Annotated in this window: 112 protein-coding genes (2 of these 112 only partly in view); 27 read left to right on the forward strand and 85 right to left on the reverse strand. The window is 35.9% G+C overall.

From position 1 onward, the window contains the following. From IGK82_RS07750 to IGK82_RS07795, 10 genes are all read right to left on the reverse strand, one after another. Positions 1 to 160: the beginning of an accessory gene regulator AgrB gene (locus IGK82_RS07750; protein WP_002377181.1), read on the reverse strand. 569 nt of this gene lie to the left of the window's left edge; the window shows 160 of its 729 coding nt (coding positions 1-160); the start codon lies at positions 158 to 160; the stop codon falls past the left edge of the window. Between the two features lie 88 nt (positions 161 to 248). Then, positions 249 to 980, reverse strand: a complete 732-nt coding sequence (fsrA, locus tag IGK82_RS07755; protein ID WP_078126945.1) for a response regulator FsrA — start codon at positions 978 to 980, stop codon at positions 249 to 251. Positions 981 to 1,398: 418 nt separating this feature from the next. Next, positions 1,399 to 3,357: an amidase domain-containing protein gene (locus tag IGK82_RS07760; RefSeq protein WP_010709500.1), complete on the reverse strand. Its 1,959-nt coding sequence runs from the start codon at positions 3,355 to 3,357 to the stop codon at positions 1,399 to 1,401. A gap of 81 nt (positions 3,358 to 3,438) precedes the next feature. Then, the gene (locus IGK82_RS07765) at positions 3,439 to 9,066 is read right to left on the reverse strand and encodes a TIM-barrel domain-containing protein (protein ID WP_016622368.1); all 5,628 of its coding nucleotides are present in this window, start codon (positions 9,064 to 9,066) and stop codon (positions 3,439 to 3,441) included. Between the two features lie 503 nt (positions 9,067 to 9,569). Next, positions 9,570 to 9,965 carry a hypothetical protein gene (locus tag IGK82_RS07770; RefSeq protein WP_002369244.1) on the reverse strand — a complete coding sequence of 132 codons (396 nt, stop codon included), beginning with the start codon at positions 9,963 to 9,965 and terminating at the stop codon, positions 9,570 to 9,572. Positions 9,966 to 10,012: 47 nt separating this feature from the next. Continuing rightward, positions 10,013 to 11,029, reverse strand: a complete 1,017-nt coding sequence (gene adhP / locus IGK82_RS07775) for an alcohol dehydrogenase AdhP (protein ID WP_033624645.1) — start codon at positions 11,027 to 11,029, stop codon at positions 10,013 to 10,015. Between the two features lie 208 nt (positions 11,030 to 11,237). Further along, a complete protein-coding gene (locus IGK82_RS07780) occupies positions 11,238 to 12,218 on the reverse strand; it encodes a DUF916 and DUF3324 domain-containing protein (RefSeq protein WP_016622366.1) in 981 nt (326 codons plus the stop codon). Between the two features lie 98 nt (positions 12,219 to 12,316). Further along, positions 12,317 to 12,868 (reverse strand): WxL domain-containing protein, encoded by a 552-nt coding sequence (locus IGK82_RS07785; protein WP_010709503.1) that lies wholly within the window; start codon positions 12,866 to 12,868, stop codon positions 12,317 to 12,319. Next, on the reverse strand, positions 12,861 to 13,220 hold the full coding sequence (locus tag IGK82_RS07790; protein ID WP_430605077.1) for a peptidase: 360 nt from the start codon (positions 13,218 to 13,220) through the stop codon (positions 12,861 to 12,863). Before IGK82_RS07790 ends, IGK82_RS07785 begins: the two co-directional genes overlap by 8 nt. Then, positions 13,196 to 15,856: a bacterial Ig-like domain-containing protein gene (locus IGK82_RS07795; RefSeq protein WP_010709504.1), complete on the reverse strand. Its 2,661-nt coding sequence runs from the start codon at positions 15,854 to 15,856 to the stop codon at positions 13,196 to 13,198. The genes IGK82_RS07790 and IGK82_RS07795 overlap by 25 nt, the downstream gene beginning before the upstream one ends. 227 nt (positions 15,857 to 16,083) lie before the next feature. Here IGK82_RS07795 and IGK82_RS07800 point away from each other — a divergent pair, with 227 nt between their 5' ends. Further along, complete coding sequence (locus IGK82_RS07800; protein WP_010709505.1) at positions 16,084 to 17,541, forward strand: helix-turn-helix domain-containing protein; 1,458 nt, start codon at positions 16,084 to 16,086, stop codon at positions 17,539 to 17,541. Between the two features lie 108 nt (positions 17,542 to 17,649). Further along, complete coding sequence (locus tag IGK82_RS07805; RefSeq protein ID WP_010709506.1) at positions 17,650 to 19,572, forward strand: FUSC family protein; 1,923 nt, start codon at positions 17,650 to 17,652, stop codon at positions 19,570 to 19,572. A gap of 184 nt (positions 19,573 to 19,756) precedes the next feature. Here IGK82_RS07805 and larE read toward each other — a convergent pair whose 3' ends face one another. From larE to IGK82_RS07830, 5 genes are all read right to left on the reverse strand, one after another. Further along, positions 19,757 to 20,593 carry an ATP-dependent sacrificial sulfur transferase LarE gene (gene larE / locus IGK82_RS07810; protein WP_002374609.1) on the reverse strand — a complete coding sequence of 279 codons (837 nt, stop codon included), beginning with the start codon at positions 20,591 to 20,593 and terminating at the stop codon, positions 19,757 to 19,759. 105 nt (positions 20,594 to 20,698) lie between these two features. Continuing rightward, entirely contained in the window at positions 20,699 to 21,412 is a 714-nt protein-coding gene (locus IGK82_RS07815) for an ABC transporter ATP-binding protein (protein ID WP_002357209.1), read from the reverse strand. A 1-nt stretch (position 21,413) separates the two neighbouring features. Further along, positions 21,414 to 22,199, reverse strand: a complete 786-nt coding sequence (locus IGK82_RS07820; RefSeq protein ID WP_010709508.1) for an energy-coupling factor transporter transmembrane component T family protein — start codon at positions 22,197 to 22,199, stop codon at positions 21,414 to 21,416. After that, the gene (gene cbiM, locus IGK82_RS07825; RefSeq protein ID WP_002408836.1) at positions 22,199 to 23,185 is read right to left on the reverse strand and encodes a cobalt transporter CbiM; all 987 of its coding nucleotides are present in this window, start codon (positions 23,183 to 23,185) and stop codon (positions 22,199 to 22,201) included. The genes IGK82_RS07820 and cbiM overlap by 1 nt, the downstream gene beginning before the upstream one ends. 18 nt (positions 23,186 to 23,203) lie before the next feature. Continuing rightward, positions 23,204 to 23,860: a Crp/Fnr family transcriptional regulator gene (locus tag IGK82_RS07830; protein ID WP_002361998.1), complete on the reverse strand. Its 657-nt coding sequence runs from the start codon at positions 23,858 to 23,860 to the stop codon at positions 23,204 to 23,206. A gap of 159 nt (positions 23,861 to 24,019) precedes the next feature. Here IGK82_RS07830 and larA point away from each other — a divergent pair, with 159 nt between their 5' ends. The 4 genes from larA to larD are packed head-to-tail and all read left to right on the forward strand — an operon-like array spanning position 24,020 to position 28,071. After that, complete coding sequence (gene larA / locus IGK82_RS07835; RefSeq protein WP_430605078.1) at positions 24,020 to 25,294, forward strand: nickel-dependent lactate racemase; 1,275 nt, start codon at positions 24,020 to 24,022, stop codon at positions 25,292 to 25,294. 37 nt (positions 25,295 to 25,331) lie between these two features. Further along, positions 25,332 to 26,075: a nickel pincer cofactor biosynthesis protein LarB gene (gene larB, locus IGK82_RS07840; protein WP_010709509.1), complete on the forward strand. Its 744-nt coding sequence runs from the start codon at positions 25,332 to 25,334 to the stop codon at positions 26,073 to 26,075. Beyond that, positions 26,072 to 27,346 carry a nickel pincer cofactor biosynthesis protein LarC gene (gene larC, locus IGK82_RS07845; RefSeq protein ID WP_002362001.1) on the forward strand — a complete coding sequence of 425 codons (1,275 nt, stop codon included), beginning with the start codon at positions 26,072 to 26,074 and terminating at the stop codon, positions 27,344 to 27,346. The genes larB and larC overlap by 4 nt, the downstream gene beginning before the upstream one ends. Positions 27,347 to 27,360: 14 nt before the next feature. Beyond that, a complete protein-coding gene (larD, locus tag IGK82_RS07850; protein ID WP_002357197.1) occupies positions 27,361 to 28,071 on the forward strand; it encodes a D/L-lactic acid transporter LarD in 711 nt (236 codons plus the stop codon). A gap of 203 nt (positions 28,072 to 28,274) precedes the next feature. Here larD and IGK82_RS07855 read toward each other — a convergent pair whose 3' ends face one another. From IGK82_RS07855 to IGK82_RS07870, 4 genes are read right to left on the reverse strand one after another with little or no spacing between them, the layout of a single operon-like run. After that, on the reverse strand, positions 28,275 to 29,144 hold the full coding sequence (locus tag IGK82_RS07855; protein ID WP_002419912.1) for a PTS system mannose/fructose/sorbose family transporter subunit IID: 870 nt from the start codon (positions 29,142 to 29,144) through the stop codon (positions 28,275 to 28,277). Next, a complete protein-coding gene (locus tag IGK82_RS07860; RefSeq protein WP_002357194.1) occupies positions 29,119 to 29,970 on the reverse strand; it encodes a PTS mannose/fructose/sorbose/N-acetylgalactosamine transporter subunit IIC in 852 nt (283 codons plus the stop codon). Before IGK82_RS07860 ends, IGK82_RS07855 begins: the two co-directional genes overlap by 26 nt. Positions 29,971 to 30,003: 33 nt before the next feature. After that, positions 30,004 to 30,501, reverse strand: coding sequence for a PTS system mannose/fructose/N-acetylgalactosamine-transporter subunit IIB (locus tag IGK82_RS07865; RefSeq protein WP_002357192.1), 498 nt, complete (start codon positions 30,499 to 30,501; stop codon positions 30,004 to 30,006). 14 nt (positions 30,502 to 30,515) lie between these two features. Next, entirely contained in the window at positions 30,516 to 30,947 is a 432-nt protein-coding gene (locus IGK82_RS07870; RefSeq protein WP_002369242.1) for a PTS sugar transporter subunit IIA, read from the reverse strand. Positions 30,948 to 31,527: 580 nt separating this feature from the next. Here IGK82_RS07870 and IGK82_RS07875 point away from each other — a divergent pair. Next, on the forward strand, positions 31,528 to 31,815 hold the full coding sequence (locus IGK82_RS07875; RefSeq protein ID WP_262223255.1) for a hypothetical protein: 288 nt from the start codon (positions 31,528 to 31,530) through the stop codon (positions 31,813 to 31,815). A gap of 245 nt (positions 31,816 to 32,060) precedes the next feature. On the opposite strand, the gene lacB is transcribed toward IGK82_RS07875, so the two are convergent. Further along, on the reverse strand, positions 32,061 to 32,576 hold the full coding sequence (lacB, locus tag IGK82_RS07880) for a galactose-6-phosphate isomerase subunit LacB (RefSeq protein ID WP_002410563.1): 516 nt from the start codon (positions 32,574 to 32,576) through the stop codon (positions 32,061 to 32,063). Positions 32,577 to 32,601: 25 nt separating this feature from the next. After that, the gene (gene lacA / locus IGK82_RS07885) at positions 32,602 to 33,030 is read right to left on the reverse strand and encodes a galactose-6-phosphate isomerase subunit LacA (protein ID WP_002357188.1); all 429 of its coding nucleotides are present in this window, start codon (positions 33,028 to 33,030) and stop codon (positions 32,602 to 32,604) included. A 222-nt stretch (positions 33,031 to 33,252) separates the two neighbouring features. Here lacA and IGK82_RS07890 point away from each other — a divergent pair, with 222 nt between their 5' ends. The 3 genes from IGK82_RS07890 to IGK82_RS07900 all read left to right on the forward strand — a co-directional run bounded on the left by IGK82_RS07890 (position 33,253) and on the right by IGK82_RS07900 (position 35,549). Beyond that, complete coding sequence (locus tag IGK82_RS07890; RefSeq protein WP_002357187.1) at positions 33,253 to 33,747, forward strand: PTS sugar transporter subunit IIA; 495 nt, start codon at positions 33,253 to 33,255, stop codon at positions 33,745 to 33,747. A gap of 1 nt (position 33,748) precedes the next feature. Continuing rightward, the gene (locus IGK82_RS07895) at positions 33,749 to 34,051 is read left to right on the forward strand and encodes a PTS fructose transporter subunit IIB (RefSeq protein ID WP_002357185.1); all 303 of its coding nucleotides are present in this window, start codon (positions 33,749 to 33,751) and stop codon (positions 34,049 to 34,051) included. A gap of 94 nt (positions 34,052 to 34,145) precedes the next feature. Next, positions 34,146 to 35,549 carry a PTS galactitol transporter subunit IIC gene (locus tag IGK82_RS07900; protein WP_002357183.1) on the forward strand — a complete coding sequence of 468 codons (1,404 nt, stop codon included), beginning with the start codon at positions 34,146 to 34,148 and terminating at the stop codon, positions 35,547 to 35,549. Positions 35,550 to 35,589: 40 nt separating this feature from the next. Here IGK82_RS07900 and IGK82_RS07905 read toward each other — a convergent pair whose 3' ends face one another. The 3 genes from IGK82_RS07905 to yqeK all read right to left on the reverse strand — a co-directional run bounded on the left by IGK82_RS07905 (position 35,590) and on the right by yqeK (position 38,348). Continuing rightward, on the reverse strand, positions 35,590 to 36,342 hold the full coding sequence (locus IGK82_RS07905; RefSeq protein WP_002369238.1) for a DeoR/GlpR family DNA-binding transcription regulator: 753 nt from the start codon (positions 36,340 to 36,342) through the stop codon (positions 35,590 to 35,592). A 335-nt stretch (positions 36,343 to 36,677) separates the two neighbouring features. Further along, positions 36,678 to 37,679, reverse strand: a complete 1,002-nt coding sequence (locus IGK82_RS07910; RefSeq protein ID WP_010709514.1) for a DUF4767 domain-containing protein — start codon at positions 37,677 to 37,679, stop codon at positions 36,678 to 36,680. A gap of 90 nt (positions 37,680 to 37,769) precedes the next feature. Continuing rightward, on the reverse strand, positions 37,770 to 38,348 hold the full coding sequence (gene yqeK, locus IGK82_RS07915) for a bis(5'-nucleosyl)-tetraphosphatase (symmetrical) YqeK (RefSeq protein WP_010709515.1): 579 nt from the start codon (positions 38,346 to 38,348) through the stop codon (positions 37,770 to 37,772). A 223-nt stretch (positions 38,349 to 38,571) separates the two neighbouring features. Here yqeK and IGK82_RS07920 point away from each other — a divergent pair, with 223 nt between their 5' ends. Continuing rightward, positions 38,572 to 39,477 (forward strand): polysaccharide deacetylase family protein, encoded by a 906-nt coding sequence (locus tag IGK82_RS07920; RefSeq protein ID WP_002381777.1) that lies wholly within the window; start codon positions 38,572 to 38,574, stop codon positions 39,475 to 39,477. Positions 39,478 to 39,879: 402 nt separating this feature from the next. Here the strand turns inward: IGK82_RS07920 and IGK82_RS07925 are convergent, their stop codons facing one another. Genes IGK82_RS07925 through rpmF form a run of 3 tightly spaced genes read right to left on the reverse strand, consistent with a single transcriptional unit; the run spans position 39,880 to position 40,914 of the window. Then, positions 39,880 to 40,284, reverse strand: a complete 405-nt coding sequence (locus IGK82_RS07925; RefSeq protein WP_002398403.1) for a NusG domain II-containing protein — start codon at positions 40,282 to 40,284, stop codon at positions 39,880 to 39,882. Between the two features lie 57 nt (positions 40,285 to 40,341). Continuing rightward, positions 40,342 to 40,719: a hypothetical protein gene (locus IGK82_RS07930; protein WP_002394546.1), complete on the reverse strand. Its 378-nt coding sequence runs from the start codon at positions 40,717 to 40,719 to the stop codon at positions 40,342 to 40,344. A gap of 21 nt (positions 40,720 to 40,740) precedes the next feature. Further along, positions 40,741 to 40,914: a 50S ribosomal protein L32 gene (rpmF, locus tag IGK82_RS07935; protein ID WP_002371955.1), complete on the reverse strand. Its 174-nt coding sequence runs from the start codon at positions 40,912 to 40,914 to the stop codon at positions 40,741 to 40,743. Between the two features lie 482 nt (positions 40,915 to 41,396). Between rpmF and IGK82_RS07940 the strand changes: the two genes are divergently transcribed. Beyond that, positions 41,397 to 42,338 carry an MBL fold hydrolase gene (locus tag IGK82_RS07940; RefSeq protein WP_430605079.1) on the forward strand — a complete coding sequence of 314 codons (942 nt, stop codon included), beginning with the start codon at positions 41,397 to 41,399 and terminating at the stop codon, positions 42,336 to 42,338. A gap of 419 nt (positions 42,339 to 42,757) precedes the next feature. Here the strand turns inward: IGK82_RS07940 and IGK82_RS07945 are convergent, their stop codons facing one another. The 13 genes from IGK82_RS07945 to IGK82_RS08005 all read right to left on the reverse strand — a co-directional run bounded on the left by IGK82_RS07945 (position 42,758) and on the right by IGK82_RS08005 (position 54,319). After that, on the reverse strand, positions 42,758 to 42,964 hold the full coding sequence (locus IGK82_RS07945; protein ID WP_002371958.1) for a hypothetical protein: 207 nt from the start codon (positions 42,962 to 42,964) through the stop codon (positions 42,758 to 42,760). Between the two features lie 523 nt (positions 42,965 to 43,487). After that, complete coding sequence (locus IGK82_RS07950) at positions 43,488 to 44,018, reverse strand: C39 family peptidase (protein WP_002371960.1); 531 nt, start codon at positions 44,016 to 44,018, stop codon at positions 43,488 to 43,490. A gap of 171 nt (positions 44,019 to 44,189) precedes the next feature. Beyond that, positions 44,190 to 45,221, reverse strand: coding sequence for a M23 family metallopeptidase (locus tag IGK82_RS07955; RefSeq protein WP_002391269.1), 1,032 nt, complete (start codon positions 45,219 to 45,221; stop codon positions 44,190 to 44,192). Between the two features lie 250 nt (positions 45,222 to 45,471). Next, on the reverse strand, positions 45,472 to 45,669 hold the full coding sequence (locus tag IGK82_RS07960) for a hypothetical protein (protein WP_002371962.1): 198 nt from the start codon (positions 45,667 to 45,669) through the stop codon (positions 45,472 to 45,474). Positions 45,670 to 46,025: 356 nt separating this feature from the next. Further along, positions 46,026 to 46,208 carry a hypothetical protein gene (locus IGK82_RS07965; protein WP_002371963.1) on the reverse strand — a complete coding sequence of 61 codons (183 nt, stop codon included), beginning with the start codon at positions 46,206 to 46,208 and terminating at the stop codon, positions 46,026 to 46,028. A gap of 287 nt (positions 46,209 to 46,495) precedes the next feature. Next, on the reverse strand, positions 46,496 to 47,935 hold the full coding sequence (locus IGK82_RS07970) for a C47 family peptidase (protein WP_430605170.1): 1,440 nt from the start codon (positions 47,933 to 47,935) through the stop codon (positions 46,496 to 46,498). Between the two features lie 75 nt (positions 47,936 to 48,010). Beyond that, positions 48,011 to 48,649 (reverse strand): C47 family peptidase, encoded by a 639-nt coding sequence (locus tag IGK82_RS07975; RefSeq protein ID WP_002371966.1) that lies wholly within the window; start codon positions 48,647 to 48,649, stop codon positions 48,011 to 48,013. 651 nt (positions 48,650 to 49,300) lie between these two features. Next, positions 49,301 to 49,993, reverse strand: coding sequence for a hypothetical protein (locus tag IGK82_RS07980; protein WP_002391270.1), 693 nt, complete (start codon positions 49,991 to 49,993; stop codon positions 49,301 to 49,303). Between the two features lie 106 nt (positions 49,994 to 50,099). Further along, positions 50,100 to 50,267: a hypothetical protein gene (locus IGK82_RS07985; RefSeq protein WP_016622362.1), complete on the reverse strand. Its 168-nt coding sequence runs from the start codon at positions 50,265 to 50,267 to the stop codon at positions 50,100 to 50,102. Positions 50,268 to 51,104: 837 nt separating this feature from the next. Next, positions 51,105 to 51,452: a 50S ribosomal protein L19 gene (gene rplS, locus IGK82_RS07990; protein ID WP_002357176.1), complete on the reverse strand. Its 348-nt coding sequence runs from the start codon at positions 51,450 to 51,452 to the stop codon at positions 51,105 to 51,107. A 143-nt stretch (positions 51,453 to 51,595) separates the two neighbouring features. Beyond that, on the reverse strand, positions 51,596 to 52,336 hold the full coding sequence (trmD, locus tag IGK82_RS07995; protein ID WP_002381776.1) for a tRNA (guanosine(37)-N1)-methyltransferase TrmD: 741 nt from the start codon (positions 52,334 to 52,336) through the stop codon (positions 51,596 to 51,598). Continuing rightward, on the reverse strand, positions 52,326 to 52,850 hold the full coding sequence (rimM, locus tag IGK82_RS08000) for a ribosome maturation factor RimM (protein WP_010709631.1): 525 nt from the start codon (positions 52,848 to 52,850) through the stop codon (positions 52,326 to 52,328). Before rimM ends, trmD begins: the two co-directional genes overlap by 11 nt. A gap of 107 nt (positions 52,851 to 52,957) precedes the next feature. Beyond that, positions 52,958 to 54,319: an Nramp family divalent metal transporter gene (locus tag IGK82_RS08005; RefSeq protein WP_002360069.1), complete on the reverse strand. Its 1,362-nt coding sequence runs from the start codon at positions 54,317 to 54,319 to the stop codon at positions 52,958 to 52,960. Positions 54,320 to 54,516: 197 nt separating this feature from the next. On the opposite strand from IGK82_RS08005, the gene IGK82_RS08010 reads away from it, so the two are divergent. The 3 genes from IGK82_RS08010 to IGK82_RS08020 all read left to right on the forward strand — a co-directional run bounded on the left by IGK82_RS08010 (position 54,517) and on the right by IGK82_RS08020 (position 57,624). Then, positions 54,517 to 54,891 (forward strand): VOC family protein, encoded by a 375-nt coding sequence (locus IGK82_RS08010; RefSeq protein WP_002381774.1) that lies wholly within the window; start codon positions 54,517 to 54,519, stop codon positions 54,889 to 54,891. A 221-nt stretch (positions 54,892 to 55,112) separates the two neighbouring features. Beyond that, complete coding sequence (locus IGK82_RS08015; protein ID WP_002383106.1) at positions 55,113 to 55,721, forward strand: TVP38/TMEM64 family protein; 609 nt, start codon at positions 55,113 to 55,115, stop codon at positions 55,719 to 55,721. A gap of 100 nt (positions 55,722 to 55,821) precedes the next feature. After that, positions 55,822 to 57,624: a glycerophosphoryl diester phosphodiesterase membrane domain-containing protein gene (locus tag IGK82_RS08020; protein WP_016622360.1), complete on the forward strand. Its 1,803-nt coding sequence runs from the start codon at positions 55,822 to 55,824 to the stop codon at positions 57,622 to 57,624. A gap of 188 nt (positions 57,625 to 57,812) precedes the next feature. Here IGK82_RS08020 and IGK82_RS08025 read toward each other — a convergent pair whose 3' ends face one another. The 5 genes from IGK82_RS08025 to IGK82_RS08045 form a co-directional block, all read right to left on the reverse strand. After that, a complete protein-coding gene (locus tag IGK82_RS08025; protein ID WP_002357165.1) occupies positions 57,813 to 58,499 on the reverse strand; it encodes a Bax inhibitor-1/YccA family protein in 687 nt (228 codons plus the stop codon). Next, positions 58,492 to 58,977 carry a MaoC/PaaZ C-terminal domain-containing protein gene (locus IGK82_RS08030; RefSeq protein ID WP_002357164.1) on the reverse strand — a complete coding sequence of 162 codons (486 nt, stop codon included), beginning with the start codon at positions 58,975 to 58,977 and terminating at the stop codon, positions 58,492 to 58,494. Before IGK82_RS08030 ends, IGK82_RS08025 begins: the two co-directional genes overlap by 8 nt. A 197-nt stretch (positions 58,978 to 59,174) precedes the next feature. Then, positions 59,175 to 60,512: a UDP-N-acetylmuramate--L-alanine ligase gene (murC, locus tag IGK82_RS08035; protein ID WP_002357163.1), complete on the reverse strand. Its 1,338-nt coding sequence runs from the start codon at positions 60,510 to 60,512 to the stop codon at positions 59,175 to 59,177. Positions 60,513 to 60,666: 154 nt separating this feature from the next. After that, positions 60,667 to 61,620 carry a hypothetical protein gene (locus IGK82_RS08040; RefSeq protein WP_002360064.1) on the reverse strand — a complete coding sequence of 318 codons (954 nt, stop codon included), beginning with the start codon at positions 61,618 to 61,620 and terminating at the stop codon, positions 60,667 to 60,669. A gap of 117 nt (positions 61,621 to 61,737) precedes the next feature. Beyond that, positions 61,738 to 62,697 (reverse strand): aromatic acid exporter family protein, encoded by a 960-nt coding sequence (locus IGK82_RS08045; protein WP_002360063.1) that lies wholly within the window; start codon positions 62,695 to 62,697, stop codon positions 61,738 to 61,740. 102 nt (positions 62,698 to 62,799) lie between these two features. Here IGK82_RS08045 and IGK82_RS08050 point away from each other — a divergent pair, with 102 nt between their 5' ends. After that, positions 62,800 to 63,411: an FUSC family protein gene (locus tag IGK82_RS08050; protein WP_002374566.1), complete on the forward strand. Its 612-nt coding sequence runs from the start codon at positions 62,800 to 62,802 to the stop codon at positions 63,409 to 63,411. Positions 63,412 to 63,451: 40 nt separating this feature from the next. On the opposite strand, the gene IGK82_RS08055 is transcribed toward IGK82_RS08050, so the two are convergent. Both IGK82_RS08055 and yidD read right to left on the reverse strand, forming a co-directional pair. Then, positions 63,452 to 64,333 carry an ROK family protein gene (locus IGK82_RS08055; RefSeq protein WP_002362022.1) on the reverse strand — a complete coding sequence of 294 codons (882 nt, stop codon included), beginning with the start codon at positions 64,331 to 64,333 and terminating at the stop codon, positions 63,452 to 63,454. Positions 64,334 to 64,335: 2 nt separating this feature from the next. Next, positions 64,336 to 64,638, reverse strand: coding sequence for a membrane protein insertion efficiency factor YidD (yidD, locus tag IGK82_RS08060; RefSeq protein ID WP_002357157.1), 303 nt, complete (start codon positions 64,636 to 64,638; stop codon positions 64,336 to 64,338). Positions 64,639 to 64,815: 177 nt separating this feature from the next. On the opposite strand from yidD, the gene IGK82_RS08065 reads away from it, so the two are divergent. Further along, the gene (locus IGK82_RS08065) at positions 64,816 to 64,968 is read left to right on the forward strand and encodes an SPJ_0845 family protein (protein WP_002362024.1); all 153 of its coding nucleotides are present in this window, start codon (positions 64,816 to 64,818) and stop codon (positions 64,966 to 64,968) included. A 16-nt stretch (positions 64,969 to 64,984) separates the two neighbouring features. Here IGK82_RS08065 and yihA read toward each other — a convergent pair whose 3' ends face one another. After that, a complete protein-coding gene (gene yihA, locus IGK82_RS08070; RefSeq protein ID WP_002357155.1) occupies positions 64,985 to 65,566 on the reverse strand; it encodes a ribosome biogenesis GTP-binding protein YihA/YsxC in 582 nt (193 codons plus the stop codon). A 97-nt stretch (positions 65,567 to 65,663) separates the two neighbouring features. Then, positions 65,664 to 66,917, reverse strand: coding sequence for an ATP-dependent Clp protease ATP-binding subunit ClpX (gene clpX / locus IGK82_RS08075; RefSeq protein ID WP_002357154.1), 1,254 nt, complete (start codon positions 66,915 to 66,917; stop codon positions 65,664 to 65,666). Between the two features lie 191 nt (positions 66,918 to 67,108). Here clpX and IGK82_RS08080 point away from each other — a divergent pair, with 191 nt between their 5' ends. Continuing rightward, positions 67,109 to 68,137 (forward strand): lactonase family protein, encoded by a 1,029-nt coding sequence (locus tag IGK82_RS08080; protein ID WP_002357153.1) that lies wholly within the window; start codon positions 67,109 to 67,111, stop codon positions 68,135 to 68,137. A 215-nt stretch (positions 68,138 to 68,352) separates the two neighbouring features. Here the strand turns inward: IGK82_RS08080 and IGK82_RS08085 are convergent, their stop codons facing one another. From IGK82_RS08085 to rihC, 3 genes are read right to left on the reverse strand one after another with little or no spacing between them, the layout of a single operon-like run. Then, on the reverse strand, positions 68,353 to 68,841 hold the full coding sequence (locus IGK82_RS08085) for a GNAT family N-acetyltransferase (protein WP_002381769.1): 489 nt from the start codon (positions 68,839 to 68,841) through the stop codon (positions 68,353 to 68,355). 11 nt (positions 68,842 to 68,852) lie between these two features. Beyond that, entirely contained in the window at positions 68,853 to 70,226 is a 1,374-nt protein-coding gene (dcuC, locus tag IGK82_RS08090; protein ID WP_430605080.1) for a C4-dicarboxylate transporter DcuC, read from the reverse strand. Positions 70,227 to 70,242: 16 nt separating this feature from the next. After that, complete coding sequence (rihC, locus tag IGK82_RS08095) at positions 70,243 to 71,163, reverse strand: ribonucleoside hydrolase RihC (RefSeq protein WP_002357149.1); 921 nt, start codon at positions 71,161 to 71,163, stop codon at positions 70,243 to 70,245. A gap of 179 nt (positions 71,164 to 71,342) precedes the next feature. Between rihC and IGK82_RS08100 the strand changes: the two genes are divergently transcribed. Together IGK82_RS08100 and IGK82_RS08105 are read left to right on the forward strand one after the other, a co-directional pair. Then, positions 71,343 to 73,256: a PfkB family carbohydrate kinase gene (locus IGK82_RS08100; protein WP_010709635.1), complete on the forward strand. Its 1,914-nt coding sequence runs from the start codon at positions 71,343 to 71,345 to the stop codon at positions 73,254 to 73,256. A 118-nt stretch (positions 73,257 to 73,374) separates the two neighbouring features. After that, on the forward strand, positions 73,375 to 74,883 hold the full coding sequence (locus IGK82_RS08105; RefSeq protein WP_002357145.1) for a helix-turn-helix domain-containing protein: 1,509 nt from the start codon (positions 73,375 to 73,377) through the stop codon (positions 74,881 to 74,883). Between the two features lie 314 nt (positions 74,884 to 75,197). On the opposite strand, the gene IGK82_RS08110 is transcribed toward IGK82_RS08105, so the two are convergent. The 7 genes from IGK82_RS08110 to IGK82_RS08140 all read right to left on the reverse strand — a co-directional run bounded on the left by IGK82_RS08110 (position 75,198) and on the right by IGK82_RS08140 (position 83,996). After that, complete coding sequence (locus IGK82_RS08110; protein ID WP_002394555.1) at positions 75,198 to 76,043, reverse strand: hypothetical protein; 846 nt, start codon at positions 76,041 to 76,043, stop codon at positions 75,198 to 75,200. Continuing rightward, positions 76,036 to 76,563, reverse strand: a complete 528-nt coding sequence (locus tag IGK82_RS08115) for a 5-bromo-4-chloroindolyl phosphate hydrolysis family protein (RefSeq protein WP_016622357.1) — start codon at positions 76,561 to 76,563, stop codon at positions 76,036 to 76,038. The genes IGK82_RS08110 and IGK82_RS08115 overlap by 8 nt, the downstream gene beginning before the upstream one ends. Positions 76,564 to 76,846: 283 nt before the next feature. Then, positions 76,847 to 77,566, reverse strand: coding sequence for an MIP/aquaporin family protein (locus IGK82_RS08120; RefSeq protein WP_002357140.1), 720 nt, complete (start codon positions 77,564 to 77,566; stop codon positions 76,847 to 76,849). 7 nt (positions 77,567 to 77,573) lie between these two features. Then, a complete protein-coding gene (glpO, locus tag IGK82_RS08125; protein ID WP_016622356.1) occupies positions 77,574 to 79,403 on the reverse strand; it encodes a type 1 glycerol-3-phosphate oxidase in 1,830 nt (609 codons plus the stop codon). A gap of 20 nt (positions 79,404 to 79,423) precedes the next feature. Beyond that, positions 79,424 to 80,929 carry a glycerol kinase GlpK gene (glpK, locus tag IGK82_RS08130; protein ID WP_002357138.1) on the reverse strand — a complete coding sequence of 502 codons (1,506 nt, stop codon included), beginning with the start codon at positions 80,927 to 80,929 and terminating at the stop codon, positions 79,424 to 79,426. Between the two features lie 276 nt (positions 80,930 to 81,205). Continuing rightward, positions 81,206 to 82,672 (reverse strand): helix-turn-helix domain-containing protein, encoded by a 1,467-nt coding sequence (locus IGK82_RS08135; protein ID WP_002397428.1) that lies wholly within the window; start codon positions 82,670 to 82,672, stop codon positions 81,206 to 81,208. After that, positions 82,662 to 83,996 carry an FAD-dependent oxidoreductase gene (locus tag IGK82_RS08140; RefSeq protein WP_016622355.1) on the reverse strand — a complete coding sequence of 445 codons (1,335 nt, stop codon included), beginning with the start codon at positions 83,994 to 83,996 and terminating at the stop codon, positions 82,662 to 82,664. Before IGK82_RS08140 ends, IGK82_RS08135 begins: the two co-directional genes overlap by 11 nt. A 179-nt stretch (positions 83,997 to 84,175) precedes the next feature. Here IGK82_RS08140 and IGK82_RS08145 point away from each other — a divergent pair, with 179 nt between their 5' ends. Both IGK82_RS08145 and IGK82_RS08150 read left to right on the forward strand, forming a co-directional pair. Next, the gene (locus IGK82_RS08145) at positions 84,176 to 84,532 is read left to right on the forward strand and encodes a hypothetical protein (RefSeq protein WP_002419931.1); all 357 of its coding nucleotides are present in this window, start codon (positions 84,176 to 84,178) and stop codon (positions 84,530 to 84,532) included. A 33-nt stretch (positions 84,533 to 84,565) separates the two neighbouring features. Continuing rightward, entirely contained in the window at positions 84,566 to 84,727 is a 162-nt protein-coding gene (locus tag IGK82_RS08150) for a hypothetical protein (RefSeq protein WP_002357133.1), read from the forward strand. 242 nt (positions 84,728 to 84,969) lie between these two features. Here the strand turns inward: IGK82_RS08150 and IGK82_RS08155 are convergent, their stop codons facing one another. The 4 genes from IGK82_RS08155 to IGK82_RS08170 all read right to left on the reverse strand — a co-directional run bounded on the left by IGK82_RS08155 (position 84,970) and on the right by IGK82_RS08170 (position 89,759). Then, positions 84,970 to 85,410: a hypothetical protein gene (locus tag IGK82_RS08155; RefSeq protein ID WP_002385841.1), complete on the reverse strand. Its 441-nt coding sequence runs from the start codon at positions 85,408 to 85,410 to the stop codon at positions 84,970 to 84,972. Between the two features lie 69 nt (positions 85,411 to 85,479). Continuing rightward, positions 85,480 to 86,016 (reverse strand): GNAT family N-acetyltransferase, encoded by a 537-nt coding sequence (locus IGK82_RS08160; protein ID WP_002364151.1) that lies wholly within the window; start codon positions 86,014 to 86,016, stop codon positions 85,480 to 85,482. A 69-nt stretch (positions 86,017 to 86,085) separates the two neighbouring features. After that, a complete protein-coding gene (locus tag IGK82_RS08165; protein WP_002377094.1) occupies positions 86,086 to 88,791 on the reverse strand; it encodes a cation-translocating P-type ATPase in 2,706 nt (901 codons plus the stop codon). 317 nt (positions 88,792 to 89,108) lie between these two features. Further along, positions 89,109 to 89,759 carry a YczE/YyaS/YitT family protein gene (locus IGK82_RS08170; protein ID WP_002385840.1) on the reverse strand — a complete coding sequence of 217 codons (651 nt, stop codon included), beginning with the start codon at positions 89,757 to 89,759 and terminating at the stop codon, positions 89,109 to 89,111. 88 nt (positions 89,760 to 89,847) lie between these two features. Between IGK82_RS08170 and IGK82_RS08175 the strand changes: the two genes are divergently transcribed. From IGK82_RS08175 to IGK82_RS08185, 3 genes are all read left to right on the forward strand, one after another. Beyond that, a complete protein-coding gene (locus IGK82_RS08175) occupies positions 89,848 to 90,513 on the forward strand; it encodes a cyclic nucleotide-binding domain-containing protein (RefSeq protein ID WP_430605081.1) in 666 nt (221 codons plus the stop codon). Positions 90,514 to 90,584: 71 nt separating this feature from the next. Next, the gene (locus IGK82_RS08180) at positions 90,585 to 90,980 is read left to right on the forward strand and encodes a DUF3224 domain-containing protein (RefSeq protein WP_002362038.1); all 396 of its coding nucleotides are present in this window, start codon (positions 90,585 to 90,587) and stop codon (positions 90,978 to 90,980) included. 109 nt (positions 90,981 to 91,089) lie between these two features. After that, a complete protein-coding gene (locus IGK82_RS08185) occupies positions 91,090 to 92,271 on the forward strand; it encodes a multidrug effflux MFS transporter (RefSeq protein WP_002365813.1) in 1,182 nt (393 codons plus the stop codon). A 38-nt stretch (positions 92,272 to 92,309) separates the two neighbouring features. On the opposite strand, the gene IGK82_RS08190 is transcribed toward IGK82_RS08185, so the two are convergent. Further along, positions 92,310 to 94,145 carry an LTA synthase family protein gene (locus IGK82_RS08190; protein ID WP_002400668.1) on the reverse strand — a complete coding sequence of 612 codons (1,836 nt, stop codon included), beginning with the start codon at positions 94,143 to 94,145 and terminating at the stop codon, positions 92,310 to 92,312. Between the two features lie 208 nt (positions 94,146 to 94,353). On the opposite strand from IGK82_RS08190, the gene IGK82_RS08195 reads away from it, so the two are divergent. Both IGK82_RS08195 and IGK82_RS08200 read left to right on the forward strand, forming a co-directional pair. After that, positions 94,354 to 94,503: a hypothetical protein gene (locus IGK82_RS08195; protein WP_430605082.1), complete on the forward strand. Its 150-nt coding sequence runs from the start codon at positions 94,354 to 94,356 to the stop codon at positions 94,501 to 94,503. Positions 94,504 to 94,653: 150 nt separating this feature from the next. Beyond that, complete coding sequence (locus IGK82_RS08200; protein WP_016622354.1) at positions 94,654 to 95,013, forward strand: iron chaperone; 360 nt, start codon at positions 94,654 to 94,656, stop codon at positions 95,011 to 95,013. Positions 95,014 to 95,159: 146 nt separating this feature from the next. Here the strand turns inward: IGK82_RS08200 and IGK82_RS08205 are convergent, their stop codons facing one another. The 21 genes from IGK82_RS08205 to aspS all read right to left on the reverse strand — a co-directional run. Next, positions 95,160 to 95,510 carry a DUF2200 domain-containing protein gene (locus IGK82_RS08205; RefSeq protein ID WP_002360043.1) on the reverse strand — a complete coding sequence of 117 codons (351 nt, stop codon included), beginning with the start codon at positions 95,508 to 95,510 and terminating at the stop codon, positions 95,160 to 95,162. Between the two features lie 73 nt (positions 95,511 to 95,583). Then, positions 95,584 to 96,588 (reverse strand): SIS domain-containing protein, encoded by a 1,005-nt coding sequence (locus IGK82_RS08210; protein ID WP_002357110.1) that lies wholly within the window; start codon positions 96,586 to 96,588, stop codon positions 95,584 to 95,586. Continuing rightward, positions 96,582 to 97,658: an SIS domain-containing protein gene (locus IGK82_RS08215; RefSeq protein ID WP_002381754.1), complete on the reverse strand. Its 1,077-nt coding sequence runs from the start codon at positions 97,656 to 97,658 to the stop codon at positions 96,582 to 96,584. Before IGK82_RS08215 ends, IGK82_RS08210 begins: the two co-directional genes overlap by 7 nt. 10 nt (positions 97,659 to 97,668) lie before the next feature. After that, the gene (locus IGK82_RS08220; RefSeq protein ID WP_002384383.1) at positions 97,669 to 98,502 is read right to left on the reverse strand and encodes a PTS system mannose/fructose/sorbose family transporter subunit IID; all 834 of its coding nucleotides are present in this window, start codon (positions 98,500 to 98,502) and stop codon (positions 97,669 to 97,671) included. Next, a complete protein-coding gene (locus IGK82_RS08225) occupies positions 98,483 to 99,274 on the reverse strand; it encodes a PTS mannose/fructose/sorbose/N-acetylgalactosamine transporter subunit IIC (protein WP_002357107.1) in 792 nt (263 codons plus the stop codon). The genes IGK82_RS08220 and IGK82_RS08225 overlap by 20 nt, the downstream gene beginning before the upstream one ends. Positions 99,275 to 99,289: 15 nt before the next feature. Continuing rightward, positions 99,290 to 99,760, reverse strand: a complete 471-nt coding sequence (locus IGK82_RS08230; protein WP_002357106.1) for a PTS sugar transporter subunit IIB — start codon at positions 99,758 to 99,760, stop codon at positions 99,290 to 99,292. A gap of 11 nt (positions 99,761 to 99,771) precedes the next feature. After that, positions 99,772 to 100,191, reverse strand: coding sequence for a PTS sugar transporter subunit IIA (locus IGK82_RS08235; protein ID WP_002389037.1), 420 nt, complete (start codon positions 100,189 to 100,191; stop codon positions 99,772 to 99,774). A gap of 71 nt (positions 100,192 to 100,262) precedes the next feature. Beyond that, positions 100,263 to 103,034 carry a sigma 54-interacting transcriptional regulator gene (locus tag IGK82_RS08240; RefSeq protein ID WP_002365821.1) on the reverse strand — a complete coding sequence of 924 codons (2,772 nt, stop codon included), beginning with the start codon at positions 103,032 to 103,034 and terminating at the stop codon, positions 100,263 to 100,265. A gap of 143 nt (positions 103,035 to 103,177) precedes the next feature. Beyond that, a complete protein-coding gene (locus IGK82_RS08245; RefSeq protein ID WP_002357102.1) occupies positions 103,178 to 103,393 on the reverse strand; it encodes a hypothetical protein in 216 nt (71 codons plus the stop codon). Positions 103,394 to 103,604: 211 nt separating this feature from the next. Then, the gene (locus IGK82_RS08250; RefSeq protein WP_002357101.1) at positions 103,605 to 104,966 is read right to left on the reverse strand and encodes a deoxyguanosinetriphosphate triphosphohydrolase; all 1,362 of its coding nucleotides are present in this window, start codon (positions 104,964 to 104,966) and stop codon (positions 103,605 to 103,607) included. A gap of 16 nt (positions 104,967 to 104,982) precedes the next feature. Next, positions 104,983 to 105,807: a toll/interleukin-1 receptor domain-containing protein gene (locus tag IGK82_RS08255; protein ID WP_016622351.1), complete on the reverse strand. Its 825-nt coding sequence runs from the start codon at positions 105,805 to 105,807 to the stop codon at positions 104,983 to 104,985. A 353-nt stretch (positions 105,808 to 106,160) separates the two neighbouring features. Beyond that, positions 106,161 to 107,459, reverse strand: a complete 1,299-nt coding sequence (gene eno / locus IGK82_RS08260; protein WP_002357098.1) for a phosphopyruvate hydratase — start codon at positions 107,457 to 107,459, stop codon at positions 106,161 to 106,163. A gap of 131 nt (positions 107,460 to 107,590) precedes the next feature. Further along, positions 107,591 to 108,346, reverse strand: a complete 756-nt coding sequence (gene tpiA / locus IGK82_RS08265) for a triose-phosphate isomerase (RefSeq protein WP_016622350.1) — start codon at positions 108,344 to 108,346, stop codon at positions 107,591 to 107,593. Positions 108,347 to 108,394: 48 nt separating this feature from the next. Then, positions 108,395 to 109,588, reverse strand: coding sequence for a phosphoglycerate kinase (locus tag IGK82_RS08270; RefSeq protein WP_002357094.1), 1,194 nt, complete (start codon positions 109,586 to 109,588; stop codon positions 108,395 to 108,397). A 126-nt stretch (positions 109,589 to 109,714) separates the two neighbouring features. After that, positions 109,715 to 110,716 carry a type I glyceraldehyde-3-phosphate dehydrogenase gene (gene gap / locus IGK82_RS08275; protein ID WP_002357093.1) on the reverse strand — a complete coding sequence of 334 codons (1,002 nt, stop codon included), beginning with the start codon at positions 110,714 to 110,716 and terminating at the stop codon, positions 109,715 to 109,717. 39 nt (positions 110,717 to 110,755) lie between these two features. Continuing rightward, positions 110,756 to 111,793: a sugar-binding transcriptional regulator gene (locus IGK82_RS08280; RefSeq protein ID WP_002357092.1), complete on the reverse strand. Its 1,038-nt coding sequence runs from the start codon at positions 111,791 to 111,793 to the stop codon at positions 110,756 to 110,758. A gap of 420 nt (positions 111,794 to 112,213) precedes the next feature. Beyond that, complete coding sequence (locus IGK82_RS08285; RefSeq protein WP_002357090.1) at positions 112,214 to 113,092, reverse strand: YitT family protein; 879 nt, start codon at positions 113,090 to 113,092, stop codon at positions 112,214 to 112,216. Between the two features lie 142 nt (positions 113,093 to 113,234). After that, the gene (locus IGK82_RS08290) at positions 113,235 to 113,804 is read right to left on the reverse strand and encodes a TIGR01440 family protein (RefSeq protein WP_002365825.1); all 570 of its coding nucleotides are present in this window, start codon (positions 113,802 to 113,804) and stop codon (positions 113,235 to 113,237) included. After that, entirely contained in the window at positions 113,801 to 114,307 is a 507-nt protein-coding gene (locus tag IGK82_RS08295) for an ECF transporter S component (RefSeq protein WP_002357086.1), read from the reverse strand. The genes IGK82_RS08290 and IGK82_RS08295 overlap by 4 nt, the downstream gene beginning before the upstream one ends. Next, positions 114,291 to 115,127 carry a bifunctional hydroxymethylpyrimidine kinase/phosphomethylpyrimidine kinase gene (locus tag IGK82_RS08300; RefSeq protein ID WP_002383128.1) on the reverse strand — a complete coding sequence of 279 codons (837 nt, stop codon included), beginning with the start codon at positions 115,125 to 115,127 and terminating at the stop codon, positions 114,291 to 114,293. Before IGK82_RS08300 ends, IGK82_RS08295 begins: the two co-directional genes overlap by 17 nt. Positions 115,128 to 115,280: 153 nt before the next feature. Then, positions 115,281 to 115,343, reverse strand: the final stretch of a protein-coding gene (gene aspS, locus IGK82_RS08305; protein WP_002360034.1) for an aspartate--tRNA ligase. 1,707 nt of this gene lie beyond the right edge of the window; 63 of the gene's 1,770 nt are visible here — the last part of the coding sequence; the start codon falls outside the window, past its right edge; the stop codon is at positions 115,281 to 115,283.

Below are 115,343 nucleotides of genomic sequence, written 5' to 3' on the forward strand. Positions count from 1 at the left end.
CGCTTAACGTCCCAAATAAAACTGATAAAATCAGAATCATCAGAAAATTAAATAAGCCAGAAAAATAAACGGTTAGATAATACTTTGTCCATTGTGTTTTTCCTGATTGATCTTCCTGATCCATATCCATAATATTTTTTAGAATCCAATCGATTAGCATATCGCCCTCCTCTTCAAGTATTGCACTAAATTATAACGAATATAGCGACTAATAGATAGATAATTCCTTAATTAGTCATTATCCCTCCCTAAGTAAGAAATAGTGCCTTGACCTGAGTATAATATCTTCTTGAGACTGGTACTTCCGTTCCGTCTCTCATAGTTAAAAGATGCGTTTTATAATTTAATTTTGACGCATATTTTTTATTGATGATGATTGATTGATGGACTCTAATCAAATCTGGATGCAGTTGTTCAATTTTTGATAACGTTCCATAAAATTCTCTTTTAAAATTTTTACCAACCATTGATACACGATGATCGTATTCCGTTTGAAAGAAATAAATATCATTAATATCCATTTTTATAGAAGACGCTTTTAAGTTAATGATAATATATTCACTTTTTGTCTTTATATTTTCTTTTTGTTGAATATATGCATCGACACATGTTTCGACCTCTTTTTGGAAATCTAGAAAATCCACGTTCTTTTGAATAAATTGAAGAGCTGAAACCATATATTTGTAGGAAGTTAAAACTAATTCTGTGTGAGTAGAAATAAATACAATCAGACTTTCACTGTCTGTTTTTCTGATTTCTTTAGCAACCTCAAATCCTGCCTGGATATGATTGTTCATTTGAATATCTAGGAAAAAGATATTTAGTTGGGCGTCCTGGTGTGCCACTTGTAATAATTCATCTGAACGTGAAAATAAATGGATTGTTTCATTATAAATATTTCTTGAATGTAGGATATTTGTTAACAATGCTTCTAACGCTTTTGCTTGAATAATTTGGTCTTCTAATATATAAATAGCCATTTGTTCACTCATCCCTTTCTCAAGAAGATATAAAATTACACAACAAAAGACAAATGATTATAATGTTCAATCAATTTATACACCAATAAAAGAGATAAAAAATTGATTGTCTGTTAGTATATTCACATAAATTTAGTATAGCGATTTCAGTAGTTTCCTGCAAACAAAAACATAAAATAACAAAGCATCAAGAAAGAGTACTTTGGACTATTCATCTTTTTCTAACGAATCATGAGGACGATTGTCTCTTCGTTGATGAAAAACAAAGAATCAACCGCCAAACTGTTCTTGTCATTTTATACATGACAAAATCAATTCATTGGTCGATTCTGGTTATTTTAATTTGTTAGTTCACACATGGATCATTGTGCTAACTTTTTACTTAAACATCCACACTTCTTCCTGTTGAATGAGTCGCTTAAGCGCCAATGTAGGTCACGCCACTACTATAAGCAATTGCATTAGGTAAGACACGATACGAAATCGTTTGATCATTGATGACATTGCTTTCAGAAATAATGATTCCATCAGAAGTGACCGCTTCAACAAAAGCAACATGTCCATATTGATTATCTGCGCCAGCAACTCCTGGTTGGAAACTAATCGCACGACCAGCTTTAGGCAATGAACTAACTTGATAGCCTAATGCACGTCCTTTTCTTCCCCAGTCACTGCCATTTCCCATAAATTCATCCACAGAAGTGCCCAACTGTTTGAAACGATTATAGACATACCACGTACATTGGCCCACGGGATAGCTACCACTCCGATTATAATTGATCCCATCATAGACTGGAAAATGCATTTGTTGCTGTTCCGCTTCCGACAGCTCATTTTTAGATTGGATAATCAAACCGTCTGCTGTTTTTGGTAAATCAAATTGCGTTAAGTTATAAACCGCAATTAACGAATTTAATTTATTATCGTATTGCTTGTCTGTTGCATATTTACCTGTTAAAAAACGCGTTGCTTGAAGGTAGTTTTTGGCTTCCGAACGCCACGCTGGTTTATAAAAATCTTGATTTCCGTCAATCCCTTGTCGGAGTAATTGAACATAATCTTGCAGTGAGTCATTATAGCCACCGTAATCGCGAAACCCAGCGGAAATTGTATAAAGTTGGCCCCTCTGATCAGCCTCTTTTGTTGAAAAGCTAACACTATTTCCTTGGAACGAACCTTTCACGCCAAAGAGATTATAATAAGGTTCTTTGGCTAGTTGACTTTCGCCAGAGCCACTTTCTAAAATAGCCTGAGCTATCATTACTGATGCAAAAACATCGTATTTTTCGCCAAGTTCTCTGGCTGTCTCACCAATTTTTTTAATAAACGCTGTGGTTTGTTCTGACTTCTGCATTTCAAATGACGCACCATATGTTGCTAAAACTTCTTTGCCATACTCCGTTAATATGAACTCCTTAAAAGGATTAGTCACTACCAAGCGTTTTTCCTCTTTTGAGTCTGGTTGTTGTTTGGCAGTATAGATATTCTCTAACTGAGCGATTACTTCTGGTTTCTCTTTAGAATCCGATTCCGCTGCGGCAATTAAATATTTTCCTTGGCCAAGATAAACACCATTTTGAAGCGTTTTTCCTTCAGCTGTTTGCCAAAAAATCAGATCACCAGGTTCTGCCTCCTCTATAGAACGAACTTTACCAAATGTCATTTGTTCTTGCGGCGTACTGCCAATGTCTATTTTAAATAATTGTTGGTAAATTTTTTGGGCAAGGAAACTACTGGTCAATGCTTGCTCCGTCAAATTAAATTCTTTTTTTGTTTTCCCAACGTGTCTTAATGCTTCAGCGACCACGACTGCCCGTTTCTTTTCGCCAAAAGACGACAACAGTGGAAGTTCGTAGCCTTTTAAATTTGAAGAAGCTATTTCATCTACTTTGAGGGACGGATTTAACGATACAGCCTGATTTTCTTCAACAAAGTTATTGTTGGCTTCAGGAACTTGAATAGGTTCTTCGGGTTCTTGCTTGGTCACAGGAACTTGTGGTGGTTGCGATTGTTCAACAGGCTGCGTGATTTCTGATGATACCGTTGGCTCTGTAGGTTCTTTTTTTGTTTCAGAACTAGTATTTGTGGTTGTCGTTTCTGTCGTTGACTGACTCGTTGATTCGGTAGTCGTATCGGTAGAACTACTTGATTCAGATGACGAACTACTAGTGGACGTTGTCGATGTAGCAACAGTTGTTTCGGTTGTTTCGGTTACTTTTTCTTCCGAAGTAATTGTCGTTTCCGAGGACAGAGCTGTTTGTAGCGAGCTACTTGGTAATTCTGCAGCCAACGTAACAACTGGAGCGACTTCCAAACTCAGAAGAACGAGAATACTTGTTAAAACAAGTAGTTGATTCTTGATTTTCTTTCTTTTCATTCGTAAAAATCCTCTCCTATTACTTACTTGCGCATTTGCACACTGTTTTTGTACAAATGCGCCTTGTAAGTTAATGATACGCTAATTTTGCTCTTTTTTATTTTTGAAGAATAATTTTCCTAAACCAATACTTACTATCAATAGAAAACCACTGATTGACCAGATTGGCGAAACAACTTCATTTGCTTTTGGCAAAGTACCAGAAGTGGTGGTTTTCGTTGTCGTTCCACCTGTTGCTGTGCCCTTTCCTTGGCTGGTTACACCACCAGTACCGCTAACCGTGCTATGATTTCCATTGTTGCCTGTAGAGTTGCTACTGATTGGCTCTTCTGCCATTGCTTCAATGGCTTGTGATAAAATACTTAAACATTTGTCCACAGCTTCTTGCGTCGCATTTGGGTCCTCAACAAGTGCTTTTGCTTGTTTAATTGCTTCAGCTAAAGCTTCTTGCGATGCTTTTGTAAATTGTTTTCCTGCTTTAGGTTTCAAGGTTTCTGCTTTTTGAAGCAGTTCTTTCAACTTTGTTTTATCCGTTTGAAGGACTTGTTCCTCTAAACTATCCAAAGCAGTTTTTACATTTTTTTCAGCAATATCAATTTGTTCTTGCCGAGCATTTTTATCAGCTAAAATCCCTTCCGCTTGGTCAATTGCTTCAGTTAAGCGCGCTTTAGACTCGCTGGTAAATTCTTTTCCGGCAGATGGTTTGATTGCTTTTGCTTTGGCTATCATTGCCTCTAAGGCTTTTTTATCTGTAACTAACGCTTCTTCTTGTAACCCATCGATGGCACTAGTTAATTCAGCAACCGCTTCATCAATCATTTTTTGATTAGCTGCTGGGTTTTCCAATGTGTTTTTAGCTGCTAAAAGCGCTTTTTGTAAATCTTGTAACGAGGAGGCAGTAAATTGGTGCCCTTCACTTGGAGTGACTTGCTGCGCTCGTTTGACTACTTCTTGTAATTGGTCTTTATTTACAAGGGGTACTTCTTTTAATTGAGCCATTGCAGTTTCCAATGCGTTTAGAGCCTCTGAGACTTCTTCTTTTGTCGCCGTTTCTTTCGCTACGATTGCTTCAGCCACTTGAATTGCTTCTTGCAATTGTTTTTCTGTTTCTTTTGTAAATTGGTATCCTTCTTCCGGCTTTCTTCCTCGGGCTTGAGCGATTTGCTCTTTTAAGGTTTCCTTATCAACGGCGACGGGTTGTTCTTTTAATTGTGCAATTGCTTCACGCAATGTTTTAGTCGCTTGGTCTATTTCTTCTTGAGTAACTTTTTCTTGAGCAAATACTTTTTGAGCTGCTGCTAATGACTCTTCGAGAACTTTTTTAGTTTCTTCGGTGAATTCTTGCCCATCACTTGGTTTTTTCGCCAGCCCCTCTTGAATTGCTTTTTCTAAATCAGCTTTATTCGCTACATCAGGCATTTTTTCCAACTGTTCTACAGCCTTTTCTAGATTTTCCACAGCAGCAGAAACGTCTGTCTGTGCGGCTTGCTCATTGGCTAGAACAGCTACTGCCTCATCTAAGATTGGTTTAAAGATTGCCCAAGTTTCAGGCGTATATTCTTTTTCGACACGTGCTTGATTTAGCGTAATTAGCGCTTGTAATAACTCTTTATCTACTAGCTCTGTGGGCTTCACTGTTACAGAAAAATCTGAAAGTGTGGCTTGTTGGAATCCTTGGCCTACTAATAAGCCTTGACTCATATCAAATTGTAATGGCTGCTCAACAGTTGTCGCACGTTTTACGCGAGTTGTTTCTTTTACTTTAACTTTAAAGGTAACTAAGTCCATTGAACCATTTAACAATTGTTTATTTCCTTGATTACTAAGAACTAAATACAGATTCTCCACATCATTTGAATGTTTCCGATATTTAGAATAATTTTCCATTTGTTTTGTATTATTCGTGGTTGCAGGCTGACCGACAAGTTCAAATTTGCTAGAATCAAAGGACATTTTTGTGCTTAACGCATTAATGTTTTTTAAGTCTTGACCTTTAAGTATAAAGGTTAATGTATCGCCAGGAAGATAAGTATCCTTGCCATTTTCATTAACCACAGCAAGGGATAAACCGCCCGCAATTTCTTCGACATCAGGTATCTCAATCCCACCATCTAATTGTCGTAAAACATAACTGATATCATAAGCATCAATTACCCCATTTTTATTTAAATCGCCTTTTTCAACATAGCCATTAAAGTCACTGTCCACAGATTCTAAGCCTGTATAGTTTCGATAACTCATTGCATCATTTTCATCAATCGTTCCATCGTTAGTAATGTCTCCATGTAAGATTCCTTCTGTTCCTGGTTGTTTGTAAAAGAGCATCTCACGACCAGAGCCAAAATTACCCACCGATTTTAATACCTTCATTTCAACAAAACGATACGCTTGGTCCTTCGTTTCAATGGTTTTTGTCAAAGCATCTTGCTTCCAGTTAATAGGTTCTGAAAACTCTGTCCAATTAGCTCCATCTTTCGACGTCCGATACTGGAGCTGCAAAATATTTCCGTTGCCGGCATTGTCTCTTGGCAAGTATTCAATTTTATCCATTTGATACTCCGCACCAAGATCAAATTTTAAAGACAAGAAATTTCCATCACTTGGATTAGCGATGCCGGTTGACCAGTTCGTATGCCAACCTGTACTCAAATCTTTATCTGTTAATTTCTTCAATTCTGCGCCTGGTTGTTCTGGTAAATTACTTGTTGCTTTGACTTGATTAATTGTTTCTTTATAGGGATCATCTTGTGTTTTTCCTTTAATCGGTTCACTCCATTCAGAGACCCCGTTTTTTCCAACAGCTCGAACTCGAAAAGTATGTTCGCTTAGGAAGGAAAATCCATCAAATGTTGCTGTATTCGTTTGAATATTTCCGAAAACAGTCCAGTCACGCTCTACTTCATAGCTTGTTGCCTCAGTTACTTGATCCCATTGAAGAGTCAAAGAAGATGGCGTTGTTTTTTCTTCATTGATTGCGACATTTGCTGGAATAGTTAACTGGTCATCGACCGTTGTATTTCCTCCGTCAACCGTTCCTTTATTAATGAAACCTTTGACAGTTATTTGAACATCTTTGGCGGTCACAGATTGTTTCGCTAGTTTTACTGATAACGCTGATTGGTTCAGTTTTTCTCCTGAAGCTTCAGAAAGATACTGATTCACTTGGAATTCTTTATCAAAATAATATAGATTTGTGCCAGCTAAAAATTCTTCTTTATTAGCTGCTTGTTTCAAGGTTACTTCTGTTCCCCCCACCATTGCTATTACGCTTTCGGGCGCTTCTGAAGCTAACAAATCAAGCGTGGTGCTTCGTTCATCAACAAAGCCTTTGTAACTTCCTTTTGTCGGTTCGATAGTAACGGTCAGATCCCCTTTTTCGTTTGATTTAGGGCCTTGACTATTTATTTTAGTCGTAGCTGATTGCCCAGCTTCATAACTAGTTGAAATTCCGTCATCTTCATACATATTAAAAGAAGTGGCGCCATTTGGATAAATCAAGAAAGATCGTTGATCCCGTTGGATTTCCTTTGGATTGTTGTTTGGATTCGTCATTGGGATAATACTGCCATCTTTGACGAAAACAGGCACCTTCCACAGCGGTGTTTTTACTCCATTTAAGACACGGCCACCTTGATATTTTTCGCCTGTAAATAAGTCAACCCAGACTTGTTTTTCATCTGGTAAGTAGATTCCATCACGGATTGAATTTCCTGCCTCATCTTGATTGCCATTATAAATTGGGGCAACGAGTAAATTGGGTCCCCACATATATTGGTATTGAGAATCTTTTGTATATGCTGTTCCTTCATTAGGAAATTCTAAAGCCATGGCCCGTACCATTGGTAGTCCATCAACTGATTCCTTGGCAATACTGTAGTTATAAGGCATCATCATTGATTTTAATTTTAGATACGCTCGGTTCAAATCTGTGGCTTCTTGATCAAAAGCAAATGGCGTTTTTGGGTTGGAGCCCCAGCCGTCCATATTTAGCTGCACTGGTGTAAAAGTTTTCCATTGGAAATCACGTATGTTGACCTCTTTATTTTTTCCACCAAAAATTCCATCCATATCTGAACCGACATTTGGTTGTCCAGACAACGAAGTCCCGATATATGTTGGGATATGGAAGCGAATATATTCCCATTGACCACCCGTTTGATCGCCTGTCCAGATACCAGCGTGCCGTTGGGTTCCGGCCCAACCATCTAATGAAACAATCATCGGACGAACTGCGCCGTCTGTTTCTTTTACAAAAACATTCGCGGCATCTTCTACACCATTTAAGCCAAAGGAATACCCATACCCGACCCACGCCACGTCAGTTTTGAGAGCTTTAACACCAGCGACACTAACTTCTTTCGCAATATCCCGTTCTCCTTTTTTAGGATTTTTAGGATCCGCTGGATGGAGATTAGATTGGGTCCACAGCCCCACTTCAACACCATTGGCTTGAGCATACTCTGTAAATTCTTTTAAGTTTTGTACATCGCCGTCCAATGAATCTGTTTGGCCATAGCCAGCACCGTAGCCGTCATTTGGCAAGAACCACCCTAACGGCATATCGTTTTTCTTATATCGATCAATAACTGCGCGTGCAGAAAATTGATAATTCTCTTTTTCTCCATTTAAAGATTCTAACGTGCCATTTAAGTTTCCTAAATCGCCTGGTTGGTATTCTTTGTAAAAATTACCATCTTCAAACTTAACTGCTCCCGCGGTTCCTTCTGCTACTTTCACCCAATAGTCCCGATTATACGCGTTTAAATGTGCTTCATAGAACCCGTATTCTGGCATCAAAGCTGGTTTCCCGGTTAATTCATAGTAATCTTTTAAAATACCTGCTGAGGAATCATTAAAGAAATAAAAAGCATCAAAATCTGTTCCTTCGTGCGTTGTTGTGGTTGTTTGTGGATCATGACTTCCAAAATCATAGTTGCCAGGTTTCCATGTATTTCGAACAACGCCATACCCTGCAGTTGACCAATAAAATGGGTTAGGCGATGCTACTCCGCCATCTACCCAATTGTTCGTATTGACAATCTGGATAGCTGTTCCTTTATGCGTAAATCGACCATTTTGAGTTCCTCCGCCAAAATAATTTTCTTGACTACTTTGTTTTAACGTTTGTGTAGCTTTATCATTTTTAAAGGATAGCGGAGCGGTTTCTTCTAAAATAACTTGATTCTTTTTCTTGTCTAGAACCTTCATTAAAGCGCTTTCTTTTTCGAATATAATTTTTAAACCATTATTTTCTAGAATAAATTGGTTTCCTGAATCTGTGACGTTCGTTTGCTCAAAGGCTTGTGTGCCATAGTCGGCCATTGTTTTAGCCGTAATTTTCGCAACATGCTTTGGATCATTTGGCGTTGGATATTCTTCAAATTTACCAGTTGGATCTAGATGATAGCGAAAAAGATGGTCGTTTAAAATACTAATTTGTGCTTTTTTTCCAGAAGCATACGTAATGACAAAGTTTTTCTCCGCTTTTTCAATCGACACAATTGCTCCGACTGACGTTGCTGAATCAGCTACGTCTTCTTTTGCTGTTTGCTCTTGCGCATCAACCACTTGAGAATCCATCGTAACAAACGAATGGAACGCCAATACAGACGAACTCACTAATAAAAATGTCAACCAGTGCTTTTTACCGTAAATTTTTTTACCCTGATACTCTTTGTTCATTTTTTCCTCCTTAAAATTGCTCCCCATAGAATAGTTCCGACAAAATTACTCACAAAATCCAAAACCCAACAAAGTTTTATCCAGATGAAAAGTCATAACGATTTTCTTAGTTTACTGAGACTGTTAGCAAGTCAGTTTCAGTAACCCCTTCATAAACACATCCTTTCAATAAAATATTAAATGAAAACAATCTATTTTCATCTTATATAAAAATTTTAGTACAGAATCATAATTTCCTAATGAATGCGTTTTCATTTGTTGACTACCAATTTTTCACTTTTTTAATAACATAATTATCGTATGATGGTTTTTTTGTGTTTGTCAACGGTTAATTATAGCAGCCACCATTAACAAGTATTAACCCTTGATAAACCTGTTAATTCACTTATAATGATGATTTTATTGCGAAAATATCTACATCAGAAAAAGAAAGACTTTTTCAAAAATCTAATACCTGTTGCTCAAATCTAGTCTATTTAAAAATAATCAACACCCTCCTGCTCAGCAAGAGGGTGTTAATTACTCGTTTTTTAGTGATTGATTTGACTTGCTGGTGTGAAAAGCAAACTAATGATGATGCCAACTATCAGTACCGCTAGCAATATAAAAATTAACTTTCCAAACCGGTGATAGGGATTGATCGAAAGCCCAATCCCATAAACTTTCGGAACCCACAAAGGAGGCGTTGGATTATCTTTTTGATCTTTATAGGCTATCTTTAAAATCTGCCACGCAAAATACAACAATGGTAAAACCATAATTACCCCAACTATACCTAGCCATTTTGCTAATAAGTCACTAGTATGCAAAAGAATGATTGTCAGAATTGGTACAAACAAAAGAATAAAGCTAATTGTGGCTCCCACTTGTGCTTGCTTAAGCAGTCGTCTCTCACGGAGAGTAAGATTTGCAAACATTCCATCCATCCTTTCATGGTTTTCAGATTAAATCAACGAATCACTAAAAAACTAAATTAACTGCGAAAATCAATGACCATGCGCCCGCGAATTTTTCCTTGTTCCATTTCTTCAAAAATAGCATTAATTTCTTCTGGTTGACGTGTTTGACAAACAGGAACAACTTTTCCTTCTGCACCGAATCGGAAAGCTTCTCTTAAATCTTGACGGGTTCCAACTAACGATCCGACTACGTGAATGCCATCAAGAACAAGACGTGGAATAGATAAATCCATTGTCTCAACAGGCAATCCAACGGCGACAACCGTTCCTCCCGCACGGACTGCATCGACTGCGCCATTAAATGCTGATTTAGCTACCGCAGTGACTACTGCTGCATGGACACCGCCAATTTCTTTTTGAAGTTGTGCAGCAAAATCAGGATCTTTAACTGGATTAATTAAAAGATCAGCACCCATTTCTTTCGCAAAAGCTAACTGATTATCATTCACATCAACAGCTACTACTTTTGCATTAAAGACATGCTTGGCATATTGTAAAGCTAGATTACCTAGCCCACCTAATCCTGAAATCATTAGCCATTGACCTGGACGAATCCCAGATTCTTTTATCGCTTTGTAGGTTGTTACCCCTGCACAAGTAATAGAGGAAGCTGGCTCTGATGCTAAATTTTCTGGCACTTTCACTGCATAACCGTCTGTGACGATGCATTCTTCGGCCATGGCACCATCAACTGTATATCCAGCATTTTTTACTGAACGACAAAGCGTTTCTCGACCAGAAGTACAATATTCGCAATGCCCGCAGCCTTCATAAAACCATGCAACAGATGCACGATCACCAATTTTTAAACTAGTAACGTCTTTTCCAACCTCCGTCACAATCCCAATTCCTTCGTGACCTAAGGTACAACCGCTAACATCGCCAAAATCTGCATTCTTAACGTGTAAATCCGTATGACAGACACCACAGACTTCCATTTTCAACCGCGCTTCATTATCTTTCAATGGACGCGATTCTTTTTCAACAATTTTTGTTGTTTTTCCTTTTGCTGCGACAATTGCTTTATACATGGTTCTTTCCTCCTTGTTTCTATTGTGAATCATTGAACAATAATAGTATAATACTACTTTCCAAAATAAGGAACACCAATGACTTGCGTAAATTAACGCTAATTTGACAATTTATCCTTGCTAGACAGCTATTCTTCCCTTATGTCATAGATAATTCATACTGGCATGATTTTTTCTGCATAATTGTCAACTATTTTAAAGGCAGGTTTTACAACCTCATTTTTCCCTTCTTTTTTCCCAAGATATAGCAGACGGTGCCTAAAATAACTAGAATTAAAAAGACCATGAGGTACTTAAGCCAGTGAAGGTTTTTGACTTTATGATCAACAGAACGCTTATTATACTGATCAGCTTGCTTTTTGTTTATCGCGAAATCTTTTGAGAACGTCCAGCTCCCCTCATGGTTTTTCAACTTAATGGTATAGGTATAGTCTCCAGGTTTAAACGAATCTTTCAGTAAAATAGGTAGGTCAAACCTTGTGTTTGGTGCAAAACTAAGATTATTTTTCTTTTCGTGAATGATCGTTTTGTTTGTTCCTTTTTCTTTAACAAAAAAATCTCCTTCGACTTTTGACAATAACTTCCGCTGTGGATTTTTAATTTCCATCGAAACAGTATTGTGGCGGTTAATTTGCCCAATTTTAACAGAACCACTTTCCAATTTTGCAGGTATGGTCTCTGCTGTTTCATTCACCCGAATAGCAATCGTATGCATATAAACATTTTGAATCCCACCCTTGCTTTGGTCCCCAGCTATCTCTACAGGTCGAATCGTCACTCCACCTAATAAAATTCCTGAGAATAACTTTTCTGGCATCGTTATTTGAAAATCAATCGTTTGTGATTGTTTACCAGGAACACTAATGTCCTTCCTATTGGGACTAATCAAATCACTAAGTACCAAACTCATCGATGGATCTTTTTCAAAGCTACTTTTTGTATAGTCAACTATCCCATTACTATTTGTTGTTGCTGTATTTACCTGAACTTTAAATTTTTGAGGGTTCGGCGTAGTATTGGTTATCGTTAATTTGAATGTATCTTTTTGTTTCGGAGTTAATGTCATATCAAAAAAATTACTGGTTTTGTTATTTTGAGTTGCTCCGAAAACGGGTGTGACTGTATACGCATTCGCATTGTCAATTGTTGCTGAACTATTGGTATTAGACGGCTCTGCCCAGGCACGCATCGCTCCACCTAAACAGAGAATAGTCAATATAAAAAGTATCTTTAAAATTCTTTTCAATTTATCTGCCTCGTTTTCTTACATCGTTTTATGTTAAATTCTTAGGCGGGTGCTCCATCGATGGCATTCCAGACGATGGTTCCAGAGTAGGTATTTGCAGCAATACTTTTAGGTATATTTAACGTTGCATTTAAATCGGCTGTCGTGACAGTGTCTGATAAACGGATATCACTTTTATCTAGCGAAATAATGGTTGAAGCATCTGTGGTTAAATCAACGCCCGTAAAGGTACCTTTTTCAGAAGATTCGTCAGGTTTTTTAGTGTCTAAATGAAGTGTCATTCCGTCTAAGCCAGTGACACCTTTTCCTTTATCTTCTAAATTCGCTGTCAGATACCAACCTGTATTCGTTGTCCCACGATTATCATTAATGATAAGTTGCGACTTGCTTTGATCTGGTTGCGTATGATCTTGGCCGTCTTTTGTCACCGTCCCAAAGTTAATTTGTGCTAATGGTGTAATGGTTAATCCGCCACCTAAAACCGACACATTCGCTGTGGTATTGGTATTATCAGCCGCATTCACAGTTTGTTGTCCAATTAAAAAAATCCCCGTTCCTAAAGTGACAGTTAAACCAATTATTTTTTTATTCATTATTTTTCCTCTTTTCTTTATAAAGTCCAACGATTAATGTACTTCCGAGTACCACGATTCCTAAAATCGTCTCTTGAGACGTAATCTCGTTTGTTTTTGGTAAAAAATTAGGTTGTCCTCGTGAAGTTGACATATCGTTAGTCTGCGGTATAAGCTCATTGGGATGCGGAACAATATCCTCACTCTCTTTCACTATTACCATGACTTTTGTGCCAGCTTGTGCGTCAGTTGTCTTGTCTTCAGCTTGTGCTTGAATTGGCAAACCGAGAATAAAGGCAACAAACAATAAATCATAGATAAACCATTTCACAGCTATTCCCTCTTCCCTTACGGTGTTGCTTCTAAGTTCCAAATTAACTGAGCTTCATATTTATCAGCAGGTGTGACTTTTGAAATAGTTAATGTGGGCAATAATTGTAATTTCGTCAAAACTTTTTTATTTTTGATAGATTGGTTACTTACATCAGCTACTAATTGTTGCTCATCGTTAACCATAATATTTTGCTCAGTTGTTACATAATCGACTGACTTTGGATTTAGCGTGAGATCAAGCCCTGCGTCTTTCCACGCTTGTGTTTTCTGATCATTTAAATTATAGGCTACTTCAAGCTGCCAGCCAGTTGTCCGATTAGGATCCCCCGTATCTTCAATGTTCATCTCACAACTTTTTAATGTCTGTGTTTGATCTTGGCCATTAAATTTTACGTTCTCAAAAGGCATTAGTTGTTCAGATAAGTGATAAAAGTCTAGACGATTAGAGTAATAGTAGGTCCAATCAACAGTAACACTTTTACTAAAACCTACTATTTTAGAGATATCATAAGTAATTCTATAAATGCCCGCTACTTCATCGTTTACCTGCTTAGGCGTATAGCGAATCGTTATCTTACTATAAGGAATGGACCGCCCATCATTATCTGTTGCACTATCAAAAAGACGTTTTGGATCGAAGGGCGTCCCTACAGAAAAGCTGCCGTTATGTGCACCAATATGAGCTGAAGAGGGAATGACTTCTAGTGCAGTCTGCGCCTCTAATCCTAGGTAGTTATAATCAATTTCATATTTACCAACCACTTTTGTATCCACCGCATCTACTGGGACCTTTTGCTCTCCGTCCAGTTTATATATGGTGACACTTACGTCTCGAAAATCACCTTTTTTACCATCTGGTGTTTGTAGGATAGTCACTTCACTTTCTGGTTGCCATTGAGTATATTGATAAATCGTATCTTGAGATTTAACTTTAATTTGCGCTTGATCAATGTGCACAGCTAAACTTTTCTCATTTGAGTAGCTTTTAGATGTATCATCAACATCAAGAATTCTAAATGTTAATGTGTAATCTCCTGAAGTTGGTAAAGCATCTGCTAAACAGTTAAAACTAACGCAATCATCTGTGACTGGTAAATTTTTTAAATCTTGCTCCCCAATTTTATGAAAATCAGTTTGGGCAGCACCTGAAATTTTTTCTTCAATCTGAACTTTTCTAGTTGTCGGAGCCTTAACGGTTAGTTCTACTGGTATCTTTTGTTGCGGGTGAAATGTTGTTTGACCTTTAACAAAAGCTGCCTTTTCTAAACTTGGCACTTGGTAGGGATCTGTTGTGACGCGCATATATGTTTTATCTGTGGGCTCTGAAGAATCCGTCCCTGGCGGATTGACTAACGGCAGCCCACAACCATCTTTGCCACTAAATAAATAGGTTGTTAACCCGTTTTGTTGTTGTGAAGAGACATTCACATTGGCCTTAGGATCAACTGTGTGAGTATGAAAATTAACTACGCGCGCAAACCGTTGAGCAACATACCCATCTGTCCAATTAAGCGGATTGTCTTGTCTTTGGTTCATCGTAAACTTTGGTGATAAAAAATCCCCTGGTAACATCGTTTTGCTTTCAGGTATTTCAGGATATTTAGAGGCATCTTGGGTATTGTAATTGGATAATGGATTGTCTTTATCGCCGCTGTCCCATGGCGAGATATAAGAAGACCAAGTAGCCACTTTCCCAGTGATTCCAGTGATAATTTGATGATTCAAATTATTTGGATCTTGCTTTGCTGCTGCCGCTAAACTTGTCGCACGTAACCACATGTCTGGACTAAGCAATATCCAATTATGATTAACCGTATTCGTTGTATCTGATTCGTAAGTTCGACCAAAAAAATCTGCCGACAACGAAAATTGATCACTTTCAGTGCCATCCGACAAAACATTTGATACTGGTAAGCGATGTTTCGTTAAATTTTTATTGAGGGAATAATCCTTTGAATCGCCATCCTTCATTAAAGTAGCTACATCTAAATCAAAATGAAGTTCAAATTTTATGGCCGATTTGTCAGGTTCATGTCGCCAAATTTCATAAAGTTTAGTAAAAGAAAAATTAATAGTGTCCCCCCGTTCACAAAACATCACCTGATGCTCAGTATCAATTCCGCTATAATCTTGATCAGGATCACCCCATCCCGGTGAACCATCTTCTGAAGAACCGTTAAACGTCCGCATTCCTTTTGTGTTAACAATTGGTATTTGTGTGTTTTTTTGTCCACTAATTGAATAAAAATTTTCTGGATTATCCGCAAAAGCCTTGTCATAAGCCGCTTTAAAATTATCTGCACTTATATTTTCTGGCAAATGAAACATCAGTCCATATTGCATTCCTACAGTACCAAAAGAAAGAAACTTCAATGCTTCTGTATGAGAAGTGTCCACTGTTCCGTATAATTTTACGTGTAATTTTCCTCCAAATGATCCATCAGGACCACCACCACCGTCATGGCTTATCTCCATTCCATAAGGTAAATCAGTTCTCAAATCAATGGCTATCCCTCCCGCTTGATAGAGCGAAGCTGCCTCGCATTCTTGAAAATGCACGCTCAAAAAACAAGAAATCGATACCAATAGTAGACAAGAGTAAAAGAAATAAGCAATGCTTTTTTTTCTTTTGTAGGTTGGCATTTTCATTTTTAATTGTTCGTTGATTTTTTTCATTGCTTACTCACCTTGACCTTTTTTGGAATTAGAAACTAAATAATAATTATTCTAACTACTGCTAGCTTATCAACATTGAAATTGCTTTGCCACACACAATTAATGTATAAGGCTGTACATTAATTGTGATGGCCGCTTCTTATTGCGCTTGTGTTAACATATCAATACAAAAATTTAAAGAAAGTAGACTACAATGAACCTAAATTTTACTTTTGGAGGTCCATAACATGTTTCCATCCTACCTAACGAATGAGCTAGAAATTTTATTTTATATAGTCAAGCGAGCTCATACGTCATTAAATGAAATTTCTTCCAATTTAAAAATTTCAAAAAGAACGGTCAAGGAAAATCTGATAAAAATAAATCAAGAATTCGAGGATACTTATCAAATCCAACATTTTATTGTCTCTAACAATAATGGCATTGTTTGTGTAAATCCAGCGTACCGAAAAAGCGCGGTCGAATACGCCTACACGTTAAAACTCAATCTTTTAAAAAACAATGTACAATTTAATTATTGCGTACAATTGGTCACACATTCTTCCATTGATAAAAACGAATTAATTAAAGTTTTATATATTTCTGAACATTATCTGGTAAAAATCACGAAACAACTGAATAACTTTTTTAAAATTTTTGATATAGTAATCGTTAGTATTAAGGGTATTTATCAATTAACTGGCAATGAATTATCGATTCGAGTGTTTTCTTTCATTTTCCTACAAGATTCCTTTCAAGAATTGGCTTGGCCTTTTTCTAAAATAAGTCTTGAAGAAATAAAAAAAAGTCTACCCGATGAACTTCTTGAACGATCCTATAAAAATGTCCGAATGAAGAAAAGAGCGTTTTATATTTTATATGCGATATTTAAAACTAGAACAAGTGCACAAAACTTCTTAAAGATGCCGCAGTCTAAAAAACTGCATTCTTTTTTTATTCTAATCAATCAATACAGTCATGTGACTTTATTTTTTCTTGAACACTCCTTCGCTGACATTCAATGCGAAACAAGAAAAACTGAAATTTTATACTTTAATTTTTTATCTCGCATTTTTATCCCTTATATCTTTTCGGAAAAGCAAACGAAACAAATAGAAAAATTATTTATAGAATCTAACCATCCTTATTGTGTCTTATCAAAAAAATTGTTTAAGCAAGTAGCCTACTTACTGACAAATCAGCATGATTATCAATACGTTTACTATCTTTCTATTTTTAATGCTTGGTACTTTTTAACGGAGGGCAATTATTATACTTTTTTAACACTTTATTTACCGCAGCCAGAAATTTGTACTCCGTCAGATGTGGCATACTTTAATCGAATAAAAGGAACGGTGGCAAAATTAGTTCACCAAGAAACGCATTTAGAGTTACTCAGTCAACTGCTTTACACATTGTCTGTGTCCGAAAAAAAAGTACAAGTGAGAATCTATTTACAAATTATCAAAGATTTTTATGCAAATTATTTTATTAAAACACGGTTATCCTCCTTATATAATACAAACGCAATCTCTATTACCGAAGACTTCACAAATGCGGATATCATCATCACAGATTCCTTCGAAAAAGCTACTTCTAATCAAGATATTTTCTACTTAGATTCCATTGAAAATGAAGAAAGTTGGCATGAGCTTACAGAATTTATTCAACAAAAATATATGGCTAAACTTAATGTTGGCTTATAATTGTGAGTTTTTTTTAAAAGAGCAAATTTGAAAAAAAATTTTAGAGGTGTATACTAGCAGAGGAATAATTTTTTAGCTTTTAATAAATTTTTAAAGAAGGAATGTTTTGTGAAATTATCTATCAAAAATTTTTTTGAGGTCTTCTTAGAATCGTCTTGGGCGTATAGTCGCCCTATACTAACTTTTGATACAAGACAGAACTGGTTTGCCCTTGTTCTTAGTATCATTATTGCAAATGCTGTTGGTGCTGTTCTAACAATAGTCTTTCCTTTCGCTTTTGTTTTAGTAAATGTTGGTAGCTTTTTGGGCACTGTAATTTGTGTCTTACCACGACATGGCTCTCCACAAAGAAGTGCCATAGATGGTATTTTAATGATTTTTCTTGGTGCCAGTCTGGGGATACTTTTACAGTCGTCAAGTATATTCATTATTTTATTATTCGTCCTTGGTTTGTATTTTTCAGGGATTGTAAGAAACTTTAGTATTGGTCTGTATATTCGATGTCTCTTTGGGACCATTTCTTTACTAGCTGGTGCGCAATTAAAAGGCAATTTGTCTATTGGTCAAACTTTTGAAGGTCTGGGTGCAATAATTTTAGGTATGTCCATCCTTTGTTTGTTCTATTGTCTTTATTCTAAGCCGCAAAATAATGAAGCACGAAAATTAGTAGCCGATTTATATGAACAATTATATTTATTAGCACAAGGAAAACCCGCACGCTATGTCCATTTCAGAATAAAAGTACGCGAATCTGTTGAAACAATGCCCTGGGTCAATCATCAAAAAACACCATGGATTTATCCCTTGGTTTCACAAGCAGATGCAATTGCAGGCTCGTTAGATTCAACCAATGCAGCTGAAAATCTTCCTGCTTTAAAAGCAATTCTACTCTTTTTAAAAGGAGAACAATTAACCCTGCCTCTTCAAGAATTTGCTTCAGCAAACACCGAAATAAAATCAGCAATCCTTTTGATACAAAACAAACAATCCTCTAAAAAAATCTCATTTAAATCTTTCTTACCCACAAAAGAAGGACTCGCAGAAGCCAAAGAGATCCTTCATTCTTACAAAGGCAGCTCTGCTAGATTCGCAATTCGTTTAGCTTTAACAGGTTTAGTTTGTCATTTTTGTTCGCTTATACTTAATTACATGTACCCTTTGCCTTTAGCTAATCACGAATTCTGGGTAGTTATTTCTGGTTGTTTGATGGTTATGCCAGGGTATCATGGTACACTCGGTAAAATCACTTCAAGAACTATTGGTTCTATTTTAGGTGGTTGTTTAGGCATCTTTTTGTCTCAATTAATTGCTAACTTAACAAACCTAAATCCTTTATGGCCAATGCTATTGTCTTGTTTGCTAGTTATATTGTATGAAACCGTCCGTAAATTAAGTCAAGCATTTCTAATGCTAAGTGTGACCACTTGGTTAACTTTCACATTAGGTGGTAGTTCTGCAGGCTATACAAGAGTTTTTGATGTAATTATTGGTGCGCTGATTGCTTTTGTCATGTTTTTTATTTTCCCAACATGGCATAGTCAAGTATTACGTAAAAATATCAATAGTTGGTCAAAAACGATCAGCTCTATTTTGCTAGCGTTAATCAATGAAGAGACCACGTTACCAAGTGATGCTTGGGTACTAGCTTATCGAGTACAACGTAGAGTAAACTATTCTATTCAAGAAATTGTTCTTGAATCTCCTATTTATAGTAACGATGCCTCTGCTGAAAGCTTAATGCAACAAAAACAACTAAATGATCAACTGTTGGAAATGCAAACTGCTATGGAAGAGCTTCTTTTAGAACTTATGAAAACACAACACTACTTAAAAAAATTAACGCCAGTTAGGCCGGACACACTAAACATTGAGTTATTTAACTATTCACAGCAAATACTTTCACTCACGAATCCCAAAAATAATCGACTAATCAACCAGTCCAAACAATCCATTTATTTTCCTCAAATTGAACAATCACTGGTAATCTTAAAAAATTCTACAGCTAATTTCTTTTTAGCAAATATCAAATGATTAAATAGACAAAAAGCCTAGGAAAAATCCAAAGGGAATTTTTCCTAGGCTTAAAAGTTAATAAACTACTGGCAGAGTAATCAATGAAAACAACCGACCTAATCGAGCAGAAAACTTGGTTTTTGTAACGGAATACCCCTGTCCTGACTCCGTTACACCGACTCAATTTTATAAACTTATCTGTCTAACATTCACAAAAAACTTTTTTTTCAGTTTCTGTGAGGATATCATTCATTCGACCAGATTTAAATCCTTCTAAGTCAAAAGTTACATAATTAAATCCTTGTTTTTTAAGATAATCTGCAATTTTTTCTCTGTTTTCTAATAACAGAGAAAGTTTGTCTTCTGGAATTTCAATCCGTGCTAAATCATGATGTGCTCTGACACGGACAATTGGAAAACCTATTTCCCGTAAATATTTTTCACTAGCAAATACTTGATCAATAGCTGAGCGTGTTAACTTAATGCCATAAGGAATTCTTGAAGCAATGCTACATGAGGCAACTTTACTCCAATTGGAAATACCTGCGTCTTTAGCAAGTTGACGTATTTCAATTTTATATAATTTAGCTTGTTGTAGCGGACTGATGACCCCTTCTTGATCTCTTGCTCTTAATCCAGGACGAAAGTCAGTATTATCATCCATAATCATCCCATCGGCCAGAACATCAAATCCCTCTTTCTGAATAGCCGAACGAATAGTTTTATATAATAATTTTTTACTGTAGAACCAGCTATTAGGGTTATTTGCAACAATTCTATCATCCGCTAATTCGCTCATTTCAAGGCCTAACACATTTGCTCCCAATCCATTAGCTAAATCGACCGCTTTATCAAACTCATCATCAGAAAATAATTCTGAATTTACAACAACCGCAAGTACATTTTCAGCACCTAAAGTGTCCAAAGCTTTTTTTAGCAAGTAAGAGCTATCAATTCCACCTGAATATGCAACAGCCAACTTATCCATTTTTTGTAATTCGCGAACTAAATTTTGTTCTTTCGTTTTCATGACAGACATTTAAACCATCTCCTATTGATTTTCTTTTACATAATTAATTATAGACATCTCCACATTAGAAAAAATCACGATTCATAGTATCAATTATTGTCAATATTTGTACACTTAATACCGTTTTAAATGTTGTAACAAGTTAGCATTGGCTTCTATCTCTTCCTTTGAGTACCTTGTGACAGCCGAATCAAACAATAAAATGGAATCAGCTTCCTCGTAAATACTCAAATAGTCATGGGTGGAAAGGATAATTGTTTTACCAAGTTGATGCAGATTTTTTATTATCTTTTTAAATAATTTTTCCGATTCTTTTGTCAACCCAGCAAACGGCTCATCTAATAAATACACGTCTGGATTCATTACTAACAGACTAGCAAAAGCCACTTTTTTCTTTTCTCCTCCCGATAATTGATAAGGCACTTGATTGCTTAAATGGGTAATTTTTAATAAATTCAAACAATCATTAATTCTTTTTGCTGTTTCATGCTCGGATAGTTGGAGCTGTCTAGGGCCAAATGCCAATTCGTCATAAACTGTTGCATTAAATAATTGTGTGTCCGTCTCTTGAAATAATATACCCAAATGAGCATAATACTTCTTTTTATGAATAGGGTCTTTTTTCCAGGCCGTTAATGATTGTTCCATAAAATAAATCGTTCCCTCGGAAGGTTTTAAAAAACCTGCGAGCAAATTTAAAAAAGTGGATTTGCCACTGCCGTTATCTCCCATCAAAACCAGATATTCTCCTCTGGCTATTTCCAAATTACAAGGCGAAAAAACAGGCTTCGTTTGATAGCGATAAACCAAATGATTTACTCGATACATATTAGTTCCTCCCTAAATAAAGCAACCCCCCGAAAAATAAAAGATAGACAATACTAACCAAAAAATCTTTCGTTTTTAATGGTTGCTTTACTCGATAATATTGACCAGTATATCCTCTTGCTTCCATCACCATGTCCAACTTTTTCCCATACGTAAAAGATTTTAAAGAAATAAGACTGATTAAATTACTACCCGTACTCAACTGGATATTCCCACCAACTGCTCTAGCTTCTACAGCGGCAAGCAGTTGGATTAAGAGATTTCCAAAGAAAAAGATATATTTAATCGTAATATCTAATTGTAAAAGTATTATATTCGGAAAATGAAAGATTTTTAATGCTGCTATAAATTGATTCATGTTGGTTGTTTCCATATATTGACTAATCGCTATGGCTAAAAAAAACAAATGAACAATAAATAATAAACTAAATTGACCTAAAAAAAAGATCGGTAAATAGATAATCAGCGGCATCAAAATGAGGATACTAGCTTTTTTGACAATGTTTCGTAGAATAGTTGGTTTTTCAACTAAAAGTAACATGCCTAGGTAGATGCCTAAGAGCCACAAAACAAGAACTTTTTGTGTTGTGCTGATTAAAACAATTAGTAAAAAAGTACTGATCAGTTGAATTGCTGGGTGTATATCACTGAGAATAGTCTTATTGCGTTTCCCACTCACCTGAAATTTATTTAATAAAAAAAGGATTCCTTTTCGATTTTTAAGCATAAAGGTTTCTTTTTTATTAGGTTCAAAGGACGTGGAAGATTCTTTCATCCATTCAGGCATCAACTTTGCCTTCTTCCATTAAATAAACGAAAAATGAGTAAAAAAACGATTATGGCTGTTACGCCACTTAAAATATACCCAAGTGCTAATGGCAGTCCTGGAATAAAGTAATCACTGAAAAGTGCATGAAATGAAAAACCATTCACCATACCTTTTGGTTGTACCGCAGGCAAATGATTCTGTTTTAAATTCTTAACTAATTCAGATAAATCCCATTCACCCCAAGCGGTGGCATGATCAATCAAACCTAATGGACATAAAATTACCATGACCAATAACAGTCTCTTTAATCGCAACAACGGAGTCCTTTTCTTCTTTTCTTCGATAAAAATTGCATCTTTTGACACACTTTTTACAAAATTATAGACACACACGGTGAAGAGACCTTCAACAATTCCTATTACTAACAGATGGACACTCATCATTGCTGGTATAGTTATAGAAAGACCATATGGGTTATAAAGTGGCGTACCATTCGCTTCATGGAATAGTAAGGGTTGGATACCTAATAATACAGAAGTAGAAAGTGCCGCAACATTTACACCAAGATACCCAGCTAAGAAAAGACCCATTGTTTCAAATTTTTTTACACGCGTAACTAGCTTATAAACTCCATATCCCACGAATGGCATCACAAACGCCATAGAAAAGGCGTTTGCACCAAAAGCCAATATACCACCATCACCAAATAAACAAGCCTGTAATAGTAAAGCCACCGAAACAGACAGCGTCGCGGCCCAAGGTCCCATCAATAATGCGATGAGAACAGCCCCAACAGCGTGCGCAGTTGTTCCACCAGGTACTGGCAAATTAAACATCATTATTAAAAATGACAAGGAGGAGGAAATCCCTAACATGGTCCCTGTATCTTTTTTTAATTTAATTTGAACGTCAACTTTTTTTACCGCGCGGTACCAGACAGGTACCATAATCGCGCCCATCACTGCGCAAGTTTGTGGGCTTAAATAATTTTCTGGAATATGCATGTTCGTCAGACTCCTATCTTATCGATCAATATAATCAGCTAAATAACTTTGATCGTAAATCACAATTTTTTGTTTTTTGATATCGATGACTTTTTCCTCTTTTAAATCATGGATAATTCGGTTTACGCTATTTCTCGTTGAAATCCCGCAAAACCCCGCAATATCCTCATTAGTTACTTGAAAATCAATTAATATTCCTTCCTCTGTCTGTACACCAAACAAATCAATTAATTGGTAAATAAAAGTACAAACAGCCCCTTTCTTACCATTCATTGTCATATTCTGTAAGGAACTGATACTCTCCGATAATTTTGCTCGGTAGTAATCCCGTACATAATCTTGAAGAACAGCATCTTCTCTAACATATTCCCAAAATACAGTCCTTGGTATCCGATAAAAGCTAGCCTCTTCCGACTCAATGCGGATATTAAAAGGAGCAGATGTATAATTTGATACTTCATCACGTAACAATGAAATAATGTCAGGAGACACAATATACGACAGATTAAATTCTCGTCCATCCTTTAAAATAATACTCGTCTTAACGACCCCTTTCTTTAATACATAGGTGTACGCTTCCTCCAATCCATGATAAGCGAGATAAGTATGGCGTTTTTTTTTGATAATCGGTGTCTTCTTTCTATCTAAGAAAGCTGTAAGATAATCTGACTCCATAATTGTCACTCCTTTGACTAAGTTTCTGTTTGATTCGTTAACTATTATAAACACTCTCACCAACCTTTTGTTAGCAAATGTTACCCACAATAAGGACTGTGTGATTCCTAAATTTCATTATACTTAGTCTCGTAAAATATTACTTAGGAGATGATTGCTATGGTAGAAATTAACCTACCTTATGACAAGAAAATGATTACTGCAAGAATTCCCGATAAAAATTTTATTGGGCTTCTCGAATCAAAAGCTGAACATTTTTCAAATCCATATACTGAGAAAGAAACAGTCGAAAAATCGCTGGACAATCCTATTGGAAGCCTTCCATTAGAAGAATTAGCTAAGGGTAAAAAAGACATTGTCCTCATTAGTTCCGATCACACACGTCCCGTTCCTTCACATATTATCACCCCAATTATTTTGCGTAGAATTCGTTCAGTGAACAAAACAGCTAGAATCCGGATTTTAGTTGCTACAGGCTTTCATCGCCCTTCTACACGAGAAGAACTGATTAGCAAATATGGTAAAGCGATTGTAGAGAATGAAGAAATCGTTATGCATATCTCTACTGATGATTCCTCAATGGTCAAAATCGGTCAACTACCTTCAGGGGGCGATTGTATCATTAATCGCATTGCAGCAGAAGCAGATTTACTGCTGGCCGAAGGGTTTATTGAATCACACTTTTTTGCAGGATTTTCTGGTGGACGTAAATCTGTTTTACCTGGAATTGCTTCTTATAAAACCATCATGGCTAACCATTCTGGAGAATTTATTGATTCCTCCAACTCACGGACAGGAAATTTAACGGATAATCCGATTCATAATGATATGGTCTACGCTGCCGCTAAAGCGAATCTAGCTTTTATTGTTAATGTCGTTTTAGATGGTGACAAAAAAATTATTGGTTCCTTCGCAGGTGATATGGTTGAAGCGCATAAAGTTGGTTGTAACTTTGTAAAAGAAATTGCCCGTGTCAAAAAAATACCTTGCGACATTGCGGTTTCAACGAATGGCGGATTTCCACTTGATCAAAACATTTATCAAGCAGTTAAAGGGATGACCGCTGCAGAAGCAATCAATAAAGACGGCGGTGTCATTATTATGGTCGCTGGGTGTCGTGATGGTCACGGTGGTGAAGGTTTTTATGAAAATATTGCCAATGTTAAAAATCCAAACGAATTTTTAGAAGCAGCCATCCATACACCACGATTAGAAACCGTGCCAGATCAATGGACTTCGCAAATTTTAGCGCGAATTTTAGTTCATCATCATATAATTTTTGTTTCAGATCTTGTTGATCCTGAGCTTATCACTTCGATGCATATGGAAATAGCAAAAACGTTTGATGAAGCGTTAGAGCGAGCATTTGAAAGAGAAGGTCTAAATGCAAAAGTGACTGTGATTCGAGATGGCTTGTCTGTCATTGTAGAATAATGATCCTTGAGAAATCAGGAATAAGGAGCGTTGTATTATGCAACCGAAAGAAATTTTAGGAGCTTTTAAAGAGGGAAAATTATCTTTAGAAGAAGCAACAAACAAATTAAATGGCTTTTGCGAATTAGACTTTGCAAAAATTGATACGCAGCGTAAAGAAAGAACTGGTTATCCAGAAGTCGTTTATGGGGAAGGGAAAACAATTGAGCAACTCATCAAAATTATCAATAGCTTAAGAAAAGAAAACAATACAATTTTAGTTACTCGCGTTTCACAACAAAAAGCCCAGCCTTTAGAGTCGAACTTTCCTCATGGAACCTACTATGAACTTGCACGTTGTTTCGTTATCAACCAAATGGAGACTACAACAAAAAACTATATTGCGATAGTTACTGCTGGAACGTCAGACATGTCCGTTGCTGAAGAAGCAGCAATCACTGCAGAAACTTTCGGGAATCAAATAAAACGTATCTATGATGTAGGCGTTTCTGGCATTCATCGTTTGTTCGCTCACCTAGATGAGATTCAACAGGCTTCGGCGGTTATTGTGATTGCAGGCATGGAAGGCGCACTGGTGTCCGTGCTAGGCGGACTAATTAGCGTGCCAGTGATTGCCGTCCCTACTAGCATAGGCTACGGCAGCAATTTCCAAGGACTGACTGCTCTTTTAGGAATGCTAAATAGTTGTTCCTCTGGCGTTAGTGTAGTCAACATAGATAACGGGTTTGGTGCCGCTTATAATGCAAGTATGATTAATCAAATAAAGGAGTCTTCACTATGAAAAGCTTATTTTTAGAACCATTTTCTGGTCTTAGTGGTGATATGTTAAATGGATTGTTGCTTGACTTAGGCGGGGATTTAAACAAACTGTTAATCGAATTAAAAAAACTTCCCATCGATGGGTTCACCATTCAAGCCCAACGAATTGCTAAAAGTTGTATTTACGGAACAGATTTCGATGTTCTCCTACAACATGGAAAAAAGGATTACGGTATAAAACACAGTCTCTCTCCTCACCACGAAAATGAACATCATGAAACGAAAGAACATGCACATCATCATAGCCATTCTAGAAATTTAAAAGATATTTATACATTAATTGAAAAAAGCGACTTGTCCAATTTTGTAAAAAAACATAGTAAAAATGTTTTCTATGACATTGCAAAAGCTGAAGCTGCTGTTCATCAACAAACAATTGACACTATTCATTTTCATGAAGTTGGAGCAATTGATTCAATTGTTGACATCGTTGGCTTTTTTATCTTATGGGAACAGTTAGAGATTGAACAAGTCTATTCAACGCCAATTACAGATGGAAGTGGCACTATCACAATTGCCCATGGAGTCATGCCAATACCAGTTCCTGCGGTGATGGAATTACGTAAAGAAACGAATTTAATCATTCAACAAGACTTTGAGATAAAAACTGAACTTGTCACACCGACTGGCTTAGCTATTTTTAAAGAACTTAGTCCTCTATTTGTCGCACCAGAACAACGATTAATTGAAAAAATAGGTTACGGATTTGGCAAACGAGAAACAGGCAAGTTCAATGCCCTCAGAGGATCGATCTTTACTGAAACACATAGTAAAAAAAAGAGGACAGAACACCATGACCAAGTTTTAAAAATTGAAACAAATATAGACAATCAAACTCCTGAACAGTTAGGTTACGTAATGGATCTATTATTGGAACATGGTGCTCTAGATGTTTTTTTCACGCCCATTCATATGAAAAAAAACCGAAGTGCCATTCTATTAACGGTTTTAACAACAACAGAGGAAAAAGAATATTTTACAGAACTACTCTTTAAACATACTTCTACAATTGGTATGCGTTTTCAAACAATGGAACGTAGTGTGATGGACCGTTCTTTCAAAATCTTGGAAACACCTTTTGGTAAGGTCCATATTAAAAAAAATCATTATCATGGCCTATTGAAAGAGTCTATTGAATACCAAGATTGTGAACGAATTGCTAAACAATATAATTTTACAATTGAGGAAGTCTATCGCCTCGTCCAAACATTAAATAACAAAACTATTGATTAAAGGAGCTTTATCTTATGTTTCATCATATCTTATCAGAATTTATGGGAACTGCATTAATGATCGTATTTGGGGTAGGTGTTCACTGCGACGATGTCCTAAAACGAACAAAATACGCTGGTTCTGGTCACATGTTTGCAATCACTACTTGGGCTTTTGGAATCTCTGTTGTTCTGTTCGTCTTTGGCGGAGTCTGTATTAATCCAGCAATGGCCCTCGCTCAAGCTATTTTAGGAATGATTCCATGGTCTTACTTCATTCCCTATGTCATCGCTGAAATGTTAGGCGGCATTTGTGGCGCCGTCATTGTTTATATTATGTATGCTGATCATTTCAAGCTATCCGCCGATAGTGTCGATCCAATCGCTATTCGTAATATTTTTTCTACAAATCCGAACCAACGAAATTTACCAAGAAACTATTTTGTTGAAACTTTTGCAACATTCATTTTTTTAACATCTATTTTAGCGATTGCACATTCCTACGAAACACAACTACCCATTGCTGTTGGCTTGCTCGTTTGGGCAATCGGCATGGGGCTAGGTGGTACTACAGGATTCGCAATGAATCAAGCACGTGATTTAGGTCCTCGTATCGCCTATCAACTTTTACCAATCAAAAATAAAACCAATAATGATTGGCAATATGGGTTGATTGTTCCCGGAACTGCACCGTTTTTAGGAGCCATTTTTGCGACACTTTTCGTAAAATTTTTCCTAAAATTCTAATAAACCAACTAAATTTCTAAAACAAAAAAATATATAAAATAGAAGCTAGTCTCTAAATTTCTTCTATTTTATATATTTTTATTTTAATCACAAGACTTTTTCTGTGTCTTAGAGAGTAAGAATTTAATTTATTAGCTTTTTCGTTATCGTTTTTATGCAAAAGTCAGTTTGCTCTAACAGCTAGAGTCCTTTTTGGTGATTGTTCAGTAAGTTAATCCTGGATTGAAAACACCTAATAAAACGCCAACGAGAGAAATAACAACTAAAATAAGCATCGTCCAAATAGCGGAAACATGTTTTTTGGACATTAACCACCAACAAAACAAGGTAACAAGTATCGTTAATAATCCTGGATAAATACTGTCAATTTTATCTTGCAGTTTAAGGAAAACTTTTCCGTCAGCACCTATTAATTTAAAAGAAGTAGTCACATTTACCCAAGATGCAAGGACCCCACCGACAACCATACTACCAATAACTCCGATAGCAACTCTAACGGCGGCTCCTTCTTTCCCAACTAAGAAACTTACTGCTTTATCGCCAAAATGATAGCCTCTAAAATACAAAAAGCGTTGGCCAAAATAGGAAATTAACGTCCAAACAATAATATAAAATATGGCACCAATTGGCGAACCGCCCGTGGACATTCCTAAGGAAATTCCTAACAAGATAGGAATCAAGGTACCATCAACTAATGAATCGCCAATCCCTGCAATCGGTCCCATTAATCCTGCCCTCATATCATTAATGGTTTCTCCATCAATTTCATTCTTACTTGCTCTAGCCTCTTCCATACTAGCAGTCACACCAACAATGACCGTTCCAAGCATTGGATTTGTGTTAAAAAAAGCTGTATATGCTTGAATGGCTTTCACTTGGTCTTCATGTTTTGGATAAAGTTTTTTGATAATAGGAAGCATTGAAGAAAGATAGCCGAAGGTTTGCATATGCTGTTGTGAAAAACAAGTTAATGCTCCCCAAAACCATAAATGAAAAGAATGCTTTAACGTTTTTTGGTCTAATTTATTTGCTTTCAACTCTTCCATCTCATATGTCCTCCTCTTCGTCATCATTCGTTAGACTTCCTGTTGAATCAACCAGTTTAGTATTGTTTTTAATCAAAGCAATTTTATAAAAAATTACAGCAAAAAGAAGCGCAATAATCGTTATTGAGACTAAATTGAGTTTTAATGAAGCAGCTAATGTGAACCCTACAAAAAAAGGTACAAAATCAATGTTCTTATTAACAATTTGACGTAACAAAATTGCAATTCCCACACACGGAAGCATGCCACCTACAGTAAAAAGCGTTTTCATTGCAAGACCATCCATAGGTAATGCATCTCTCATTGCTGTAACAGCCGTAGCCCCAAAATAGGTTAAAATCACGGTTGGCAAAAAGGAAAAAAGTAGATGAGAAATCCACGGCCAACCAAAATTAATGGCATATAAATGATCAAGCTTGCCTTTTTTTATATCTTTCCAACCAAACGATTGCCAAACTAAATTTAACGCGGCAACAGAATAAAATAATACCGTTCCGATCGTTCCAACTAATGTGCCGACCGATTTAGCCAGGTCGGCTGCAGAGCCGCCAAGTGGATCTAACCCTTTGGTCGAAATCGCCACCATCGCCAAAGGAATCCCGATATATGAAATTGCCCGCACATCAGCAGACACTGTGCCTCCAGGTGTGACCAAAGCAATGTAAACTAATTGCATTGCTACGCCACAAGCGATTCCTAATTTTAAATCTCCTAAAATAATGCCACAAACTAATCCGCCGACTAAAGGACGCCCAATCGTATAATTTCCCACCGCTTGTCCAGCCATACAAGAATTTGAACACAGACAAGCAAATAGGCCTAAAATAGCCGCTTGTATCCAGTTGATTGTCATAATACTACTCTCCTCTTTTCAAAACTTCTAGAATCAGTAACCAAATTTAGCTTTAAAATGCGCCCAAGAACCAATTCGTTGATCAGGTAACAAGGCAAAATCCACTTTGTAACCAGCCTTTTCAATTTCTTCAAAAGCCGCTGCTTCTTCTGCTGTAAAGGATTGGTTATCCCCTAATTTAATTGTCCCTTCGCGATCATTCCCCGGTCCAACATTAATCATTTTTACTTCACTTGGAACAAAATGCCAATCTACCAAAATTTTTTTCATATCCAAAGGGCTCTTTGTAATCAAAAAGTATTTTGACTTAGACGCTAATACTTTATCCTTTACATCAAAAAAATGCGCCATTGTCCAAATAAAGGTTTTTTTATCTTGTGCAGCTGCTTTATATGCTTCCTTTAAAATGGGGTTACTTGCTGCTTTGTCATTCACAGCTATAATGCCATCACATGGCATTTCTTTAGTCCAACGTAAAGTAATTAAGCCATGAATCATTCGATCATCGATTCGAACAAAAGAAATTGACATGTTCATCTTCTCCTTTAGATATCCTCTTCAGTTACATCGCCTTCAGTTATAGTTAACTCTCTAATGCCATGACAAGCATCTGCTACTATCATTTTTTTCAAATCAGATAATTCACTAGTTTCTTTCAATAGAAGCGCATTTAAAGCCATTGGAAAATTCACTCCTCCAACAATCAGAGAATTTTCTAGCATTTTTTGCTTATCTAATACTTTACAAATAGTAGCAAGTGGACTCCCACCTACAATATCAGCCAAAACGATTAGCCTCGTTTCCTGCGGTAATTTTTCAACTTCACAAAGAAACCGCTTACCAAAATTATCGGTAGATTCACCAGGTTGTAAGCCAAACACTCTGACTTTCTCTATCTCATCGCCAGCAAACATCCCTAATGAATTTTTTAACCCTCTAGCAAAATCGCCATGACTGACCAGAACTAAATAAGTCATTTCCTCTCTCCTTTCTTAACATTTCCACTTCAAAATTTTTTAAATCACCTCTTTTTAAGAGTCCATAATACAACTTTTATAAAATGAAAATACTTGCTTCGTTCGCCTCACACTCCTTTGATAGCATGAATGTTTAACAACAGTACCTTTCTAAAATTAAAGTCATTCACTAAAAAAATTCTAATGAATTTGGCTGTTGTAGCTTGATGACAAGGAACAATGACTTTCTTTATCCATAAAAACATTTAGTTGATTACGCTTAAAAAAATAAATAATATAGCAATTCCCAAAAAAGTTTCTTTTGAATAGTCCCTTTTCTAAATTTATTGATTCATTTTTTCAACTATTAGGTTAGCAAAGTCCCAACACACATTCCACCCACAATAGGTGTACATAGTTGTACATTATTCGGAGTTAATCAACTCATTTAAGCTATGGTAAAATAACTATATATCACTCCAATTTTCTAATTATATAGGTCATTCCAGGTCATGCTCTTTTGGATACAACAAAATGAACTTATATCGAATCTATGGTTTTATGCTCTTAATAAATTAAAAAGTAAAGTAGGGATGTTTATATGTCAGCAAAAGAAAAAACGATGAAATATGGATTGGTAGGCCTCTTTTTGGGGATATTGTTATTAGCTCATCTAGATTTATTAGCTGAAAATCTTAGTTATCTTCTCTTAGGATTATTACTTTTACTTGTTGCATATCTAATCTTGGTAAAAAAATTTTATTTTTTCTCAAACTTGATTCCTAAAAATACTACTGATATAAATTTAGATAAAAAATATGGTACGGCTTCTGGCATCGGCAGTTTAGTTATCGGGATTATTTTAATAATTCTGGGACTATTTTTATAGAAAAATAATTACTAAAATAAAACAAGCAGCGAAACCATAAAAAGTACACGAGAAAAGAACTCGTGTACTTTTTATGGTTACCTGTATAGCCTTCAATTTGTTCCTTTGTTACTTCTTTTTCTTAATAATGCTCTTTACAGTGCCACATTAAAACAGCAATAAAAATTAATGAAGGGGAATTTAACTCAAATACCAATGATTATTATTTAAGACCGCTTTCTTAAGTAACCCTCATTGATTACGTACTAATCATGATAGGCTCCTCGTTGCCATTTATCTAAAAATTCATCGAAAAAGTGCGCATCTTGTTGTTCTGGATGTTGTTTTTCAACTTGATTAATTTTTTCAATTAGTTGTTCGTTGTCTTCTGTTGGATGATAGTGTGCTTCAATAAAGGCAGCAGCGATATCACAGATCAAGAATTCTCCTGTTATTTTCCCACCGAAACCAATAACATTTGCGTTCAATTCTTCTTTCGCATACAACGCTGTAGTCATATCGCGAACTAAAGCAGAACGGATACCCGGCACTTTGTTAACCGCATTGTTAATTCCAACGCCTGTTCCGCAAATACATATACCCAAATCAGCCTGATTGCTCATTACGGCTTCTCCCACTTTTTTTCCGAAAATAGGATAGTGAGTTCGAGTAAAATCATACGTGCCTACATCTAAAATTTCATATCCCTTTGCTTTCAAAAAATCAGAAACTGCTATTTTGGTATCCGTCACAATATGATCACAACCAATGGCAATTTTCATAAAAACACTTCCTTTCTATTATTTGTTAAGCCATTTTATTTAACATATCTACACGTATTTGATGACGCCCGCCTGCATAATGACCTGTTAAGAATTCTTTTATTATGTTTTTGGCTAGTTCCGTTCCAACAATTTTTGCGCCCACCGTGATCATCCGAGCATTGTTGTGTTCTCGCGCCATATATGCAGAACGCTCATCTGACAATTCAGCGACAATCATTCCTTTAATTTTAGCAGCAGTCATAAAACTACCTGCCCCATAACCATCAAAAACGATTCCTAAACTTTCAGTATCCTTTAAAACTTCATGAGCAACAGCAAGCGTTGCTTCTATAAAGTCTTCCGAAGCACTTTCACTTTTATCGATTACCTCAACTTTTTCTTGCAATAAGTATTGTTTCATTTCTGCTTTTAATTTTATTCCATCTAAATCTGAACCAAGTATGACACGCATTTTGTTTTCCTCCTTACCTCGTGTATCTACTATTAAAATTCTGTCCCTTTCTTTAAACTCAAATCCCCTTCTCGAAAACATAATAAAACAATATCGAACTTTATTCAACATATATTTTCTTTTTTGTTTATTATTGTTTAATATTGTGTTGACATCTTTTTGAAAGCGTTTTATATTATACTTGTAAATAAATAATAATATATTAAAGAAACGAGGGGTTCTATGGTTATTAAAACATCGATTTTTTCATTAGATACTACCTATATTTCAAACAAAAAAACACAAGAAGAAGTTTTTGAAGAAGTTTATTTAGACTTGTTAAAAAAGAAATTAGTTACACCTGATTTTCTAACTAATTTATTGGAACGAGAACACAACTATCCGACTGGTTTAAGTTTAACACCGATTGATCCTGCACTACCGAATATCGCCATTCCGCATACCGAAAGTACCTTTGTACGGACGACAAGAATTATCCCGATTAAATTGAAACAATCCTTATCATTTCATAACATGATTATCCCAGATGAAACGCTCTCTGTTTCCTTTCTTTTCATGATTTTAAATGAAAACGGTATTGAACAAACGGGTCTTTTAGCGACTATCATGGATTTTATTAACACGACAGACCGTTCATCACTATTGGCTTTTTTTCAATGTGAAGATAAAGAAGAAGTTTATCGTTTTTTACAAAAAAATTTTAAAGGAGAGATTTAACATGATTAAAATTTTAGCTGCATGTGGGGCTGGGGTAAACTCTAGCCATCAAATCAAATCTGCATTAGAAACAGAATTATCAAAAAGAGGCTACCAAGTTTCTTGCGATGCCGTAATGATTAAAGATATCAATCAAGAGATGCTATCCCATTATGATATTTTCGCCCAAATCGCCAAAACAGATTTGGGTTTCCCAATCACGATTCCTGTAGTTGATGCAGGCGCAATTCTTTATCGAATTCCAGCAATGGCTGAACCTGTTTATCAACAAATGGAAAGTATCATTCACTCTTTAAACAAATGATTTCCTTTTCAGACTAATTACTTACGCTTCACTGTCAACACTAACAAAACTAAGATAAAAATTTTGTTATCTTAGCTTATGAAGGAGAAAATAAATGAATACGATTATTGACCTAGCAAATACAATTTTTAAACCTTTAATTGATTTAGGTGCTGCTCCTTTAATGACTATTGTTTTAACACTGATTGCCCTTTGTTTTAAGGTAAAACCCACTCGCGCATTAGAAGGTGGTCTTAAACTAGGAATTGCTTTAACTGGTATCAGTGCTATTATAGGAATTTTAACTACTGCTTTCTCAGATGCAATGGCCTCTTTCGTAGAACGTACAGGAATTTCTTTAAATATTACCGATGTTGGTTGGGCACCTTTGGCCACCATCACTTGGGGATCTCCTTACACCCTTTACTTTCTTTTAATTATGGTGATTGTCAATGTCATTATGTTAATTCTAAATAAAACAAACACATTAGATGTGGATATTTTCGACATTTGGCATCTATCGATTGTTGGTTTATTTGCTATTTTTTGTGGCGCAAACTTAATAATTGCAACAATCTTAGTTATTTTCATAGGTGTTTTAAAAATTATCAATTCTGACTTAATGAAACCAACGTTTAACGATTTACTTAACGCCCCAGATACCAATCCTATGACTACCACACATATGAACTATATGATGAACCCAATCATTATGGTTTTTGATAAAATTTTTGATAAGCTTTTTCCTTGGTTAGACAAATACGATTTTGACGCTGCCAAATTGAATAGTAAAATTGGCTTTTGGGGATCAAAATTTGCCATCGGGATTTACTTAGGGATTTTTGTGGGTCTTTTAGCTGGCCAAACACCCACGCAAATTTTTTCTCTATCCTTTACGGCTGCAGTCTGTTTGGAACTATTCTCTTTAATTGGAACTTGGTTTATCGCTGCAGTTGAGCCTTTATCACAAGGTATCACTGATTTTGCTTCGAATAAATTAAAAGGGCGTACACTTAATATTGGTTTAGATTGGCCTTTCTTAGCTGGTCGTGCTGAAATCTGGGCAGCAGCTAACGTATTGGCTCCAATTATGCTATTAGAAGCCATTGTCCTACCTGGCAATAAACTTTTACCACTTGGCGGAATTATTGCAATGGGTGTAACCCCTGCTCTACTAGTAGTTACAAGAGGTAAACTCATCCGAATGATTATCATTGGAGCAATCGAATTACCTTTGTTCTTATGGTCTGGTACCCTAATTGCACCGTTCGTTACCGAAACCGCAAAAAAAGTTGGCGCTTTCCCAGCGGGTCTAAATAATAATACTTTAATTTCACATACTACCATGGAAGGGCCAATGGAAAAATTCTTAGGATACTTAGTCGGCAATGCATCACAAGGTCAACTCGAATTTATTTTATACGCATGTCTGGCGCTAGTCGCCTATCTACTGATTTTCATTTGGTATGCAAAACAAATGAAGAAGCGAAATATTATTTATGCTCAAAAAGCTCAATAAGGGGAACTAAAAAGAAGAGGTGCATCTGCACCTCTTCTTTTTAGTAGATCACCCTGACAACTTTTTCCAATACTTTAGATGTGTCAAATTTATCTTTATTTGTAACTACCGCTGTCACTTCTTCTAATTGATAAAAAGAATAAAAATCCTGTTTCTCTACTTTAGAAGTATCCATTAACAAATATTTTTCTATTGAGTTATCTAATGCAATTGCTTGTGTTTGTCCTTCTTCAATAGTGGCTGTCATAATTTTATTATCTTTTAACGCATTGCAACTAAAAAATGCTTTATGGAAATGCATTTCTTCTAATGCTTTATTAGCGATTTCTCCAAAAAAAGATTTAGTTAAAAGTCGCATTTCTCCACCAACCAAATAAATGGTCAACGCATTCTTTTTTTTACTTAACGTTTCAAACACAGGCAAACAGTTTGTTACTACTCTTAAATGTTTAAATTCCATTGCCTCGGCCAAAAGTTCAATAGTTGTTCCTGGTCCTAGAAAGATAGTTTCTTCTTCGTGAATTAAACTTAATGCTTTTTGGACAATTTCTTTTTTTTCAACACTATTAATAATTTGTTTATCAGCATGAGACAATTCATGTGGACGATATGTATTTAAACTGCTAGCTCCTCCATGTACTCGTTTTAAACGCCCCGCTGCTTCTAATTCTGTCAAATCTCTACGAACAGTCATATCCGAAACATTTAATCGTTCCATAATTTCAGTAACTTTGATTGCCCCTTTTTGATCTACTAGAGAGACTATCGCATTTAATCTTTCTTCTTTTAGCATTTTCATCGCTCCATTGTTAGTATATCTTTTATTCTACGATAAAATACTTACTATGAATACTAAAACATTTCTCCATTTATTTTAACATGAACGACGATTTGTAAAAAATTGACGATTTAGCCTATCTTTATATAAACAGATATCACTTCAACGATTGATTCAGATCTATTTGAGCCTAGTCAAATAGAGATCTAGCATAAAAACTTCCCAGAAAAACATCCCCTACTCTGAGCACCTCTATCCAAAAAAATAGCACATAGGCAAAGGCAGGCTGCTTATAAAAAGGTAAGCAACCCGCCTTTGCCTATGTTTAAGTAAACGATGTATTTCCCCTATTACTGATTCAAAGTCCTTAAAACTTTATAATCATTGTTTTGCACGAGTAAAACGCTACTTGGGTTATCGGGATAAGCGGCATTACCATCAAATGATACAACAACAGTATTCGTACCAACTTTCGTGAATTGTGTATATGAGCCCCCAGCACCGCCCACGTTGGCAAAATGTAATGTCATAGTGTCGCCTTTTGTTTCTACCTCGCGCCAATTTGCCCGCTGATAGTTATGCCAGTCAATTTGAGTTGAAATTTCGTTTGCCGTGTTTTTATACATTCCTTCGTAAAAATCAATCGCTTCCTCTTTTGAAGACCACGGATTGACTGAAATATTTGGGATTTGTTCTTTAGTAATTGACGGGGCACCTACAATTTTTTCAAAGCCAGCCCTCAACTCTGCATTATCTGTTGCTCCAAAATACAGATAGCCATAAGGATCTCCTTGATTTTGCATCGTCACTAAAACTAAGGGCTGATTGTTAACGATGGTGAATAAATACAAATGCTTTTGCATTTCTGGTTGCGTTTCTGCATCAGAGTAAACAGCAACTAACGCATATCCATCCTTCACTTGTCCATTTTCAGACCATTCTAAATAAATGGGATGCTGACCAATCGCTGGTTGCATAGTAACATTTCCTACTAGACCATCAGGCGCTTGGACGCCATTAAAATTGATTGAATTTCCTGGTGTATATTCTTTATACGTTTGGTTCATCCGTTGCCCCCAATCAGCCATAAATTGTTGCAACTGTGCTTTTTTTTGCACAGACCACAACTGATTTCCAGTTTTAGTAGAAGCAGAAGAATTACTTTGAGTTGTACTAGATTTTGACTCCGTGCTCATTTGACTCGCTTGGCTACTGTTAACGGTAGCAGGTGCTTTCATTTCTGATGTTGCTGTCGGCTTGCTTGATTTGCTTGCAGTGCTATCACCACTTTTGTTGGAAGAACATCCTGATAAAATACTCAATAAAAGACCTATCAAGATTATTTTTTTCATTGGGAATCTCTTCTTTCTGACAAGAATACTGTACTACTTTTCCCCTTTTCTCACCAGCAAAACTCGACTAAAAACGGCTATATTTATTTGTTATTTAATTGTCAAATTAAGTTGATTGTAAGCATCCCATAACCAAGGATGCACAACTTTAATATCGTGTTTCAAAATATAATCGATATAGAAATATGCGGCATTTTCTAAAGAACAATTTAAAGCTTGTAATAAACCATCTAAGTATGGTGGTTTACCTTCTTGATCCCACTTTATTTTATCAGCGACAAACAAAACTAAATCTATGTCCGAATAGTTTTTCTTCAATGTTGTATGGCATTCAATAGCTGATAAAATTTCATTGTCTTCAATACCAAAATCCATTTTCGCAATAGACTTAGAAATTTTTTGATGAATTATCATTGGAAAGGCCATTTCTGTTTCGTTTAATTCAATCCCATATTTTTGTGCGACACTAATTCTCTGATTATTTGGATAAACCGCAGAGATATCATGTAAATATCCTGCAATACTTACTTTTTCTGGACTAGTTAAATATTTTTCACCGAGTTGATAGGCATACTCTCCAACTTCCATACAATGATAATACGTCTTCTCACAGTTTTTACTCACTAAATATTGTTTAATTTCATTTTTCAACACCTGTTGATAATCCATTTCCACAGCCCTTTCTCATTCCGATTACTCTTCTAGATAAATAAATTATACTCCTTTCATCCTCTAGCAACCTTTTATTTTTTATTAAATAAACAACTAACTAAATTGAAAAAAATGAAACTTTTTGGTCCTCAAATTCGTCTATAACTAATAGGACGTTCAATTTTGTATAACGTGGAGGTGTATTTTTTAACTTTTTCATTAACCAAAGAGGAGTGAAAGTATGCGACATAAAAAAAGAAAATTCAAAATAAACGGGTATGTATTATTTAGTGGGTTAATCCTCATTGTTCTTGTTTTCATTCAAACGTTCCTATTAACTCAACCCAAGATAACAAGTAAAAATGATGATACTACGCAGACATCGACTAAAAATTCAACTGCAAAAAAAGATTCCCCGACCAAGTTAGAAAAGGAATCAACATACATGACTATTTCATCAAAAAAATATGCTTATTCAGCAGACAAAATCAGAAAATATATAACTGGAGAAGAACCTTACAAAGGTGAAAAATTAGTATTCTTAACCTTTGATGATGGCGTTAATAATCAAATAACCCCACAAGTCCTAGATACATTAAAAAAGTATAACGTCCACGCAACTTTTTTTCTTGTAGGAAATACCCTAACTTCCGAAAATCAAAACATAGTGAAACGCGAAGTCGCAGAAGGGCATTCAATAGGCTTTCATAGTTCAACTCATGATTATGCAACGTTATATCCAAACGGGATTGTCAACACTGAAGAAATACAAGCGGAAATAGCGGACATGGAGAACTCTCTAAAAAAAATACTGGGCGAAACATTTCAAACAACTCTCTGGCGATACCCAGGAGGTCATATGTCATGGGGAGGTACAGAAAAATCTGATGAATTATTCAAACAACTTGGCATCCATTGGATTGACTGGAATGCGATGGTTGGGGATGCGGAGCCGTTAGACAGACAGCCTACTACAGTCGCAGAAATGCTCGCTTTCCATCAACATTCACTTGAGGTTTATCCGGATTATAATATTAGAGTAGTCTTAATGCATGATTCAGTAGATAAGGAATTAACAAAACAAGCATTGCCACAATTAATAGAGTTTTATCAAGCAAATGGTTATCAATTTGGTGTCTTATATTAGAGCAACTTGGAGCACTAAAGGAAGTATTTCTGGTCTTAGTCAATGTTGATTTTCTGCTTATAATGGCGAGCCTTATGGAAGCATCATTAATGCGTTTACGAATCTTGGCGTTAGTTGATAGTTAAGTTGTTTTAGAAATATATTCATTCAAAGTTATTTTTTTGTCTTGGCGTAACTAAAACATACTCCTCACGGAAAGGCCTGATAAATTTTTATTTAGTTATCAAAGGACGTAAGTAGGAAAATTAGGAGTTATTTTCTGTTTCATATCTATAACAACTTCTTCACTATACGCTTTATAAATTCTGAATAATAATTTTACTCACTTGATTTTCTTCTTTAATTACTTTTTTAAAATAAATCCAACAAATCCTTTTTTAGCATACATGCTAAAAAAGGATTTTAGTAAATATAATAATCCTTAGAATATTGTTGAACAATTTCTAAAATGAATCTGTGAGGAATACAGATACTAGTTTGCCCTGGTTCTGATATCCATCCTGTTTTCACCGCAATTTGATCTGGACTATTATCTTTTTTTACACGAACGTGCCCATTTTTAACTTCTATAGTATTATATTGCCCTTTTGATGGATAATATGTTTTGATAAATTCTTTTGAATCATCTAAATTTATACGCTTAATCTCTTTCCCATCTATCTTGACCACAGCATATTTAGTGTCGTCAAAACTTTTGGAGTTAAATGGCTTATTATGAAAAAAAATAAAATATGGAGAAAAAGAGATAGCTATTAAAAAGATAATAACTATTATGTCTCCTTTTTTCATCAGACCCTTTCTATACATTTTTATTAAGAATTAGTGAACTGTTTTTCCATTTGTTTCTGAACATCTTGTCTTTACTCACCTTTCTTCAAGAAATTGTTGAATTTGAATCCGTACATCATAGTCACAATCTTTGTCATTCAGTAATAATATTAATTCTTCTTTTAAACAAACAGGAACTTCCCAAAAACCATCTATTTTCCGGAAATAATCAGGGTCATAATTTTTAAAAAATGGGTACAATTTTAAAAATTCTTCAAAAGATAAATCATATTCTTCATAAAAGTCTTTAACTAATCCTTTTTTAAGAGCCTCTTCTGTTGGAGTGCCATTTTCATTAATAATATTCTTCATAACCATTATTCTGTATAATTCAGACTTATCATATCTTTCTTGTTCATAATCTTGATAAAATTTAAAGCTCTGTTCCACAAGTGGCGGATAAATAATATTCATTTTCTTCAATACTATTACCTCCTATTTTTTATCCATCACTTTTTTTCCACCATAATAGCCTTTTAAAGATACATGATGACTTTTACGATAATCACCAAGATTCTCATCAAACGAAATTTCAGGTTTTATTAATTTTCCATGTGTTCGACGCAATCTTTTTTTTGATTTCGATGTTCTTCTCGCTGGTACAGCCATATTTATTACCTCCTAAATTATAAACGTTTCTAAAATACTTTCCTAATTTGTAATCAGATTTGAATATTTAAAACATACTATTGATACACTAATAAACCGTAACACGCAATTGTGCATTACAGATAAAAAATACAAATCGTAATGATTACGTTTTAACAACGATATCTTATCAACCTTTTTTTAATTTGTCAATATCTTTATTTACATATTCTTATATATAAATAAATCACCTTCCCAACTTGAGTACTTACTTATATTTACCAAATGCTAATGGATTCAATCTGTAAGCATTTGCTTTCTTGATAATTGTTAACTAAATAAATTTGTACAACAAAAAATTCAATATATGCTGATGTGTGTACTTCACTAATAACAATTTTTATTTCATGCCTTTTTTGCTTGACCAAAACAGTAAAATTAAATATAATCCAAATGTAACTTAATCAGTTACATTAATATCAGGAAAAAGAAAGAGGTTTTTTATGAAAAAAATAGGATTGCTTTTATTCTCTATTGGACTTACTTCTTTGTTATTATCTTCTTGCTCAAATTATAATATGAGAAAAGATAATAACAGTAGCATAAGCACTAAGACTTCTAATGAGGAGGAAAATATAATGTACAAAAAAATACAAGGTATCGATGCTACTTATTTAATAATGAATCCTGATCCCGTGTTTGGCTCTACTGCAACAATTATCGAAAAAAACGGTAAGGGACTTTTAGTAGATACGCAATTTTCAAAAAAGGACGCAGATAAAATTGTCCAACTTGTAAAGTCAAACAATATTGATATTGAAACAATTTATATTTCATATAGTGATCCTGATTATTACTTTGGAACAAATCAAATAAAAAAATCTTTTCCTAAAGCAAATGTAGTAGCCACAGCTTCTACGATTTCACGGATTAAAGACACTTATAAATCAAAATTATCCGTATGGGCAGATACATTAAAGGAGAACGCACCAGACAAAATTATTATTCCAAATGAAATAAAGGAATCAATTAATTTAGAAGACGTAGAGTTTGAAATCTTTGCTAATGATATAAAAAAACAAACACTTTATAATAAAAACGATCAACTATTGGTAGGCGGTATTTTAGTTTCTACTGGTAGCCACTTATTTATGGCTGACACTAAATCTATTGACAGTCAATTACAATGGATAAATGATTTAAGTGAATTAGAATCCTTATCACTAAGAACAGTTATTCCTGGTCATTTTGAAGCTGGAAACCAATTTATGCCCCAAAATATTAAATTTACGAAAGAGTATATTGAAAAATTTATTACAGCTGAGAAAGAGAGCAAAGTAAGCAGTGAAATTATCACTAAAATGAAAAACTATTATCCAAAATTACCAGAAGGAAACCTTGAAATGAGTGCTAAAGTTGTAACCGGTGAAATGGATTGGGAATAACACTTTTAAAGTCACTAAGAATAGAGGGCAAGTTCATCGACGGATGAATTTGTCCTCTATTCTTAGTATATTTTACTTGTTTAGTATCTACTTTATTTGGCACGTTAGTTTGAGAAACTTAAACAGTATAATTCACTCTTTTATTACTTATCTCTGCTTTTATGTAAGACTTAGCTTCAAATGGTTGTGGAACTTTACCTGAAACTTCCCAATTTATTTTCTGATGTTCTCCATTTTACTTTACAAAGTCGGCAGAATACTTATACAAATAACTACCCTCTACCTCATTTCCAAGTGCATCTTTTTGTTACAACTTCTGCAGGAGTTAGTACATAGGTGGTGACGATTTTGTACGTACTATTATAATATTTGTAACCGAAGTATTGTATAAGTTTAGCCTTTTTTGTTCTTTTTCATACTTATACTAATTGTCCATTCAATTTAGCTTTAACAAGAACTATCACTACTCCGATAATTATTAATAGCCAGCCAATAATTGCTAAAGGTTTATTCGTGGTACGGTAAGGATAACCCCAATTCCACCCCCAAACAAATCTTGTTGTCATCATTAAAAGAATCAAGCCAATCGCTGCAATAATACTGCCAATAAGTATTACATAATCCATTTTGGTTCCTCCTCAATTTCTCTTGCTTGAAAATATATTTTACAAAGTACATTTATATAGAAATCTAACTTTTATCTACAAATGAATATAAAAATGCATTGAACTAAAAAACTAATCTAAGGTAACTGTTTATAGAGACTAAGCTTTATATAAATTTAGAAATAATACCTAAAAATAAAAAAATATTTTTGCTGTTTGTTCTTTTGTTTTTGTCTTTTTAAATCTCTTAATTGTTTTAATGACATCTAATATAATAGTTTAAAGCAGAGCCTATAAGTATTAATAACTTGCCTTCAATTGTTTTAACCATTAAACTAATTTCACTATATTAAAAACTGGAGAGATTTTTTTGTTTTACTTTCCTCCTTTGTTTTTTTGTTATGTTTTATAAACACTAAATATACTCATATAAGAAAATACAACAACAGAGTGTACAGAAAGGAAAACTTTTCTGTACACTCTCGTATGACTTTAATTTTAAAGGTGCTTTCATTTATTCCCATATAGTACTGAAAAATAGGACTTAACGAATTACAACTGCAAAATTCCTCTCATTATATATACTTTCAAAGGTATTTTTATTGATCCAATATTTACCGGAAATCGGATCAGATACGTGAACCGTTCCATTTTTTAAATCGTAGCCATCTAATGTCACTGCATGATTATTATTTACCGCTTTACCAAAATCCCATATTCCCCATCGTGCCGGTTGAAATTTTATCGTCACCCAAGCAACAATTGGATTATTATTTTTCACTTCCTCTAGTAATTCATCTAAAGAATGACCTGACATATCTTGTACATCTCCATATACTTTTCCCCATTTTACTAAAGGCACAGGATAGATAGCAGAGTAAGTCCATGAGTTTTCAACAAAAGGACTACCTACAAATCCATCATAAGGATTTCCATTAGGAGAGATAGGAATTGTTTTTAAAAATTTGATTAAGTCCCAATCAGGAATTTTTCCTTTATACTGTAAGCCTTGTAATAGTGAAGCCCCCTCACACCCACTAGGCGCTCCTAAGGCATACTGATCATAATTTTTCACTCCAAGTAAGTTGTAATCTTCAGAAGCAAAAGCATTGGTACCAACTATAAAGAATAAGCCAAGTAAAGGTAGAATAAACGATTTTTTTAGTATAGTAACTGTATTTCTATTTATACTCGTTCACCTCTTTAAAATTTATTAAATGCATAATCCTACTGTCATTTTCTAAATTTAAAATGGATTTGACTGTGAAATACCTATTTGCAAGCGATCCAACGGTTCTCCAAAGATTCCTGCATAACTGTCTAGTCCAGGAATAGAACCATTATCTGCACTTACTTTTAACCAGCCTGATCGTTTCGTAGTTTGTGAACGATAGTAAGCCTGTGATAATTTTTCTCCCTTAGGAGTTATATAGTTTAGCTGAACACCATCAATTGCTTGTCCAGGCATACCTGCCGCTCCATTTACTGTATCGCTCTTATCCCCTTTACTTACCCAAGGCAACCATCCGCTTTGAGCCGTGTGAACACGATATTTCATTTGCCCTTTATCTACCTTTATATAAAGCATATCATGTTGACGATTAGGGTAACCTGCGAAACCATCATTGGTATTGTTAAAGTTGGTTACTTCTGGTAACCATGAACCTCCGAGGACCCGCAATCCGTAACGAACATTTGTTGTGAAATTTTTTGGTCCTGGATTTGGAGGCGTAGGCGTAGATCCTCCTTGAAGTATAGGAATTGGGTTAAACCAAGTGCCATCATCTTTATTCCAAGAAGAATGAGCAGAACGCCATTCTTTTTTTGTCATTCCTAAATGTAAATGACTAGAAGTAAACTTTCCTATCAGCTGTCCTTTTTTAACAGTTTGTCCAGTGCTAACTTTAATATCTCCAACATTTCGGCTAAATTCTTGATAAATCACATTTGTGTTTCCCGCTTGTAGTACAATAAATGCACCTAATGAGCCTCCACCTACAGGATCCCAACCAGCATATAAAATTTTACCATCATGCACAGCATACACACTGCCATTTCCATAAATAGCAGAACCAAAGTCAAACCCATCATGGAAATAAGTACCTCCTCGGTTAAATGCAGTGTTCCCGAATTGTTGTCCTTCTTCATATCTTCCCGCATATGGTTTGCCCAGTGGCCACGACCACTCATTAGAAGCTGCGTTGACAGAATAAGAAGAAAACGCCAAAGAAACAACGATAGATAATACCCCTAGAATAGAAAGTAAAATATTTTTCATAGAAACCCCTCCTAATTAATATTTATTACAAGACTAACGTACTGCGACACACGATTTACAGAGTATCCCCCAATGTTATTGGATTTTAGTCAATTGATCTGATTTTATAGTTAGGCACCAACTTAATGATTCTTTTAAACAAAAAATTTGATTTAACAGTATTTTTAACTAGTACAACAGGTACTTCTAGAACTAATTCATCTAATGCTTCATGAGATAGATTAATAACAACCAGAACCTTAATTGTGATTTATTTTTTTATTTTACTAACATAAAGTCCTATTACAAAAATAATGGTTCCTACAACAGAAATCGCAAAAGAATTTAATAGTACTTTTTGAAAGGCTTCTCCTTTAATTAAAAACCAAATACAAGAGCTTAGTAATATTACAAAGAACGAATATAACACTAAAACCACATCTTTATTTTTCATTAAAACCACATACACCTTCCAAAACTCCAAATTAGTGACGCTGCTGCTGCCGCAGGCAAAAGACCTTTAAAAGCATACTTTGCTACCAACTTAGCTACTTCTGCGGCTGCTTTTCTTTGTAGAAGACCTACAATACCACCACTAAGTAGACCTTGTATAGCAGAAACTCCTAAAGTATCTTGGATGGCTGTGATAGCACATTGCTTGGCATCTGCACGTTTAAATCGCGTTTGTTGAATATCTTCTTTTACTTGATTTTCAAGTTTAGTTAACTCAGCCGCATGACCATATTTAGCATATAAAACATTGAAATTTAAAGATTCGACGTTACCTAAATCATCATAGGTTACTGCATTATCAAAAATGGAATTTCAATCGTTTTCAAATTCTCTAGAGAATTTTTCTTGTTCAACAGTATTCAATGGCTGTCTCTCTAAATTTTCATTCGTAGCAGCATAAACACTTGCACCAGCACTAGCAAATATACTCAATGCCATAAGTAACGTCATTGCCAAACAGAAGAACTTTGATTTTTTAGAAAAAGTAATTTCCATGTTTAAGTCCCTACTTTCTTTTTTTGTTGGTTACAATTATAGCGATATTAAAGATAGTTTGCTATCAAAATCCCTATTTAACGTTTATCCCATCTTAAAAGAACGCAAACTTCTTAGAATTGTGTTTTCTTTTGTTCTTCGCCAGTTCCTTTTAAACATTAAACTGAATTAAATATATAATAGAGACAGTTACTTAGGGGAGAACCATTACTAAAATTTTTCTTACTGATTTTTATTATCTAAAAACACACTCTTTTGAAATTGAGAATTACTTCTGACATGCATGACTACCGAATGTCTTGTTCTAATACCCATTTGTTAATTCCTGAAAGAAAATAGGCTAATTTTGAATTAGAGCGTCTAAAAGGTTTCACTTTTAGAGCGGTATATTGTTTATTTCTTACATTAGTTGGAATTGCTTCTCCAGTTTGATATTGACTAGCTTTTGATAATAAAGTTACTTTTTTATTAAGCAGTGGCGTAGGAAACTCTTTTACATCCTGCTCTAATACCCACTTATTTATCCCCTCTAAATAATAAGCTACCTTAGAACTCGATTGTGAAATGCTTTTTACATCCTTGATAATGTACTCTTTATTTCTTAAATCAGTAGGAATTTTTTCTCCAGTTTGATAGTAAGTAGCTCTTGATAATAAAGTAGCAATTTTACCTTTCATTGCATAATTTATTGGTTCTTTTCTAAAATTAATACCAGAATACTTCCATGAATAAACATTATCATTTAATTTCCAGTTACTCATATCTTTTTGATTAGTTAACATCACTTTTTGCCACCAAGGATTCCAAAAGTAGTAATAAGAATCTAACGTATTATTTTTGGCTATAATATAACCGATGACAGTAACTCCATGTGATTTTGCAGGATTATAATTCTGAGTAACGTTGTCTAAATGAACATACACTGGAGCCTTTTTATCAATTTGTGTTTGAACTTCCGCTGGTGTCAATCGACTATTTTTTATATCCAAAGTATAACCATATTCCTTTTGCATAGTTTGAACGGTATGTGCAAAAGGTTTACTTGTAATATACTTCCCATCTACTAATTCTGCTTCTGAGGCAGTACGAAAAGCTTTTTTGATGAGCGTTTTTGCATTGGTTATGGCTTTCCCTTCAATCGAATTAATCATTGTAGATAACGTATAAAATGCACACCATGGTTCTAATCCTTGCGTTTCTGTAATCATCCAATTAGGGATAATATTTCGATTATACTCTGGAACCGTATCATCAGGTACAGAACGTTTCTTTCTATTAAAGTTGTCTACCGATTGCTTAATATCAACTGCTTGTTCACGAGTTGGTTCTTCTGCAGACAGAAGTTGGTGGCTCTCGCTATCAAGGTTCAAAGAAAAGCTGGTACCTTCTGCTGTAGGTGTTAGTCTATTTAACAGCTCAACAAACTGACTAGAAATCGTTAGCGATGGCGTATTGTTCATTAAAGAAACTTCTAATAAATCATGAATAAGCCCAGATTCTTTATCGATAATAGGAAAATAGGCTGTTTGAGTATCTGTTTCATTAGTTAAAGTAAATGGCTGCCCCAAATAAAAATCATCTGTACTTAAAGGTTCTGTATTTTCCACTACAGACAAGTTCTCAAAATAAAATTGCCAATCTTGCTGTGCATACATCCTCAATTCTGAAGGTACTTCCTTTTGTTTGAATGAACAGTGGAGTATTATCACCATCCATTGCTGAAGCATTAATTCCAAACAAAAGGCTTGTTAAAAACAAGCCTATCCCTAAAATGTATTTTTTCACGGTCCTTTCAACCTCTCTTACTTAAGAATAATCATACCTATAAAGGTATAATCTTTTTGCGGTGTATTATTCACTGAAAAATCCGTAACAGTTAACTTATTTTTATTCGTCAACGTAGTCAGGCTAGAAGGATAGATATAGTTCGACATCCAGATACTTGTACTCATAAATGGTTCTTTAATATTTTCACCATCTGGAGCAACGTATACGTATCCATGCGCTACAGCTAATAAATAAGGTTCCATCCAATCGGTTTTGTTTGGTTTATAACATAGTAATACTGGATGATCTTTATCAAGCTCACTCTTCACTTGGTTGAAATTAAGTTCATTCTTCGTTGCATCAAGCCATTCCATATTTACCCCAATAGAAGTGGCATAGCGAATGCAATCTTTAATAGACACAGAAGCATTATTAAATTCTTTGTCTGTCTTTTTTGGATATACAAATTTTAGTATCGTTTTTGCTGTAATATCTTTTCTATTTGTTTTAAAGTTCAACACTTTAGCAAAAGAATGCTCTATTCCTTGTAAATCATAATGTTGATCATTCGTTTCGAAATTAGCCAAACTCTTCATTTCAGGAGCAGCGTTTACCACATAACCTGATCCCACAAAAAGGATTACTAGTAAAATGGTAGAGATAACTTTCTTCATTTAATTCACCTAACAATTCATTTTAAATTTTGAAATACCAACATAAGAAAGTACAACTAGTAAAAATCCAGCCAACACAACTAAAATAGAGGACATATTTATACGCCAATTTCCACTAATGTTATAAGAATTCAGCAGCCCATAGGTTCCTAGTACGACACTTACTAAACCTAATAGAAAAATTATCCCAAAAAAAGTGTACACTAACATTCTTAATTTTCTTGAAGAACTACTTGTTTCTCTTGTTTTAAATAAAGTGTATATAATCAAAAACGCAAGAATAATAGAAATTAGTTGAACCATCAATATGTCTCCTTCTTACTAATTAAGTCTAGTATCATACATCTTCATGGAAAATATTTTTTTTATCCATATAACCTTTGTAAGAGATTGCAAATAAAAATATGGATATCAAGATAATTTTAAAATTTTTAAACTCGTCAAAAACAAAGTAAGCATAAAGAAAAGATATACCACCTAAAAAAATACAAGCAATAGAAATATTAAACGAAAATTTAACAAATAAGTAGAATTTATTCTTTATTTTTTCATTCAAAATCCCTATAGTAGCGATAAAAACTGAGACTATAAAGATTATTAGGATTAACCCTATTACAAGGTACATCTTTTTCAATCCTTTCGTAAACTCTATTAAGTTAATTCAATGTAGCCATTATTGGGTATTTTGTCAATAGAATCTAATAATTTTGCAGCCTGCTTTCCAGGACTTAGAATCGCACTAATAATTAATCCAACTGCTTTATCTTGTAAATAGTTTTTCGCGCCTTTTATTCCTAGCTTCTCGCTTTCTTTAATAATTACTGGAATCATTTCTTTCTTTACAAATTTCTTTGCACCTTCTTGACCCAATGCTTTAACCATTGCAGACACTGACCCAAAACCTCCGATAATTAATACAACATTAAGCGCAGTATCTAAAACTGTTCCTAAGACGTCAACAGAAATCAAACCATGTCCAGCATTTCTAGGTTGTATTATAAAACCTTGCATAGCGTTTGATAGATATTGTTTATATTGCTCTCTAGACATCCCATTTGTACTTCCATTTTGTAAAGCAATATCATATTGTAGATCTAAAACTTTGTTATATAATTCTAATTGAACAGGAGTCATATTTTCTTTATTGAATTCGGTTTCAAATAGAGAAACTCCTTTGTATTGATTGGCTAGCGCCTCCATCCGTTGCTCTAACTCTTTTGTTGTAGAATTTACTTGTACATAGTTACTCTCTTCATTTGCGTATACTGTAGCCCCTGTTGTTAATATCGGTGATAATCCTAATAACATTGCAACCCCAGTAGTAATACATATTCTCTTTTTCAATATTATACCTCCTATTAGTAGTTTTCTTCTACTAAAAAAGTATATATTCATCAACTATTTACCGTCACTCAAATTCCTTAAATACACTATATTTCTCCCTATATCGTTAATAATCTGGGAACTTTCCTTTTTTTTTGCATTCACTTGTATCTTCTTGAATCATCTTATTCTTTATAATTGAATCAATAGCTGTTTTTCTCGGAAAGCCACACAAGACTTCTTCTAACGCAAGTTCCATTTTCGCTTTTTTTGATTCTTTCTTTTTTACTTTCATGGTACAGTTTCTTTAATTGATTTTTTTCGATTCTATGTCAAGAATTCGAACAAAAAAAACGTGAAACGGAACCATTCTTTTTCAAAACTAAATCTTTCGCTTTTAATGAAGCAGTTTGTGAACGTATTTGTTCTTTCTCGATAAATGAACGTGCGATGTCAATAAGCTCTTCATCTGAATGGTGATTCCATTGATAATGTTGATTTTCTTTCCTATCAATTTTTCTTAATAAGTTATTCCAAGAGCCATATCTTTGAATAATAAACCAGACACTGGGAACTTCTTTGGGAAACTCGTTTAATTTTTCTTGATATTGACTACATGTTTTTATGCTATTTTCTTCGATAAATTGACTAATTTTAAGAAGTAATTAAAGCTCGTTCATATTTTCCAGAATGCCCCTTCTATCTACTTTTTCATAATGTACCTCTAAATAACTATTTGGAACAGTGTGACACAATCCCTTTTTCGTAAAAGGTAATTGTTTTGGTATTTTCTCAAAAGCCCGCTCTTTTTTGCAAGCCTTGGCTCAAAACTGCAAAATTCGGTCAACATTTTGATATTTTTCGGATGACTTCTGCCGTCAATTTTTCTCTGCTATTTGACACTCTTTTGACCACCTTAATCATCAAATTGAGAAAAGCTAGGACAATTTGAGGAAATTTTTGAATCATTGTCCAAAATTTTGATCTTGAGAAAAGCAAAAAGTCCTTGTTAGACAAGGACTTTTCACACTTATGCGACTTCAAAAAAAGTCAATGTTGATTTTCTACTTAATTACACAAAAAAACACCCTCTTGCTGAGCAAGAGGGTGTTCGTTTGTCGAATAGTAAAGATTAACGACGGATTTCTTTGATACGAGCTGCTTTTCCGTGTAATGCGCGTAAGTAGTAAAGTTTTGCACGACGTACTTTACCGTAGCGAACCACTTCAATTTGAGCAACACGTGGTGTGTGTAATGGGAATGTACGTTCCACACCAACACCATTTGAAACTTTACGTACTGTGTAAGTTTCGCTGATTCCAGCACCACGGCGTTTAATTACAACACCTTCGAATAACTGGATACGTTCACGAGTACCTTCGACTACTTTCGCATGAACGCGAACAGTGTCACCAGGGCGGAACGCAGGAATATCCGTACGTAATTGTTCTTGTGTTAATTCTTGAATTAATGGATTCATTTTATCCTTCTCCTTATTCCCAAATATTCTTATGGTCACTTCTGCCACAGCGGAATATTGTAATAGTTAGAGCGCATTGCACTCACCAAATTAGTTTACCACAGACAAAATAAGCTGTAAAGAGAATTTTCTTGAAAGTTCCCTTATTTTTGCTCTTCTTGTTTAATTTCCTCTAATAACTTCAACATTTCAGGCGTCATTTCTACTGATTCCAACATGTCAGGTCGACGTAAAAAGGTCCGTCGTAATGATTCTTTTAGTTGCCATTCTGCAATTAATTTATGGTTACCATTCGTTAGCACGGCAGGGACTTCCATATCGTTGAAAATAGCAGGTCTGGTATATTGTGGATGCTCCAATAGGCCAGTGGAATGTGAATCCGTTTGTGCAGAAAGATTGTTACCTAAGACATCAGGTAATAAACGGACTGTCGCATCAATCATGACCATTGCGCCTAATTCGCCCCCTGTTAAAACGTAATCCCCCAATGAAACTTCATCTGTGACCATCGTGCGAATTCGCTCATCATAGCCTTCATAATGTCCACAAATAAAAACTAAATGTTCTTCTTGTGAAAATTCCTCGGCCATTTTCTGATTAAACGGTTTTCCTGCTGGATCTAATAAGATGACCCGTTTTGGTTGCTGGTTTGTCTCTTCTTCAATTGCCTTTAGGTTATCATAGATCGGTTGTACTTTTAAAAGCATCCCCGCGCCACCGCCATACGGATAATCATCGACCGTTTGGTGTTTGTTATCTGAAAAATCGCGAAAATTAGAGACATTCAATTCTAATAACTGCTTTTCCCGAGCTTTCCCAATAATTGATTCCCCCATTGGTCCTTCAAACATTCTAGGAAAAAGAGTTAATACATCAATTCTCATCGTCAATCAATCCTTCTGGAATGTCCACATCAATCCGTTGATTTTCGACGTCGACTTTTGTAACAACGCCTTCAATATACGGTAAAAGTAAATCTTTTTTCTTTGGTCGTTGGACGACCCACACATCATTCGCACCAGGAGATAAAATTTCTTTAATTTTTCCCAGTTCACTGCTGGTTTCATCGTAAACAGTAGCACCAATGATTTGGTGATAATAAAATTCGTCCTCTGCCAATTCAGCGAGATTGTCTTTTGCAACTTTTAAAATACCGTCACGATATTTTTCAACATCATTGATATTTGGATGTCCTTCAAAGCTTAAAATGTCAAAATTCTTATGCTTGCGGTGGGACTTCACGACCAATTCAATTGGTGCTTTTTTCTCTTGAAATAGCAGTAACATAGCCCCTTTTTGATAACGTTCTTCTGGAAAATCCGTTTTCGAAATGACCCGAACTTCTCCTTTGATTCCTTGTGTGTTCACAATTTTTCCTACATTTAAATAATCTGTCACGTGAAAGCCTCTCTTCCTTGTATTTCATCTTTCCTATTCTACCATTTCTTACGCGCAAATTCTATGAAAAAACAAAGGCCAACTTTTCCAGTCAGCCTTTGTTTTTATTAATTCGTTAAACCAGTTAATGTGCCATAAATTAAAAATAAATTCAATAACGTCAAGGCAATAGCAATAATCCAAGCTAAAAATTTCACCCACGCTGGATTCGCAAATTGGCCCATTAATTTTTTATCACTTGTATACATCGTTAAAGGAATAATCGACACTGGCAAAGCAATACTTAGGAAAACTTGCGTATAAAGCAACAAGTCTTCAACAGCCGTTTCGCTACCGCCATAAATAATGACACAGATAATGACTGGCACAATTGCTAACAAACGAGTTAACACTCGTCGTGCCCACAACGGCATTTTTAAATGGATAAAGCCTTCCATTACAATTTGTCCTGACAGCGTACCTGTAATCGTTGAATTTTGACCCGAAGCCAGTAAAGCAATTGCAAAAAGAATACTTAACACTGGGCTAGCAATATTACCAACAATATCTGGATTTTTCAGAGCATCAAATAAATCAACAAATTTACCTAATTCACTGTTGGTTCCATAAAATAATGCTCCTCCTAAAATTAACAACAAACAATTTACGACAAAAGCGACAGTTAATTGAATATTTGAATCCCAAGTAGTGAAACGAATTGCTTTGGCTTTCTCAGCATCATCGTTACGATCAAATTTCCGTGCTTGAGCAATGGAAGAATGCAAATATAAGTTATGAGGCATGACTGTCGCTCCAACGATTCCCAAGGCTAAAAATAACATGGATTTATCTGTCGCTATTTTTGTGTCTGGAATAAAACCTCGTAATACTTCACCAACATTTGGATCTGCTAATGCCACTTCATAAGCAAAAACAAAAAAGATGACTGCAATTAAACAAGAAACAATTGCTTCGATTTTGCGAAAGCCTAACTTTGTCAGTAGCAAAAGTAATAAAACATCAAACGTTGTTATCAACACACCAATTAATAATGGAAAACCAAATAATAATTGCAAAGCAACGGCACCACCAATTACTTCAGCGATATCTGTTGCCATTATGGCTAACTCCGTCACCACCCACAAGGCAACGCCCGTTCGTTTACTTGTATGCTCTCTAGTCGCTTGAGCTAAATCCATTCCTGTCACGATTCCTAAGCGCGCAGCCATACTTTGTAGTAACATGGCAACTAAACTAGAAAGTAAAATCACACTAAGTAACGTGTACTTATATTCCGCTCCGCCAGCAATTGACGTAATCCAATTTCCTGGATCCATATAACCAACAGCCACTAAAGCGCCAGGTCCGCTATAGGCTAACAAAGTTCGCCAAAAGCTAGCATTTTTAGGTACCTCAACGGTATTATTTATCTCTTCTAAACTAGGTCCATTTGCATAATTAAGCATTTTTTCCGTTTTCTTTTCTTTCATCCAACATCCCTCAATCTATCTTGTTCACACATTTCACTTTTAGGTACACCTAAAACTAGTTAACATAATTATAGTCTTCTTATTCTTTGTTGTAAACTGTTACATTCTAATTTTTTTAAGCACTTTCGCTATAAATCGTTTGGTTTTTACCAAAAAATCCCTTACACTTATTTTATCATAGATCGGAGGTTATGAGGATGAAGTTAGATATGGTCGGTATTATCGTCAACGATATGACACAAGCACTCTCTTTTTACCAAACGCTAGGTTTTAACGTGCTGGGAGAAGCTTCGCCTGATTACACAGAATTACAAAACAATGGCGTCAGGATTTCTTTAAATTCACTACAAATGATTACTGGTGTCTATGGGTTTGCGCCTAGCCAGCAAGGCGATAAAATCGAACTTGCTTTTCTTTGTGAAACGGCCGCAGAAGTTGATAACACCGTGAAAAAAATGAGCCAAGCTGGTTACATTGTTTTTAAAGAACCTTGGAATGCACCTTGGGGCCAACGATACGCAATCATTAAAGACGTGGATGCAAATTTAATTTCACTCTTTGCCCCTCTATAATATTACTAAAAGATGCTCCACTTTCGTTTCTTTAACTCTCTTTCGAAAGATCAGTGCAGAATGGGTCTTAAGTAGGATGTCTTTTCTGTCTCTTTTTTTGTATAATAAACTTATCAAATGATGTGTATCTTACAACTTTGTTCGTTTGCAGAAAGAACAAACGATGTTTTTTATTGATAAAAAGTTATATACTAAAAGTACGATGAGTATAACTAAAGGAGATGAGAAATGTGAGTGTTACCCTATCTAGAAAAATTGTTAATATTATTTCCATTTTGGGCATTGTTGCAACCATAATTGCAACCATCTATTTTATCCGATTAGGTGTCTTCAAGGACATCAATGCACTAAGAGGACTAGTAGGGCAATCTGTCATTCTCGGTCCGATTATTTTCATGTTAATTCAGATTATTCAAGTGGTTATTCCGATTATTCCTGGTGGTGTTAGCTGTGCTGCAGGGGTCTTGATTTTCGGGCCAACAATGGGCTTCGTCTATAATTACGTTGGTATTGCACTTGGCTCTATTATCATTTTCTTATTAGGTCGTAATTATGGGAAACCATTCATTATGAGCCTTGTCAGTGATAAAACATATAACAAGTATATCGGTTGGTTAGACAATGAAAAACGTTTTGAACGATTGTTTGCTTTAGCAATTTTCTTCCCGATTGCACCGGATGATGCGCTTTGTTTAATGGCCGGTTTAACAAAAATGTCTGTGAAAAAATTTACTCTGATTATTTTATTAGCAAAACCTGCTTCTATCTATTTATATAGTCTTGCGTTAATTTATGGCGGTACATTTTTAACTAGCTTACTGGGAATGTAAAATAAATAAAAAAGCGAACGGACTAAATCAAAACTCTGCCTGTGTCAGTTTGATTTAGTCCTTTTATTATGGAATTTTGGTAGAAACTGGGGGACTTTTGATGTTTAGTTATTTTAAAAATAGTATTGTGAATACGCTAGATTTTCTTAAAGGGACAACGGCGTATTTTCGCGATGTGCTCTTGATGCACGGATTTATGTTATTCGTTCTATTGCCTTTATTGACAAGTTTGTCCAAATTGGTACTCAAAGAAGGTGGGATTGATTATATTTCCTACGATAACTTAGGGGCAATTGCTACGCAACATCCCTATGTACTTTTGACTTTTCTACTAATTGGGCTGTTAATTTTACTGGCGCTCTTTTTTGAATTTACCTTTTTATTGCTTAGTGTCTATTTTATTAAGAAAAAGCAACCAATTACTCTAACGCAATTATTGCACGGCACCTTGCTTCAGATCAAAAAAGTTCGAGGAATTACCTTTCTGTTTTTCCTGGCATATTTCTTTTTGATTTTACCATTAAGTGGGTTAACCTTCCGCTCTTATTTATTAACAAGAGTTAAGATTCCAGCCTTTATCTTAGATTTTATTTTTGCAAATCGCGTCATTATTATTATTGGTTTCGTATTGTTAGAACTGATTATCTTATATTTAGCGATTCGACTTGCTTTTGCCCTTCCAGAGTTGATTTTACGTGATGTTGGCTTTCGTGAGTCTTTAAAACGTAGTTGGCAAATTACAAAGCGGCGCTTTTTCCAGATTTTAGGGCAATTTATTATCATTGGAGGAACTGTTTTAGGGATTTTTACGGCTGGCTATTTTTTGATATTTTTAGGTCAAACCGCAGTCGAAACGTTTAAACCTGAGTGGTCTTTACCTAGCGCTGTCATCGCTATGACACTCCTTCAGGTTATGATGCTCTTAAACTTGGTGTTGTCTAGTGTTGCTATTTTTTACATTATTGTTGATGATATGGAAGATGAAGGGATTTTGCCTGACACGCCAGAATGGTTCATCCCGAAATCAGAGGTTCGGGTAGAATGGACCACCTTCAGAGTCGTTCTTTTTTGTTTGATTGCAATCTTCTTCGGAATTGGTGTAGGCACCTATAATACGAATTACCTAAGTCATACACCTGACCGAAAACCGGTTACCATCTCCCATCGTGGTGTTAATGGTAACAATGGCGTTCAAAACACCTTGGACTCTTTAATCGAGACCAATAAGGCAAAACCTGATTATGTTGAAATGGATATTCAAGAAACCAAAGACCATCAATTTATTGTCATGCACGATTTTAATTTACGGGCGTTAACGGGTGTTAATAAACGACCAAATCAATTAACACTTAAAGAATTAACGAACATGAATGTCACAGAAAATGGTCAAACTGCTAAAATGGTTTCTTTCGATGATTATTTAGCCAAAGCCAATCAATTAAAACAACGTTTATTAATTGAAATCAAAACCACGCCTCAAGATAGCCCTGATTTAGTACAGCGCTTTGTCAAACAATACCGTGAAAATATTTTAGAAAACGGCCATATCCTTCATACCTTAACCTATGATACGGCGATGGCCTTAAAGAAAGAAGAACCACGCTTTTATGTAGGCTACGTTATTCCTTTCAACATTGTGGGACCGCCTAAAATGCCAGTTGACTTTTTTACTATGGAATACAGTACAATGAATCGTAACTTTGTAAATGCCGCTCATCATGATGGGAAAAAGGTTTATGCTTGGACAGCAAATGATGAAGATGTTATGACGCGAATGATTTTTTATGGCGTCGATGGCATCATTACCGATCAACTCAGTCTACTGAACGAAACAATGAAAACCGATTTAGAAAATCCAACATACTCCGATAAACTGTTGAATTTCGCTATTGGAATGGGTTAAAAAAAGAGCGTGGGACAAAAATCACTTTGGATTTTTGCTCCACGCTCAAAAACTGATAAACGGCGGGAACAGAAGCAACTCCTTCGGAAATAAGCCGGAATTATCCAAAAATTAAAGAACAATTTTCGGAAATTCCTTCTTATTTCTCGGAGTTAAACGCTTCTGTCCCGACCTCTTTTACGTTCATGTTAGTTGTTTTTACCAAAAATTCTTAAGAAAGCTAAGAATAAGTTGATGAAGTCAAGGTATAATTGTAATGCGAAGAAAACGGCCATCCCAGTACCTGCTTGATCACCTGTTTGCGCATAGACTTGGCGTATACGTTGGTTATCATAAGCAGTAATCCCTGAGAAAATTAGGACCATTAAAATGGAAATAAAGAATTCTACAGCATTACTGTGTAAAAGGAACATATTTAGCAACATCGCAATGATAATTCCGATTAAGGCACTATAAGCGGCATGACCAACTGCTGATAGGTCTTTCTTCGTAAAGACACCTACTAATGACATCGCGCCAAAGGTAGCTGCTGCACTTAAAAATGCGCCGGCCACTGTTCCACCAGTATACATTAATAACGTCACGGATAAAGTGACACCATTTAATAATGCATACGCAACAAATCCTGCAATCGCAATGGTTGGATTCTTCTGTGCTTTTGCGCCTAGATATAAAACTAAGCCAATTTCAACAAGCCAAATCATCCAAAAAGCTAAGCTTGATTGGAATAAAGTAGCTAGAACAGGTAAAAAGACAGTTGTCATTGCATAAGCCATAATTGCGCTAATACCAATTCCTAACGCTAAAAATCCGTAAATTTTGGCATAAAATTTATTCAAACCTGTGCCAGTTTGGATATACTCTTGATTATTCATAAGTTAAAGTCCCTTCTTTCTCTGTTAGTTCATCAATCGTCACTTGGGGTGGTTGAACCATCACCACTGCATCTAACACGCGATTTTCTTGCTCATTAACAGCCTCAACTGAAATGGTAATCACATCTTTCATTTTGTCGACTTTGATTACTTCTAATTGGAAAGTCAATGTTTCGTAATGAAAAACGGGTTCCACAAAGTTCACAGAGAAATTCACAACATGTGAACCTGGTCCTGGTAAATGTTTTGAAATCGCACTAGTGATAATTCCCATCAGCATAATTGATGGTACGATTGGTTTTTCATATTCTGTTTTTTGGGCATAATCATGTTGGATATATAAAGGATTCGCATCATTGGTCAAGCCCAAGTAAAGTAATAAGTCCTTGTCTTCAATTGACTCTGTCAAGGACAACGAATCTCCCTCTTCGATATCTTCGATGGTTTTGCCTAATTTTCTCGGTTTTCCGATATTCAAATTAGTACACCTCCGTTATTGATAAGATAATTGTACCAAAATGTACTTAAAAGGCAAGCTAAAAAGTAGTCTTTAAAGGATGTTTAAACAAAACCAACTTATCTGCCATGCTAGATTTTAAAAACAAACAACGGAACAGGAGCAGCTTCTTATTTTTTGAAGCCAGATACCCCTGTCCCGATTTTGTTTATGTTCTCTTATAAAACGTTTCTAGTTGTGTTACTTAGTAATGTTTCGTAGGCTTGTTCAAATTTCTGAACGTCGCCAGCACCCATAAAGACCACCACTGCATTTTCAAAATCTAGTAAAGGCGACACATTATCTTCGGTAATTACTTGTCCACCTTTTTGAATTTTTTCGCCTAAATCTTCAATGCGTACCTCGCCTTGTGTTTCACGCGCAGAGCCAAAAATATTACATAAGAATACTTCATCTGCTAAATCCAGTGCTTCAGCAAATTCATCCATTAAGGCAATTGTTCGTGTAAATGTATGTGGCTGGAAGACAGCAATAATTTCTTTGTCAGGATATTTTTGACGAGCGCCATCAATCGTTGCTTTAATTTCAGCTGGATGGTGCGCATAATCATCAACAATAATCATGTCACTGACTTTTTTCTCGCTAAAACGACGTTTTACACCTTTAAAACTTAGCATTTCTTCTGCGACTTTTTGCATATCAAGTTTTTCAAAATAAGCCACAGCAATCACACCTAGCGCATTCATGATATTGTGATGGCCAAATGCTGGTAAGACAAAATGACCTACAAAATCATCCTTGTGATAAACATCAAAAGATGAGCCTTCCGTTGTTCGTTGAATATTTCGTGCTTGGATATCATCCTCTTCGCTGACACCATAATAATAAACTGGCACTTCTGATTCTAACTGACGAAGATACTTATCATCACCATAAGCAAAAATTCCTTTTTTGACTTGATGAGCCATTGTTTGGAACGCTGAAAAAACGTCCTCAATGCTCTTGTAGTAATCTGGATGATCAAAATCGATATTCGTCATAATCGCATAATCTGGTGAATAGGCCAAGAAATGACGGCGATACTCACACGCTTCAAATGCAAAGAAATCAGCATCTGGTTCGCCGTGGCCAGTGCCATCACCTATTAAATAACTAGTTGGATTGATACCACTTAATACATGTGCTAGCAAACCAGTCGTACTTGTTTTCCCATGTGACCCTGTTACAGCAATGCTTGTGTACGGTTCGATAAAACGAGCAATGAAATCGTGGTAACGAATTACTTCTGCGCCTAATTCGATGGCGCGGGCGATTTCCTCATGGGTATCTGGAAAAGCATTTCCAGCAATAACAATCATGTCTTTATCAATATTATCTGCATTAAATGGTAAAATAGGGACACCTGATTTTTCAAGATCCCGTTGTGTAAAGAAATACTCTTCTACATCTGATCCTTGAACGTTGTAGCCTTTTTGGTGTAAGACCAACGCTAATGAGCTCATGCCAGAACCTTTAATTCCGACAAAATGGTATAATTTGTTCTCTTGATTTCCCATTATAATCCTCTTCTCTGTCACTATATAAAACATACCTTTTTTAAAAAATTTTCAATCATACGAGATTCATTATCGTATAAAACAAAAAAATAATCAACTATTAAAACAGAATAAAAAACTTACATGTTTCAAATCCACATGCAAGTTTCATCTCTTAACTAAAATATTTACTGTTTTCTAATACAGAACTTGAATCTTCTAGCATCCCACTTAATGGTTTATCCAAGATGCCCTTTTTCTTCTCTTCTGTCACAGGTGCTTCCGGCTCCACTTGAGCATTTGCTTTAGCTAATTTTTTCCCATAAGCAGTTTGACTTTTAGCATTTTTCTTTGCGGCATTCAAACGGGAACGCGAACGTAAATCCAACGCATCTTCGCCAAAACGTTCTAAGTCTGGTTTGATTTGTTGATATTGTCGTCTAGTTAAAGGAATCTCAGGTTCTGAAGTTGGAATATTAAACTTCCGCACCGTTGGATCTTCTTCCGTATCTTTCACTTGAAAAGCCGTTGGTTCATCATCAAGAATGACATATGAACGCCGATCTTTTTTCATTGCTTTTAGCAACTCTTCTTCAGTAAAACTAGGTTCCTGTTCCTCAGGAATCACAGAAGCCGGGATATATTTAGGAACAAAATAAGAAGGTGTCGTTTTCTGCACTAATGGTGATGCGGCAGGTCTACTTGGTTTCGCTACGACTTCTTTTTTTTTATACGTTTGTGTCCAGCCATTTCCTTTTGGCGTCCCAAAAAGGCTATTATTTTTTTTCGTTGCTTGTTTATTTTTCGTTGCTTTACTAGCATGTTTTGTATAGTCTGGCAAATTAGAACGATGACGTGCTAATTGCTCTTGTTGTGCTGCCGTTAATTGTTGTGTTTGTTTATTTGTAGTTGATTGATTCGTTGTTGGTTGTTGGACGGATGGTGTGCTTTGTCTAGTATCTTCGGCAGATGTTGCAGTTCTTCTGCTACCAGACATTGCTTTACCAATCAGATCATCTTGAAATAAGTTACGTTCATTATCTGTTGGTAATTTTACGCCCTGTTCATCATCATATGCTGGAAAACGGAAATGTTTTCTCTTCACTTGAGCATTATCCATTGCGGTCATTCCTTTTATTTTTCTTTCTCATTAGTTTAACACATTCTCAATGAATACTAAAGAACTTGCCTGAATTTTTAAGAGAACAAAAAAAGAAACCTCCGTTTAAAAAGGTTTCTTTTTTGTTTATTTATCTAGTTGTAATTTGGCAAAGTCCGCTTTGACTTGAATGAATGACTGAAACAATTGTAAAAACTGAAAGAGTCGCGCCCGATTTTCAAATTCACTTCTTGTTTGCGGCAATGGTTTTGTGCGATAGGTTTCATAAACGGTCTTAATTCGATTCATAATTTCTTGTCCATCATTATTCTCTGCAAATGTTTCTGCCGTATATTCCAATAATTGTTGAATATAGCGAACTTGTTGCGCATCAACAGTAATATCTTCTAATAATTCCAACATGTTTTTTAGAATATTACTTTGCATTTTTCTCATCGCAAAGTACTCTAAATAGTACGTATTGGTAGACAGCAATTGATTCTCGGCATGATTTTTGGCCCACGTCTCGCCTGTGCGAATAAAGGTTTTTAAATCTGCACAATGCATGACCAAATTTCGCTCTCCTGCAGCGTTGTTTAAATGTAGCGCCATTTCCCTTAAAATTTTACGAAACATTGTTTCAATGACTTCTTGGTCTTCTCTTAAACGTTTTTCTGTATCAGGCATATAAGAATTAGCTAATAACGCTAGTCCCACACCAATACTCATTAATAAAAATTCATTTCCAATAATCGCCCAAGAAAGATTTTTTTCGACTAAATAATGAGTTACCAAAACGGAACTCACAACAATCCCATCAGATAATTGAAAATACACAGCTGCTGGAATAAATAATAACAAAAAAATACCAAAAGCAATCGCTGTAAAACCTAAAAAAGTAAAACAAATATACGCTAAAATAGTTGCTAAAGCTAAGGATAACAAACGATAAATTCCTGTCATGACAGATGTTTTTTTCGTGCTAGTAACACTTAAAACTGAAATAATCCCTGCCGAAGGGGCATAAAGTAATCCCAGTTTTTCCGCAATAATCATTGCTAATGCAGCGCTAATGGCTGTCTTAACTGTTCGTAAACCAATTTTCATGCATACTCCCCTTAAAAAATAATAATTCTTCACTTTTCTCTAGTAATTTTACCTCTATTTCGGTTATCATTAAAGAGAAAAGTTATTTAGGAGCGAATATTTATGATAGTGGGTCGATTTCGTTTAGGCATGCGAACGTTAAAAACAGCAATTGCTGTCATGCTGTGTATTCTTTTATTTCAATTTTTCCATCGTGGCTCACCTATGATTGCCTGTTTAGCAGCTGTTTTTTCATTAAGACAAGATTTAAATACTAGTTTGTCTTTTGGAAAATCGCGCATTATTGGAAACACATTGGGTGGCTTTTTAGCTTTGCTTTATGTATTAGCACAAGATTATTTTCCTAATCAACACTTAGTAGAATTACTGCTACTACCACTTTTAGTCATTATCGTCATCGTTGTTTCTGATGGGATTAATAACAATGCTGGGATCATTTCTGCAACTGCGACACTTTTAATGATTTCTTTAAGTATTCCGCAAAGCGATTCCTTTCAATATGCAATGGAACGTGTGTTGGATACATTCATTGGGACCTTTATAGCGATTGGTTTAAACGTCTTTTTACAACCTAAGCCAGCAGAAGAAGCCCATGAAATTTCTGAAGATTTAGCTGAATTAGAAAAGAAAGAAAAAGAACTAGAAACTTTACGCCAACAAGTTCAAGCGCGGATTGCTGCAGAAGAAAATACTGACGACAAGGCAAATAAATAAAGAAACAGCCGATTGAAGAGAACAACAATCGGCTGTTTCTTTATAGTTCCCAATTCGTTTTTGCTTGAAAGTTGGCGGCTGCGCCAATCAAGTTAGCATCATTTTGATAATGGCAGGTCACGATTTCTGGAACAAAATCTTTTAATTCAAAGGTCTGTAAATGCGTTAGCATCCGGCGATTAATCTCTGCTAATAAGCCTTCTTTAGCAGAAACACCGCCTCCAAGTACAATCATTTCAGGATCATAAGAAAACTGTAAGCCGAATAATCCTTGTGTTAAATAATCATAAAAATTATTGACTTCTTCGCGAGCAATCTCATCCCCTCGTTGTGCCAGTTCAAAAACTTCTTCTCCTGTCACCGCCTGTTTTTCGACTCCAATTCGTTCACAATAGCGCTGAGCCATTTTGACAGCTGTGCCAATTTCACTGAATGTTTGGCCATTACTTAAAAAGTTCAGTCCAAACTCGCCTCCATATAAATGAGCGCCTTTGTACAATTCACCATTGCGAAAAATCGCTCCGCCAATTCCTGTCCCAATAACGACAAAAAGCACTTCTTTTTTTCCTTTCGCCGCGCCTTCATATATCTCAGCTAAACCAGCACAATTCGCATCATTTTCGATAGTCACTGGTAAGCCAAACAACGCTTCTAATTCTTCATAAATGTTAAAATGATGAATATATGGAATGGCGGAAATCCCTAAAATCTGTTGACTTTTTTCGTCAACTACTCCAGGTGAACTAAAAGCAACACCACTAATCGACTCATTTCTTTTGTCTACATAAACCGAATATAAATGCGCTTTCATTTCTTCCCAAGAGCCAGGTGTTGGAAAGCTCCCTTGATTTGTTAATTCTTTGCCTGTCCAAACGCCGTATTTCACGGAAGAACCGCCAAGATCAAATGCTAAAATTGCCATATTTATCCATCCTTTTCTACTTCTGTTTTCTTATTTCTTCGATACGTATACGGTCCATGATAGGTCTCATCAGGATTTTTCGTCAAGCGAAATTTCAACGGAACATAGTCAATGCCGCCTTTAACAAAAGGATGACATCGTAAAATCCGTGCTACTCCCATCGTTGTTCCTTTGACACTTCCATGTGTATGAATTGCATCAATCATATATTGTGAACACGTTGGGTAATAGCGACAACGTGCAGGCAATCCTGGAGAAATAAATCGTTGATAAAAACGAACACCGCCGATTAACGGATTTTTCATAAAGTGCCTTCTTTCTAACTAATTCTTACTAAAGAATAGCTTGTTTTTTCATGTTTGGCAAGTCTTAGTTACGAGAAATTACACTAGACCCAACTATGACGAATTCTTACATTTCTGTTGCTATCCAAATGAAAAAAAACGTGCTACACTATAAAAAAAGGAATGGAGGCTTAGTAAATGGGATTAAAATTTGAACGTTCCAATGACTTAGATAAACTCTTCGATTCTTTCGCCGTTGATCCATTAAAGAAAGAAGTACCTCTTGAAGAACTGGCAAAACAACGACAAGAAGCAAAAAAAGAAGAAGCAAAAAAACAAGCAAAAGAGTAATTTTGCTTGTTTTTTTCTATAGAAACTTTTCAATTGCTGTCCAAGCTGCTTCTTTTCCTTCTTTTGTTTCAGAAGAGAAAATAATAAAGTCATCTTGTTTATCAAAATTCAAGGCTTTTTTGATGACACTCTCGTGTTTGTTCCATTTGCCCCGCGGAATTTTGTCTGCCTTAGTTGCCACAATAATAACTGGCAAATCATAGTATTTCAAAAATTCATACATTTGGATATCATCTTGGGTCGGCGGATGACGTAAATCAATTAAAGAAACGACTGCACGTAATTGCTCACGTTGCGTGATATACGTTTCAATCATTTTTCCCCACTTCGCACGTTCTGTTTTAGAAACTTTGGCATAACCATAGCCAGGAACATCCACAAAGTGTAAGGCATCCTCAATTAAATAAAAGTTTAGCGTTTGCGTTTTACCAGGTTTGCCTGAAGTTCTTGCTAAATTTTTACGATTAATCAAGGTATTAATAAAAGATGATTTCCCAACGTTCGAACGTCCAGCTAAAGCAATCTCCGGTAATTGAGATTCAGGATATTGTTTAGGGGATACCGCACTAATCACGATTTCTGCATTATGTACGTTCATTGTTTTCCTCCGTTCTTCTATTCAGTCTTTCATTCAAAAGCTTAACAAAAACAGCTCTTTCGGAGATCCGCCGAAAGAGCTGTTTTCAGCTTCAATCTTATACAGCTTCTTTATCTTTTTTGTTATAAATAATTGTTGGTTTACCGGTACCTTCAGCGGCCATTTTAGTAATGATAACTTTTTCAATGCTTTCATCTGAAGGAACATCAAACATTACGTCCATCATAATTTCTTCAATGATTGAACGAAGTCCCCGTGCGCCAGTATTACGTTCAATGGCTTTGGCTGCGATGGCTTTTAATGCTTCTGGTTCAAATTCTAATTTAGTGTCATCAAGAGACAATAATTTTTGATATTGTTTCACCAAGGCATTCTTCGGTTCTGTTAAAATTCGAACCAAATCATCATTCGTTAATTTATCAAGCGCAGCCATTACAGGTAAGCGTCCAATAAATTCTGGAATTAAACCAAATTTCAATAAATCTTCTGGAATAATATGTTGCATGATGCTTTCTTCTTCATTTAAAGCAGAATTAGTTTTACCAAAACCAATAGTTTTTTCGCCTAAGCGGTTTTTAACAATGGTTTCAATTCCATCAAATGCTCCACCAACGATGAAGAGAACATTCGTTGTGTCAATTTGGATAAATTCTTGATGTGGATGTTTGCGGCCCCCTTGTGGTGGTACACTTGCAACTGTTCCTTCAAGAATTTTTAGTAAGGCTTGTTGAACACCCTCACCTGAAACATCTCGAGTAATCGAAACATTTTCACTCTTACGGGCAATTTTATCAATCTCATCAATATAGATAATGCCCTTTTCCGCGCGTTCAACATTATAGTCAGCAGATTGTAGTAATTTTAAAAGGATGTTTTCAACATCTTCCCCTACATAACCTGCTTCTGTTAAACTGGTCGCATCAGCGATTGCAAAAGGTACATTTAATGTTTTTGCTAACGTTTGAGCCAAGAAAGTTTTACCTGAACCTGTTGGTCCAATTAAACAAATGTTACTTTTTTGCAATTCAACGTCATCTTGAGTTGCAGCTGTTTCTGATTGATTCACACGTTTATAGTGATTGTAAACAGCAACAGAAAGTGTGCGTTTTGCACGTTCTTGTCCAATAACATATTCATTTAAAACATTTAAAATTTCTTGGGGTTTTGGCACATCCGTTAATTCTCGGACTGCTTCATCATAAAATTCTTCATCAATAATCTCTTTACATAGATCAATACATTCATTACAAATATAGACACCCGGACCAGCAACAATTTTTTTTACTTCTTCTTGTGTTTTCCCACAAAATGAACAACGAACGGTCCCGTTATTATCCGTATTGTCGTACATGTTCGTCACCCCTCTAAAAATCAAAAAATGACTGTCATCACAGTCTCTCATCATAATAGCACAAACCACTTTAAAATGCGAACATCTCAGATAGAAAGTTTTATTGTTCTTAGACTTCTTATGGTATACTACATTATATAAAAGCACTTTCATAAAAAGTGATTGTGTTGAAACAAATTGGAGGAATTGTGATGTTAGAACAAATTTTACTAGGTACCTATACTCGAAGAGCCAGCCAAGGCATTTATAAAATTGCATTAGATACGACACAAGGTCGTTTAACAGAAGCGACACTTTTGTTAGAAGAAACGAGTCCTACCTATCTTGCTCTGAGTCAAAAGGGCGAACTTTTTAGCGTCACTAGTGTTGACGGTGAAGGTGGCACTGCCGCTTATCAACCAGAAATGGACCATTTTAACTTATTGAATAAAGTAACTGAGGAAGGTGCGCCGCCATGTTATGTAGCTGTTGACGAAAACCGACAACTTGTCTATGCAGCAAATTATCACCAAGGTATCGTTCACGTGTATCGTATCTTAGAAGATGGTTCTTTGGAAGATGCTGACAAAGTGATTCATACAGAGCCAACTGGTCCTCATGAAAACCAAAACAATGCCCATGTTCATTACACAGATTTGACGCCTGATCAACGCTTAGTCGTCTGTGATCTAGGAACCGATCGTGTGTATACGTATAATGTTAGCTTAGATGGAAAGCTTTCTGAAATCGCTCAATTCGTGACTGAGCCAGGGACTGGTCCACGTCATTTAGTGTTCCATCCAACAAAATCATTGGCTTATTTATTTGGTGAATTAGATAGCACTGTTTCAGTTCTTTCATATGATGAAACAGATGGTTCTTTCACTGAATTACAAAAAGTTTCTACTTTACCTGCTGATTATGATGCGTTTAATGGTGGTGCTGCGATTCGTATTTCTTCTGATGGCCGTTTCCTTTATGCTTCAAACCGTGGCCATAACTCAATTGCTGTCTATGCTGTTTCAGAAAATGGCGAAGCGATTGAACGAATTCAATTAATTTCAACAGAAGGCGATATTCCGAGAGATTTTGATTTAGATCCGTCTGAAGATTTCATCGTTGTCGCTAATCAAGACTCTGATAACTTAACACTTTATCGTCGGAACCAAGAAACAGGCTTATTAGAAATGATTCAAAAAGATGTTGCCGTTCCCGAATGTGTTTGTGTTTTATTTGTATAATTAAGTTGACTATTTCCTTGGAAAATAACAGGAGCTCGGGACAGAAGCGTTTAACTCCGAGAAATAAGAAGGAATTACCGAAAATTGTTCTTTAATTTTTGGAGAATTTCGGCTTATTTCCGAAGGAATTGCTTCTGTTCCCGCCGTTTATCAGTTTTTGAGCGTGGAGCAAAAATCCAAAGTGATTTTTGTCCCACGCTCCCTGTTTTCTTATTTTAAACGATGGATTGGTTCTCCAATTCTTTAACGTATAAATAAAAAGAGCCAAAGTCTAAGCGATTCATTTGTAAAGATTCATGAATTTTTGTGAACCCTTTACTTTCGAAAAATCGAATCATTCTATGGTTTGTATGATTAGTTTGAGCATACATTTTACGTCTTCCTTCCCAGACTGCCCGTTTCTCCAATTCATGGAACAACAAACTGCCATAACCCTTGGCAATATAATTAGGCGAAGTTGCAAAGCGCTTTAACCAAACAAAGTCTTGTTCCTGCTCCATACATAACGTTGCCATTGAAAAAATCATTTCTTCGTGCACTAGCAAATATAATCGTTTTTTTGTAATGTCTTCTTGGATATCTCCTTGAGAAGGATAGTCCTTTGTCCACTGTGTAATGCCCACAACATCCATATATGCCTTTACTTCTGTTAAAAATTGAAGAATCATCGGTAACTCTTTCTCATCAGCCACTCTAATTTTCATTGTTTATTCTCTTAATAAGGTAACAATAGAATCGACAAGACAATCACACTAATAATGCCAATGATGGTCGGTACACTCGTCCGTTTTAAAATTCTGATGGGACTAACTCCTACTGTTGATGCGACAATCATGACAACTGCTGCTACAGGAGAAATCGTTCTAGTTAAATTCGCAATCATCTGCATTGGCAAGGAAATTAAAATACCATCAATCCCAGCTTTTTCAGCAATCCCAGGGATTAGTTCGATAACCGCATAAAACATTGCCAGTCCACCACCGCTTAAAATTCCAAAAAGGGGCGTTGCACCGCTGAAAATTAAGGTCGTGACAATTCCTGCTGAACTTGATGCTTCGACAGATGCCATAATACTATCAATAATTCCTAATGTTTGAATCGCAGACGTGAATAATGAACCGCCTACGACAAGCATCACAACTTGACTAAACCCTTGCCCCATTCCTTTAAACATCTCGACAGCTGTATCTTGAACCTTTTTAAAAGATTTCAAGCGAAGCGTCTCAACCAATACAGCGATGAAGAAAGAAATAAATGTAAGAACAAAAATATCCATCGTTATTCCTTTAATAAACATTCCTGCGATTCCCACTCCAACAATTAATAATAGCGGTAATATTGGCAATATTGCATAAAATTTAGGAACATCAAATTCTTTTTGTTTGCTTAAGCCCTCTTCATTTAATGAAACATAGGCAGCCTCACCTTCTTTTTTATCGCAGTATTTTTGCCAGAAGTACTGTGCAACCGCAATGATTAATAACGATGGCAGCGAAATTTTGGCATTCCATACAACATAATTTAACACATCATAACCAAGGGTATTTGCGGCGATTACGTTATCCGCGCCTAAAGGTGTTGGCATGATAGTTGCCGTCATTGCAATCACACCTGCAGCAGTTAATGATGAAATCCCCATGCTGGCTAGCATCGGATATAATATAGACATTAAAATAATCGCTAAGCTTGATGCACTAGGAACTACTAGTGACATTAAATTTCCAATTAAAAAGACCACAGGGACAAATAACGATTTACGTTTAATCTTCATTAATGGTTTCACCAAAAAGTTGACAGCCATCTGATTGGCCCCGATTGCATTCATATAGCCTGAATAACCAAAAAGAATCATAATTACAATTCCTGCTGAACTCACTTGTGCAATAATTGTATCTTTAAACTTCAAGAAAATATCAAATAATCCAAAACCGGTTCCTTCTCCTGCAGGATAAATGGGATGTCCTAACATCCATGCACATGCAAGTAGAACAAGCGCACCAATAATTAAGCTGAGTGCGGGATGATAATTTTTTACAATCAAATAGGCTACAACAACTAAAACGACCAATACCAATAAACTTTCAATCATACTTATCCTCCTTCAGCTAATTAACCGCTTTCATTTTTTCGACAACCCATTTTTGAAAAGCTTCAACGTTTACATCTATACAGGCAACGGCATTCGTGTTTTTATGATACTTCATTTTTAAATCCGCAACAGTAGCTCCCGCAGCTGGACCTTCCAAAGCAACTTCAATGAATGTTTCAGTTGTCTCAAATAATTCTGGTGAAGTTAAATAGGCAATCGCACAGACATCATGCATTTTCAAACCTGTAGTTAAACTGCCGCCTCTATAATGACGGAAAAGACCATAAAACATTTCCCCCACTCTGCCAAGCGCTCTGATGGCTGTTACTTCATGATTCGTTAACACAGCTTGACTTGTAACATCTAATCCTACCATTGTTAGCGGGACACCTGATTGGAAAACAATTTGTGCAGCGTGTGGATCGACATACGTATTAAATTCGGCACTTGTATTTGTATTTCCCCTTGCTAATGAGCCACCCATCATGACGATTTCTGCAATATTTTCTTTGACTTCTGGATAGAGGGTCAGTAACAAAGCAATATTCGTTAATGCAGCAATTGGAACAATGGTCAAAGGAACATCACTAGACAGAATTTCTTTTCGCATAGCTTCCACTGCATGAATATCTAAACACGTAGAGATAGGTTGCGGAAACTCAAAGCCATCCATGCCAGTCTCCCCATGAATCTCAGCAGAATCTTCCAATTGAATAAGTAACGGACAATTACACCCCTTGGCTACAGGAACCTTTTTCCCAAAAAAATCGACAAGTTTCAAAGCATTATTTGTTGTTTTTTCTACATCTACATTCCCTGCAACCGTCGTTATTAAGCGAACTTCTAGGTTAGGATGATTCAGTGCAATCGCTAAAGCTACAGCATCATCAATTCCTGGGTCCGTATCAATAATGATCGGTCTTTTCTTTGTATCCATTTTTCTTCCTCCATTCACATTTAGGAAAAATATTTCCGGAAACGTTTTCTTAATTTGAGATTAACAGCGCTTTCATTAAAAGTCAAGCAGAATTTCTAAATAATAAATAATTAGGCTTTTTCTTGACTTTCTGCTTTTAGAATGCTTACTATAAAAAAGAGTTCAGTGAAAGGACGAAAATGATGAATATTAAAGATATTGCAAAATTAGCTGGCGTTTCCGCTTCAACTGTATCCAAAATTATAAATAATAAAGATCAAACTATTAGTAAAGAAACCCGTGAGCGTGTCTTAAAAATCGTTCGAGATTACAACTACACACCTTACTCAGCAAATCTCGTCACAAATAGTACTACAAAAACCTTCGTGTTATTATTAAATAGCCATGAAACTTTTGAGGCTTGGGTTACGAGCTTTATTGATAAAGCTCAAGAAAATGGCTATAGCTGCTTGATTTTAAATAGTCACGGTAGTTTAGAACAAGAACTGAAAAATATTACCTCGCCAACTTTAAAACAAGCCAGTGGCATTATTTGGGACCCAATCAATGAAAACAGTAAACAATACGCAAAATTTATAGAAGAATTAACGATCCCTTACTATTTCGTCAATCACTCAACTAACGAATTGCCTTCTCTAGCGGGGCTTTATGAAGAAGCTAGTTATGTTTTAACCCAAGAATTATTACAGAATAACCATAAAAAAATTAGTTATTTCGTCACTAACCCAAAGTATAAAGAAGCAATTATTGCAGGCTATAAAAAAGCCTTGTTTGATGTCAATTTACCCTTTAGTAAAGAAAATATTTTAACTACTATCCCTGCTGATTTCAGTAATCAGCTTATCACAGATGGGATTACGGGTATCCTTACCGATGACTATACCCAAGCTGTTTTTTTGGAACAGCTTTTAAAGCAGAGCGGTTTGCGAACCCCCGATAATTACTCTTTACTCGCAATTAAGCGAAAAATTGATCGTTCATTTTTACCTGATCATATTTCTTCCGTTTTATTAGATACAGAGACGTTTGGCAGCCAGTTAGCCTTATTATTGCTTAACAAACGCAAAGAAAAAACAGCCTTGATTAATGAGGCTGAAAAATTGGTGCTAGATCACAAAAATACATTAGGCATGTCTAGTGTTAATCCACATAGCAAAATGATTGTAGTGGGTAGTTTAAACGTTGATAATTATCTGTATTCAACAAATTTACCACATAACGGCAAAACAAATTTTCTGTCTAGCTATGCTAAATTCCCCGGCGGAAAAGGATTAAATCAAGCTGTTGGCTTAACCAAACTGGGCCATCAGGCCACCCTAATTGGTTGTTTAGGCTCAGGCACAGATGCGAATTACTTATATAAAGAATTAGAAAAATACCACGTTACGACAGATGGTATCACACGTATTCAAGATACTGAGACTGGTCAAGCATATATTTATGTTGAGACAAGCGGCGACTCCATGATTTCAATCTTACCTGGTGCAAACACAGCGCTTACACCTAAAAAAATCGCACAGCAAAAACACCTATTTATGGATGCCAGTTTTTGTCTCATTCAAACAGAAATTCCTTTGTCTGCTGTAGAGAAAGCTTGTGAAATTGCCCAACATTCAGGCGTACCGATTATTTTAAAACCAGCTGCTATTCATCATATTCCAGTGAATATACTAGAAAAGGTTGATTTTTTCATTCCCAATGAAGATGAATTATTGGAACTTCAACCAGATACTGGTACATTAGAAGAGAAAGCGGCGTACTTCTTAGAAATGGGCGTAAAAAATGTCATTGTTACTTTAGGAAAAAAAGGCGTGTTATTAAAAACACCCCAAGTGTGCCGCTATTTCCCTGCAACAGAAAATATAGCTGTGGATAGTACTGGTGCCAGTGACAGCTTTATCAGCGCGCTCGCCTCCTATCTTTCGAAAGGTTATCCGACTGAAGCAGCCATTCAAATAGCCATTCAGGCTGCAGGATTTTCAGTTTCTAAAGAAGGGGTGATTGATTCTTTAGTTGATCACGTCACTTTGGAAAATTATTTGATAAAAAAAGAACCCGCTCTTTTTGCTCATCGTAACACCTGTGTCGACTGACACAGGTGTTTTCCTGCTGAATATCTTGTTATTTTCTCATAAACCAATGAGAATTGTTCTTTTTTATTACAATTTATTAGGCGAACTATTATAATAAAAGAGAAGTTATTACTAAGGAGTGAGTCTCATCAAAACACAAGATGCCATAAAAACATTTTTACTTTCAAAGAAAACACAAAAAAAATTGGCTGTCTTTTTATACTTAGCAAAACAAACAAACCTTGATTTATCTAGTGTTGCCCGAAAATTCGATCTTTCTACTAAAAATTTATCAATTTATCTTCGTGAAATTCAAGAAGACTTAGCAACCCTTCCTGAAAATACCTTAGAGATTCAGATCCATCACGGAAAAATTTCATTACATACGACTTCCAATGATTTTCTTTCCCACTATTTTTTATTATTTAATTATTACTGTGTCCATTCTACTGACTTCATTCTTTTTCAAGCAATTATCAAAAAAGAAAACAATTCTGTCTGGAAAGTGAGTCAAGAAACTAATTTTAGCTCATCTTACATTTACAAACGGTTAAATAACATTAATAAACTATTTGGTTTGTATGGAATTTCCGTCCATTTTTCCCCCTCGGCGAGTAAAGTGATTACAGGTTCTGAATTTCAAGTTCTATATGCTTTTCTTGATGTCTACTGGACCATCTTTTTAAATACCTTAGCCTTACCACGTTATACCTCTACTTATTTTGAAGATATACTGACGCAACATATTAAACCAGAAATTCTTGAACGCTTGGAACACGCTTCTCTACTAAAATTAAATTTACTTTTACACATCGCAAAATATCGCTTTCCATATACTTGTGAAGATGATCTCCAAAAAGAATTTGAAGAACATCCTTATTTAAGGCTTTTCTCAGACTCAAAACAAACTATTTTTTGTTCCCAATCAAATTTTTCAGAAGATCAACAGCGGGTTGTAGATATCATTGCACCCATTGCCATTGATAATTTTGATTCAGCAAAACGAGCCAAAGATTTACTGGCTGCTCTAAATGAAATTTCTTGCCCAGAATATTTCTACGTTGATTCTTTATTAACCAATTTTTGCGAAGTTTTTCAAATTCCAAAAATGCGTGAATTTGATCGTCATTACTTCTTACTTATTTTATTTAAAAATATTATCTATAACCAATTATTTATTTCACAGCAACCAAATACCGCAATTCTAGATTTTTTAGTCAATAAAAATAGTACTTATCAAAAAGATTTACAGAAAGAAATTTATGCTTTTTATCAAAATTTTTCAGCGCATTCCCCTTATCAGCTAAGATTTAAGGATCAGGAGAACCCAATTTGGACATGTGAATTGTTGTTACGAATTTATAAGCACTATAGTCCCCGCAAAAAAATTAAAATTGGTGTTGCATATTCTCGCGATTTTTACATTGCTAGCTTTATTATGATGAAAATCAAGCAAGCATTTAGTGAGGATATTATTTTTGAACGAACCGATTTTTCTAGTTGTGATATTGTGATTACTGACTATCCCTTATTTGATTTACCAAAAGAAATTGACCGAATTTACATTTTAGAAGAAGAATTAACCCGAGAAGATTGGGAACTAATTTTCAGTAAAATAAGTATCGCCATTTTTGATTTGCAATATTAAAACAAACATCAAGCGCTAACTTGTCTCACCAGCCATAATGAAAACAAGCGACCTACAAACCACTTCTGCCAGTTTTAGTCTGACAGAAAATAGTTTGTAGGTCGCTTGTATATTGCTGTTCTTTTCTACGTTACCTTCAAAGACAATCTAGTAAGTGGGTACACGTCGTACTTCAGTCCTTAAAGTGCTACGCTTCCACCGCTGATCAGTTTTTAAGCCTGAGACAAAAATCCAAAGTGTTTTTTGTCTCAGGCTCTTACATTTTTTCAACAAAGATGTTACTAGGCGCTACTTGAAGCTGAAAACTATTTTCTCTATCGAGATTCCTCATCAGTAGACTCAAATTTAAAACTTTTTTCTATAAAAGCGACTTCTTTTGCGTATGTTTTTACAAAAGAAGAATAGTCTTTGGGATCTTTGACCTTTTCCAATTGGTCAACAGAGACTTCTAATTCAAATCCTGTCCCATCTTTAAAGAGATAATATTTTGAGATGTCTGTATATCCTTGATTCCGTTTTAAAATATAGCCGGTTTGTACATCAGCAATTTTATCAATTGGATATGCTTTGATAAACTCTTTACTTGTATCTAAATAATCAGAAAGACTGTTGATAAGATTGCCAGAAAGGTACATACCTGCCGATGTATAATAGTCTCTTTTTTCATAAAAACTGATATTGCCTAGATATTTTGTATCTGGATACTCCTCTGTAGAAGGTAAAATTAAAAAGTTCTTTCCGCCACTGGTTTCAATATCGGCATCGCCGATAATTTCTATTTGGTAGTCTTGATTAAATAAAAGTTTATTTTGTTCTATTGTGACTTTTAGTGGTTTTTCTAAATCAACAGGTCCAGTTGTGGTAAGTCCAGCTTCTTTTAAAGGATAAACATCTTCTGATGAAGCGGAGTAATCCCAATAATCATCTTTCTCCGCAAGATCAATATATACTATAAAGCCAATTGCTACAGCAATGCCTATCCAAATAATTTTTTTGTTCTTTTTTTGTTTTTTCTTTTTTTTCGTCTGTGGTTTTACCACTTTTTTATTTGGGTTAGGAAGTTGCTTTACTGTGTCTGTTCTTGTGACAGGAAAAAACGACCATTTTGGCTTTTGAAAAAGCGCATCATATGTATCATAAAAATTCTTTTGTTTAGCCATTTTTTCTCTCCACTAATTTTTTTGATAAGGAAATTTCCTCAGATGCTTCGGAGACTAATTTTTCGTAATCATCTGTGATACTTTCCGACAACACTCGTATGGTACTTAAGATACCATTGGTTGCAAGTGTTATTTCTTCTGTTGACAATTTATCTTCTTTAATGCTTAAAAACCGTTCTGATGCTCGTAAAATCTCTGGTACCTTATGATATAAAAAATCACTAAAATGAGTAATTGCTTCAGGATACTTCACTAAGTGTTTAAAGATGCCCTTAGCGGAAGCAACACCCAGTTCTACTTGTTCAATTTTTTTTAAATTTCGTGACTTATTCGTTAGTTCGTTTAAATAAATAATTTGTTTTTTTAATTCGTCCATAATTCTTTGGTACATCTCTAGGTCACTGTCCGTTAGATGGTGCGTCGTTTGATATTTTTTTAGATTTTTTTTATAACGGAAATACGTACGACCATTTCTATAAATAACCCAACCAATGTACCCAGTCCCCACTAACAAAACCATTATCCCATTCAAATCATGTACTCCTTTTTAAATTAGTATATATTACTGAACACATTGTCCAGCTTAAAATTGACAAATAAATATGAAGTATTACTCCCCCAATTACTTGTGCACTTTTATTGTATCATATAGGAAAATTGTTCTGTTCCGCATTTGGACAAATTGTCTAAATGTCTAAGGAAATCTTTTTTTGTTTAATATGTAGCAAAAAACACTTGCAAGAATTGATTACTTCTCACAAGCGCTTTTTATTGTCTAAAACAACTATTTACATTTCATTTTATTAAATAGTGAATAAATAAATTACTGCAGCTAATGAAGCACCTAAGATAGGTCCCACAATTGGCACCCAAGAATAAGCCCAATCAGAATCACCTTTTGTTTTCACAGGAATAATTTGGTGCGCTAAACGAGGTCCTAAATCACGTGCAGGGTTAATTGCATAACCTGTAGGTCCGCCTAATGATAGACCTAGTCCTAAGACCAAAATCCCAACAAGCATTGGGTTAATGCCAGCCGCTAAGTCGTTTTGAGAAAAGGCTAGTAAGCCAAAAACCAAGACAAATGTGCCGATAATTTCTGTTAAAACATTGGCTGGATAGTTACGGACAGCTGGACCAGTGGCGAAGGTTCCTAAAATAGCACCTTTGTCTTCTGTAATGTTCCAATGGGGTAAATAAGCTAACCAGACAACTAAACCACCAATAAAACCGCCTAGGACTTGAGCTACGATATAAGGTAAAACCATGCCCCATTCAAAGTTTCCAGTAATTGCCATCGCAACTGTTACAGCAGGATTTAAATGCGCTGGACTCATATACCCAGACATGTAAACAGCTAATGTAACAGCAGCGCCCCAACCTAAAGCAATAACGACCCAACCAGAAGCAAAGGCTTTGCTTTTCTTCAAGTTAACTGCGGCACAGACGCCATCCCCTAGTAAAACTAAAATCATCGTTCCGAAAAATTCACCGAATAATTGTGTCATCATCGAAGTTCCCATTTTTTCTTCACCCTACTTTCAAATTTTTTAAATCTGATTCTTCAATTACTTTTTCTAATGTTTCAATGTGTCGTGCTCTTTCTTCCGCTGTCCACTGATAATGCTGTGCCATTTCTTCAATGACTCCCGCTTTCACTTGGTCCAAACGATCACGCATAAACAATAAGTGGTTGGTCCGTCGCAATAAAAAGTCGACGGGTGTTAAAGCCATTTCTTCTTCCATCGCATAGTTTAAAGAGACAGTTTCTGTTAAGGTTAAACCAGGAATTACTTTGGCATCATCAATCATTTCAAAAACAGTTGGTACGTTGGAGCCATATAAATGAGCTAAGTATAATGCATCCTTTTCACTTAACCCTTTAGACACGCCATGTTTTGCCAACGCTTCTAATTCTTCGTCTACCGTTGCAGGGTTCAATTTCCCGCCTGAAACTGGATAGTTTTTAGAATCAATTAAGGTGAATTCTTTCTGGTATTCTTCTGCTAAGATGGTTTGAATCATTTTCATCGCACCTTCTGCCATTTTACGATAATCTGTTAATTTCCCACCAGCCAAAGTGAGCAAGCCATCCGCTGATCTTTCCAATGAGCTGCCTCGAGAGACAGCTGAAGGATTGCCTTTATTTTCCACCAAACTGTCTTCTAGATGGTTTAGGACTTCTTCAATTTCTCGTTTATCTGTTTGATTTTTTTGGTATCTGTCAACGACATCAATGACTTCATCAATACTTTTATCTGAAAGTTTGCCATTGTTTCCCCCGTTATAATCTGAGCCACCGTTAGCAGAAATTAAAGGTCGTAAGCCAGCCCAGCTAGCTTCAATATCATTAATTGTCAATTGTACCTCTGGATAACGATTATTTACTACTTCCAATAGGTAATCCACATCACTTTGTTCTACTGTTGGATGTTGAAAGTCTCCATGGTAATCTGTATCCGTCGTCCCAAAATATGTTTTTTCTTCTCTTGGAACAACGAAGACCATGCGGCCATCTTGTTTACCTGTATCAAAATACGTTGGTTGAGGAACATTTAAACGGCTTTTGTCGACAACTAAATGAACCCCTTTGGTTGGACGCATTTGTGGTGTAAATGAATCGTTTTTGTTTAAGCCTCTTAATTTATCTGACCAAGGACCAGTAGTATTAATCACAACATCTGCGTGAATCTCAAACTGTTCATCAGTTAGTAGGTCCTTTGCTTGAATGCCAGTAATTTTACCTTCATCATTGTATAAAAAGCCCACCGCTTGAACCCGACTCACAGCATGTGCCCCGTCAGCTACTGCTTGTTTAATATTCTCAATAACTAAACGAGCATCATTATTTCGGTAATCTAAATAAACACCGCCACCTTGTAGACCTTCACTTTTTAGTTGTGGCTCACGTGCCAAAACCTCGTCTTTTGTTAACAGATAGTTGGCGTACTTGGTACCTGTTACATCAGCTAACTGATCATATAAATCCATTGCTATTTTGACAGAAAATAGATTAAATGTTGCATTTGGCTCATCATAAATCGGCAGTAACATGGGATCCGCTTTAGGGATGTGTGGCGCAATGGATTGAACGACGGCTCGTTCTTTCACTGTATCTGCTACCACCTCCACGTCAAACGTTTTCAAATAGCGGATACCACCATGAACTAATTTGGTTGATCGTGAAGAGGTGCCCTCTGCGAAATCCTGCATTTCAATTAACCCTGTCTTCATTTTAGCGGCACTGGCTTGCAGAGCAACGCCTGCGCCAGTAATGCCACCACCAATAATTAAGACATCTAAGTGTTGTGTTTTTAAAGCGTCGATTGATTGTCGGCGTGTTTCTATTGAGAAAGTCATAGAAAATTCCCCTTTTCCATTTACTTATTTTTACGTTTGAATTGTTGGGTAGCTGCTACTGCTTGTTGCCAACCTTCATATAAATCTTCTCGTTCTTCTTCCGCCATAATTGGTTCAAATTGTTGTCCTTCTTCTTGGAATGCTTTGATTTCTTCTAAGTCTTTCCAGAAGCCAACCGCTAAGCCCGCCAAGAAAGCTGCGCCTAAGGCCGTTGTTTCTAAGTTATGGGCTCTTTGAACAGCAGTGTTTAAAATATCTGCTTGGAATTGCATCAAGAAATCATTGTTTGCTGCTCCACCGTCTACTTTTAAGACGGGAATATCTATGCCTGTATCTTCTTTCATCGTGTCAATAATGTCACGAACTTGATACGCAACTGCTTGAAGTGTCGCTTTGACAAAATCTTCTCTCGTGGTACCACGTGTCAATCCAAAGACAGCCCCACGCGCTTGTGAATCCCAATATGGTGCGCCCAAACCAGTGAATGCCGGAACCACATAAACTTCATTGTGTCCTGTTGACGCTTTGGCTACTGCTTCAGATTCAGCAGCCGTTTGCAACATTTTTAAGCCATCTCGTAACCATTGAATCGCTGAACCAGCCACGAAGATACTTCCTTCCAAGGCATAATATACTTTGCCGTTAATGCCATAGCCAATAGTGGTAAGCAGATTATTTTTAGAAAGTTGAGGTTCTTCGCCAGTGTTCATGACAATAAATGAGCCTGTTCCATAGGTATTTTTAACCATCCCAGGTTCAAAGGCCATTTGACCAAATAAGGCGGCTTGTTGGTCACCAGCCATCCCAGCGATAGGTACTTCACTTCCGTAAAAATGGTAATTTTTTGTTAGTCCATACACTTCAGAGTTCGAAACGACTTTCGGTAACATCACTCGTGGGATATTTAAAAGATCCAAAATTTCTTGATCCCAATCTAAATCATGGATATTAAACAACATCGTCCGACTTGCATTTGAATAATCAGTGACATGAGTATCTCCCGTTAATTTCCAAACGAGCCAAGTGTCAATTGTCCCAAACATCAATTCTCCATTTTCTGCACGTTCTTGCGCACCTTCTACGTGATCTAAGATCCAACGAACCTTCGTTGCTGAGAAATAAGCATCAATGATTAACCCAGTTTTTTCATGAATCATTTCGCTGTAGCCATCTTCTTTTAGTTGATCAGCAATAGGTGTCGTTTGGCGTGATTGCCAAACAATTGCGTTATAAATGGGTAACCCAGTTGCTTTGTCCCAAACAACGGTTGTTTCCCGTTGGTTTGTAATCCCAATTCCGGCAATATCTGTAGGTTTCACTCCTGACTCAATTAAAGAACCTGCAATAACGGATTGAACAGAATTCCAAATTTCATTGGCATTATGTTCCACCCAGCCTGCATTAGGAAAATATTGAGTAAATTCCTTTTGTGAACTACCAATTTTGTTTCCTTTTTTATCAAAAATAATTGCACGAGAACTAGTCGTTCCTTGATCAATCGCCATAATGTATTTTTCTTCTGCCATGATAATTCCTCCTAAACGTTTTTGAAATCGTTTTCTTTATGTCCCTATCTTACAAATAAAAGAATAACTAAACATGTCAAAAACTTTTTTTATTTTAAAAAAATTGAAAGGATTTCTACTAAAACCAACAAAGACAACGCTTTCAATAATACTTTTATTATCTCTAATTTTTCAATAAAAAGAAACATTTTTGTTTAAAAAAGCCTAATTTTCGACTTTTAATTGTAAAAAGGCTGGTGCGAGGATCAGACAATTTCCGTCACACCAACCTTTTGTTTATTTCTCCCGCAAGGTGCGTATTTTCTTTTTTAATTGTTGCACATCATAGGTCGAACTTAATTCTGACAAAACATAGACTTCCGGTGTTCCTTGATAGCTCGTTTGCTGATAATTGGTCACAATTAAATCATATGTTTGTTCAGGCTGATACCTCTCCACCAGCGTGCCATTCATATTTTTAAGACTAAGCATTAATACTTGTGTTAACGCCGCTTGATAAAGAGCATCCATTGCTAAATGAATTCCAATTTTTATTTCACCAATCATTTTAAATTCAATTAATGCCAACACGCTTAAATATTTGACCAGAGAAAGTTCATGCAAACTATCTCCTGGTTGATACGTTTCATCAAAACAAGCTAAAGCTTTTTCTAATAACGTTGTTGAAAAAGAAGCTAATTCCCGACTAGATAATTGCTGTTCTTTTTCCCAGATATGGGCCCGATCAAAAACTTCCAATTCTCCTTTAAAAAAATACAGTTTTCCATGAATTTGTGAAAAATAGTAAGCCATGGTTTTCTCAAGAGTAGGTTCAAATTTATGGGGCCGATAATACAAGACCACATTTTCCAAGATAAACGTATCAGCTAAAGAAACAGCGGAACGACGTCCCCGAATTAAGGAATATTCATCAAAAGCTGATTCTGGTAAGACCGACATTGTGATTAGAAAAACAAAATGAATCATGCTTTCTCCTTCGTCTAATTCTAATGAATAGCGACTAGAAAAACGGAAAAACAATTGTCGAACTTGCTTAAATAACGGATCTTCTTTAAAATCAATCATTTTCTTTCTCAATTGTTGATATTTTTTTGAAGTGACCGCTAGGCGCTTTTTCGTAATACTCAACCAAAGGCTAACTTTTAACGCATTATGTTCATTAAAAGTAAAACCTAAGCCAGTCTCAATCCCTTCAATTATCCGTTTATTTAACGGCGACATCGTTTTTTTCTGGTGTATTTCATAGGGAGTAATATACCAATACAACTGAAAGTAAAAGTAACGAATCTGCAATTCTTCTCCCTGTAGTTGTCCATTTTTTATTTGCAAATCAAAGGCGGCTAACAATTGATTGAGTTCCTTAATCTTTCGAAATAAAGAAGACTCACTAATCATAAATTTAGTCGTTAATTGAACAATAGAAAACTCTTTATTACGATATAAATAATCTAAAAGTTGAAATTTAAGAGACTCTTTTACAAATGCTTCAATTAAATGATTCAACGAAAAAAAATCCGATAAGGTGATTGATAGCTGCTGGCCATCATAAGTAAGCTGACAGTCCTGTCCAAAAGGTTTCAAAAAATAATGTAAATCCTCTAAGTCTTTTTCAAAGGAGGCTTTTGTGACCGCTAAAAATGCTGTTAAATCAGAGACTGAGCAGGTGCCGCCTGCTAAGATGGTTTGTTGCACCGTTAATAATTGTCGCATCGCTTTCTTTTCCAATAACGTCTCAACTTTCATCGTTCTCTCTCCAATAAGCCGAAGCACCCATCAAATTTGTAATATCATAAATATTGGTTAAGGAAGGTTGATAAAAATAATCTTTTTGTAATAGGTCTGTCAGTGTCTGACCTGTTTGGATACTTAATGCTAACGTATTTATTTTTTCTAAACAATTGTTTTTTGAACAAAGCTGTGCCCCAAGGACCCGTTGCGTCACTTTATCATAGATTAATTTGCCTAAAATTTCTGTCCCGTGTTGTAGAGGCGGCGCTGGCTGTCTAACAATTACGGAAGCAAGTGTTTGCGGAAAAAATAAACCTTCCGTTTCGGTTAGACCTGTACTAGCAAGGTAATAGTCCCCCACTTTTGTTCCCATTGTTCGCAAAGAGCCAATGAATCGGTGTGTTTTTTCTTCTAAATTGTTGGCGACTACTAAGCCAGTTCGTACCGCATTGTTCACTAACGGAGCATAAAAAGTTTCCGCGACTGGTTCATTCATAACTGAAATGCAATCTCCGATGGCAAAAACATTCGGCACTGAAGTTTGTAAATAAGAATCCACCGCGATTGTCTGATCCAGATTCCGTTGAATTTTTTTATCCAAATAGGCTAATTGAGGATGTAAGTTTAAAGCGAAAATCCCACTGTCACAAGAAATTTCCTGCTCGCTTGTTTCAAGAACAATACCATTTGCTGTTTCTTCAATTCCTAGGACCGTTTCTTCAAAATGGAAAATTACTGCTTGTTTTTCCAAAGATTTTTGAACTTCTGCGACCATTTCTTTATCAAAATATTTAGGCAATAGATTTTCCAAGCTTTCAAAGACATGGACCGTTTTCTTCATTTTCACAAGAAAATCAATAGCTTCCATTCCAATGGGTCCTGCACCAATGACGGCTACTGTCTGGCTCTTTTCCAGTAATGGAACAGCCGCTAAAGCACCTGATAAAAATTTATATTTGAGTAATTTTTCTGTTTGACTACCACGAATTTGCGTGGAAAACTGGCTCGCGCCTGTCGCTAAAATCAATTTATCATAAGAATACCACTGTTGCTCTTCTTTTCGTGCCCAAGCAATCAATTGGTTCTCAACATCCATTGCCACGACTTCTCTATTTAAAAGCAACTGAATCTTTTGACGACGTAATTCCTCTTCCGTTATGTAACGTGCTTCGTGTAATTCATTGATGGTATGATTAAAATACGCACTTAAGCCACCAGATAAATACCCCACTGTTGCTTGTTTGTCAATTAAAGAAATTTCTGCTTGGGGATATTTTTTCCTTGAAGCAATTGCTGCGGAAATACCTGCGAATGATGCACCAATAATCACAATTTTCATTTGTTTCCTCCTCTGTCAGGACCTACTATACTTCTCTCAGTTTATCATGATTAAAAAGAATGCTAAAGCAACAACTATAGTTTTCACTTAAAATAATTATTTTTGCTGAGCGCATTGCTTTTCAAGCACTTTCATTTTCATTTATAATAAATGTTACTACTGTTTGAGGAGGAGTTTTCATGTCTGCAACAAAAGAGCAATTGGAACTATTTTTATTTTATTTATCTGAAACCCATACAAAAAGTTTATCTTTACATGACTTAGTTACAAGTCGACCACGCCCAGAAGAAGCGCGTATTTTATTAAATATTAACGAGGTTTGCACTTACTACCATAGCGCTCGTGTTCTCTACACAAGTGTTCCTGCTCTTGAAAATAACAAGTCTGAGCCTTTTTTCCAAGCCTTCGAAAATTTTTATTTTGAATTAAAACAACATTTTTTCAATGAAGAAGATGAAACCCATCAATTGAATGAACGTCTAGAGGAAATGAAAATTGCCTTTGAGCAATTGACGGATGACTACAATGTTCTATAATAGAAGAGAACAATTCGTTGAGAAGGGGTCCTTATGAAGCAAGAAGAAGTGATTGAACGTTTAAAAGAAGAACTAAATTTGCCATTTTTTAATGGTACGCTAGAAGAAAAGAACTATTCTGAAGCAGATTATCAACAAATCAAGAAAGAGTTAATTCAATACTTTGATGATTATGTGCGAAATGTTGAAAATTAACGAGCTAAAACAACCTTTGATTTTAATAAAATCAAAGGTTGTTTTATTATTAAATAAAAAAAATAACAAAAAAAACCACCGGCAGTTTTGCCGATGGAAAAGGAGTATTTACTCAATAAGAGTAAAATGAAAAATAAAAAGGTTGTTGTTGGTATGAATTAATAATACAATACACTTTCTCTTTTGTCCATAAAAAAGACATGAAAAAAATATTAAATTCGTTAGTTATTTTTATTAGTTTTTTATTTTTTCAAAAGAATGTTGCTCATCCGCGTAATGGCAAAGGTTAATTCATCCGTTGCTTGATCCTGCTTTTCCTCTGAAGCATTAAATAAATCTGCATCAATACCTGTTTCTGGATCTGTTGCTAAAATCATTTCATTGCATCCTGCTACATATTCTGTATAAGCATGTTGAAATTTTTTGTGAATGCCAAGTACTTGTGGCGTTGGTTTTAATGTTCCGACTTTTTTGAGCATTAATTCATATTTTTCAGTACCTTCTTTAAATTTTGCTTGAATTTCTGCAATTCGTTCGGCTGTTAAATCATTCACTTTATTCTTATCAATCGCTTGACGAACTTCTTCGTAATATGGATTCATGACTTCGCCAATATCTTCTGTTGTTTTAACGATATCATTAATTGTTTGAACGTAAAATCCTAAATTTGGTCTCATAACCATCCCTCTTTTCCCTTTTCTCTTTCACTCCATTTTACACTTTTTCTATTCCATCTGACAAGTGGCACTTTTTCAGTCTTCATTCTTTTGATTTTTAACAGAGAAAACATAGTGAGGCATCGTTTTGCCACGGTATGTTTTAATGTATCGATCCCTAACAAGCATCTGGTTTCGAATAGCGACATTCATAGAGGCTAAGTTCGTATCACGAATCGTTGAAATAACTTCTGGAAAATTTAATACATCGAATGCGTACTGTTTTGCCGCTGCGGCAGCTTCAATCGCATACCCTTTGTGCCATTCTTTCACACATAAATGATAACCAATTTCTGGATAGCTCTTACCTTTTACTAATTGATTGGTGAGACCACACTCGCCGATGACTTCGCCTGTTCGTTTCTTCTCTAACGCCCATAAGCCGTAGCCGTATTCTTGATAGGACTGTAAGTTCCACTTTAGCCAGTTTGCAACCTCTTCATCAGAAAAAGCGTGTTCATAGGCATACATCACATTTTCATCTTGCAAAAATTTTTTCAATTCCACTTCATCTTCCGACTGCCATTCTCTGACAATAAGTCGTTGTGTTTCGAAAATAATTTTCCGTTTCAAGCCCTTTCACTCCTTACATAAAGAAAAATTGACTGGTTTAAGTACCAGCCAATTTTCTTTTCTTATTTATTAAGCACCTTTACCTGCTTTACGTTGGAAGAACTTCACAATTTCCACAATTGGGATGATAGCAAAAGAAGTACCTGCTACAATTGCCCATTGATATGCATCTAAATGTGTGACGCTGAATAAATCATTAAATCCTGGAATAACAATCGTTGCAGCTAATAGCAAGAACGAAACAAGAATCCCATAGTTAAATGATTTGTTGCGGAATAAGCCAACTTTGAAAATTGATTGATAAATCGACTTCACATTAAAGGCATGGAACAATTGAATTAATCCCAAAGTAGCGAAGGCCATGGTTAAAGCATCGCCGTGTTGTAAATCATACAACGCTTGCGCCGATAAGTTTGTGTTAGCTGCGGTATGTGCTGGGAACATAATTGACATTTTGTACACAATCAAAGTCAATGCCCCTTGCGTAATCCCTTGATAAACAACACTGCTTAAAACGCCGCCAGAGAAGAAGTTCGATTTTTTACCACGAGGTTCATGGCTCATCACATCACGTTCTGCTGGTTCCACACCTAACGCAATCGCTGGGAAAGTATCCGTTACTAAGTTAATCCACAATAAGTGAACAGGTAACAAGGTATCCCAATTGAGCATTGTTGCAATAAACAAGGTTAATACTTCCCCTAAGTTAGCTGAAAGTAAATATTGAATCGTTTTTTGGATATTTGAGAAGACTTTACGTCCTTCTTCTACCGCTACAATAATTGTTGAAAAGTTATCATCGGCAAGTACCATATCTGAAGCACCTTTTGATACTTCTGTTCCGGTAATTCCCATACCAATCCCGATGTCAGCAGCTTTTAAGGCTGGGGCATCATTTACGCCATCACCAGTCATAGCAACCACTTTTCCTTCTTGTTGCCACGCTTTAACAATCCGAACCTTGTGTTCTGGTGAAACACGAGCATAGACAGAGTAGTGTCCCACGACTTGTGCGAATTTTTCATCTGACAATTCATTTAATTCAGCGCCTGTAATGACTGCATCGTCGTCACCTTCTTTGATGATGCCTAAACGTGCCGCAATTGCTTCTGCTGTATCACGGTGGTCACCCGTAATCATAATTGGACGAATACCCGCTTCTTTCGCGACTTTTACAGCATCTGCAGCTTCTTTTCTTTCTGGGTCAATCATACCGACTAAACCAGCAAATGTTAAATCTTTTTCCACAAGTTCAGAACTCATTTCGGCTGGAATCGTCTCAACATATTTATAAGCCATTCCTAAAACACGTAGGGCTTGTTTCGCTAATGAGGTGTTTGTTTTCAAAATTTCTTGACGTTTTGTTTCATCTAATGGACTTGTTTCTCCATTTGATAAGATTTCCGTACAACGTTTCAATAATTCATCTGGTGCACCTTTGACAGAAACTAGGAAGCCACCTGTTTTTAATTCATGAACAGTAGTCATTAATTTACGATCAGAGTCAAAAGGAATCTCTGCCACACGAGGTTCAGCTGCTACTTTTTCGGTTACGTTAAACGCATGATCTAAACCAAATTGTACTAAGGCAGTTTCTGTTGGGTCACCAATTAATGAACCATCTTGAGCGATTTTTGTATCATTCGTAAAGTTCATGATTTTTAAAGCCATATTATCGGCAGGGATTTCTGTGGAAGCAGATAACACTTGACCATCTGTATACAACGCTTCAACGGTCATTTGATTTAAGGTTAACGTACCTGTTTTATCTGAACAGATAATGTCTGTACTTCCTAATGTTTCAACGGCTGGTAACTTACGGACAATCGCATTTTTCTTGGCCATTTTTTGGGTACCTAAAGCCAAAATAATCGTGACAATCGCTGGTAATCCTTCTGGAATTGCCGCTACAGCTAACGAAATTGACGTTAATAACATGTCAATCCATGAACGACCATTCATCATTCCTACCACAAACATCACCGCTGCAATGACTAAAATGGCAATTGTTAACATTTTACCCAATTGGTTTAAGTTTTGTTTTAAAGGCGTTTCCGTTTCTTGTTCGCTTGCTAGCATGCCAGCAATTTTACCGACTTCTGTATTCATTCCTGTGCCAACCACAACGCCAAGGCCACGTCCATACGTCACATTACTATTGGAATAAGCCATATTGATTCGGTCACCGATACCAATATCGGTTCCCTCTAAGATGGTTACTTCTTTTTCAACTGGAACAGATTCACCGGTTAACGCTGCTTCTTCAATTTTTAAGCTATTCGCTTCCAATAAACGTAAATCGGCTGGAACGACATCCCCTGCTTCTAATAAAACAATGTCACCTGGCACTAATTCATCGCTTTTAACAGTAATGACGTGTCCATCACGGCGAACATTCGCATTTGGTGAAGACATTTCTTTTAATGCTTCAATGGCTTGTTCCGCTTTAGCTTCTTGGATGACCCCAAAGATGGCGTTCAAGATAACAACCACTAAGATGATAATCGAGTCTACCACATCATGGGAAAAGACGGCTGAAATGACCGCTGCCGCTAATAAAACAATAATCATAAAATCTTTGAATTGCTCAAAGAATTTCACGGCAAGTGATTTTTTCTTCCCTTCATCTAGCACATTTTCCCCGTACGTTTCTAAACGCTTTTGAGCCTCCTGTGCACTTAATCCATCAGTTGTTGTGTTCATTTTCTCCAAAACAACTGTGTCGTCTTGTGCGTAAAACGCTTCAGACAATTGTGTTTTCTTTTCTTCTGACATGTTCTTCCTCCTCTATTTTTTGCAGCATCCTTCAAGTACTATTTTACATTTCATCAAAAATAAATGAAAAAAAATAGACTTGTGTATGCTACTTCGTCGAACATACATAAGTCTCACCGTTTAAGACAACACCAGAAATTGCTTTCGGAGTTGGTGATGTTGTCACAGCATAAATACTGTCAGTTACTCCCTCATGAAAAAACTATTTAACATTGATTGGAGAACCAATGTTATGAATAATTACTTAATTAGTATACCGTTTTCCACTCTTTTTTTCAAATAAAAGTTCTGCTCATTTGAAAAAAACTGAAATCCTTTCATTCGGATTCCAGTTTCTTGATTTGTATTCGTAAAATACGCTGTTGTCCCCGCTTTCTCGACCAACTAATAACCCAAGAAAGTAAGAAAAGACTAATCACGGTTCCTTCACGAACAAAAATCGGCAAATGATAACTAATGGACAATCCTAGTGCTAAACTGACACAAAAAATATCAACTAAATAACGATAAAACTGAAAACTATAGCGCGTTCTTTCAGAAATAAGTGTACAAAATTTTTCAATAGGAAATTGCAAAACACCTAGCGCAACTACCTGTCCTGTCCCGATTCCTGCTATGATTGTCCCTAAAATAAATAAAACAATTTTAACCAAATAATTTTGAAAAACAAGCGAACCAAATAATTGATATAAGAAAAAATTAATGACAAAACCAAAGCCAATTAACGCCACCAAAATAATCAAATAGTCCTGAATTTTACGCTGCTGATCTAACAACCAACACGTGCCTAAAAAAGCGAAATTGATAGCTGTGGTAACAGTTCCGACTTTTAAATGAGTAAGTGTTGCAAAGGTCACATTAAACGCATTAAAACTGCTAACCCCGATGCCTGCTTGAATTGTCAAACTGATGCCCAATGCACTAATTAAATAAAAAAGAAACGATAGTACAATTTTTTTCTTCCACATTATAAAAACTCCTCTACTCTTGATACGTCTATTATGTGCTACAATAGAAGAAACAAATAGGAGATATCTCCTATTATAAGGAGAAAAAATGCTTAAAACAGCCTACCAACGATCACCGAAACAAGAATTAGCTAAAAATGCGCCCTTTTTTAATGAAACTGATTTAAAACACAGTTTTATTATCGATTTTGAAAATCAAGAATTCATTCATCACCAAGCAGAGCCATTAAATTATCTTTTTTATTTAATCAAAGGAAAAGCGAAAATTTTAAAAACAGAACGCAATGGCCGCCAATCCATTGTTCAGTTTTTAACGACAGGTGATTTAATTGGCGATTTAACATTAGTTCAAGCGGAAACGATAACCAAGGACGTTATCGCCTTAGGTGAAACCTGTTGTTTGGCTGTACCTTTAGCTTACGCAGAAACTGTTTTAAAAAACAAGGTACTTTTTATGCAGCAACTCAGCCATTATCTAGGGAAAAAAATGCTCCAACGGGTGGACCACTTTACAACGAATCAGACCTATGAACTAAGTTATCGGCTAGCGGAATTGCTATTGGTTGCCGCTAATCACGAAGATGTTTATAAAGAAAAACATACTGAGATTGCCGAATACTTAGGGGTTAGTTATCGCCATCTTATTTATACCTTCAAACAAATTCGAGAGCGCGGCTTTATTCAAAAACAAGGAACTGCTTATCACATCAACCGCTTAGCGTTACATTCTTTTGTGCAAAAAATGAAGAGTTAAAGTGGTGGATTGTTGACAAATAGTGCGCTTCCCGCTACCCTATTCTTATTAATAAGAAAGAAGGGACAGCAATGGAGCAAGCATCATTTACTGTATCTAGTTGGCAAGAACAACCGATTGACAATCTTAATGAAAATTTCCCAGTGAATCAAGCGAGCGCTACTTATCAATTGTCAGGCGCCTTATCTGGGACAGCTTCTGTGGAATACTTAATGACTTATCAAGGCTCTTCAATGGCAGATGGGCTTGAAGCTGTGGCTCAAGTGGTCGGTTTCCTACATTTCGAAGGAACTTATTTAGGAAAAAAAGGCACCTTTACTGCTTGCGAAAAAGGGACGTTTACACAGGGTCTTTTAGACTGCCCAGGTGAACTATTTCAAGCATCAGGTGAGCTTGCCGGTTTATCCGGTCGCTACACTTATGAATTTAGTCAAGAAGAAGCGCTTCTTCATTTAGACTTTGTATAATAAAAAATTTCAAGGAAAGTTGGTGACATTATTTTACTTATTTTAAATTTGGCGGTTGTAAAAGACAATGGGTGTTTTTGATTAGATTAAACTTTTAAGGAGAAAAATCATGAAAAACACCCGAAACACCGTCCCATCATTACTAATTATTATTTTGCTTGTGGGATTTCCACAAATCAGCGAGTCGATTTTCACACCCATTTTACCAGCGCTTAGTTCTGCTTTTAACATTCACGATAGCGTGGCACAATTAACCATGAGTATTTATTTTGTTGCCTTTGCCGTTGGCGTTTTATTCTGGGGAATTTTATCCGATACGATTGGACGTCGCCCAGCTATGTTATTAGGAATTTTATGCTATTTAATTGGAAATATTGGCCTTTTTTTGAGTCCGACATTTCCTTGGCTGTTATTCTTCCGTTTAATTCAAGCATTTGGTGCAAGCGTTGGTTCTGTCATTACCCAATCAATGATGCGGGAAAGCTTTAACGATCTTCAAAGAGGGAAAATTTTTGCTCAAACAAGCGCTGCCCTATCGCTATCTCCTGCCATCGGACCCTTAGTCGGCGGACTTGTTCAAACCTATTTTGGCTATCAGCATGTCTTTAGCACCTTAATTGTCATGGCTGTTCTATTACTTTTCTATAGTTTTTATCGTTTACCAGAAACCTTTCACTTAGGAAATACCTTAACGAAAGCGCCTTTTTGGTCCGTGGCGAAACGCCTTTCCTTCGACTCGAAAGTTTGGTGCTACGGCTTATTGATTGGTGGCATTAATGGTTTATTATTTAGCTACTATGCAGAAGCCCCGTTTATTTTCATCAATCACTTTGGCTTTAGCAGTGTCCAATATGGCTTTCTTGGTTTAGTTTTAGCTGTGTCTAGTATTCTTGCTGCGGTTCTTATCAATTGGTTGCTAGGATATTGGTCAGCGGAAAAAATTGCCTTTGCTGGTTTGCTGCTAAGTATCTTTGCGGCTTGCTGTTTATTAATAATGACACAATTTGAAACAATCATTGGTCTTATTTTGTTTATTTTTCTCTTTTTCTTAGGGATTAATATTACTTTGCCCAATGCCTTAAGTATGGCCTTAAAAGGCTATGAATCTGTAATCGGTACTGCCAGTGGGATTTTTAGTTTTGTCTATTACTTGTTTGTTAGTTTCTTTACCTATTTGATTAGTTACTTTCACAATGGTACCATTTGGGTCTTACCGCTTTACTTTTTAAGTTTTGCCTGCCTGTTAGCTTTCAGCTATTATGTCATTGTTTATCGTAAAACTTTAAAATAAAAATCAAAAAACACACGAATATTTTTCGTGTGTTTTTTTTAGCTAAAAAATTGATTTTCTAAACTATATTGCTTCCCTGAAACAATATCATATTGAATCAGTCGGTATTCCTCATATAGTTGTTCTTGCTTTTTATTCATTTCTACTGTTTTTTTCCATTCCCCACCGAGATAGTAATTCCCCTTTTCAAAAGCAGGCAATTGTTCTTGTACCTCATTTAGCATAGCGTAAAATCCCGATTGCGGTAAGCCACTTTGTTGGAAAAGTGAGGGAGCAAAATAAAATGGACTAATGGTTGCTTGATGCTGATTTTTTTCTGTTAACTGGTTCGCCGTATCATACATTAGAAATTCTGTTTGGTGAAGGGCTGCCCCTTCATTCAACGCTTGAATGTTTTCATCATAAATACTTGGTAAGTGATCTCCCCAAAAAACGACTAATGTGCGTTTGGGCATTTTTTCGATTTCTTGTAGGAAATTTTTCAAAGCTTCGCTACTGTAGGCAATATCTTGCAAGTAATTATTGAGCGCGACTTGATTGCCGTTTCCTTGAGAAAAATAATTGGACGTTGTGTATTTATTTTCATAGGGCATATGTGTTTGCATAGTAACTAAATGAATGAATTGCGGTTGCTCTTTTTCTTTAAGCAGTGTCGTCACTTCCTGATACGCTGCTTGATCTGAAATGTAAGGATTATTTTCTAGTTTATCCGTATAGTTCATTGTTTTTTCATTGATAAATTGATCAAAACCTAAAATTTTATACACATCTTTTCGTTTATACATAGATGTATTGTACGGATGAATAGCCGTTGTTTGGTACTTTTGTTCCTTAAGTAATGAAACAATGGAAGGCAATTCCGTCATCTTAGGAATCATCATTGTATAAGGTGTAGTCATTTGGGCATTCATTAATTCCATCGAAAAACTTGTTAGGGCTTCAAATTCAATATTCGCAGTTCCGCCCCCGTAGTTTTGTGAAAGCATCTGGCCACTGTAAGTTTTATCAGCGATTTGCTGATAATCAGCTAAAGGGTTACCAATAATGGACAAACCTTTCAGATGATCTGGATTTGAAAAACTTTCACTCATGACAAACACAATATTTGGTTGCTCATTGCTCGGCACTGTTTTCGCCTCGGCCAACTTTTGATACTTCTGAGTAATTTCTGAAATAGCTTCTTTTGAATAACCCTTTGGTTGGTCCATAGCCTCTACTTTTAAATTATATAGAAAACCACCAATAAATCCTGTATTGTAGTAATTCATTTTTTGGCTGTAAGGAATCCATAACGCGGTTTTATTATAGGCTTTACGTAACAAATTTTGCGGATTGTTAAAATCACCAATATATGAAAATAGACCAATCGAAAGAACAAGACTTAACACACGAATCGTTTGTTTTTTCTTCGATAAAAAGAAACTTTTATAAAAGGCTTTTCCTAAGAAAAAAAGTGCTACACAACCTAACGCTACCACAAAAACAAACGGCCATAAACCAACCATTTCTTTTAATAAACTAACTTCTGTGATCATTTTTAAGTCGTCTGGGTAAATAGGTTCGACACGATAAAACATCTTTTGATAGTCCGCAAATCCTAAAACACCTATTATGACACTATATAAAAGAGCGCCAACTCCTAATGAACCTGCCAAACTACATAAAAAAAGTAAAAAAACGCTTAGCACAAAACAACCTAAGAAAAACTTTTCCGTATGCCACGAAAAAGCAAACTTGAAGGCTAAATCAACAGACAAGTTATTTTGACACCATTGCAAATATAAATTACTAAAAATAATTAATAAGATGAACCCGATTCCATACAAAAGGTAGCGGTAGGGCCATCGTCTAAATTTCTCAACTCTCTTTTTCACATCGATCTCCTATTCAAAAACTAGTAATGTATTTATTTTATGCTTCTTGAAAAAGAATGTAAAGAAGTAGCTAGCAAAGAAGTCTAAGGAATGGTAAAGAAAAAATGTTATTTGTTGCAAAAATAATTTTCCAGTGGTATAGTAACAATGGAATTTCGTTATCAGTTATCGTCGCCTTTTTAGAGTACTTTATGAAAGGAGAATAACTATGACTTACAAAGTAAAAAACATTCACTACCGTATTCAATTAGACACAGACAAAAATATTTTCATTGTTTTTGATGCAAAAAATGAAAGTAAAACAGCAACTGGTCACACAATTGAAGAAGCAATTGCACACTTAAAACAATTAAACTAAGGAGTGACAAACATTTCCATGCAAGACCCTTTAGGTAGTTATTTAAGCTAAAAGCCGTTTAGTAAAGAAAAAATACTAGACGGTTTTTTTGTATCTTCTTCGCCTTTTATTTTTTACATAGTATACTGAAACAAACGGAGGTGTTTTTATATGACCATCATTGCAAACTATATTCGCCAGCAACCCCAACATCAAACACAGTTAACAGAAATCTACCAAGCAATTTTAGCGGTTGTTCCTCAGGAGACTACTGAAAAAATCGCTTATGGAATGCCGACCTTTTACTTAAATGGCAATTTAGTACATTTTGCGGCAGCCAAGCAACATTTAGGTTTCTATCCTACGCCATCAGCCATCCAACGTTTCAGCAAAGAATTACGCCCTTTTAAACCCTCGAAAGGTGCCATTCAATTTCCCTACACGCAAGAGTTACCTCTTTCATTAATACAGGAAATAGTTAAATTCCGTGTACAAGAAAACATGAAGAGCGTGGGACAAAAATCACTTTGAATTTTTGTCCCACGCTCAAAAACTGATAAACGGCGGGAACAGAAGCAACTCCTTCGGAAATAAGCCGAAATTCTCCAAAAATTAAAGAACAATTTTCGGAAATTCCTTCTTATTTCTCGGAGTTAAACACTTCTGTCCCGACCTCTTCATGTTCTTAAAATTTTTTCCATCGCTTTTCCCTTGGCCAATTCGTCGATTAATTTATCTAGGTAACGGATTTTTTGCATTAAAGGATCTTCAATTTCTTCCACGCGATAGCCACAAATTACGCCTTTGATCAATTGGGCGTTTTCATTAAAATTGGGTGCTTCTTCAAAAAATGTTTCCATCGTTACTTTTTGAGCCAATTGTTGTTGCAAGCCTTTTTCATCATAACCAGTTAACCAGTAAATAATTTCGTCAACCTCCGCTTGCGTTCGATTTTTACGTTCTGCTTTTTGGATGTATAGCGGGTAAACACTGGCAAAGGTCATTGTATAGATTTTCGGTTTTGTCATTGGTTTTCCTACTTTCTGAAGTATTCTCTCTTCAGTCTACCACAGGCTTACTGGAAAAAGAGGCTATTTTGTCTTAGTAATCAAATTGACGATAATAACGACGAATCTCTAATGGGTGACAATTTAATTTTTCTACATGCGCATCAATGCGTTGCGTTACCGCATGCATTAGGAGAAATGAAATAACTCGGCCACGATATTTTTCACTAATTCCTGGAAGTTCATACGCTTTCGAATCAATAATTGTATAATTGGCACAGATTTTCGGCAATAATTTTGCTACTCGTTCTGCCAACGGTCGCTGCTCGTCTTCTCCAATAAACAACGTTACTGGCGTAGTTTCATCTACAATTTCTAGCGTTCCATGTAAGAACTCTGCTGCATGAATTGATTTTGAGCGAAGCCAACTTTGCTCTTCCCAATAGCACATTGCATAAGAATAGACCGCTCCCCATTGGTTCCCTGCGCCAATAAAATAGTGAATGCTATCATGACGATGTTTTTCCGCAAAAGCTAAGCCAAACGCATCGGCACTTTTTTCGGCTTCAGCTAAACCTGTAGGCAAATATTCTTCCAATTCTTGGTAATAATTTTCGTAATCTGTAAATTCGTTGTTTTTTTGCATTAAACGATCAGCTACCATAAAGAACTTGATTTGCTCAGTTCCTGGAGCTGGATAAGTCACCACATAATCACATAAATCTGCTAAAAGACTATCTTTTGCATCAATAAAACCAAATAGCGTTGCGCCGACCTTTTTGATTTCTTGAACGGCTTGCACCACTTCTTGTGTTGTCCCAGTAACGGAAGACAAGATGACGAATGATTTTTCTGTTAAACGTTTATTGCCTGTTGTGTAATACTCAGCAGCATGTTGAACATAGATTGGTAAATTACTTTTTCCATTCGCATAAGTAACTGCTTGCATGGCTGAAGCATAAGTACCGCCGATTCCTAAATAATAGACCGCATCAAATCCTTTCGTCCAAACTTGATCAACAACTTTTTCAACATCTGAACGCAAGGCTAAGGCACCTCGTATGTCTTTGATTTGTTGTTCTTCATTAAATTTTAACATGGCTGATTTCCCTCTTTCTTTGCTATTTTACTTTTTAGGACACAATCAAAATCATCAAAAATCCGTTGAGATAAATCAATTCCTTTACTTGTAGCTACTTGATACGCCAAGTATTGAAATGGAATAACTAACAATAAAGGACTAATTTTTTCTTCGACATCACTTGCTAACTCTAACGTATTTGATGCCCTCGTTGAACGCGTTGTAATTGTGTAACATTGGCCAACATAACTGGCTAGATAGTTTCTCAAGGCTTGACTACGTGCTTGAATAGGACTTTGATTCTCAATAAAAAACAAAAGATGTGTAGTATCCGCTTCAAGATAAGGCCCATGCATATAGGCTTCTACTTCAAATCCTTGGGAAGGTAAGCGAACTGTTTCTGTAAACTTCGTCTCAAACTCTTTCGCCGTACCAATATTGGGCCCATAACCAATTGCGATAAATCGTGTCCCCTCTGTTAATTCTTTTTTCGTTTTTTGCCAAAATTGTTCGGTTTTATAAATCACCGAATCGATTTCCTGAATTGCTTTGGCAAGTTTTGCTAATTCTTCTTCAACCTCTACTTTTGTTAATTGATGCTTTTGATAGCCCAGTTTCAAACCAAATAGAAATAAATTTAAAAGTGTTGCCGTATAGCCTTTTGTGACAAAACCAACTGTTTCAAGCCCCATTTTTAAATCCAAGACTTCATCCACAACCTCCGTAATCGGGCTGGTGACATCACTTGTCAAGGCCACTGTTTTTACAGACGTTTGGTTTTTAATTTTTGCAATGGCATCAATTGTTGAAGCACTTTTACCACTTTGTGAAACCGCTACGACCAGATCAAACCGATCATCCACTTTGCCATAATGAGCAAAATTGAACGGCTCTTGGATTTCCACATAAATAGGCGCCACTTCTTCAAGGTAAACTTTAGCCGCCTGACAAGCGTTATGTGACGAGCCAGTTGCTAAAATTAGACAGTGCGTGACCTTTGAAACGTCTGTATCAGTTAATTGAAATTGGTTAAGAATCTGAGTTAGAGCTGCTTGCTCCTCATTTATATAATCCAGCATCGTTTTCATATTTTGCCTCCTAAAATAGACCAATTAATGAGCCAAGAATTCCGACAATTGCCATGCCACCTAAAATCGCTAAAGGTTTTACTTCTTTTTTCAATAAATAAAAAACAAAACCAAAAGATGCAAGCGGTAATAATTTAGGCATGATATCGTCAAAGATACTTTGAACCGTGACTGCATTTTTGCCACTTCCGCTGATTGTAATCGGGATAGTTAAATCAATCATGGAGGCGGTCATAGCACCTACCACCATCAAGCCAATTATTGAAGCGCCTAATGTGAGACTTTCCATCATGCCATTTGCTTGAATTTTTTTGAGAAAACCAGTTCCTAATTTGTAGCCCCAACGATTCAGTAAATAACGAACAATCACATGAGGAACGTTAAAAATGAGTAAAAATAGAATTGGCCCTAACACATTCCCTTGTAAAGCTAACGAAGTTCCAACACCTGTTGCAATCAAGCGTAAGGTTCCCCAGAAAAAGGAATCACCTAAACCAGCTAAAGGTCCCATTAACGAGGTTTTAATACTATCGATTGTTCCAACTTCAAAATTTTCGTCCAGAACATTTTCTTCTTCCATTGCAGCATTAATTCCTAAAATAAACGTCACGATATGCGGCGTAGTATTAAAGAAAGCAAGATGCCGTTTTAAAGCTGCCGCCATCTCTTCTTTTTGAGGATATAATTTCTTTAAAATAGGGATCATGGCATAGACATAAGCCATATTCATCTGACGTTCATAATTCCATGAAAATTCCATTTGAAATGAACGCCAAAAGACTTGATTAAGTTCTTTTTTTGTAATTAAGTTTTCTGTCTTAGTTTTAGAAGTCTTCGTCATCATCAATTACCTCCCCACTTGTTGTTTGTATTGTTTCATTCTTTCCTTTGGCATAATTCATGATATTCACAACAATTACTGCTGTAATGGCACCCAAAATTGCTACTCCTGTTACAGGTAACTTAAAGTAAGCCATTAAGACAAAGCCTAAAAAGAAATATGGCGCCACTTGTTTGTTAATCAGTAAGCGTGCAAGCATCGCAAATCCTAGCGCTGGAATAATCCCCGTTGCAACAGACAACCCATGTTGAATAAATTCAGGGATCAGATCAAGTAAGCCTTTAATGGTGTTGCTGCCCACGGCAAATGAAATAGTTACAATGAGCGCTAGCATGAACGATAAGCCAAAGCCTGCAAGTAAATGCATGCGCTCCACCCCTTTATATGCTCCTTCTTCAGCATACTGATCAGCTTTTTGACTCATGATTGGGATGAGCAAACCCAAATAAATATTTTTAAGAATCAACGTTAACGTTGCGATTGGCAAGCCTAAGACTAAGGCTGTTTCTGTTCCTGCGCCAGCAGTAATAGCAAACGCTGTACCAAGAATCCCACCAGTCACTACATCAGGTGGGATTGATGCGCCCACTGAAAAAGAACCGATGAAAGCTAACTCTAAGGTCGCACCCATGATTACGCCCGTTTTGACATCACCTAATACAATTCCGACAAATAAACCGGTTACAATTGGTCTTGAAAGCAACGAGGTTCCTAAAGCATATTCCGACTGCGCAATAAAAGCGATGCAACCTAAAAGAATCGCTTGTCCTATCATTTGTATTTCTCCTTTCTACAAGACATTTAATGCTGCTACTTTTTTGTCATTTGGGACTTGTCGAATTTCAACTTCACAACCATTTGCGACCAATTCTTTAACCATTTTTTCTTCATCCGGCGTAATATTAATTGCTTTAGAAATGTTTCGAGTATTTTCCCTTACTTTCATCCCTCCTAAGTTAATTTCTTTTATTTCTGGATAAGCAGTAGCCAATCGATAAGCATCTTCCACACTCTCAACTACAATAAAAAGTTTGTATTTTTCTGTAACACCACTTTTTAGTGCGGCAATCGCATCTTCAATCGTTTTAATGACCAGTTTTACTCCTGCTGGCTTAGCTAGCTTAATGGTTGTTTTTCGAATATCATTTTTAGGTACGTCATCATTTGCGATTAAAATACAATCGGCGCCTAAGCCTTGGGTCCATGAAAAAGCCACTTGACCATGTAACAAGCGATGATCGACTCTTAACAATTTAATCATTTCATTTCCTCCTAAAATTCTTCTTCTAAAATTTCTTTACTAGATAACTCGTTACAATAACAAAGACTTTCTTGTCCGTTTTCAACGGCACGTTTTACTAAATCAACTAATGAATCAACAGTATTTATTTGGGTATATATTTCAATTAACGTTGCTAAATTTAATCCTGAAATTAAATGCATTGCTTGTTTCCCCACATAATTAAAGAATTCGTTATTCACGCTTCCGCCAAATAGGTCTGTAATCACAATTAATTCATTTTGTTGATTGTTCTTTAAAATGTCTTTGACCGTCTTGGCTAAATCATAAGGTTGTTCCATATAAGCGCAAAGACATTCCACATTCTTTGTTTCACCACAAATTAAAGCTAATGATGTCTGAATCCCTGCAGCGAAATTACCATGTGTTGCCAGAATAATTTTACGTTCCATTTTCTTCACCTCACTTACTTCTTTATATAGCAAAAAGAGTGCCAAAAAAGTGGCACTCCCTCCTTTTTATTTTAAAAATCGCTTTCTGCGTTGTTAAACTCCGTTTTTCCAAACAACACATCATAGACATAAAAAAGCTCCGATTCAGGTATATTGACACTATAAACTTTTTCAATGACACTAAACGCCTCTTTTAACTCTTGCAAGACCGTTCTTTGACACTGCTTTAATTGTTCGGCGCCATTATAATTTTCAATAGGTTCATTCCGGATTAATCGTTCAATTAAACAACTGACATGGACATATACCGCCAATTTACGATCATTTTGAATCGTTTGTTGCCACCGCTCTTCTAATTGAATTAAAAAGACTTCTACTTGTCGAATAATTTTTTCTGTATCTAAAATCGTCACTGATTGAATGACCCGATCTAATGAAAAGTTACGAATCAACTCATGATTTACATAGGACAGCATATCTTTAGTTAATTCTCTCTTTGTCCATTCTAAAAGGGTCGTAATTCCTTTTCCTGCAATCAACTCTTCTAAAGAGATATACGGGAGGTCATTTGAAGACGGGTTGTTTGTACCGATGATGCCGACAATCTCATATTCTGGGAAACTTTCTTTGATCGATTCTGCATTACGTAATTGATTATATTCACAAGGAATAATCTTTAATTGTGCTTCTGCAGGTAAACTTTTTTCAAGTAAATCTCTAATTTTAACGGCTGTACCAATTCCGGTACTACACGTTGTTAAAATGACACGTTCCGTTTTATTTTCAGGTAATATGATTTCCCATTCATTTGGATGAACCGTTAACGCTTTTTGGGGCAATTCTTCAAAAGAAACTTCGTCTTTAATGGCTTCTCCTATAGACAGAGCCAAGCTTGTTGTCACATTATTCATTAATAAAAAAGGACCTTCTTCTTCTGCCGGAAAATACTGATAAATTTCTTTCAATGAACCCATATCAAAAAGAATTACTAAACCATTCCTCGTTTCTTGACGTTCCATATAGTGAATTAAGTGTTCGGAAATTTTTTTGGGAGTAACATCTAACGGCATGTCAAACGATTGAAAAATTGGCAAATTTAACAGCCGATTTGCAACATTCGCAATACTACTTGCTGTGGCATATCCGTGGGCAACAATCACCGCTTTCGGATAGTGACTTTCCTTTACTGAACCCGAATAGTGAAGATAAATGGTGACAATAATTCGATCCATCTGGGATAGTTCAATATCTAATGAACGTTTCACTAAAGTTAACAGTTGTTCAGCGTAGCCATAACTAGTTGCTAATTTAGTTTGAACTTCTGTTAAAAGTTCGTCAATGACTGTTGTAGGTTCTTTTTCTGGAAACCAATCAATACATCTTCGTTGAAACAGATAGGTGCTTAATGCATAGACTAAACTGCCATTAAACCGAATTTGATAAGACGATTCAATCGTTTCCAATAATTGACGGATATTTTGCGTAATAAACAATAGCATTTCGTGATTTTTCTCTCGCTTCTTTTCAAATAATAAATCATCGAATAAGCGTTCAATTTCTTTCGAGATGTCGTTATTGGCAGTGGAAAGATGATGATGGTGAGAGACATAAAGACGAAGGATTCGTTCATAACTCTGGATAATTCTTCTTTGCGCAAGCTCTGTTTCCTCTAACAAACTAACCAGATTTGTTTGCTCATCTAAACGAATAGGCAATTCATTTTCATCAGGAGCTAGTCTGATCGATTGATCCAGAAATTCTTTCGGTAGATCGTGCAAAGTGATTGGAATAACACGTTTATCAAGATTGGCGGCAAAGCTGCGTGCAGTAATAATTTTTATATTATTTCTTAATTCACCTACATTGCCTACATAATGGTGATTTTCTAAAAGTTGGATAACTTGTGGCGTGATAGTAACTGCTTTTTGAATAGCTTGCTGTTCCTCATAAAATGCTCGCATAATTAATTGTTTTCTTTCCGCTTGAGTGCGTTCAGCAAGACTTGGGATTTTAATTTGAATAGGAATTCGTCTTAAAAATGTCGTTAAAAAGGTGCTAGAAATTTCTTCAGTTGTGGCAAAGCACAACCGACACGTAACAGGAATGGGCCGATTGGTTTCACCCATCCGATAAATGATACCCTGATCTAAAAATGTAAACAACTTTTCCTGCCCTTCAGGACTCAAACGATGAACTTCATCTAAAAATAAAACGCCCCCTTCTGCACTTTGAAAGGCTCCAATTTTATCGGAATCTGCTCCCGTAAAAGCGCCTTTAAGATGCCCAAATAATTGACTAGTTAAAAGCTCTGGATTGTTGGCATATTGCGCACAATTAACTGTCACAAAAGGTGCTGAATCGTCAAGTAGTTCTTTTGAAAGACAAAACTGATAATATAAGGATGCTAAAAAACTTTTACCCGTACCACTTTCACCTGTAATTAAGACAGGCAATCCACCGCCAGGATAAAGCGCTGCCATTTTTAATTGTTCGATGGTCTGAGCTAAACTACCGCGATAACCAATGACCGACTGAAAAAAATCACTTTTGCGATCAAAAGCAGGCTGTTCATCGATCATTTCTTGGAAACTTTGATAAACAGTTCTTTTTAAAAGATAGTTTTGTTGTTGAAACGCTTCTTTATGAAAAAAGTAAACCGGTCGTGTATTGATCTTAACTAGAATTCCTTCTTCGTTTAACTGATTTAAATAGTGACTAGCTGTATTTCGTTTGATAGAAAATGTCGTTGCAATATTGCTTGCTGTGAAAATTTCACTGACTAAAGATGGTTCAAAAAAAGCTGTTTGATTGCGTAAATAATCAACAATTTGCGTTTTTAACATAAAATCACCTCTCGTTTATCATAACGTACCTAAAAAAAACGTCAATATTCAAAATTTCTTTTGTTATTTTTCTTTATATAAGGAGCCCATTTTTTATGTTATTTAATCACAGGAACCTGATTCTATCATTGCAGAATAGGCTTTCATTCAGTATACTGTAAATAGAGGAACAAGAAACGAATTGGATAATTAGGCACTGAAAGAACGCACCACCGTTCTGAATGTTTCGAAACACACAACAGGTTATCGAAATGGCCATTGGAGAAAAATTCCTTTTTCTCCGAGGTTAGCGATTGTGACATGTTGCAATCGTTTTTTGTCCTTAAAATGTTGAGAAAAAGAAAAAAGGCACTTTGCATGTCAGCACCACCTGACAAACAAAGCCCTTCATAGACAGCACAACCTATCTATTCCAGTTGCCTTTTTTGCTAGTTACACTAGCTAATTTTAGTGTACCCGATTTTCAGTGAAATTACTAGCATCTTTAAAATTTTTACTGAAACGATCAGCCTGTGCAATGAACTAGTTTTCTTCAGCGGCGGCAACCGCTGAGAAGCTTTTTCTCAAATTTTAAGTGAATAATGTATCATAAACTTTTTTGGCATATCCATCCGTCATATTACATACAAAGTCCACCGCCATTTTCAAACGATAATAGTCTTTTTCTGCTTCTGTAGCGTTCTTTGCTTCTCTTCTATACAACGCTTTCGCGCTTTCCGAAATATTATTAAAGATTCGCTCCTCATACTTATTCATGGAAACTTTTTCATATTTCAGTACGACTGGAACAAATTCATCTAGTAAACGATTGATGATATTGAAGCCCAATACCTCTTGATCCAAAATTGTTTTTGTTTGAAAAACATAGACTCTAGAAAAGTTTTTTAATGCCTGAAAGCATTTCACTTCATCACAATCTTCAATGATAATTTCATTATGATAGATACCTCTCATAATTAAGTCATAATGATTAGCAAAATTTTTCGCTACGCTTTGACAAACAGCTCTTTGTGTCTTTCTCAAAAATTCTTGTAAGGTAGCTTCTTCTGTTTTATCTTTTTCTAACATTAAAAATTTTTTTGTTCCTGTTTGCGCATCAACAAACTGCTTTAAATCTTGATAGCTGTATAAACCATAATTATAGGCATCTTCGATATCTGAAAAAGTATAGGCGATATCATCTGAAGCTTCTAACAAAAAGACTAATGGGTGTCGCTTATTTTGTGTTCCTGTCGCAAATTTAATGGCGTTAAACACTTGTTTTTCCGAGTAAAAATAGCCAACTTTTTTAGACAAAAGCTGTTGCTTATTTAATTGATCTGAAGATGCCGTATATTTGATAACTGTATCTAATGTCGTGGCTGTTAGTTTCATTCCTGCTTTAGAAGTCCCATTATCATGATGCAGTTTTGTTAAAAGTCGGATGGTTTGAGCGTTTCCTTCAAAGTTAAGAAAATCATTTTGTTGTTGCTCCGAAAAATCAGACCAACAAGCATACAAAGGACCATTTTTTTCAAACCAAATACGAATGGCTTCTTCCCCAAAATGTCCAAAAGGGGGATTGCCGATATCATGGATTAATGCAGCTGTTTCTAACAACCGATAGCATTCTGATAATTCCATAACCTCAATGTTTCGTTCGTTCAACTGTGAAATAACTAATCTAAGTATATCCCTGCTATGCATTGCCACTTCTAAGCTATGTGTTAAACGTGTTCTTACAAAATCATTACGTTCTAAAGGAAAAACTTGTGTTTTATCTTGTAAGCGTCTAAATGCATCACTTTTAATTACTCTACGATAGTCACTATCAAAAGATTTACGAAGTTCTGTGGCTAAATCAACTTGCTTATTTAACCAGTCATTTTGATATTGTTTACCATTATCAGAAATACGATATGTACCAACCAACTGACGCCAATTCATTTTCATTTATTACCTCCTCCAATTACTCTACCTTCTCTAAATAAGAGACGTAAATATTTTTACATTTACCAATATCACTGAATTCCCGATTGTTATACGCCTTATCCTTTTTCAATTTAAACCGCACTTTTTCGCCTTCTTGAAAAGTTCCCCACGTAAGAAAAAAGAATAGCCAATGGCTTTCATCCTCTGATAGCGTGTCTAAACCTAAACTTTTAGGCTCAATTAAGCTAGGTAATTTAAAACAGTCATAGACCCCTTTTGCTGTGCCATACACAGGACGATGAGTGCTAAGAATCGTTTCAAAATATCCCTTTTCATCAGGTTTTAAATAACTTGCTTGCCGAATCAGTTGTGTCAGTTTATTTTGGAATGGCTGAATATTTTTCTCAACGTTTAATTCAAAATCTGGCTCAGCTTGTACATCTGTGTCATGAGATAACTTTTTTAATAAGCAGTTTATTTCATTAGTACTTGTCTTATCATTAAACGCAATCGCCAAACGCTCACTACTAATAACACCTTTCATATCTTTCATAGAAAAATTATTTAACGCAATTGGATAGTGTTTATCTGATAGCATCCAAGAAGCACCCATTTCGTTTAAGCATGGAATACTCCGATAATAATGATCAGATAAAAAATACAGCATGACAGGTTGATTGGTTAGCTCCCTTTTAATCGTGTCAAAAATTAATTCTCCTGGCTGTACACCTGTTTCAATAGTGGAACTATAAAAAATATCCTGTGTTCGAAACCCAAACTTTTTCAATAATTGGATAAACGCATCCACATATTCTTGATCCTTTGAACTATGACTAATAAAAATCTTTTTCCCGTTGCTCACTACTCAACATCCTCCAAGTTAAATTTGTGTTTTCATTTTTTTGTGAAATTCTATACTATTTCTTTAAGCGTACAGCGTTATCTGAAACCAGTCAATACTAAAATTATAAAATAACAATTATTTTGTTTTATTAATTTTTTATATAATGTTGTTTTGTTAATGTTTTGTTATTTTTAAACAAGTGATTATAGAGCGATGTACGGTTGAAGTTATTTCTAATCTATTTTTTTCAATATTTTTATAAATATAAAAAAACACGCCTTTCTTTGCAGAAAGGCGTGTTTTTACGTCCGAGTATAAGGAGAATTGGTTCATTAACCAATTGTCCCTTTAAGCGTTATTCATTAAATGAATTATTTGTTTTTTAAGTTGTAGAAAGATTTTAAGCCTTTGTATTCAGCTACATCGCCTAATTGATCTTCAATACGTAATAATTGGTTGTATTTAGCAATACGGTCAGTACGGCTTAATGAACCAGTTTTGATTTGGCCAGCGTTTGTTGCAACAGCGATATCAGAGATTGTTGAATCTTCTGTTTCACCAGAACGGTGAGATACAACTGCAGTGTAGCCAGCTTCTTTAGCCATTTCGATTGCTTCAAATGTTTCAGTTAAAGTACCGATTTGGTTAACTTTGATTAGGATTGAGTTAGCGATACCTTTTTCGATACCTTCAGCTAATTTAGTTGTGTTTGTTACGAATAAATCGTCACCAACTAATTGAACTTTGTCGCCTAATACTTCAGTTAATTTTTTGAATCCGTCCCAGTCGTTTTCGTCTAAGCCGTCTTCGATTGAAATGATTGGGTATTTAGAAACTAATTCTTCGTAGAACGCGATCATTTCTTCAGTTGTTTTTTCGCCTTCGCCTGAGTCAGCTAAAACGTAAACGCCTTTTTCTTTGTCGTAGAATTCTGAAGAAGCAGCATCCATAGCAAGAACAACGTCTTTACCAGGAACATAGCCAGCTTTTTCGATAGCTTCGATGATTACTTCGAAACCTTCTTCGTTTGAACCTAAGTTAGGAGCGAAACCACCTTCGTCACCTACTGAAGTAGCTAAGCCGCGACCTTTTAAGATTGAAGCTAATGCGTGGAATACTTCTGCACCCATACGTAAAGCTTCTTTGAATGTAGGCGCACCTACAGGCATGATCATGAATTCTTGGAAGTCAATACTATTGTCAGCATGTGATCCACCGTTGATGATGTTCATCATTGGAGTTGGTAATACTTTTGTATTGAATCCGCCTAAGTAGTGATATAAAGGCACTTCTAGGTAATCAGCAGCAGCACGAGCTACGGCGATAGACACACCAAGAATAGCGTTAGCACCTAATTTACCTTTGTTAGGAGTTCCATCTAAATCGATCATTGCTTTATCGATAGCCATTTGATCGCGTACATCGTAACCGATGATTGCTTCAGCAATGATGTTGTTTACGTTATCTACAGCTTTAGTAACACCTTTACCTAAGTAACGAGCTTTGTCGCCATCACGTAATTCAACTGCTTCGTATTCACCAGTTGAAGCTCCTGAAGGAACCATTCCACGGCCGAAAGCTCCGCTTTCAGTGTAAACTTCTACTTCGATTGTTGGGTTACCGCGTGAGTCTAAGACTTCGCGTGCGTAAATATCAGTAATAATTGACATGTTTTGTCTCTCCTTTGAGTTTGTATTTATACTAAGGGGATTCCCTCATGTATGATTGTAGTTAATTCTCGCAAACTATGCAAACATTTTTTTGCAAAAGTCATTGAGAAAACGTTACCGTTAGTGATTTCTTATTTTACAGCATCTAATAAAGCTAGGAATGAATCTGCTTCTAAGCTTGCGCCGCCGACTAAAGCACCGTCAACGTTTTCTTTTGCCATATATTCAGCGATGTTTTCTGGTTTAACAGAACCACCGTATTGAATACGAACAGCTTCAGAAACTTCTTTGCCGTATAATTTTTCAACTGTTGAACGAACAACACCACAGATTTCATCTGCAATATTAGCATCTGCAGATTTACCAGTTCCGATTGCCCAGATTGGTTCGTAAGCGATAACCATTGAAGCAACTTGTTCGTTTGATAAACCAACTAAGCCCTTAGTGATTTGACCTTCGATCCATTCCGCTGTTTTACCAGCTTCATACGTTTCTAAAGTTTCACCACAACAGAAGATTGGTGTCATACCATTTGCAAAGATTGCTTTGGCTTTTTTATTGATATCTTCATCTGTTTCGTGGAAATATTCGCGACGTTCAGAGTGTCCGATAATCACATAGTTCACACCTAAATCTGCAATTGCAGCTGGTGAGTTTTCACCAGTGAAGGCACCAGCGTTTTCCCAGTAGCAGTTTTGTGCAGCTAATTTCACTTCAGAATCTTTTAGGTTCCAAGCTAAAGGAGCTAAGAATAATGCTGGAGATCCAATCACAGCGTCAACAACGTCGTTTGATGGAACAGCATTTTTTACTGCTTCTGCAAAGCTTTGTGCTTCGCTTAAAGTTTTGTTCATTTTCCAGTTACCAGCGATAATTGGTTTGCGCATGAAAAGCACATCCTTTTCTTTTTTTAAAAATATTGTCTTTTAAACTGATTATTTATCGTTAATAGAAGCTAAACCTGGTAAAGTTTTGCCTTCTAATAATTCTAAACTTGCTCCGCCACCTGTTGAGATGTGAGAGAATTTGTTTTCGTAGCCTAATTGAATTGCTGCAGCAGCAGAGTCCCCGCCACCGATGATTGTTGTTGCGTCTTCTAAATTAGCAATCGCTTCACAAACACCAATTGTTCCTTTGGCAAAGTTACTCATTTCAAATACGCCCATTGGTCCATTCCAAACAACTGTTTTCGCACCTTGTAATTCGTTAGCGAATAATTCAATTGTTTTTTCACCAATATCCAAGCCTTCTTCATCATCTGGGATTTCAGTTGAAGGAACCGTGTGGAAAGGAGCGTCATTGCTGAACTCTTTAGAGACAACTGTATCAACCGGTAAAACTAATTTGTCGCCAGCTTTTTCCATTAAGCTTTTCGCTAAGTCCACTTTATCTTCTTCAAGTAAAGATAAACCAACACTATAGCCTTGTGCTTTCATGAATGTGTAAGCCATACCGCCACCGATTAAAATTTTATCGGCTTTTTCAATTAGGTTTTCAATGACAGCGATTTTGTCAGAAACTTTAGCGCCACCCAAGATTGCTACGAATGGACGTTTTGGATTTTCAACAGCTTCGCCGATGAATTTAATTTCTTTTTCCATTAAGAAACCAGCAACTGTTGGGATACCAGTTGAAGCAATTCCAACGTTTGAGGCATGTGCACGGTGTGCAGTACCAAAAGCATCATTGACAAATACATCGCCTAAAGAAGCCCAGTATTTACCCAATTCAGCGTCATTGCCGCTTTCTTTTTTGCCGTCAACATCTTCAAAACGAGTGTTTTCAAATACTAAAACGTCGCCGTCTTTCATATTGTTAACAGCGTCTTCTAATTCTTTACCACGTGTTTCTGGAACAAAAGTAACTGGTTGACCTAGTAATTCGCTTAAACGTTCAGCCACTGGTTTTAATGATTTGCCAGCTTTGTCTTCTTCTGTTTTTACACGACCTAAATGAGAGAAAAGAATTGCTTTTCCGCCATTTTCAATCACGTATTTGATTGTTGGTAAAGCCGCTACGATACGATTATCGTTTGTGATCACGCCATCTTTTAACGGAACGTTAAAGTCAACACGGACAAGGACTTTTTTGTCTTTTAAATCTACATCTTTAATTGTCTTTTTAGCCATGAGTAGACCTCCTGTATTGTCAATTTTAGGATTTTTCTTTTTTAAAAAAAGAAAGCGGAGAAGCGCGTTGCTTCCCCGCTTATTATTTCACAATTGTTCAAATTTCACTAATGATAAGAATGAATCTTATAAGTTAGCGAAGTATTCTAAAGTACGAACTAATTGAGCAGTGTATGACATTTCGTTGTCATACCAAGCAACAGTTTTAACTAATTGTTTGTCGCCAACTGTCATAACTTTTGTTTGAGTTGCATCGAATAATGAACCGTAAGTCATACCTACGATATCAGAAGAAACGATTTCGTCTGTGTTATAACCATAAGATTCGTTAGCAGCTTTTTCCATTACTGCATTTACTTCATCAACAGTAACTTCTTTGTCTAATACAGTAACTAATTCAGTTAATGAACCAGTAGCTACAGGAACACGTTGAGCAGCGCCATCTAATTTACCGTTCAATTCTGGGATTACTAAGCCGATTGCTTTAGCAGCACCAGTTGAGTTAGGTACGATGTTTGCAGCAGCAGCGCGCGCACGACGGAAGTCGCCTTTAGGATGTGGTCCGTCTAATGTCATTTGGTCACCTGTGTAAGCGTGGATAGTTGTCATTAAACCTTCAACAACACCAAAGTTGTCATGTAAAGCTTTAGCCATTGGAGCTAAGCAGTTTGTAGTACAAGAAGCGCCTGAAATTACAGTTTCTTCTCCAGTTAATGTTTCATGGTTTGTGTTGTAAACGATTGTTGGTACATCGTTACCACCAGGAGCTGAAATAACTACACGTTTTGCACCAGCAGTTAAATGTTTTTCAGCAGCTTCTTTAGAAGTAAAGAAACCAGTACATTCTAAAACGATGTCTACGCCTAATTCGCCCCATGGTAATTCTTCAGGGTTACGGTTAGCTAAAACTTTGATTTCTTTGCCGTTAACGTTGAATGAACCTTCGTGAACTTCAACTGTACCGTTGAAACGGCCTTGAGTTGTGTCATATTTTAACAAGTGTGCTAACATTTTAGCATCTGTTAAGTCGTTGATTGCAACTACTTCGATTCCTTCTACATCTTGGATACGACGGAAAGCTAAGCGTCCGATACGTCCAAATCCATTAATACCTACTTTAACTGTCATTAAAGATTTCCTCCTTATGAAAATCAAAAATTTTTTATTTTAAAGGGTTACCCCTTTTAAAATCTCGTTTGCGGCAGCTTCATCTGTGATGAGCCACGTTTGTTTTGGTGCATTTTTCATATATGCGCGAATGGCTTTGGCTTTCGTTTTGCCGCCCGCAATTGCGACGACATAGGGAATTTCTTGTAAGTTTTTTAATTGAAGGCCAATTCGTGGAATTTTATAGACCACTTTTCCTTCTTCATCAAAGAAATAACCAAACGATTCTGCCACGGCATTTTTTTGTTTGAGCATAACCATTTCGTCATCAGACATTTTTCGGCGTGCCGCCATGTGCAACGCTCGACCAATACTGTGCACCACACAGTTGGCATGACTAATTAACGTAAGAACTTCTTGAATCGAGGGTTCTTGTAATAAACTATTATACGTTTCACGACTCAATTGTTCTGGGACATATAACGCCCGGTAGTTACCACCCGTTTTGTTGGCCATTACAGCACTAATTGAATTGGCTTGGACAGAAACTGCTTCACCAATCCCTCCTCTGGCTGGAACAAACAAATTATGACGTTTTTCAGTTTCTAGTGATCCCATATTTTCGGCCACCATGGCCATTGTTGTCCCACCCATAACCGCAATTGTATTCTCACCATTTGGTAAGAGTAAATTCAGCGTATTGGTTAAGACATCTCCAAAGTCCGAAAGAACTTTCTTTTGGATATCACTATCTCCTGCAACAACGATACAACGTTGAATGCCAAAGTACTGTGTCATTTCTTTTTCGATTTGGTGCATGCCAAGCAATTGATTCATGACTAATTCTAAGCCTTGATAGACTTCCAAACCGCGTTCTGTTAATGTCATTCCGCTTTTTGAAGGTTCAATCAGGTTGAGCTGCTTCAAAACATCTGTTTCTGTACGCAAGACTCGCTCTGTAATTCCCATCGTTTCTGATAAACTTCTACGTCCAATAGGTTGCATCCAATAAATATTGCGAAGAATTTGGAATCTTTCTTGTAATACATCGAGCATATCTGGAGCAACTGCTTCAATCATTTTAAATTCTTTTAACATGATGCGCTCCTTTTGTGGGTCGAAATATGTCCAAGTAAGACCGAAAACGACCTATGAACTTTAAAAAAATAGAATTGATGTTCGTTTTTCCTACTATTTATTCATAACAGTATTAAAAGTACTTATCAATTACACACTTAGTGTACCAGTTTTTTTAGGTCTTTTCAATAAAAATGATTCTTTTTTCATCGTTTTCTTTCAAATCCAAACAAAGCATTCGTTTGTGGGAAACAATAGCGACTTATTTCCGAATAATCAGATCTAATTAAACCAAAAGCAAAGGAATTCACGAACGTCTTTCAATTAACTTCTTGTTTAAATGGGAATTTCAGGACCTCACACAAAGCATTTTTTTACTTATTTTTCAAAAAAAGCAACGAAAGAATAGACACAGCCATTCTCTCGTTGCTTCATATCCTTTTATTTGTAATCTTCTTCGTAAAAACGTCCTAAAATTTTAACATTATCTGAGATGCTGACAAAGGCATTCGGATCACTTTCTTTCATGGCTGCTTCTAAACTTGGCAACTCAAAGCGTGTCACAATAGTTAGCAAAACAGTTTGGCGGTCGTGGCGATATGCCCCTTCCGCTTCATGAATAATTGTAATACCGCGGCGCATTTTCTTTTGAATCTCATCCACGACTCGATCTGGGTTTTTGGTGACAATCATAACTTGCATTTTCTTTTGCTTAGTATAAACGGCATCTGTGACCTTCCCACTTACAAAAATTGATAACGCACTGTAGAACATGTACTGCCAGCCAAATAAATAACCTGCAACGAAGACAATTAGTGCGTTAAAATAAATTGAAATCGAGCCAACGGAACGCCCCGTTTTTTTCCGAATGGTAATGCTTAGAATATCTAAGCCCCCAGAAGAAACCCCGTTTTTTAAGACAAAACCAATTCCTGATCCAGAAATCGCCCCACCAAAAATAGCACAGATAATTGGATCTTGGGTCATCACCGTTTGCGGAACAATATGCATAAATAATGAAGTTAAAGTCACGGTAATGAAAGTAAAAATTGTAAACTTCTTACCTATTTTCTTCCACGCAATAAAGAATAACGGCACATTTAAAAGATACAATGTAATGGAGACAGGCACATTAAAACCCACAATTTTTGTTGAGAGGGTTGTTAAAATTTGTGCCAAGCCTGTTAAGCCACTGGAATAAATATTTCCTGGTTGATAGAAAAAGTTCATGGCAATTGATGCAAGAATAGCATAGACAATCGACACAGAAAATTTTGTTGTATAGTCATGAACTGGCAGTCCGTCATAAATTTTTTTCATAAATAATAGCCTCGTTTCAGGTTTTCAATAAATTACATTTCTTTTCATATTATACGTGGTTTACCGAGAGAAAAAAAGAGATTCCTATAATAATTACGGAAGATTCATCAAATGTTTATAGAAATGAAAAAAGAACGAAATCTTAACGATTTCGTTCTTGGGTTGTTTCATAATGGGCTCTTGGTCCACCAATATATTTAGGACGAGAATATAATGCTGTAACATGGGCCGCACCTAACGTTCGAATGCTCAAGCGAAGAGGAACTTGCACATGTTTTACATGCATACCGATAGATGTATCGCCAATGTCAATCCCTGCTTGAGCAACAATATGTTCAACTTCCACAGGTTCATCAAATTTTTCAAAGGCAGCCACTGAACAAGAACCGCCAGCATGTAATTGCGGTACTACCGAGACAATTTCAAAGCCTTTTTCTTCAGCCACACGACGTTCCATCGCTAAAGCACGATTAATATGTTCGCATCCTTGGACAGCCAAAGAGATGCCTTTTTTATCTAATTGTTCAATTAAGGTTGAGACAATCCATTGTCCTACTTCGGCACTGGAATTTTTACCAATGACGCCACCTACCACCTCGCTGGTGGTACAACCTAAAACAAATAGGTCCCCTTTTTGTAAATTTCCTGCTGTAATGACTTCTTCTGTAATTGTCACTAACTGTTCTTTTAACATTTTTTCATCGATAGTCATTTGTTCATCCTTCTTTCTTCTAAACGACCATTTTTTGGTAACACACGTTTTAATGTTTGACTAAGAGGCAATGCTACAATCACCCCAAATAAGGATTGAATAATATTCCCTGGTAAAGAGGCAATCCCCGCACCCACGCCGTAAAGCCAGCTAGTCGCTAAAGCATACCCGCTAATCATGAGGAGACTGGCTAAAAGTAATCCTAGCGTTTGCATCTTTTTATTTTTATTAAAGAAGTGCCCTGCTAACCACCCTTGTCCGCCATGAATCAATAACGAAAAAACGAACCATTGTGGATAGCCTGACAATAAATCAATTAAACCACCGCTTAAAGCTCCGACTGTCAAGCCACCAATCGGACCAAAAAGTAAACTAGCAATGTAAATCCCTGCATCCGCCAATGTAACAAAGCCATTTGTTGCTGGGACGGGGATAATAAAGACCATTGACACAGCCACTGTTAAAGCGGTAATTACTGCATATAGACTAATTTTTCTTGTCATTATCCGCCACACCTCCTGCTAGTAATCCTTCATGCCACACACTTCCAAAAGCTGCATTTAGCTGGACCCCAGAAACAATGGCTTCATGAACGTATGTTTTTGCTAAATCAACTGCTTCAATTAACGGATATCCTTTAACTAAATTCGCACCAATTGCAGAGGCAAAGGAACAACCAGCGCCATCAATGGTGTGGGCCATTACTTTTTCTTTGACCAATTGAATATGTTGTTGTCCATCATAAAAAAAGTCACGTGCTTCTTGGCCAAGCCAACGATTACCACCTTTAATCACCACCGTTGCCGCTCCTAAAGAGTTTAACTCTTCCGCCGCTTGTTGGACTTCTTCGACGGTTGTTAATTTTCTGCCAATGAGTAATTCTGCTTCTTTTAAATTAGGCGTTATAATCGTTGCGAATGGAAAAAGTTTTTCAATCAATAACTGCATGTATCTTTTTTCATAAACTGAAGTCGTTTCTTTAAAAGCCAAGACAGGATCCAACACCACCGGCAGACCTGCGTGCTTTTTCAAAAAGGTTACAATTTGTAACATACTTTCTTCACTGTGAATCAAGCCAATCTTGATGCCGTCTAAACTCCCGGCAGGTATGGAAGCGAGTTGCTCTTTCACCAAAGAAGTCTCCAGGTCATGAATCTGAAAATGATTCTTGGGGGCTGTAGCAAGGCAAGTTAAAGTTGATAAGCCAAAGACTTGATGATTTTCAAACGTTTTTAAATCTGTTTGAATCCCGCCACCTGAAAAAGGATCGGAACCGCCAATTGTTAAAATTATTTTTGTCATTTGTTTCGCTCCTTTATACACTCAGTTATCATACAAAGTTTTCTAAAAAGAAAAAACAGCCAATTGGCAGATTTTTAGCTCAGCCACTTTTTAAGTCTTTCGTTATCTTTTTCCTTCCCAAAGAAAGAGTGACCTCATCCGTCAATGAAGTCACTCTTTCTTTGGATTTAACACTTATTCGTCAATGGCTGTTACATCAATGTTTAATTCAAACAATTGTAATGGAGAAACTAAACT

It is taken from the genome of Enterococcus sp. AZ197 (assembly GCF_050556405.1).
GTDB classification, from domain to species: domain Bacteria; phylum Bacillota; class Bacilli; order Lactobacillales; family Enterococcaceae; genus Enterococcus; species Enterococcus faecalis.

Excerpts from the sequence above, each read along its gene's own strand:
- IGK82_RS07820 (WP_010709508.1), bottom strand. The coding sequence starts at position 22,199 with ATGCCTGAATGGATGAAAGAATCTTCCACGTCCTTTGAACCTAATAAA.
- IGK82_RS08085 (WP_002381769.1), bottom strand. The coding sequence starts at position 68,841 with ATGAAAATTAGAGTGGCTGATGAGAAAGAGTTACCGATGATTCTTCAA.
- lacA (WP_002357188.1), bottom strand. The coding sequence starts at position 33,030 with ATGCGTGTCATACTTGGTTCAGATTTAGATGGAATAAAATTAAAAGCA.
- IGK82_RS07910 (WP_010709514.1), bottom strand. The coding sequence starts at position 37,679 with ATGAAAAAAATAATCTTGATAGGTCTTTTATTGAGTATTTTATCAGGA.
- clpX (WP_002357154.1), bottom strand. The coding sequence starts at position 66,917 with ATGTACGACAATACGGATAATAACGGGACCGTTCGTTGTTCATTTTGT.
- IGK82_RS08165 (WP_002377094.1), bottom strand. The coding sequence starts at position 88,791 with ATGTCAGAAGAAAAGAAAACACAATTGTCTGAAGCGTTTTACGCACAA.
- larA (WP_430605078.1), top strand. The coding sequence starts at position 24,020 with ATGGTAGAAATTAACCTACCTTATGACAAGAAAATGATTACTGCAAGA.
- IGK82_RS07855 (WP_002419912.1), bottom strand. The coding sequence starts at position 29,144 with ATGATGACGAAGAGGAGGACATATGAGATGGAAGAGTTGAAAGCAAAT.
- glpK (WP_002357138.1), bottom strand. The coding sequence starts at position 80,929 with ATGGCAGAAGAAAAATACATTATGGCGATTGATCAAGGAACGACTAGT.
- IGK82_RS08285 (WP_002357090.1), bottom strand. The coding sequence starts at position 113,092 with ATGAAAAAAATTTATGACGGACTGCCAGTTCATGACTATACAACAAAA.
- IGK82_RS08245 (WP_002357102.1), bottom strand. The coding sequence starts at position 103,393 with ATGCAAAGTGCCTTTTTTCTTTTTCTCAACATTTTAAGGACAAAAAAC.
- trmD (WP_002381776.1), bottom strand. The coding sequence starts at position 52,336 with ATGAGAATTGATGTATTAACTCTTTTTCCTAGAATGTTTGAAGGACCA.
- IGK82_RS08180 (WP_002362038.1), top strand. The coding sequence starts at position 90,585 with ATGGAGCAAGCATCATTTACTGTATCTAGTTGGCAAGAACAACCGATT.
- IGK82_RS08270 (WP_002357094.1), bottom strand. The coding sequence starts at position 109,588 with ATGGCTAAAAAGACAATTAAAGATGTAGATTTAAAAGACAAAAAAGTC.
- larB (WP_010709509.1), top strand. The coding sequence starts at position 25,332 with ATGCAACCGAAAGAAATTTTAGGAGCTTTTAAAGAGGGAAAATTATCT.
- IGK82_RS08225 (WP_002357107.1), bottom strand. The coding sequence starts at position 99,274 with ATGATAGGACAAGCGATTCTTTTAGGTTGCATCGCTTTTATTGCGCAG.
- adhP (WP_033624645.1), bottom strand. The coding sequence starts at position 11,029 with ATGTATAAAGCAATTGTCGCAGCAAAAGGAAAAACAACAAAAATTGTT.
- IGK82_RS08200 (WP_016622354.1), top strand. The coding sequence starts at position 94,654 with ATGACCATCATTGCAAACTATATTCGCCAGCAACCCCAACATCAAACA.
- cbiM (WP_002408836.1), bottom strand. The coding sequence starts at position 23,185 with ATGCATATTCCAGAAAATTATTTAAGCCCACAAACTTGCGCAGTGATG.
- IGK82_RS07760 (WP_010709500.1), bottom strand. The coding sequence starts at position 3,357 with ATGAAAAGAAAGAAAATCAAGAATCAACTACTTGTTTTAACAAGTATT.
- IGK82_RS07895 (WP_002357185.1), top strand. The coding sequence starts at position 33,749 with ATGATTAAAATTTTAGCTGCATGTGGGGCTGGGGTAAACTCTAGCCAT.
- IGK82_RS07860 (WP_002357194.1), bottom strand. The coding sequence starts at position 29,970 with ATGACAATCAACTGGATACAAGCGGCTATTTTAGGCCTATTTGCTTGT.
- tpiA (WP_016622350.1), bottom strand. The coding sequence starts at position 108,346 with ATGCGCAAACCAATTATCGCTGGTAACTGGAAAATGAACAAAACTTTA.
- IGK82_RS08040 (WP_002360064.1), bottom strand. The coding sequence starts at position 61,620 with ATGACCGCAATGGATAATGCTCAAGTGAAGAGAAAACATTTCCGTTTT.
- IGK82_RS08025 (WP_002357165.1), bottom strand. The coding sequence starts at position 58,499 with ATGAATAATCAAGAGTATATCCAAACTGGCACAGGTTTGAATAAATTT.
- IGK82_RS08280 (WP_002357092.1), bottom strand. The coding sequence starts at position 111,793 with ATGTTAAAAGAATTTAAAATGATTGAAGCAGTTGCTCCAGATATGCTC.
- larD (WP_002357197.1), top strand. The coding sequence starts at position 27,361 with ATGTTTCATCATATCTTATCAGAATTTATGGGAACTGCATTAATGATC.
- IGK82_RS08290 (WP_002365825.1), bottom strand. The coding sequence starts at position 113,804 with ATGACTATCGATGAAAAAATGTTAAAAGAACAGTTAGTGACAATTACA.
- yidD (WP_002357157.1), bottom strand. The coding sequence starts at position 64,638 with ATGAAAAATCCGTTAATCGGCGGTGTTCGTTTTTATCAACGATTTATT.
- IGK82_RS07875 (WP_262223255.1), top strand. The coding sequence starts at position 31,528 with ATGTCAGCAAAAGAAAAAACGATGAAATATGGATTGGTAGGCCTCTTT.
- IGK82_RS07770 (WP_002369244.1), bottom strand. The coding sequence starts at position 9,965 with ATGGATGGAATGTTTGCAAATCTTACTCTCCGTGAGAGACGACTGCTT.
- rihC (WP_002357149.1), bottom strand. The coding sequence starts at position 71,163 with ATGGATACAAAGAAAAGACCGATCATTATTGATACGGACCCAGGAATT.
- IGK82_RS08140 (WP_016622355.1), bottom strand. The coding sequence starts at position 83,996 with ATGAAAATTGTGATTATTGGTGCATCATTCGCAGGTATTTCCGCAGCA.
- IGK82_RS07940 (WP_430605079.1), top strand. The coding sequence starts at position 41,397 with ATGAAAAAAATAGGATTGCTTTTATTCTCTATTGGACTTACTTCTTTG.
- IGK82_RS07955 (WP_002391269.1), bottom strand. The coding sequence starts at position 45,221 with ATGAAAAATATTTTACTTTCTATTCTAGGGGTATTATCTATCGTTGTT.
- eno (WP_002357098.1), bottom strand. The coding sequence starts at position 107,459 with ATGTCAATTATTACTGATATTTACGCACGCGAAGTCTTAGACTCACGC.
- IGK82_RS08020 (WP_016622360.1), top strand. The coding sequence starts at position 55,822 with ATGTTTAGTTATTTTAAAAATAGTATTGTGAATACGCTAGATTTTCTT.
- IGK82_RS07865 (WP_002357192.1), bottom strand. The coding sequence starts at position 30,501 with ATGTCAATTTCTTTTGTTCGAATCGATGATCGAATGATTCATGGCTTA.
- IGK82_RS07905 (WP_002369238.1), bottom strand. The coding sequence starts at position 36,342 with ATGCTAAAAGAAGAAAGATTAAATGCGATAGTCTCTCTAGTAGATCAA.
- IGK82_RS07930 (WP_002394546.1), bottom strand. The coding sequence starts at position 40,719 with ATGAATATTATTTATCCGCCACTTGTGGAACAGAGCTTTAAATTTTAT.
- IGK82_RS07765 (WP_016622368.1), bottom strand. The coding sequence starts at position 9,066 with ATGGGGAGCAATTTTAAGGAGGAAAAAATGAACAAAGAGTATCAGGGT.
- IGK82_RS07945 (WP_002371958.1), bottom strand. The coding sequence starts at position 42,964 with ATGGATTATGTAATACTTATTGGCAGTATTATTGCAGCGATTGGCTTG.
- IGK82_RS07985 (WP_016622362.1), bottom strand. The coding sequence starts at position 50,267 with ATGAAAGTAAAAAAGAAAGAATCAAAAAAAGCGAAAATGGAACTTGCG.
- gap (WP_002357093.1), bottom strand. The coding sequence starts at position 110,716 with ATGACAGTTAAAGTAGGTATTAATGGATTTGGACGTATCGGACGCTTA.
- IGK82_RS08220 (WP_002384383.1), bottom strand. The coding sequence starts at position 98,502 with ATGATGACGAAGACTTCTAAAACTAAGACAGAAAACTTAATTACAAAA.
- IGK82_RS08005 (WP_002360069.1), bottom strand. The coding sequence starts at position 54,319 with ATGAAAGAAAAGAAAACGGAAAAAATGCTTAATTATGCAAATGGACCT.
- rplS (WP_002357176.1), bottom strand. The coding sequence starts at position 51,452 with ATGAATCCATTAATTCAAGAATTAACACAAGAACAATTACGTACGGAT.
- IGK82_RS07970 (WP_430605170.1), bottom strand. The coding sequence starts at position 47,935 with ATGCTTCAGCAATGGATGGTGATAATACTCCACTGTTCATTCAAACAA.
- lacB (WP_002410563.1), bottom strand. The coding sequence starts at position 32,576 with ATGAAAATTGCCATTGGTTGTGATCATATTGTGACGGATACCAAAATA.
- IGK82_RS08295 (WP_002357086.1), bottom strand. The coding sequence starts at position 114,307 with ATGACAAGAAAAATTAGTCTATATGCAGTAATTACCGCTTTAACAGTG.
- IGK82_RS08205 (WP_002360043.1), bottom strand. The coding sequence starts at position 95,510 with ATGACAAAACCGAAAATCTATACAATGACCTTTGCCAGTGTTTACCCG.
- IGK82_RS07975 (WP_002371966.1), bottom strand. The coding sequence starts at position 48,649 with ATGAAGAAAGTTATCTCTACCATTTTACTAGTAATCCTTTTTGTGGGA.
- IGK82_RS08170 (WP_002385840.1), bottom strand. The coding sequence starts at position 89,759 with ATGTGGAAGAAAAAAATTGTACTATCGTTTCTTTTTTATTTAATTAGT.
- larE (WP_002374609.1), bottom strand. The coding sequence starts at position 20,593 with ATGTCTGTCATGAAAACGAAAGAACAAAATTTAGTTCGCGAATTACAA.
- glpO (WP_016622356.1), bottom strand. The coding sequence starts at position 79,403 with ATGACTTTCTCAATAGAAACACGCCGACAATCAATCGACGCTTTAAAA.
- dcuC (WP_430605080.1), bottom strand. The coding sequence starts at position 70,226 with ATGATTGAAAGTTTATTGGTATTGGTCGTTTTAGTTGTTGTAGCCTAT.
- IGK82_RS08010 (WP_002381774.1), top strand. The coding sequence starts at position 54,517 with ATGAAGTTAGATATGGTCGGTATTATCGTCAACGATATGACACAAGCA.
- IGK82_RS07830 (WP_002361998.1), bottom strand. The coding sequence starts at position 23,860 with ATGGAGTCAGATTATCTTACAGCTTTCTTAGATAGAAAGAAGACACCG.
- IGK82_RS07890 (WP_002357187.1), top strand. The coding sequence starts at position 33,253 with ATGGTTATTAAAACATCGATTTTTTCATTAGATACTACCTATATTTCA.
- IGK82_RS08050 (WP_002374566.1), top strand. The coding sequence starts at position 62,800 with ATGATAGTGGGTCGATTTCGTTTAGGCATGCGAACGTTAAAAACAGCA.
- fsrA (WP_078126945.1), bottom strand. The coding sequence starts at position 980 with ATGGCTATTTATATATTAGAAGACCAAATTATTCAAGCAAAAGCGTTA.
- IGK82_RS07795 (WP_010709504.1), bottom strand. The coding sequence starts at position 15,856 with ATGAAAAAAATCAACGAACAATTAAAAATGAAAATGCCAACCTACAAA.
- IGK82_RS08235 (WP_002389037.1), bottom strand. The coding sequence starts at position 100,191 with ATGGAACGTAAAATTATTCTGGCAACACATGGTAATTTCGCTGCAGGG.
- IGK82_RS08215 (WP_002381754.1), bottom strand. The coding sequence starts at position 97,658 with ATGAAAACGATGCTGGATTATATAAATGAGGAGCAAGCAGCTCTAACT.
- IGK82_RS08110 (WP_002394555.1), bottom strand. The coding sequence starts at position 76,043 with ATGGCTAAACAAAAGAATTTTTATGATACATATGATGCGCTTTTTCAA.
- IGK82_RS07920 (WP_002381777.1), top strand. The coding sequence starts at position 38,572 with ATGCGACATAAAAAAAGAAAATTCAAAATAAACGGGTATGTATTATTT.
- IGK82_RS07870 (WP_002369242.1), bottom strand. The coding sequence starts at position 30,947 with ATGACTTATTTAGTTCTGGTCAGTCATGGCGATTTTGCTAGAGGGTTA.
- IGK82_RS07785 (WP_010709503.1), bottom strand. The coding sequence starts at position 12,868 with ATGAATAAAAAAATAATTGGTTTAACTGTCACTTTAGGAACGGGGATT.
- IGK82_RS08145 (WP_002419931.1), top strand. The coding sequence starts at position 84,176 with ATGTCTGCAACAAAAGAGCAATTGGAACTATTTTTATTTTATTTATCT.
- larC (WP_002362001.1), top strand. The coding sequence starts at position 26,072 with ATGAAAAGCTTATTTTTAGAACCATTTTCTGGTCTTAGTGGTGATATG.
- IGK82_RS08065 (WP_002362024.1), top strand. The coding sequence starts at position 64,816 with ATGGGATTAAAATTTGAACGTTCCAATGACTTAGATAAACTCTTCGAT.
- IGK82_RS07780 (WP_016622366.1), bottom strand. The coding sequence starts at position 12,218 with ATGCGTGCCTGGGCAGAGCCGTCTAATACCAATAGTTCAGCAACAATT.
- IGK82_RS08015 (WP_002383106.1), top strand. The coding sequence starts at position 55,113 with ATGAGAAATGTGAGTGTTACCCTATCTAGAAAAATTGTTAATATTATT.
- yqeK (WP_010709515.1), bottom strand. The coding sequence starts at position 38,348 with ATGGATTATCAACAGGTGTTGAAAAATGAAATTAAACAATATTTAGTG.
- IGK82_RS07800 (WP_010709505.1), top strand. The coding sequence starts at position 16,084 with ATGTTTCCATCCTACCTAACGAATGAGCTAGAAATTTTATTTTATATA.
- IGK82_RS08210 (WP_002357110.1), bottom strand. The coding sequence starts at position 96,588 with ATGTTAAAATTTAATGAAGAACAACAAATCAAAGACATACGAGGTGCC.
- IGK82_RS08045 (WP_002360063.1), bottom strand. The coding sequence starts at position 62,697 with ATGAAAATTGGTTTACGAACAGTTAAGACAGCCATTAGCGCTGCATTA.
- IGK82_RS08155 (WP_002385841.1), bottom strand. The coding sequence starts at position 85,410 with ATGGTTATGAGACCAAATTTAGGATTTTACGTTCAAACAATTAATGAT.
- IGK82_RS08185 (WP_002365813.1), top strand. The coding sequence starts at position 91,090 with ATGAAAAACACCCGAAACACCGTCCCATCATTACTAATTATTATTTTG.
- IGK82_RS08080 (WP_002357153.1), top strand. The coding sequence starts at position 67,109 with ATGTTAGAACAAATTTTACTAGGTACCTATACTCGAAGAGCCAGCCAA.
- rpmF (WP_002371955.1), bottom strand. The coding sequence starts at position 40,914 with ATGGCTGTACCAGCGAGAAGAACATCGAAATCAAAAAAAAGATTGCGT.
- IGK82_RS08120 (WP_002357140.1), bottom strand. The coding sequence starts at position 77,566 with ATGGGAACTTCGATGATGACACAATTATTCGGTGAATTTTTCGGAACG.
- IGK82_RS08240 (WP_002365821.1), bottom strand. The coding sequence starts at position 103,034 with ATGTTAAAAACGCAAATTGTTGATTATTTACGCAATCAAACAGCTTTT.
- IGK82_RS08135 (WP_002397428.1), bottom strand. The coding sequence starts at position 82,672 with ATGAAAGTTGAGACGTTATTGGAAAAGAAAGCGATGCGACAATTATTA.
- IGK82_RS07815 (WP_002357209.1), bottom strand. The coding sequence starts at position 21,412 with ATGTATCGAGTAAATCATTTGGTTTATCGCTATCAAACGAAGCCTGTT.
- IGK82_RS08230 (WP_002357106.1), bottom strand. The coding sequence starts at position 99,760 with ATGATTAAATTGTTAAGAGTCGATCATCGCTTGTTACATGGTCAAGTG.
- murC (WP_002357163.1), bottom strand. The coding sequence starts at position 60,512 with ATGGGAAATCAAGAGAACAAATTATACCATTTTGTCGGAATTAAAGGT.
- yihA (WP_002357155.1), bottom strand. The coding sequence starts at position 65,566 with ATGAACGTACATAATGCAGAAATCGTGATTAGTGCGGTATCCCCTAAA.
- IGK82_RS08250 (WP_002357101.1), bottom strand. The coding sequence starts at position 104,966 with ATGAAAATGAATTGGCGTCAGTTGGTTGGTACATATCGTATTTCTGAT.
- IGK82_RS08175 (WP_430605081.1), top strand. The coding sequence starts at position 89,848 with ATGCTTAAAACAGCCTACCAACGATCACCGAAACAAGAATTAGCTAAA.
- IGK82_RS08100 (WP_010709635.1), top strand. The coding sequence starts at position 71,343 with ATGATGAATATTAAAGATATTGCAAAATTAGCTGGCGTTTCCGCTTCA.
- IGK82_RS08115 (WP_016622357.1), bottom strand. The coding sequence starts at position 76,563 with ATGGTTTTGTTAGTGGGGACTGGGTACATTGGTTGGGTTATTTATAGA.
- IGK82_RS08055 (WP_002362022.1), bottom strand. The coding sequence starts at position 64,333 with ATGGCAATTTTAGCATTTGATCTTGGCGGTTCTTCCGTGAAATACGGC.
- IGK82_RS07925 (WP_002398403.1), bottom strand. The coding sequence starts at position 40,284 with ATGTATAGAAAGGGTCTGATGAAAAAAGGAGACATAATAGTTATTATC.
- IGK82_RS07900 (WP_002357183.1), top strand. The coding sequence starts at position 34,146 with ATGAATACGATTATTGACCTAGCAAATACAATTTTTAAACCTTTAATT.
- IGK82_RS08150 (WP_002357133.1), top strand. The coding sequence starts at position 84,566 with ATGAAGCAAGAAGAAGTGATTGAACGTTTAAAAGAAGAACTAAATTTG.
- IGK82_RS07965 (WP_002371963.1), bottom strand. The coding sequence starts at position 46,208 with ATGGAAATTACTTTTTCTAAAAAATCAAAGTTCTTCTGTTTGGCAATG.
- IGK82_RS08195 (WP_430605082.1), top strand. The coding sequence starts at position 94,354 with ATGACTTACAAAGTAAAAAACATTCACTACCGTATTCAATTAGACACA.